Raw genomic sequence first — 86,371 nt, forward strand, 5'->3', positions numbered from 1 at the left:
TCGAATCATACTGCTCTTTGGTGTCATCATCACTAGAGGCCTTGCTTCATCACGTCCTCTTAGCGCAGCCTGTCTCCGTAAAATATGGAAGAGCTGTGCAGATGATGTGACATTGGCAATAATCCAGTTATTTTCTGCTGCACCTTGTAAGAACCTTTCTAATCTGGCATTAGAGTGTTCTGGACCTGCACCTTCATAACCATGCGGTAAAAGAAGAACCATATTGGACTTCTCTCCCCACTTGGCCCGTGCTGATGAGATGAATTGATCAAAAACAACTTGAGCAACGTTGGCAAAATCGCCAAACTGAGCTTCCCAGATTACAAGTGTATTAGGTGATTGAACACTATAACCATATTCAAATCCTAGTACAGCCACTTCAGAAAGCGGGCTGTTCCTCACATCAAATGATGCTTTCGCCTCTGATAATCCATGCATAGGACTGTATTTCTCATTCGTTTCCACATCACGGAGGACGATATGTCGGTGAGCGAAAGTACCACGCTCGGTATCCTGTCCAGTAATTCGAATTGGAATACCATCTCGCAGAATTGAAGCAAATGCCAATGCTTCACCTGCACCCCAATCCACTATATTGCCTTCATCCAGCATTTTAGCCCGACGTCCGAGGATACGCTCTGTTTTCTTAAAAGCATTGAAACCTTCCGGACGGTTCAGAAGCTCTTGATTTAATTTTTTAAGTACATCCAAATCTACTTTTGTTTCGAACTTCTCTAATCCATTCAAGAGATATTTTGGCATTTTCGGCAGTTCTGGTTTGCCGATTTTCTGCTCGTTCATATTGCTGTAAATACCATGCAATTTATTATAGATTTCTTCTTGAAGTTTTTCATAGTCACCAGATTTAATTGTTCCTCTCTCTACAAGACGATCAGCAAATAATTTTGCTACTGGTGGATGATTATCAATTTCCTTGTACAATGTCGGCTGTGTTGTACGTGGTTCATCCATTTCGTTATGTCCATGGCGACGATAACCTACTAAATCAATGAGGAAATCTTTTTTAAACTTCTTACGATATTCCCAAGCAATTTTCACTGCAGAGATACATGAAATCGGATCATCTGCGTTCACGCGGATGATTGGAATTTCAAAGCCCTTCGCCAAATCACTTGCATAACGAGTAGATCGCCCATCTTCCCTATCCGTCGTATACCCTAATAAGTTGTTGGCGATAATATGTATGCTTCCTCCAGTATTATAGCCAGGCAAATTGGATAGGTTAAGTGTCTCTGCAACAACCCCTTCACCGATGAATGCCGCATCACCGTGGATTAATAGAGCGACCGCTTTATTTTCATCACGCTTCGGATAACCTTTTTCTTTCCGTTCATCCTGTGCAGCTCGTGCAAAACCTTCCACCACCGGATTGACAAACTCTAGGTGGGAAGGATTGTGTGCTAAAGTAATTCTTGTCTTCGCTTCTTTATCACTTGGATAAGCTTTTGTTCCCCCATAGTGATATTTAACGTCGTCTGTCCACCCATAGCTGATTGCCTGTGAACCTTCAGATGGCATAAGTTCCTTATCCGAAGTATAGTTAAACTCTGAGAAAATCTTATCATAAGGCTTCCCTAATACATTTGCTAAAACAGCAAGTCTTCCCCGGTGTGCCATACCCATCATGACATTTTTCGTGTTGTCTTGAATCGCATGATTGATGACCTCATCAATCATTGGCACCATCGACTCCAACCCTTCGATGGAGAAGCGCTTTTGCCCAACAAAAGTTCTCGCCAGGAAGCTTTCGAATCCTTCAACATCTACTAATCTCTGCAATAGATTTTTTCTTTCTTCATCTGTCGGCTCTACTCGCGCGTTTCCAGATTCTATAAAATCAATGAACCATTCTCGTTCTTCATGATTATTTACATGTTCATATTCAAATGTCATCGTACCCGTATAGTATTTCTTCAAACGATTAATGACATCCAGACCATTTTCCACATCTGCAGGTGCTTTATCCCATAGCCACTTTGCAGGAATTTCTTTTAAGTCTTCATCCGTTAATCCGTACGTACTCGAATCCAGGTAAGTAGTATTTTCTCCCTTATAACCACCTACTGGATATATGTCCGCTTCGGTGTGTCCGTAACGTCGAATAGCCTCAACATATTTCAAAGCTGAGGTGATTTTTTCCATATTTACATCTGCAAAACCTTGAGATGGCGCTGCTGCAGTATCATTTTCTCTCTCTTCCAGCCAAGCTGGCTCTCCATATGTATCAAAGATTTCTTTTAAGGAAGCTTCTACTGCTTCGCTATTTTCTTTATACAATTCATACTGCTCTTCGATATACCCCCTGTTTGGTCCATAAATCTGACGCCAAAACTGTTGTACAGATTCCCCATTCTGTATCACTTTTGATACCCCCATTGAAGTATTATTGCCGTCTTGTAAACGGTTAAATATTTATTGTAAGGACGGAAGTCGCATCCACATATAAATATACATCAAATTAATGTTTGTTACAATGATTCCATCTCGGAAAAATGGCCGCAAAATTTATGATAACCCTTACATTTATCCAAAATCAATAAAACTTTGTTCAAACCTCTATATTATTTATCCAAATTCGAGATATATAAAACATTTAAAAATACGACAAAAGGCGACATTTTTTGAATGTCTTGGTTTTCGGTTCACAATTCAAGTTGAATTCGTTATAATAAATCCATATAATAAATTTTGTGTTGGTTTTATAGTTGAAGGAGGACTTTTCATGAAGCTAGCTTTAATTCTAGGAGTTTGTGTCACTTTCATCATTTCCATGTTTACATCAGGGTATGAGGCTAAGCCGGGAGTACCAAAGAATAATCAGTAATTTGTAACTGTATATCAGCAATAGTTTACAAAACATAAATAAACCGTCATCTTTTGCAGATGACGGTTTATTTTTTCGATTCCAATTAGACCAGACCACGGAAACCTTGCTGTCTTAACGCTTCATATATGATGATTGCTGCGGTATTGGATAAATTCAGCGAACGGACTTTGTCGTTCATATGAATTCTGAGGCAGTGATCTTCTTTTCCTTCTATTATTTCTTTGGGTATTCCTGAAGATTCTTTACCAAAAACAAAGAAATAATCTTTATCTGACTTACTGAAATCATAGTCGGTATAATGCTTTGTTCCGAAGTTTTCAATATAATAGAACTCCGCTTCTGGGTATGCTTCATATAACTCATCTATGGATTGATGCTCAACGACATCCAAATGTTGCCAATAATCTAGACCAGCGCGGCGTAACATCTTATCTTCAGTTGAAAACCCTAGCGGGTGAATAAGATGGAGTGTCGTATCAGTAGCTAAACAAGTTCTTCCAATATTACCTGTGTTTGCAGGAATTTCTGGTTGATATAGTACTACATGTAAACTCACTTTTTTAATCTCCTTAAATATACAAATTAACTTTAATATTATAGCACGTTATTCACCAATGCGGAAAAATTTATATTGGATGTTAGGTGTCCAAGCAGCGGAATCTTCGTATGTCCAGTAGCGATTTCTGCTATTATTTGTATGTGCATTGACAAGCGGCATCCCATAAAAGTCTTTATTAACAACAATCGTGTTATGGTCCCACCTGCCATCACCTTCAAAATCATAACAAATTACGTCACCTAACATGAGATCTTGAGGATTTTCCAGTTCCCTTCCTCTTAACCCCACTGTCGAACCACTTAAATACCAACGTAGTGAATGGGCGACCGACCAACTGTAACTCCAATTATTGCCTTGGTACCACCAGCCTCGATCCCGCTGTGGAGCCCCACGCATCGGTGCACCGCCAGCATATAAACATTGGGAGATATAATTCGTGCAATCATCATCGAACACCCGAAATGCAGGATTATAACTATTCCACCATCGTTCGGCATAACGGACGGCTTCTCTGCGATCATAAACGAAGTCCTGTCTTCCACTTTCTTCGGCCTCTTTCACTTGAATGGAAGGTGTTTTACGGTTCGGAATTTCCGGTAAAATTTCTTTATAATTAATTATTTCCCCGTTTTTCCTCTCCAACCGATAATGCAAGACTTGCTCTTCTAAATGGTAACGACCTTCTTGTTTAATTAAAAAACGCAGATGAAGTAAATGATCTTCGTTTGTTTTGTCGTCATACCTTATATTTTGGAAAGGTTCTCCCCTGCCTTCCACTTTAACAATACTCCCTTTTTCCCTTTCCCATAATTCCTGCTTCCGCTCCCACCAAATGGGCTGTTCCTTTTCATCTGATAAAAGTTTTGTCCAGTATTCGCTCATCTCCATCATAAAAATCGCCTCCATTAAAGTATATGGAGGCAAGCTTGTATCATTTTCTTTTTTTATGGTTGTAATTCGAATTTCAATCCTTTTTCCATTTCAAAGAGAACATGTTCGTCTTTTTCAAACTTCATGGCATCTCGAATTGCGTCAAAAGCCTCAGACGTACCAATCTTACCTAAAGACCAAGCAGCCGTACCACGAATCATCGGTCGCGGATCTTCTTTCATAACAGTCGTTATTTCTTCTACAGCAGTTTGATCCTTGTAATGAGCAAGCGCAAGCAACGCATTTCGTTGCAATGGCTTCTTACCGCGCCAAGCTCCAGATAAATGACCGAATTTTTCCTTGAATTCCCGATTCGACATCCGGAGCATCGGCTTCAGCTTAGGTTTAGCAATTTCCGGATCTGGTTCAAATTCTGGATGCAAATGGAAGTCCACCCCTTTATTATATGGGCATACTTGCTGACATGTATCACAGCCATAAATCCGATTACCGATTTTCGAACGGAACTCTTCAGGCAGAAAATCTTTTGTTTGCGTCAGAAAAGCGATACAGCGTTGTGCGTTCAGTTGTCCGCCCTGTACAAGCGCTCCTGTAGGACAGGCGTCGAGACATTTACGGCAGTCGCCACAGCTGTCCGTAACTGGATCATCGGGAATGAATGGCAAGTTTGTAATCAATTCCCCAAGATAAACAAAAGAACCAAATTCCTTTGTAATAATCGATGTATTTTTTCCACTGAAACCAATACCGGCTCGTTCAGCAACAGCCCGATCAGATAATTCTCCAGTATCAACCATCACTTTATTCACCGCATCAGGGTATTTTTCTTTTATAAAATTAGAGAGCTTTTCCAATCGGTCACGTAAGACGACATGGTAGTCGATTCCCCATGAAGCTCGGGCAAATATTCCTCGCCTTTCTTCTTTTGTACTGCGGATTTGATTTTTTATTCGTGAAGGGTAGGCGATGGCAATGGAGATGATTGACTGGGCTTCAGGCAATAATCTTGCCGGCTCTGTACGTTCTTCAATGGTGCCTTTTTCAAATCCTGATTGATAATTCAACTCTTGCTGTCGGCGTAATCTTTCCCGCAGTTCACTGAATACATCAGCTGAAGCAAAGCCAATTTTATCTATACCGATTTCTTTACTATAATCGATTATTTCCTGTTTCAACTCATCAATCCTCATCAACGCCCACCTCCTTACTTTTCTATTAATTTAACATTAATGATTAAACAGTTTCAATTCCATTTTATACAAATTGCTGAACAAAATACTACTATCTGAGGTCCACAGTCCAAATACCTCTCGCTTTCCGCGGGCGGCCGATGAGCCTCCCACGGAAAGCGAAGGTGTATCGGGAGCTGCGAGCCTACGGAAGAAAGTATCCCCCAGTCTATCAGCACTCTATTAATAATATTATGAAATATGTGCTGGAATATAAAAAACGCAACGCCTCGTAACCTTCATTTACGAGACACTGCGTTAAACACATATGTATGGAGCGGGTGAAGGGAATCGAACCCTCATCATCAGCTTGGAAGGCTGAGGTTTTACCACTAAACTACACCCGCAAACAAATTAGTTTATTTAATGACAAAACCAATTATAGCAACTACGTAAAAATAAATCAAGGAAAATTTTAAAATAAATTAATAAATAATGAAAGAGCCCTCTCTAACCCACATATTCCTAAGCTGTTTGTTCCTGAATCATACTCAAATTCATCGACAAATTATTACATCAGTTCACGATAACGATATCTTTTCATAAAATAATTATATGCAAAACATTTAAATTGTGACTATTGTAAAATTTTTTAATCAAAAGATTTACATTCCAAAGTAAAACCGATAGACTAGGATTAAATTTGTAATACAGAAGGGTGAGTTGAGATAATGTCAGTCTTTCCAATTGTCTTTGCGCAAGGATCATTTATGCATAAAGACAAACTAAAGTATCCTTTTGAAGAACGGGGATTGCAATTCGGAGATGGAGTTTATGAAGTAATACGAATTTATCGGGGGAAATATTACTTATTAGAAGAACATATCGATCGTCTGTATCGTTCACTGTCTGAAATCAAAATAAATTTTCCACACGATAGAGATGACTTTATCCATATACTTGAAAGTTTGCTTACGAAAAATGAAATGAAAATGGATGGAAAAGTATACCTCCAAGTAACACGTGGTTCTGCACCAAGGAATCATATATTCCCACAGAATACAGAACCAAATGTATATGCCTACATTGAACCTGCAGCACGGAATATGAAAGAAATGGAAAATGGCGTCTGCGCCATTACACATCCAGATATTCGCTGGAGTTTTTGCCACATCAAAAGTCTGAACCTTCTGCCTAACCTTCTTGCGAAACAAGAAGCTAATGAAAATGGCTGTTATGAAGCAATTTTACACAAAGACGGGACGGTAACAGAATGCAGTTCCGCTAATGTGTATTTTGTGAAGAACGGAAACATCTATACTCATCCGAAAACTAACGGGATCCTTCACGGATGTGTACGCATAGCGGTAGAGCGATTTGCAGAAAATCTTGAAATTCCATTTATTGAAGATGCTTACCATGTTGGTGATATCAAAGATGCCGATGAAGTATTTTTATCGAGCAGTACTTCTGAAATCACTCCAATCGTCAAAGTTGACGATCATCAAATTAATGATGGACTTCCAGGACCGATTACTCGAAAGCTTCAACATGCCTATGCATTGGATGCAGGAATTGAACCCATCATTCCAGAAACCTTAACTGAAGCTTAACTAAAATAATGCGCAGTGTCTGCTAGTTTGATAGACTTGCGCATTTTTCCTAAATAAATATCATTTCGACATTCGAAGGAATCCAGTATGTCACACTTAATAATCGATTAAGGAGGAATAAAGTTGAAAAAATCCAAGCGAGCAATAACTCCAGAAGACCTAACAAAAATTGAAGTATTAAGCGAGCCCCAGTTCACGAAAGACGGTACAAGTTACACCTTTGTCTCTACCAAAATCAATGAAAACAACGAGTATGAAGCAAATATTCACCTCCAGCAATTACATGAAGAAAAATCGACTCCATGGACGTACGGAAAATATAATAATAGCAATCTGTCGTTTTCACCTGATGGAAGACAAGTTGTCTTTCAGTCAAACAGAAGTGGGACGCCACAGCTATGGATCATGCATACCAACGGAGGAGAAGCTAGGCAACTCACCACATTTAAACATGGTGCTTCAAACCCGCATTGGTCTCCAGATGGCAAGTATATTATTTTCACTGCTTCCCTACATGAAGACGATGATGTAGCAAGTCAGAAAGAATTGTCAAAAGAGGAAAAACAACAGCTGACAGAAGCAAAAAGTCAGGAGCCTCTTGTTGTGAGCACCCTGAAATATAAATCAGATGCAGAAGGTTTTCATGATGATAAGAAAACACAACTTGTATCTTACTCCTTAGAAGGCAACACCTTCACCCAATTGACGAAAGGTGACTATCATCATCTTTTTCAGGATATCTCACCAAATGGAAAACAAATTCTTTTCACGGCCAACTTAAGTGATAATGCGGACTATGAACTAACAAATGACTTGTACCTTTTAGACCTCCACTCAAACGAAATAAAGAAATTGAATGAGCGTTCCGGTTACCATCAACGGGCTGTATTTTCACCTAGTGGAGAGAAAATCGCTTGTCTCGGTCATGAATATGATTATGCAGGAGCAACCTTAACAGAACTGTATATTTTTGATTTGCAATCGGGAGAGCGTCTCTGTATCAGTAATGAATGGGATCTTCAACTTGGCGATTACATCATTGGTGATATGCGTTTAGGGGCCTCGGAAAACGGACCTGTTTGGTCAAAAGATGGAGAGAAGATATTCTTTATTGCAACCGATCGTGGATCGACTGGACTCTATCAAGTGGACTTGGAAAGTAATTTGGAAATACTTCATAAAAATGATAGTCATGTATTTGGTTTCAGTTATCACAAAGAAACAGATAAGTTTATTATAGGTATTAGCTCGCCAACCAACCCTGGTGACTTTTACTTGTTCGAACGTGGATCAGAGTTACGGCAATTGACAACTACCAATAAAGAATTCCTACAAGAGGTTTTCATAGCAACACCGGAAGAGTTAGAAGTAACTACAGAGGATGATTGGAAAATTCAAGGATGGCTACTAAAGCCATATGGATTTGAAGAGGGGAAAAAATATCCTTTTGTATTGGAAATTCACGGTGGACCTCATATGAGTTATGGACAATCCTTCTTCCATGAGATGCAATTACTTGCTGCCAAAGGATATGTGGTGCTATACACTAACCCTCGTGGCAGTCATGGATATGGCCAGGAATTCGTCAATGCATGTCGTTCCGATTACGGCGGGAAAGACTATGAAGATTTGATGGCTGCGGTTGATTATGCGTTAGACAATTACAGTTTTATCGATGAAGACCGGCTCGGTGTGACTGGTGGGAGCTATGGTGGTTTTATGACGAACTGGATTGTCGGTCATACAAATCGCTTCAAGGCGGCAGTTACCCAACGTAGTATCTCCAATTGGCTAAGTTTTTACGGTGTCAGTGATATCGGCTACTTCTTTACAAAGTGGGAGCTTGGTCATAACTTGATGGAAGATCCTAAAAAACTATGGGACTTCTCTCCTCTGAAGTATGCAGAGAACATCGAAACACCATTATTGATTCTTCATGGTGAGAAGGATTTCCGTTGTCCCATCGAACAAGGTGAACAACTTTTTATTACATTGAAGCATCTACGTAAAGAAGTGGAGTTCGTTCGCTTCCCTGATGCAAATCATGAATTAAGCAGAAGTGGGAATCCTAAACTTAGGATTGCTAGATTAGAGCATATTTGCCGCTGGTTTGAAAAGTATTTATAATCTCTGTCGCCAGTAACCCTATCGTAAAATAACCAGCTCTATATGTATATTAAAATATCCCCATCTTCTACGATGGGGATAAAAATAACCTACTTTTCATTTAACACTTGTTTGAAAGCATCTATAAATTCATCAATTTCTTCTTCTGTAGTAGTAAGTGGCGGTAATAAGCGTAATACTTTCTCACCGGCTGATAATACCAACACGTTCTCTTCTCTTAAAGCAGTTATATATTCAATTGCCCCCTCTTCCATTTCCAGACCAAGAAGTAAACCTTTTCCCTTTATCTCAATAATTGCAGGATATGATGATTTCAATTCTGTCAATTTTTCTTGAAAATATTGACTGATTTTATTCACATTATCCAATATATCCGCATCAAGGATATATTGCACTGTTGAATACCCTGCTGTCATCGCCAATGGATTACCACCAAATGTACTTCCATGTGTACCTGGTGTAAATGAAGCTGCCACCCCATCCTTAGCGAGCATGGAACCAATTGGAAAACCAGAACCAAGCCCCTTAGCAAGAGTGATCACATCAGGTTCAATTCCAAACTGTTCATAGGCAAATAATGTCCCTGTCCTGCCGATACCAGTTTGTACTTCATCAATCATGAGCAGTATATCTTTTTCCTTGCAAATCTTCTCCAATTCCTTTAACCAAGCTTTATCCGCTATATTGACGCCTCCTTCGCCTTGAACAAGTTCAAGGAGAACAGCTGTAGTCTTTCCATTATCGATTTCCTGTAAAACATCAAAATCATTATAAGGAAGATAGCGAAATCCTGGAGTAATTGGCGTGAATCCTTGGTGAATCTTCTCTTGGGCTGTTGCCGCCAGTGTTGTCCCTGTTCTGCCGTGAAATGATTGTTTAAAGGTGACAATTTCGGTTCTTGCCTCGTTCCCTTGGTCTTTCGCATATTTCTTTGCGATCTTTATCGCAGCTTCATTCGCCTCGGCCCCACTATTGCAGAAAAACGCCGCATCCAGACTACTATTCTCTGTTAATAGTTTTGCCAACTTCTCTTGTATCGGAATATGGTAAAGGTTCGATACATGCCAAAGGGTATCCAATTGCTCCTTTAATGCAGCCTGTACCGGTTCAGGGACATGGCCAAGATTACAAGTCGCTATCCCTGAAGTATAATCCAAGAACCTGTTTCCCTCGTCATTCCATACATAACTTCCTTTTCCTTTTACAATCTCTAAAGGAAAACGTCCATACGTATTCATCACCGCAGATGCTTGCTCTGTCTTTATTGTGTTAGACATAATGCTTCTCTCCCATTACTATCTTCGTTCCTACTTGACCACCCGAAAGGTAAGTCTTTAAATCGCCAGGATTCATTCCGTTTAAAATAACCGCTTCTTCTACACCGCCAGATAAAGCTTTCAAGGCCGAATATACTTTTGGAATCATCCCACCGTAAATGACACCACTTGAAATTTTTTCTTCAATTTCTGCTTTTGTGAGTTTTGGTATGAGGACCTTCTTTCCTTGAATTTCTTCCAACACACCAGGAATATCACTTATCAGTACCAGTTTTGCCCCTAAACTTGCTGCCACTGCAGCTGCAGCCGTGTCACCGTTAATATTATAATGTTGACCTGTTTCATGAATTCCAATTGGTGAAATGATAGGTATTCCGCCATTTTCAGCGATAAGCTGGAGCCAGTTCGTATTTACTTCTTTCACATCACCTACAAACCCCAGCTTTCCAGTCTTATCTTGTGGTGTCACTTTCAACAGATTAGCATCCACTCCACTAAGACCTAGTCCGATTCCGCCACTTTGCGTAAACTTCGTAACAATATGTTTATTGACTTTCCCACTCAAAACTTGCTCGACTACATTCAAGACTTCGCTGGAGGTCACTCTTAGTCCATTTACAAATTCACTTTTAACATTCATCTGATCTAGGGCATGATTAATTTCAGGTCCACCCCCATGAACAATGATTGGATGAATACGCCCCGATTCTTTTAAGCTGACAATTGTGTCATAAAATGCTTTTGGTAGTTTGTTTAGAATACTTCCGCCAACTTTTAAAACGACAATCTTCATTCCAATCACCTCATGTTCTATAGGAAGCGTTGATTTTAACATATTCATAGGTCAAATCACATCCCCATGCAGTGGCTTCCCCTTCTCCATTATTCAAATCAACATGGATCGTCACTGTGTCTTGTTCTAAATATGCTGTACCCGCTTCTTCACTAAAATCAAGAGGCAGACCATTCTGAACCACTTGGATGTCACCAAGGGATACAGAAACTTTATTAACATCCAACGGTTGCTCGCTATAACCCACCGCACAAATAATTCTTCCCCAGTTGGGGTCTGATCCGTAGACTGCAGTCTTTACCAAGTTAGAAGAAATGATCGCTTTAGCGACTTCACCTGCCACTTTATCGGAGGCTGCCCCTTTTACTTTCACTTCAATAAGCTTCGTTGCTCCTTCGCCATCCCGGGCAATTTGTTTGGCCAGTTCCTGACTCACATAACGCAGCCCTTCCACAAATACAGACCACTCTGCATGATTTTCGTTTAATGTATTATTTTCTTGCATTCCATTGGCGAGGACAAGCACCATGTCATTTGTACTGCAATCCCCATCCACAGTGATCATGTTGAATGATTGATCTGTCAAACTACGTAACGCTTTCTCAAGACTAGCCTGCTCGACATCAGCGTCTGTAGTAATAAAGGAAAGCATGGTTGCCATATTGGGAGCAATCATACCAGACCCTTTTGCCGCACCCGCAATCGTTATTAACTTTCCGTCAACTTCGAATTGTACGGCAGCATGTTTCGTTACGATGTCCGTCGTTAAAATGGCTGTCTCAAATCGTTCAGCACCTTGATTCACTTCATCATTCATCGCTTCAATGCCTTTATATATCTTTTCCATTGGGAGTTGAACTCCAATTATTCCAGTAGAAGCAACGGCCACATGGTCAACATCCACACCCTTTATCTCAGCTGCCTTCGCTTGGGTGTCTAAAGCATTTTGATATCCCTCGGGCCCTGTAACTGCATTGGCATTCGCTGAATTGACCACGATCGTTTGTATTTTTCCGCTTTTGTCGATACTATCCTTTGTAACTTGAAGAGGAGCAGCTCTAAATGCATTTAATGTATATACTCCAGCTGCTGTTGCAGGTACTTCTGAATGAATCCATCCGAAATCTAATCTGGATTTACGTAGGCCAGTATGCACCCCTCCTGCCTGAAAGCCCTTCGGGGTAGTAACATTGCCATTCTCTATCATCTTTAGTTGTTTTTCTTTCAGTTGTGCCATCTACAACATCCTCCTATGGATACATTGGAATTGCTTGTAATCCCAAATTCTCTTCCCAGCCATTCATGATATTTACATTCTGGATCGCTTGGCCAGATGCTCCCTTTACAAGATTATCAATCGCAGCTGCTATAATTAACTGGTTGCTTCTTTCGTTCACCCATACGCCAATATCACAATAGTTGCTTCCTTGGACTGCCTTCGTCTGTGGAAACTGTCCTTCTGGCAGGATACGTATGAACGGTTTATTTTCATAATAAGATTGGTAACTTTTAATAACTTCTTCTGTCGTTGTTTCTTGATTCAGATCCGCATACATCGTACAAATCAAACCTCGTGTCATCGGAATTAAATGCGTAGTCAATATTGTCGTAACATCCGCATCAACAGCCTTCGATAAGTATTGTTCGATTTCCGGGATATGCTGATGCTTTCCAATTTTATATGGTGATACATTATCATTCGTCTCTGAAAAATGAGTGGCCGCTGTTGGCGTTCTTCCCGCTCCCGATACACCAGTTTTCCCATCAATGACTATCCCTGTTGGCTTGATGTTTCCGAGTTCCAGTGCTGGAATTAACCCTAATAATGAAGCTGTCGGGAAACACCCTGGATTAGAAATGATTGTAGCTGATTGTATTTCTTCTTTATATATTTCAGAAAGTCCATATACAGCCTGATTTAACGTCTCCTGTGGAGCAGCCGACTTTCCGTACCATTCTTCATAATCTTCCCGTGACGATAATCTAAGGTCCCCTGATAAATCAATGATTTGCAGATTTTTATTCTGTAACTCTGGTACGATTTCTTTCGCTACCCCAGCTGGTGTCGCTAAAAAAACGACATCCACTTCAGCTTCTAAACTAGAAATATCTAATTCTTCTAATCTGATTTCAGGTAGTTTTTTTAAATGCGGGTAAATTGACGAAAGGACCTCACCGCTTTGAGAGTGGCTGATTACTTTTGCCACTACTAATTTGGGATGTGTTTGTAACAGCCGAATCAATTCAATTGCTCCGTAGCCCGTTCCACCAATAATTGCCGCTTTTTTCAATTTAAACAACTCTCTTTCTAAGATTAATTATTCATTATTATACATTGACGTGTATAAATATGCAATAGTATTTATAAAAATTAATTTTTATTATTAATCGTTGAATAAATATGTAAATTCATGTCCATAAAAAAATGACCCAGATCAAGCTTTCTTGTTCTGGGTCAATCATTCTAATATAAATATTTATCAAAAAATGCGTTCATGTTTTCTAAATAGCCTTCTCGATCAAGGACGATGGATTCACCATGGTTTGCGCCCGGTACGATAAACATATCGGTTCCTGTACTTGTATTCTCATACAGTAGCTTTGTCATTTCGGTTGGTACAAACGTATCCGCTCCTCCATGGATATAGAGTATCGGCACTTCCGCTTTCCGAACTTGATTTAAAGCAGAAGCTTCTTTAAAGGAATATCCTGCTTGGATATCTGTAACCATCCCCGTCGTTGGCAGGATGGGGAAGCTTGGCAAATTGAACATACGGCCAAGTTGATAGTCAAATAGATCATACACACTTGAATACGGGCTATCCGCTACAGCTAGTTTCACATTATCCGGCAAGTCCTCTCCTAAAGTCATGAGAACTGTTGCGGCTCCCATGGAAAGACCATGCAAAATAATTTCTGTATCCTCGCCCAGCTCCTCAATAATCCGATCTATCCATTTCACATAGTCAAGGCGGTCATGCCAGCCAAAGCCATAATAGTCACCTTCACTGCGACCATGTCCACGGCTATCGGCTGTGAACATATTAAATCCAAGCTCTTCATAATAATATTGTCCAAATAAAGCCATATCCCGTGCCCTGCCAAGATAGCCATGGGCAAACACAACCGTCTTATTGGTCGGTTCCTCCGCTTCTAAAAAATACCCTTGAAGCGTCAGACCGTCAAAGCTTTCCATTTGCCAATATTCAAATGGCTGCTGATCCGCCCATGTCCGCCAATCTCCTTGTGTAAAAACTTCCATCGTTTCGGCCGATACTTCTAAATCCGAATTCCCCGAGAGAAAATCTTTCGTCCCTCGCTCAATGGCCAGTTTATAAAAGAAAACACCCGCAATAATGTCTATAATCAATAGGAAAACAACTAATCCCCCTGCAATTTTCAACCAACGCTTTTTCCTTTTCAAACTTTTGCTCCTCTCGCTGTCTATGATTCTATTATATTAAAAAATAAAGGTATTCGCCATAAGTCTTAGGCAAATACCTTTTGTTACCAAGCAGTTTTTGATATTTGGACATATTTTCCTTTAATTATATATGTCTTCGCTCCATTAGATGAATACCGACTCCCATAAATATCACACCCATAAGGATGAGGATACTTATAGGCTTCAATAATTCCTGTATTGGTTGGTTATAGAGGACAAGTCCATTTAAAGCTTCCATTCCATAGGTCAACGGATTTATTTTCGATAGAGTCAGCAGAAATTCTGATTGTACAATTTCGATCGGCCAAAATGCACCACCAATCATCGCCATACTTACAGATAAAATTGGAAGAGCCGCGTTGAATTGCTGTATATTTTTCACCACTGATGTAATAAAAATAGCAAGGGAAACAATCGCAAAACTGTATACAGCCATAATGAGTAATATACCAGGTAACTCTCCATTAAAATCAAAACCGACGAGATAACGGAATACAAAGAAGATGACTAGAATTTGCAAGTAACCTTCAAAAAAACTATAGATTAAGTTTCCAATATACATTTCCGACTTTTTCAATGGGGACAGAATCATCCGATCCCAAACACCATTCCCTTTCTGCGTGAAAATCGGTAATACAGTATAGCAAATGGTATAAATGACAAAGAATAGGGTGAATCCGAAAATTGAATGTAAGCTGCGGTCAAATATAAATGCATCCGAGCTATGAAAGGTTCGATTTGTTATCCCGAACACAGGATTTTCCTTTGCCTCCTGATAAGCCATGAGCAATTCTTCTCTCTCTTCCTCATTCTCTGTTCGTAATAATTCACTGATATTTTCTTCCTGTATTTTGTTAACATATATATCAGCCACAGTTTGTTCAATCATCTGTACATTCGATGAGTCAATGCCGACAATCATTTCGTAGCCATTTTCTTTGAGGATCACCCCTGCTTCAGCATTCCCGCGTCGAATGGTCTCCTTTAAATCTTCAACTTCCTGCCATTTAAAATTGTACACATCGCTTTCTTCTAAAGCCTCACCGATAAATTCTGTTTGTAAACTTTCATCACCAGAGACAGGTACCGTGATTTTGTCATAACCACCTACACCTCCCAGAATTAAGGTGAAAACAATCGACATCCCTGTAAATAGAAGAAACGTGCCTGGGCTGCGGAAAAATGAAGTAAGTCTAGCTAAAAAGATTCCTTTCATGATGAAGCACCTCTCTTCGGAAAGCTTAATACCCCAATGATAATCGCTGTAAGGGCAAAGCACACAATGTATAGGAGATGATCGATATTTTCTGCAATTGTTTCTCCACGCAAGATACTTAAATAAGCTGACATCGTCGCTCCATTTGGTGTAAGATCACCGAGCACTTGCATAAATTTTACGTTATCACCAACCGGAAAAAAGCTTCCACCAACAAAAGCTAAAATCGTTACGACCACACCACTAAAAAGATTGATGATTTGCTCAGAATTGACACGATAGCTAATCGCCGTCAGCAACACGGAAAGCCCACCGACTGCGATTGCAAAGAACAAAGTAATCGTTAGAAATGCCCCTATATCAGGCCAGGTGACATCAAAAACAAAATATGAAAAAGCGAATACGAATAGTGATTGAATGAAAGCAAATAGCATTCCAAGTATTAATGTAGAAATAAAATAGGTCCAACGAGAAAGATCCGCAATAATCATCCGATCAAATATATGGTCTTTCTTTTCTTCAAATGCATAGCCCGCAATGGCTGCACCCATGAACAAAACATTCATTACGACCATACCAATCGTATAATACGTTTTCGAATCAACAGGGTTAAGCTTACTTATCGATGTTACTTCCTGTTCAAAATCCGACGACATCGAGTATAATTGCTCAGGATTTATACCATTTTTTCCAAGAAAGCTTGAAAGTGTATATTCCTCCTGATATGTTTTCAATAACTGTGAAACAATATTTCCTGCAAGTTCTGCACCTTCATTATGGTGAATGATTACCTCTGGTCTTGTGTCTTCTTCTAAAAGCAGTTTGTTTAACATTTGATAGGTGAAGTCTTCAGGAAATTCAATTACAGCTGCATAAGAGTCATCTCCTGTCAGTTCTGACAACCTGTTCGGCTCCAACTCTTCCAAGATAATCATCTCTTGTAATTGTTCACTTTGTAACAGTTCCATCAATGTTTCAACAGGAGTAATTGATTCTGCTGCCAGTCTAATTTCTTGAATGACTTGTTCCGGTAATCCACTTGAATCGAGATCCGTTAAAAATTGTTCAACCTGGGCCCTCTCATCCTCATGCTCAACAATAGCCAAAGGAAATGTAAGGTCAATCTCTCCACCATCCATTAAGTTACCTAAAGCACTCCCAAGTATCGTAATTAAAATGACTGGTAAACCGAATAAAAGTAAAATCTGTACTGGATTACGCAGGAATATGAGGGCTTGTTTTTTTATCATTTGTAAAATCATCGGCTAACTCCCCCTAATCCCTTAAGGCTCTTCCGGTCAAATGAAGAAACACATCTTCCAACGTGACCTTTTTTACGTCTAATGAACGTAATGGAACATTCATTACTTCTGCAAGATGAGCAATCTCCGAAAAGATATTTACATTTTTTGAAACTACCAAAACAATTTCTTTTTCTTCGATATTCATTCGATTGACTTGAGGATGTTCTCTCAGTTTTTCAATAAAGTCTTCATTCCAATAGTCTGCTTTTATTGAAATTGTATTTTCTAGGGATAAAATTTGTTTGATTTCATCTTTTGTTCCCGAAGCAATCAGATTCCCCTTATCCATGATGTAAATCCGGTCACATAAATATTCGACTTCTTCCATGTAATGGCTCGTGTAGAGCACCGTCATTTGTCGTTCTTCATTTAAGCGTTTGACGGTTTGAAGAATATAATTCCGGGATTGGGGATCAATTCCCACAGTAGGTTCATCCATGACGAGGATTTCAGGATCATGCAACATGGCGACTCCAATATTCAATCTTCTCTTCATACCGCCAGAGAATTTTTTGACAATATCTTTTCGACGTTCTGTCAAACCAATATGTTCAAGAACTTCATTTACTTTCTCTTGTAATTTCTGACCCTTTAATCCGTAAATCCTTCCAAAAAACTTCATGTTTTCTTCTGCTGATAGATCTTCATATAAGGCAATTTCTTGAGGAACTATTCCAATAATCTTCCGCAAGCTTTGGGGGTTTTTAATGATGCTTTTATTTTGGAATTTCACGTCTCCGCTTGTTGGTTCAACAAGGGAGGACAACATGGAGATTGCCGTTGATTTACCAGCACCATTCGGACCAAGAAGCCCGACAATTTCTCCTCTTCCAATATACATGTTCATATTTTTAACAGCTTCCGTCTGTTTGAATTTTTTTGTGATATCAATCAGTTCAAGCATATGACCACCTCCGTATCTTTAGTTTAATCGGATTCCTTAAGAATAGAAACTATCGGCAGTCACTTTATGAACATGACCTGAGTCACTTTTTATCAAGCTAGTAAAGGAATTCAATCATTTTAGAAGATACTTAAAAGATTTTTGCTCGCATACAATGAAACTTAATATGAACTTCAATTCAATTTCTCCCGGCGGACCGCAGCCCCCGATACACCTTCGCTTTCCGTGGGCGGCTGGTGAGCCTCCTCGGGCTGGCGCCCTGTGGGGTCTCACCGATACCTTTGCTCCCACAGGAGTCTTCGGTGTATCGGGGGCTTCTCCGAGCAAAAATGTTATTTTGCACATTGATTAAATGATTAAATTGTTTTCTTAATGCCAGCTTTAAGATTAATGTTCGCAGAATTCTTTTAGCAAGTTTAAATAGAATAATCTGAGTATAACTCGGAGCAGTCCAAATACCTCCCTCGAGACTCCAGCAGGAGTAGAGGCCAGGATAAGACCCCGCAGCTTAGCGAGGAGACTCATCGGCGCCCGCAGAAAGCGAGCGGTATTTGGACTGCGGACATGAGGTAGGAGGTTTTTTTATCGCTCAAATTAAAGTTCAAGACAAAAAATTTGAGAGCCTAATAAAAAACACCACTTCATAATAAAAGTGGTGTTAACGTTAAGACTGCTTACTATATTTCGGTCCTACGATAAATGCAATTCCAAAGATAACAAGTTGACTAAGGACGAGCATCATGCCGCCTTGGAATTGTTCTTCGACCGGATTGTAAGGCAGTAAAGCAGCTGCAAATTCCGGCGGTATTTCTTTAATACTCGGCATGCATACAGCCAAGGACTGCATAAACATCTCTACATCGGTATAGACCAAATACAGGCTTTGATCCTGGAATAATAGAATTAATCCATATGGTATTAAGAATATGATGCTTAGTAAAATATAGACACGTTTTCTATTTTTATTCAGCTTCGATGGTGAAATAATTGGCAGCCATAATAGAATTCCTACAAAAAGCAGAGCAAGCATAAATAGATAATTGATAAATAAATCCAGTCTGGCATGATTAAATACGCTAGCGACATGATACCAATAAAATAGGACAAAAAAGGCAAGGAAACCTACAATTGGTTTTGATAGGAATTTTAATATACTCCCAAGGATTTTCACCTTTCTTGCACGTTCGAAAATTTCATTTTTGAACCCAATGATTAGTAAAGGTGGTGCAATCAGAAGCAATAAGATCAACTGCAAAATATGGATACTGAATTTAATTCTCGCGATGACATTTATTGGACTTCCTAATGCCGCAAAAACGGCAACCATCCCAAGTACGAAGGCAACCTGCTTCCAAAGTGGGTACTTGAAATCTTGAGGAAGCAATAAAAAATAAATGATAAAAATAAATCCCATATAAATGAGAATTCCACCATTCCATAACGTCGAAAAATGAAATTCATCCAGAATGATTTCCAGCATCTCCAATCACCTTCCTACACAAATTACTGCCTTAAGTATAGCCTTAATTTATTTCAGGTGAATGGATAACTTCCGACAAACTAACGACAACTTTTAGGAAATGTCATGTTTTACTGCATAAATTGCCAGCTGTGTACGGTCCCTCAACTCCATTTTTTGGAGGATGTTTGTAATGTGGTTTTTTACTGTCCCCACTGATAAATAAAGCTCATCGGCAATTTCTTTATTTGTTTTGCCTTCTCCAACCAGCTTTGTAACGAGTAGTTCACGTTCTGTCAGTTCCACTTGCATTACGGGTTTTTCTGATCTTTCGAGTAGGCGTGGCATTACTTTTGCCGCAACTTCATCATGCAGGGTCAATCCTCCCTTGGCAGCACTATACACTGCTTCAATTAATTTTTCAGGAGCAGCCGTCTTTAACAGAAAGGCGCTTGCTCCCTCTTTCAACGCCTCATATGCATATTCTTCATCATTGAACGTCGTCAACATGAGAATCTTTACATCCGGGAAATCTTTACGTATGATTCGCGTTGCTTCAATTCCGTTCATCTTCGGCATCCGGATATCCATCATGATCATATCAACGGGAGAGCTCCTTACAATATCAATTGCCTCTTCCCCATTCGTTGCTTCATAAGCGACTTTGATGTTTTCATCCTGTTCCAGTATCATTTTTAACCCTTGCCGGACAATCGCTTGATCTTCCACTAATAACAAACGCCACATGTCAATTCCCCCCTTTACTTAAAGTACCAGTGACGATAAACTGATTTTCAGTTTGATAGATATGTATATTTCCGTTCAGTTCCTCTACTCGTTCTTTCATATTCTTTAGACCAAAGCCCATTGTAAATGGCTTTGGACGTCGGATATTATTACTGATTTCAAATTGGATATCATCCGTGGCCGATTTACTTAAGATAACCTGAGCATCCCTCGTATCACCATGACGCATAATATTAGTGAGGGCCTCTTGAATCACCCGGTAAAGTACCACACTCATTTCATTTGTTATCGGTACAGATAATACACCCTGTTTCAAAGTAAATTGAACAAGTAAATGGCTTTCCGCTTCGAGCTTTCGAATTAAATGTACAACTGCAGCTATCCCTTCACTTTCTTCGGTTTGCAGTGCTTTTACTGCGGTCCGGGTATCCTCCAGACTTTCTTTAGCCATTTCCTTTAACTCTTCATAAGCTGGATGTTTCTCTTGAATATGAAGCATCTCCAACTTCATAATCAATGCAGTCAACCGATGACCTACAGAATCATGAATGTCTCGTGCTATCCTGGTTCTTTCTTCAAGTCTGGCGTTACGCTCAGCACTAGTGTGGAGACGTTTCAAAATGCGATATTCACTAAGCAGCTCTTCGTAGATTTCCTGTTGCTCTCTTCTATCCGTATACATTTGGTTGATCATCACACTTAAGAAACTAACAAAACCAGTTAGTAATACTAGCTCAAACATCATATTATCTATAAAACTTAGTACAAACAGAATGACACTCAATTCAATAATAATGCTGATATGTCCCTTCCTGTTCATGCGGAAAGATGCATCGATAACAAGGAACGATAATAAGACTGCAACAGAAGTTACATCTTCTATTAAGTAGTATCCATGTATCGCTGATAACAGTAGTAATACACTATATTTCCAAACAAGGAATTTCGGAATCGTCAATAAAAAATAAATTCCCAGGGACAATGCGAAGAATATATTACTTAATGAAGGAAAGTTGCTATATACGATTAACATATACACCCATAAAAAACTGAATACGATTGTCCGTAACCAAAAAATCCCCATTTTTACCATCCTTTATTACTATTATAGCTGACGTTTCCTTTTTTCTTGCATTATGGATAATAAAATTTGAAATCCATATTGATGTCATCTCCCACTTCATGTAAGTCATCAGTATGAAAGAAAATTATAACAATTGCTGATATACTAAAGACAAATACAGCTGATAGGGGGAATACAATGGAAGATTCTATCTTCATCACAGGATATCCAGGATTTCTTGCACAAAATTTAGTAGAACAAATCATAAAAGATCATGGTCAAACTATCCAAAATATCTACCTTCTCGTTCTACCGAAAGAAATGGAAAAAGCTCAAATTGAATTAAATCATTTCACATCAAGAACAGCAACAGACAGGAACATATTCACCATTGTCCCAGGAGATATTACAAAGACAGGTCTCGGTATGATAGAGGAAACTGCTAAAGAAATCGAGAACTCGGTCACACATCTGTTTCATTTAGCAGCGATATATGACTTAGCTGTTCCTGAATCCCTTGCATATGAAGTGAATGTCCACGGTACAAAGCTAGTGACGGAGTGGGCTCGTAAAATTACACAATTGAAACGTTATGTATATTTTAGCACAGCATATGTTTCAGGAACGAGAGAAGGAAGAATTTACGAAACCGAGCTACAGATGGGACAATCATTTAAAAATCATTATGAAAGAACGAAGTACGAAGCAGAAATCATTGTAGAAAAGGCGAAGGTTGACCTTCCTACGACCATCATCCGTCCCGGAATAGTAAGAGGTCATTCGCAAACGGGAGAAACAACCAAGTTTGACGGTATCTATTTTATGCTGAATTTATTCGATCGACTTGCCCTTTCACCAGTACTCCCATATCTTGGAGATGGTCATGTGGAAGGTAATTTTGTACCTGTTGATTATGTATTGAAAGCAAGTAGTTACCTTGCCTTTCAAAAAGTGGGCATCGGTAAAACATATCATCTCACCGATCCTGAACCCTACTCCATGAGACAGCTGTATCAAATGCTTGCTGAAAGCTATCTTGGAAGAGAGCCAAAAGGACAGATTTCCCTTGAGTTGGCAAGTCTTCCGCTGAACTTTTCCAACATAAAAAAATGGTTGAAAGTAGAAAAAGAAGCATTAGCATATTTTAAAATAGATTCATCCTATGATTGCACACAAGCAGTTACGGACCTAAAAGATGCTGACATCGTTTGTCCAGATTTTAAAGTATCGATTTATTCGATGATAGATTTTTATCGGAAATACAAACATGATTATAATAAACATATTTTATAAGTGCTCAACCGCTTTTACTATCTTGATTTGATCCTTCTGATGGAGAGGTTTTTATCTTTACCAATATATTTTTTACGGTATCTTTAACTTTTGGTGATTGGTAAAGGTAGATGCCTCCCTTTATCATTAAAAATAAAAGCCACCCAACCAAAAAAACATGTATAATAACGACAATACGTGCCCAAGTATTTCCTGCACTCATCTCCTCGGTAATATACCCAAAAGCTTCTTTGGTTGCGTTACCTTGAACTACAAAAAGAAATGTGAGCAGCGGGGCAAGTAATGAAAAAATGAGGGAAATGACCGCTGGTATACGATATTTATTCATCACCCAAAAAATCGCGCCGGTCAACAGCCCTATAAAGATGAAAATGATATAAAAAATGATTTCAATGGATAAACTGCCCATTATATCCACTCCTAACTACTAAAAATTACTTCCTTTCTATAAATTATAGGTGTATTAACTATTTATGTCTACGTATAAAATAATTATTTTTAAGAAAATTTCTAAACATTCCCACAAGAGCGAGGAATGTTATTAATCAAACAAAAAAGACTAGCCTCAAATGGAGACTAGCCTTTCAATTATTATGTAGGTACAGGCCACAATTGCCGTATTTCTGAAATAAAAAGTTTTAAACCACCACTTCTCACAAGTGGGTGTTTGCAGAAACCTTCCTGTCTTCCGTTCAGCGACGGCCCGACATTCGAGCTCCAATATAAAACTCCCTATTCATCATTTAGAGGTTAAAACTTAATTCCATACGAACATTGTAGCTTGTATCCTTATATTACACCTTCTCATTTATAAATGCAATAGTAAATTTCTTACATTTCTACACATGTTGGACACCGATAATATCTAGATTCGTTATAATACCTATGAGTTTTTCCGTCTCGATCCCATTATTTGTAATGAGTAAAGCTTCCAATCGATTGCCTCTGCCAAATTGCTTTTTAAAAATATCAACTGCCTCTAGTACGGAAGTATTTGCGGGGATAAATCGATAGTTGTCATTCGTTTCATAGTCCAACACTTCTTTCACAGTTGCATCTTCTGGAAGTTTATTTCCTCTATACATATTCCCAGCGAGCCAAAATGCTATTGCGCGCTGACTAATTAAACCCTTGAATTTTTGCTCATGATAAACCGGAAACTTAGTCACTTTCTTTTCATGTATCAATGCTAAAAGTTTCGTTAGTCGTTCAGTCTCCTGAAGGTAAATAACTTCCTTAATAAATTGCGGTGATACCAGCCTTGGTTGGAGGAGTTCTTTTTCAATACATTCAATTCGACTTACTGTAGAACCATGCGGTTCTGCGATGGCATACGTCATATCAACTTTATTATGTACAATTGCATTTCTGAGTTCTGCAAATTCCAAAAGATCATCACTATACCTGCCGATTATCGCATTTCGATGCTTCAGCATATGTACCATTTTTGAAAAACCTAAATTACGGCCATTATTTATAATTTCCTTCATCTTTTTTTCAATCCGGTTGAATGCAGTCAAAAAACGTTCCGAATTCCGATACATTTCGATTCTCCTATATAATAGATATCATTAAATCCAAGTATAAATTAGTTGAGTTTCTTAGACTAGTATAATGGAAGCCCACGATAGAAATAAAAAATGGGACTGGAGGTTCTGAGACCTCCATATCCCACTATACCATGTAAATAACTAGTGCAATAAGTGATGCTAGAGTTGCAATAATATAAATCCAAGTAAGTAATGGTATGTTTGTTTTCCATGATGTTCTCTCATACTCCAATGAGCGGTTAAATTCATCTTGGAAAGTTTCACTGCTTTCTTCATAAGCCTTTTGTTTTTGTTCTTCTTCCTTTAGAACCCGGTAGGTGATTACAGTTGCCACTAAACATACGACAATAATTAATCCAACTGTAAATGCGTTCAAGATTTCTTCCCCCTTAATCAAGCTCCACTATTTTCTTTGCTCCTCCATTCAACGAATAACTCGCCTTCAGGGTAGCATTTAAAGAGTAAGCAACGGAGCAATATTTATTTAATGATAACTCAATCGCTCGATACAATTTCTCCTCAGCGATATCCCCTGAAATCGTATAATGTAAATTTATCGTTGTAAAGCGTCTTGGATGGCTTTGCGCCTTATCTCCTGTTGCCTGGACAGTAAAATTTTCAGGCGTAAGCTTCATTTTCTCTAATATAGAAATAATGTCCATCCCGGTACAACCAATCACTGCGCCTAGCAGCATTTCAGTTGGACTTGCACCTTGATTTCCCCCACCAAACTCAGGAACAGCGTCTGTAATTAATTGATGCCCAGAGGCTGTCATTCCAGTAAATAACCGTTTACCTCGCCAATCCATTTTTAATTCCAAGAAAATCACCTCTTCATCTGTACACTGCATCTTTATATTACACGATAATTGGATAATTAATTCTTACCTCCATTACACCACAACTAACCTTAAAATGCTATTTACTTTTTAATTATTCGTTTAAATCTTTTTATTGGAGCAGTAAAAAGCCAAAGCGTATAATAGTAATGAGAGGTGATTTCGATGTGTTTAATCCATTTTAATATACAAGGACATCCAAACTATAACTTGATTGTCGCTGCAAATCGTGATGAATTCTACAAGAGACCAACAGAAAAAGCTCATTTCTGGCCAGATGCACCACATTTATTGGCTGGACGTGATCTGGTGCAGAAAGGAACTTGGCTCGGCATTACAAAAGAAGGACGTTTTGCAGCCTTGACGAACATTCGGGATTTATCCTTGGAGGGAAAAGATAAGAAATCACGTGGTGCAATCGTCCGTGGCTTTTTAACTTCTACCGATTCCCCTGTCGACTACCTAACTAAAATCAGTCAAGAAAAAGACACATATGCTGGATTTAATATACTTGTCGGTAATTCCCAGGAACTTTTCCATTACAATAATATTGAAGATAAGATTGTACAAGTAACACCAGGCACCCATAGCTTAAGTAACGCATCTTTAAATACCCCTTGGCCAAAAGTTATAAAAGGAAAAAAGATGCTTGGAGATTATTTTCGACAATCTGACAAAATAAAGACCGAACACCTCTTCCAAATACTAGAAAATAATGAACAAGCACAGGATTCACATCTGCCAAATACGGGTATTGGGTTAGAGATGGAACGTCAACTATCTGCTTCATTTATTAAAACACCGGAGTATGGCACACGATCTGCAACGGTCTTACTTATTGACCGAAACAACCAGGTCATCTTTAAAGAGCGGACATACAAAAAAGGCATTCTAGTTGGAGAAGAAGAATTCTCATTTTCAATTCCAACTTCTACAGCTTAATTGCAATGTATTTCACAATCTTTTGCGTTCTGTACCATGGCAATAACCCACTTTTATTACAAGTGATAATTCATGAAAAATGGTGCATAATAAAACAACAGGGTTTGAAAAATTGTCATAAGTACATAGGATTATCCTGTTAGAAATACGTTACAATAGAGAAACAAAATAGTTTTTACTATGTACGCAGTAAAAACTGTTTTTCCTTATGTTCAATACTACACGAACTTAACGCGCAAATGAAAAGGAGGAAAAACAAGTGATATTTGATGATCCCGTATTCGCAAGCAGGATGTTGACCTTATTGACCTTATCCGTGCACATACTCTATGCCACAGTTGGGGTCGGGATTCCACTGATGATTATAATTGCCCAGTGGATAGGAATTAAAAAGAATGATAACCACTATATCTTAATGGCACGACGCTGGGCACGTGGGTTTGTCATTACAGTTGCTGTAGGGGTCGTAACCGGTACAATTATTGGTCTGCAGCTCTCACTTCTGTGGCCAAACTTTATGGAACTTGCTGGTAATATCATTGCACTTCCGCTATTCATGGAAGTCTTTGCCTTTTTCTTCGAAGCAATATTCTTAGGGATTTACCTTTATACTTGGGATCGCTTCGAAAATCAAAAGAAACATTTTCTTTTACTGATTCCAGTCGCTCTCGGTGCTGGTATGTCAGCTTATTTCATAACGGTGGTAAACGGCTTTATGAACGCCCCTCAAGGATTTGATATCGTTGATGGCACACTCGTAAACGCGAACCCCGTACTAGCTATGTTCAACCTGGCAGCACCTACAAAAGTTGCTCACGTACTTGCAACAGCCTATATGACATCAGCCTTTATTCTTGCTACCATTGCAGCCTTTTGTTTAATTAGAGGCTCTAAGCAGGCTTATCATAAAAAAGCACTTCATATGACAATGAAAATCGGGCTTATATTCTCTATTGCAGCAGCATTGATTGGTGATTTCTCTGGTAAATATTTGGCAGAGTATCAGCCGGAAAAACTCGCAGCTGCAGAATGGCATTTTGAAACAGAACGTGGTGCACCACTTGTGATGTACGGTGTACTTGATGAAGAAACTCAAGAAGTGAAATATGGCATTAAGATTCCTTATGCATTAAGTATTTTAGCATTTGGCTCGCCTAATGCTGAGGTAATTGGTCTTAATGAATTTCCGGTTGAAGAACAACCACCGCTTGAAGTCCATTACTACTTCGACATTATGGTTACGATTGGATCGTTTATGATTGTGGTGGCACTTCTTTACTGGTTTGGAATGCGACAAGGCTATAGTTTCGTTACTAGTAAATGGTTCCGTTGGATCATCGTCCTTGGCGGACCACTATCCATGCTAGCGATCGAGGCGGGTTGGTGGCTTGCTGAATTTGGACGTCAGCCTTGGATTCTTCGAGGAATAATGACAGTTGACCAAGCTGCAACTTCAAGTGATTATGTTGGTCACATGTTTGTTCTATTCGCCATACTTTATGCGATATTAATGATAGGTACGCTAGTCATTTTACGTAAGATATTTGCTAACAATCCTGTTGAAAAAGAACTAGCTAAACTGGATGCTGAAAAAGGTGGTGGACAGACATGGAAATCCTAGGTATTTCTGTACTTTGGACGTTTCTTTTTGGTTATGTAATTCTCGGTTCCATAGACTTTGGCGCTGGATTCTTCAACGCATACAGTATCTTTACTGGAAAAGAGCGGGTCCTGTCGAAAATAATTCAACGTTACCTTTCTCCAGTTTGGGAAGTAACGAATGTATTCTTTGTATTCTTTTTTGTAGGGATTGTAGGATTCTTCCCGCAATCAGCCTTCTACTTTGGAACGATTCTCCTTGTACCAGGAAGCATCGCTTTAATTCTGATGGCTATCCGCGGATCGTATTATGCTTTTGAATCCTACGGTACAAAAGGACATAAAGGTTATGCCTTCATGTACGGTTTGGCTGGCTTATTAATCCCAGCTTCTCTATCCGTTGTTCTTGCAATTGCTCAAGGTGGCTTTGTCGAAATCGTCGAAGGTTCCCCTGTTCTTGATTATTTCGCATTGTTTACAAGTCCACTATCATGGTCAATTGTTGTACTCGCACTTGTAGCGGTACTCTATATTTCTGCAGTATTCCTTACTTGGTATGCAGACAAAGCAAAAGATGCGGATGCAAGGGATTTAATGCGAAAATATGCGCTCTTCTGGGCTGTTCCATTGATTGTAGCAGCTTCAGGGATTATCATTGAGCTCTACTCGCATAATCGTGCACTGTTCGATGGGATTATGAATTTATGGTATATGTTTGCAATTTCCTTTGTACTCTGGGCATTGACTGTATGGTTCATTTGGAAAAGAAGGAACTATACGACAGCTGTGTGGTTACTCATTGGCCAGTTTGCTTTTGCGTTCTATGGGTATGGAATAGCGCATTATCCATACTTGCTCTATCCACACTTATCTATTTATGAGGGGTTCACCAACCAAGCAATGGCCATCTCACTAGTAGTGGTGTTTGTACTTGGCCTTGCGCTCTTGATTCCATCACTCTACCTGTTGGTTCGATTATTCCTTTTCGATAAGGATTACATCCAAGGAAATAAGGAGTGAACGAGATGTTTAATGATTTTCTTATGTTTGTGGCCCCAGGCCTTACGATCGTCGCAGCCATTGCACTTGCTTTTGTATTTGCAAAATATGATGATGTTGTACGTGAGGATGAGGAATAATAATTAAAAAAGTGATTGCCGGAAAAGGGCAATCACTTTTTATTTTGTCATTAAATGCAATTCATAAAATAAATGGGATAAATAGGGCTCTATTGACATGAACCAGATGATTTTACTTAGCCATACGACATGAAAGGCTTCCTCTGGTCATGAACGTGATGATTCGCATTGGATTCGTGACATGAGATGGCTCCTCTAGTCATAAATGGGAAAATTCGCATTGAATACGTGACATGAGATGGCTCCTCTAGTCAAGAACGAGAAGATTCATATGAGATTCGTGACATGAGAAGGCCTCTCTGGTCATGAATGAGAAGATTCATATGAGATTCGTGACATGAAAAGGCTCCTCTGGTCATGGACGGGAAGATTCGCATTGGATTCGTGACATGACCAAGACTCTCTTGTTATAAAAAAAGATTTCCTAGGTTTCTTCACGACTTGATGTCCTATCCCTGAAATACACTTTGTTCAATTTGTTTCAGTTCATAAAAATAGCCCTGTTTTTGCATTAAATCTTCATAATTTCCTACCTCGACGACTTTACCATCTTCCATCACGATGATCTGATCCATTTTTTCCAGACCATTTAATCGGTGGCTAATGAGAACAAGTGTATCATTCGCTGCCAATTGAAACAGCTCTTCATAAATCTTCGCTTCGGTTAAGGAATCCATGGATGATGTCGGCTCATCCAACATCCAGATAAATGAGTTTTTCAACATAGCCCTCGCTATTGCAAGCCTCTGCTTTTCACCACCGGAGAGGTTTGCACCTTTTTCCAAAACTTGACTATTCAATTGAAGATGCTCAAGTTCTACTTTTTTAAGAACATCTTGCAATTCTTCATTTGTAGCATTTTCGGAAGCAATCGCTAAATTATCTTTGACTGTGCCGAAGAAAAAGTGATTCTCCTGTAAAACAACATTCGAATGCTTCCAGATGCTTTCTTTGTCGATATCATTAATATCTTGGTGATTTAAGAGAATTTCTCCAGCATCCACTTTATTAAAGTTTAGTAATAGGCTGAGTATCGTTGATTTACCCGAACCGCTCGGCCCAACGATGGCTGATTTAGTCCCAACTGGAAAACTTAGATTAATGCCATTTAACGTTTCCCGCTCCTCATCAGGATATGAAAAAGAGACATTTTTCATTTCTATGGTTGGCGACGAGTTTATGTCCAGCACTTCTGTTTCCTTTTCTACAGAAACTTGCGTTCCTACAACAGATTCCAGCCTTTTAGCCGCTCGCCTGTTATCTTCTAAATGGCTCGGAAAAATGGCCATTGATGTTGTATTCTCAAAAACAGTCAGAGAAATCATCAGTAGCATAGCAAGAAAGATGCCATCCAAACTACCTTGTGCAATTAAATAGGCCCCAACTGCCAACACTACAACCGATATAACAAGTGAAATAAATGTATTCACAGATTCATTATACAGATGATGTATTCCGGCTTTTTCTTGTTCCTTCACATAATCCTCCGCTATTGCTTCCAACGATTCTTCTTTTTCATCCAACTGCTGGTATATTTTCAAATCACGGAACCCGTAAAACAGCTCGGTAACTTCTGTGGATAATCTGCCTCTTTCTTCACGCAGCCCTTGATCGACTTTTCGTTGTCTCCAAGCGAAGAATGCAGGAATGAGCACAGTCGTCAAGATAAATCCAGTGAAAATAATAAGCGCGTGTACCCATGAGAAAAAAGCGGTAAAGAAAATGGTGCATAAAAATACGAGCAAGAGAACGATTGGCGGATAGAAGACCCTTAAGAAGAAGTTCTGCAAAGTTTCTACATCTCCGACAATCCGTGCTAAAAGATCTCCGCTCCGGAATTTCTGGAATATCCGTGGAGCAAGTGGTTCCAACCTTTCATAGAAAGATACACGAATATTACTGAGCATTGTAAATGTCCCACGATGGGAATAGTATCTTTCTCCGTAACGACTGACTGCGGAAATGATTCCTAATAATTTCACAGTCGCCACAAGAATCATCAACGTATAAATCGGTGGAGCGAATGCAGCTTGAGAAATCAGGTACCCACTAGCTGAAAACAATCCAACTGCTGTAATTCCACCAATAAAACCACAAATGACGGATAGTAAGATATCTTTTTTCTCTTTAAACAGTAAACGGATGATGACGGATAGATCCTTCATTCCCGCTCACCTCCTTGCTGCAGAGTTACCATGGAGCGGTATTGGGAATTGGATTCTAACAACTCTTCATGACTTCCAATTGCGGCTATTTCTCCTTCTTCCATTAATAGAATTTGATCTGCATGTTTAATGGTGTGTAAACGATGAGCTACTGTAATAATGATAGCTTCCTTTCCAAGTTCTTGAATCGATGTTTGGAGGACTTTCTCCGTACGTAAATCCAGGCCGGTTGTCGGCTCATCAAAAAGAACAATGGAAGGTTTTTTTAAGAAGGCACGCGCTAAAGCAATCCGTTGCTTCTCTCCTCCTGAGAGTCCGCGACCAGCTTCTCCGACTTGTGTGTCATACCCTTTTTCAAGGGTTGCCACTAGTTCGGATATTCCAGCCTTTTCTCCTGCAGCTTCTATCTCTGCGCGTGTAGCATTTTTCCTTCCACCAATCGCAATATTTTCAGCAATGGTACCCGAAAATAGGTATGGATGTTGCGAGATATAGCTGAGCTCATTGAACCAGTCCGCTTCAAGATAATGTGACCTGGATTTTCCATTGATATATATTTCCCCATCTGCATATGGAACAAGTCCAGCAATCACATGAAGCAATGTCGATTTTCCCGCACCTGTTTTCCCGATGATCGCTATCTTTTGATAAGGTTCAATTATAAGAGAGATATCATTTAATGAAAAATTGCCTTCATCATATTTAAAGTTAATATGCTCCAATTCAATCATAGGAGGTTCTGTCAACTGAATAGCAGCCTTCCCCCATTCTACCGGTGAATCAGGAGCTTCCAATTCACCTTGTAACTTATTGAATGCTCCCATGCTTCCTCTCCCTGTATGAAAAGCACTACCAAGATCTTTCAATTTATTATAAAATTCTGGAGCGAGTACGAGCATGAGAAAACCAGTGAAAAAGCTGATATCCTGGAAAATAATCAATCGGATTGCCACTTCGAGTGCTATCAACCCCATACTAAGCATGGAAATGAATTCGAGTGCGAGTGAGTTGGCAAAAGCAGTTTTGAGGACTACCATAGTCGCATCCCGAAATTGAAGACTGCTTTCTTTTATTTCCTCTCTTTGTTCTTTAGAACGGCCATATAATTTCAGTGTTGTTAATCCTTGAAGAGTATCAAGGAATTTACCAGAAAAAGCAGCCATCTTATCTAGTTGCTCCTCCGATTTATCTTTCGTATTAAAACCAATGATAATCATAAATATTGGAATAAACGGAGCAGTAATTAGAATGATGACACCAGTCATCCAATGTTCCGCGAATATCATTGCAAGTAATAAAATTGGAATGATCAATGATTGAATCACTTGTGGGATGTAGCTGCTATAATAATCATCCACCTCATCAACCGTATCCATCATGACGCTAACCTTTTCCCCAGATTTCTCATACATCGCAGCTTGCATATTCGTCCGAGCATATTTATTCAATAATTTTTTTCGTAAATCTTGCTTCACCGTTGCAGCAAGTTGCACCCCAATTTTGCCATTCAAGTAGTTGAAGACGGTACGTCCTAATAATGCAACTAGTAAAAATAATATATACGAAACAAGTTCAGCGAATGCTGTACCTTGCAAGAATGCTTTATCAACAATCAGCACAAGAAGATAAGCTTGTGCGATAATACTGATTCCACTCAGAACGGAAAAAATAGTCATGCCTATCAATTTTCCCCGGTGTTCTTTTGCGATCTCTCTCATTCCGTTCATCCTTAACCTCCTCTCAAGAAGTGAACTCTTTCACATAAGTATACCCGAAATGCACCGGTTCAGTACAAGAGAAGGTCCTAAGTTAACAAAGCTGTCGAATTTAAGAAATTTGCATTTACTAACCATTGGTTATAAAATGAATATAACCAATGGTTAGTAAATGAGAGGAAGTGAGATCATCTATGTCAGTGCACGAACGGAAATCAGATAGAACGAAAGAACAAATCTTAGGAGCAGCTGGAGAGCTGTTTTCCACAAAAGGCTTCGATTCTGTAACAATTAGACAAATTGCCAAAAAGGCCGGTTGCTCACATACGACAATTTATTTATATTTCAAAGACAAAGAAACCTTACTCCACCAACTATCAAAGCCCCCATTAGAGAAGCTGTACAATGAAATCGTAAAAATTTCAGCAAAAGATTCATCTCCGTCAGAAAGGTTAAATAGATTAAGCCAATCATATATCTTATTTGGTTTAACATATAAAAATATGTACCGTGTCTTCATCAACACAGAAGCTTCTCGAGTTGACGAAGAAGAACCAGAATTGGAGATCAATAAACTACGTCAATCCATATTTGCTGAATTAGAAAAAGTGATTGCACAATTCCTTTCCATTTCAAAGGGAGAGGAGTCACTATTGTTCACGAGAGTATTTTTCTATACCCTTCATGGAATCGTAACTACGTACCTGGATAGTAACGAATCGGTAGATGAATTATATAATCGATTGAAACTGACATTTGAGGCTGCAGTGGAAAGCTTACTTTTAGGTTTTCAAGCAAAATTAGATCTGGGGGTTGAGTAAGGTGAAAGTGAAAAAGGTTTCTGAACATATATGGAGTTTAAAAATTTGGGTAGGCTTCCGTATTCATGTATGGCTTGTAGTAGATAAAGATGGAGTAACCCTCGTTGATGCGGGCATTTCCATCATGAGTAATACTATCATGAAACAAATTGAGTCATTGAATGCTGGACCATTAAAACGAATCCTATTGACACATGGCCATGCTGACCATGTTGGAGCCATTAAGAAAATTATCAAGAAATTTGATGTTCCTGTATACGCACATCGAATAGAAATACCATATACGGAAGGAGAGCTGCCCTATCCTCGAAGAAATAAAGCCCAACAACTACTTCCAAAAGAACTTCTCCAACCACTCGAAGAAGAGGAAAATGGTGTACTGCTTCCTATTGGTAACTTAAAACCTTACCATACTCCAGGTCACTCTCCTGGTCATGTCGTTTACTATCATGAAGTAGATCGTGTCTTACTTGCAGGAGATCTATTTACGACGAAAAAAGGAGAATTGAGAGGTCCTATTTCCGTGTTTACAGCAGATATGGTGCAAGCAGTGGAAAGCAGCACCATCATTCAAGAGCTAAACCCAGTAAAGCTTGAAGTTTGTCATGGTGATTCTATTATAGATCCCGCCAATCAATACACGGATTATCGCAAGAAGATGGAGAAAAAATATTACTGAGGAAAGTTGTTCTCGTCACTGCTGTGAATATATTAAAAAGGATAAGCAGGATCTGCTTATCCTTTCAAAAAATGGAACATACAGGAGAGCGCAATTCTCTAACTGAAGTTTTCAAGAGTTTGTTTCAATTGAAGCAATTCTTCTTTTGTCAGCGTTATGCCTTTCCCCATTTTTTCATGATCTGGAGCCCAATCTCTTAAATCATACTTCGGCTTCCGACCATTCCAACTGATCAAGTTCAATTCCTTCGTCCAACCTTTTGTAGATTCTGATATAACTGCAATGGTCTCTATAATTTCATATTGGATTCCTGCCACGACTATCACTCCGTTCTATTTAATGATTAATACTTGGCACTTTGCCCGTTGTACGATTGTCCCGCTTACACTACCAAGAAACAGCTTTTGTAAATTACTTAGGCCGCGGTGACCTACTATAATCATGTTAATATCATTCTCTTCCGCAAAATCACATAATGCTAAGGCTGGGTTCTTCTGTGAAAAGTCTGTAATAATCTCAGTCTCTACTACCTGACCTGAAGCTTGCAGTTCCTCTTTTATATTTTCTAAGCGAGGATAAAGGATTTCTGCATCCTTCATGGATAAGTTTCCAGCCACTGCAGTAGTATTACTTGATATCCCCGGGGTCACTACTGTTACGACATAAATCTTTGTATCCTTAACTAATTTTGCCTGAACTTTTGCTTCCTCAATTGCTTTCTTACTCAACTCAGAACCGTCATAGGCAACAAGGATTTTGCGCACCATCTCTTCATCTCCCTTACTCTTCCTTTATATTTTACCAACAACGAATCCTTTCTACAAACAAAGGTAGAGCACTTTGTTTCCTTCTTTTTAAAGATTCTAGTATGCTTCTGAGTAAATGTATGGTCAAATTGACAAATAAATGAGGGATCATCATGAAACAGGTTGTTAGCGATATCGTCCAATTCCGCGGGAGTCATTATGAGTTTGGAATTCATCAAGCAAAATTACTACAACGCTCCCCCATTCTTACAGCCCGAAAAAGACAGTGGGATAAGCGAACTTCCCGGCATTTCATCGTCAATGAAGAAAAAATCAAAGTAATCTTTCAACATTTCAGTCCAGAAATTTGGGAAGAGCTGATGGGTCTTGCAGATGGATTGGACATGAGCATAAAAGAAGCAGTCCGTGAATTTGGCGGCTATTATTTTGAATACGGTAAAAGCGGTTGTTCCATCTTAATGGGAAATGACTATATGATACGGAATTATGATAATGACCCGATCACCTATGAGGGGCGTTATGTATTATATGCACCAACAGATGGTGGCTATGCAACGATAGGGCCCTCCATGCAGATTACAGGCCGAACGGATGGCCTCAACGAAAAAGGGCTCGCGGTTGGATATAATTTCGTGAATAGGCTGAGATCTGACGATGGATTTGTATGTAACATGATAGGAAGGCTCATACTTGAAAAATGTGCAACTGTTGAAGAAGCAGTCAAACTATTAGAGGAGATTCCTCACAGACACTCCTTTACCTATTCACTTGTGGATAACACCGGTAGAAACGTAGTAGTGGAAGCTTCCGCAACGGAAGTACTGGTAAGGGAAGGAACTGTTTGTACGAATCATTTTGAGAACTTGACGAAAGAAAACCGCTTTCGAATGGATGATTCATTACGTCGGTATCAAGAGATAGAGAAACAGCAGAGCACGATTGTAAATATGTATGATGCATACAAGATATTAAATGATACAGACAAAGGTGTCTTCTCGAAAAAATATGGGGCGTGGGCTGGAACAATCCACACAACTGCATATTCACCTGAAAGTCTGCATGCTTGGATAGCACTTGGAGGAGACCGCCTGCCTTTTATTATCGACTTCAATAAATGGCTTAATGGGAAAAATATAAATGTCAAACAAGTGAAGGGAGAGCTTGATGCAACCAATGGTTTTATTAACCGTTAACTGAAGATATCATTTTACACTATTCTTTATCACTGTTTATATGATATATTTTATAAAAAGATAAAGGATAAGGAGAAATATTATGAGCTTACAAGATTTACTAGATTTTAATGAAAAGTTTGTTGCAGATAAAAGTTATGAGGCCTATCGGACAGATAAATTTCCGAATAAAAAAATGGTGATATTCACTTGCATGGAGTCGAGGTTACTGGAGTTATTACACCGAGCATTAAACCTGCAAAATGGTGATGCTAAAATAGTGAAAAATGCAGGAGCGATTATCCGTAAGCCATTTGATAGTATTACGAAAAGCATTCTCGTGGCAGTGTATAAACTAAAAGCTGAGGAAGTTGTCGTCATTGGACATCATGATTGCGGGATGTCGAATGTCGATATTGATGCGTTAAAACAAAGTATGCTTGATCGCGGCATCAGTCTCGATCGCATCGAAACATTAGAAAATAGCGGTATTCATTTAGATGAGGAATTCCACGGCTTTACCACTGTCGAGGAATCAGTAATGCAAAGTGTCGGTATCATCCGCAGACATCCTCTATTACCTGAAGGTATCAAGGTTCATGGTTTAGTAATTGACCCGGAAACTGGGAAAGTGGATGTCGTTACAAGAGACGAATAAACCTCTAAGGCAGAAGCATTCCTTCGAGTAATTAAAAATGTCAGGGCTTATATGCCCTGACATTTTTTTATTTTCGATCTCTAATATAAAATGAGAGGATGAGCCCCAGCAAAGCAATAGCTCCTGCAAATACGAAGGATATATTCACCCCACGAATCATTCCCTCAATCCCCTTTTCTGGAATCGTAAAAGTAGTCATAATAGTAATCGGCAACGCCGTACCAATCGAACCTGATACTTGTCGGAGCGTGTTGTTAACGGCTGCTCCATGAGATATCAATTCAGTCGGCAGTACGTTCAGCCCTGCTGTAGTTACCGGCATCATGACCATGGAAATACTAGCCATCCGTAAAGCATGGACAACGGAAATATAGACAAATGACGTCTCTGGGGTAAGGACGGCAAACATGAATGTCGAAACAGTTAAAATAAACATTCCTGTAATGGACAGCCATTTTGCACCGAACCTGTCAAAAAGTCTACCTGTGATTGGATTTAAGATTCCTTGGATAACTGCACCGGCAAGTAGTGCAAGTCCTGATTCGAAAGCTGAAAACCCGAGCATCGTCTGCATATACAGTGGTAAGATTATTGCCGCTCCAATCACTGCAATAAATGTAATCATACCGATAATGGTCGTAATGGTAAACATTTTATACTTCATCACCCGAAACTCTAAAATCGGTTGTTTTAATTTAAATTGACGAGTGATGAACCAGATGAGTGTAATCGTACCGATTAGAAATCCGAGAATGACCTTTGCACTTCCCCATCCTGCGCTTCCAGCCATACTGAACGCATAAAGGATTCCACCAAAACCAAAAGTTGAAAGAATAATGGATAAAACATCCAATTTCGGATTTGTCAGTTTCGTAACATTTTTTAACACAAAATATGCGAGGATGATATCAATGATCGCGATCGGCAGGATCATCCAAAATAGCCAGCGCCAGGATCCTGCTTCAACAATATAACCCGCAAGAGACGGACCAATCGCCGGAGCAAATGCTATGACAAGACCAAACATCCCCATCGCTGAACCACGTTTTTCTATTGGGTAGATGAGCATCAGAATGGTTTGCATCAGCGGCATCATAATCCCTGCACCTGAAGCCTGTAAGACCCTCCCTGCTAGTAATAATTCAAAGTTAGGTGATACAGCTGCTGTAAGAGTTCCTAATGAGAATAAAACCATTGCAGTTAAAAAGAGTCTTCTAGTGGTAAATCGACCAATAAGAAATGCTGTAATTGGTATCATAATCCCGTTTACAAGCATAAAGACCGACTGCAGCCATTGGACTGTATTTTCGGTCAAGTTTAAGTCGGTCATTATTTTAGGTAATGCTGTACCAAGTAATGTTTGATTCAGTATTGCTACAAACGCACCAGATATAAGCACGATAACTAATGGAATACGGTTGAATTCCTTCCCATTACTATCTTCTGGCATATGACGATCTCCCATGTTTATTTCCTTCTTCCTTATAACTATTGATACTTACGAGTAACTCATAATTCTACCATTACTTTACATGCTTAACAATTTTTAAGTTTTATTTTAGAATGTATTAGTGAATGTAGTTTACTATCCCCCATTTTTGGATACGTTATAAATATCACTACAAAAAAGGAGTTAACACTATGAAAAAAATACTTATGCTACTTACCATTACAACCTTAATTGGAATCCTTGCTGCATGCGGGGACAACGATGAAGTGACAGAACAACCACAAAACAACGATACAGCTACAAACGAAGAAACAGATACAACTACCGAAGAGAATACGGATAATAATGCAACGGACGATACGAATACAAATGATAACAATGATTCTGCTGCGACGGATTCAAATTATATATTTAGAAGCTTCGACTTAGAAGTTGATATTGAAAATGACGATGATGCCATCGATGTAGATTACGATGATGACCGCGACGACAATGAAATCGAAGCGTCATACGAGAATAAACCAGAAAATATTAACTTAAGCGGAAACGAAGCGATGGATGAATTAGACAGTATCTTTACAGCCTTTCAATTTGATGAAAACTCATCGGATGAAGAAGTACTCAGCGAAGTACTTGAGGCATTTAACATTCCAGAAGACGCTGCTAAAGTAGACCTCGAAATTGAATATGCCAATGGTACTGAAAAAGAATATAGAAGATAAATTAAAAAGCATTCAGATGAGGCCATAAACTCCCCGCCTGGATACTAGTTGAATATATTACGTAAAGCCTAACCCCACTTGCATTGGACTTGTTTCCGGTATAGTGGGGTTAAACTTTTCCTCTTACTAAATATGCCCTTCTTTTAGGGCTTATTTTTTATGGTATATTTGTACAGGGGTGAGGAAATGACTATTTTTAAAAATGGGGATTGGTTGATTCGTCATGTCGAGGAAAGTGACCAGCATCTGCTGGTAAAATGGCTCCGTGATCCAAGAGTGCTTGAATACTATGAGGGCAGAGACAAGCCGTATGATTTGGAAGCTGTTAATTTTGAATTTATCAATGTGAAGGATCATATAGAAAGGTGCATCATTGAATATCAATCTGAAACAATCGGCTACATCCAAATCTATCCTTTGGATGCAGATACGCAAAAGATATACGGAATTTCCGGAAATGATTTCTATGGGATGGACCAGTTCATTGGTGAACCCTCTTACTGGAATAAAGGAATTGGGACCGAACTCGTCTCCTTGATTGCTGACTACCTCATTTCTGTACGTAAAGCTGAGCAAGTTTACATGGATCCACAGCTTAGAAATCCTCGAGCACTACGTTGTTATGAAAAAGCAGGATTTAAAAAAGTTAAACTTTTGCCGGAACATGAATGGCATGAAGGTAAATTTCAAGATTGCTGGTTGATGGTTTACCCGGGACAGTAGATTAGAGTTTTCAATTTAGTAGGTTATTGAACCAGGAAAATGTAGTCAATGTATTCTTCACTAGATTATTTCTATAACCACTAAACAGCGTGACACCTTATCTCGGTGCCACGCTGTTTAGAATTCATATTCATCTTCTATTTAATAAAGCCATTTTCAGTGATCAAATGTTTAACTGGAACGTCAAACGCTTCATTTGGCAGTTCTTCCATCAACTGTCCAGAATAAAGGATAGAGACTGTATCCCTTGAAAAGTCTGCAAGGAATCGATCATAATATCCACCACCAAAGCCAACTCGATAACCTCTTTTGTCATACAAAAGACCCGGGACAATGATTAAGTCAATGACATCTTTTTCTACCTTTGTGGTTTTATCGGGATTCGGTTCCATCAGGTTAAAGAAACTTTCTTCCAATTGATCGAAATTCTCCAACTGGTAAAAATCAAGCTTCTTCGCATCTGGAATACATTTAGGAACAACAATCGTTTTTCCATCTAGCCATCCTTTACGGATGATTGGTTCTGTATCCCATTCAAAACCGCCTGAAACAGTGATTCCAATTGTATCCGCCTGCTTCCAGAAATTTGATGAAGTCAAATGTTCGACTAATTGTCCACCTATTTTCGACCTTGTGTTGTCATCCATTCCAGTTAATATATCTTTTGCCTGCTTTCTTAAGGCTTTCTTATCCATTGCAGTCCCCCCTTAGAATAATCCGATAATATTACCTTCAGGAGTAACATCAATATTTTCTGCTGCCGGCTTCTTCGGTAATCCTGGCATCGTCATCACTCTACCTGTAAGAGCAACAAGGAATCCTGCTCCAGCTGATACTTTCACCTTTTGAATGGTGATATCAAAATTCTCTGGCGCACCTAACAAGCTTGGATCATCAGAAAGGGAATATTGTGTTTTTGCCATACAAACTGGTAATTTGCCATAACCTAAGTTCTCTAGACGAGCAATTTCACGTTCCGCTTCTTTGGATAGTTCAATTCCTTTTCCACCATAAACCTTCTGTACTAGTTTTTCAATTTTCGCTGTAATGGAATCCTCTAAATCATACGGATGGTGTAGCGTGCTTTCTGTTTCACAAAGCTTCACAACTTCATGAGCAAGTTCTTCTGCACCTTTTCCACCTTCAGCCCACACGTTGGAGAGAACGACACGGACTCCGATTTCCTCACATTTTTTCTTAATGACATTAATCTCTGCTTCCGTATCTGTCGGAAATTTATTAATCGCTACAACAGAAGGAATGCCAAAGACTTCTTGCATATTTTCAATATGTTTCAACAGATTCGGCAAGCCTAACTCGACAGCTTGGACATTTTCATTGTTTAAGTCCGTTTTAGCCACTCCACCATGCATTTTCAAAGCACGGACAGTTGCTACAATCACTGCTGCGTCTGGTGCAATTCCAGCCATTCTGCTCTTAATATCGATAAACTTCTCTGCACCAAGATCTGCACCGAAACCAGCTTCTGTAACAGTATAATCAGCGTATTTGAGAGCAAGTTTTGTTGCCATGATACTATTACAGCCATGAGCGATATTAGCAAACGGGCCCCCATGGATTAAGGCAGGCGTTTTTTCCAATGTTTGTACGAGATTTGGCTTTAATGCGTCTTTTAGGAGAGCTGCCATTGCTCCATGCGCATTCAACTCACCGGCAGTCACCGGCTCATCTTGATAAGTATAGCCAACAATGATATTCTTCAATTTTTCCTTCAGTTCTTCGAGATTGTTTGCGAGACAAAGGATAGCCATGATTTCAGAAGCAACGGTTATATCAAAACCATCTTCACGCGGAGTTCCATTTTTCTCTCCGTTCAGGCCGATTACAATATGACGCAGCTGTCTGTCATTCATGTCGACGACCCTTTTCCAAGTGATTTTTCTCGTATCAATGTTTAATGTATTACCTTGGTGGATATGGTTATCCAACATTGCAGCAAGAAGGTTATTCGCAGCACTGATCGCATGAAAATCACCAGTAAAATGGAGATTGATATCTTGCATCGGCACGACTTGGGCATATCCCCCACCTGCTGCTCCACCCTTCATCCCAAAGACTGGGCCAAGGGAAGGCTCGCGTAATGCAATCATCGTTTTCTTTCCAATCCGGTTCAAACCGTCACCCAACCCCACAGATGTTGTCGTTTTCCCTTCTCCAGCAGCAGTCGGGTTAATAGCAGACACGAGGATAAGCTTACCATCAGGTTTGTCACTCATCTTTTCGAAAGCTGTAAAATTCACTTTTGCTTTATAATTCCCGTAAAGTTCCAAATCCTCTGCAGCAAAACCAGCCTGCTCCGCAATTTCTTTAATTGGTGCCAATTCCGCCGATTCTGCGATTTCAATATCTGTTTTGTATGTCATAACATATCCCTCCTTTTTTCTTTTTATTTTTTTATGGAGTCAATAGGAACAACACTCAATTTTGAAATTTTCCAAAAAATGACATTGTCCTATTTTTAATAAGTTAATTTTTTAATGCCATTCGTATCGTATGTAAGGTATGACCATCTAATTCATTGTCAAACTCAGAAATCATTTGAAATCCTTTTTTCTTATAAAAGTTCAATGCATTCTCATTTTTGCGCTCGACATGAAGTGTGATTTCTTTTGCACCCAACTTTTCCATACCGATATTCAAAAGTCTGCTGCCAATTCCTTTACTTTGATATTCAGGTAATATGTAAATTGCATGTAAATGGCACTTTTTATCCGATTGTACTTTGGAATAGTTTGCAAAACCGACGATGTTCCCTTCCACTTCTGCTATAAAAATATAAGTCTTCCTTCGCCTTTTTAGTAACATTTTATCACTATAGGCCTTTGATAGGAAGCTCTCTTGGATATCCACCGGAATAATCCCAGCATAGGTTGCATTCCAGCTTGTCTTTGCAACAGTTTGCACGGCTGCAACATCTCTTCTTTTCATTTTTCGGATGCGTACGCTCATTTTATCACCTTGCCGTCTAAATTAACCATATCGATTATTTTTTATCTTTCATTCTCTCTGCATGATATTTCTCTAAAATTACCCTTCCGACTTCCGAGGAGTCCAGTCCTTTTTTAACAGCTGCTGCAATAACGAAATAAAGAACAATAAAAGGTACAATATATATAAATAATTGCATTAATGTCACTAAGAAATCCATATGTATTTCCTCCTCCTTTCTATTATACTTGTTTCTTTATAACGGTTCCATGTTTGGTTATAGCAATCTTTTTTTCAAGACCAATAATCAGGGTCGGACATGCGCAGCTCTTCTACAATATCATCTAGATCCAACGGAGTGATTAAATAGATCGGATAATCTTCAGATATTTTCTTTGCTGCATCATAGAAATATTTCACACTGCCAGGGAATTCTTCGTCCATTAAGATCAAGCTTGCATCACTTTTTTCAACAAACCATTGATTCTTTGCACGAAATTGATATGGTCCTTTGTAATCCCCAATATAAATAGGTTTGTAGAAATCAGCGACCATAATTATTTCCTGATATTTCTCCTGCAGTCCTTTCGGCCAACGCTTGTCCTGATTTTCAAATGCAGGAAACACAGCCAAATTGATGTCGTATTCTTCTTTTAAGTCCAGGACAATTTCAGCTGTCCAAAGCTCAACTCCCATTTGCCCCGATACAATTACCCACTCCAAGCCTTCTTCGATAAATTGTTTGATTCTTTTTTCGATAGCCGTTTTGATAATATGAACTTTCGGATCATTTTCTTTAAAGATGCCGAGTTCCAAGGATTTATAGCCTGTCACATGGAGTACTTTCATTACATTCACCTCATGCGTACAATATAAAAATAGGCTGGAAACGTTATTGTTCCAGCCTAATCCTACTACTATATTAACACCATTTCCCATGCTTATTCCAGTTTTTGCCGTGATGCATTCCGTAACCAGGTTGAGTAGCTCCCATTACTTGCCCTGGTCCTTGACCCATTCCGTATCCTGGTTGCATAGCGCCCATTACTTGCCCTGGTCCCATGCCATAACCTGGACCCATACAGCCAGGGCTAAACGCTCCTGCTACTTGGTTTGGAGTAGACGGGACTTCGAAAGACCCTCCGTATTGATCGACACTGTTAAATGTGTTTTGTACTGAAGTAGAGTGCGGAAAGAAATGTTTATTCTTTTGTAAATGATGATTCATAACTGTTGTGTGCGATGGATGAACATGATTTACAGTGCTTTCAGAGAACTGATTGACGCAATTATGCTTTGTTGGGTGTACAATTGTACATTCATGACAGCCACAGTGACGTCCATGACGACGCATAAGATTATCCCCTTTCTGTTATAGATTCACTACTAACCTATGACAGCCGCCAAGGAGATGTATAAGCAAGTACCCAGCTATAGAGGAAATATATGCTAATGCCCCTTATTCCGCAAGTCCGTTTTTTGCATTAACTATTCATCAATAATGGGCTAAGAGTCCTTTTTGCATCGCAACTCTTTCACAATATATAAATATAGCAAGACCTAAAACAAAGTAAAATAGAGCATTGACTATCAATACAACAAAATCATATACTGCAAACTGGGAAAGACCCACTCCATGAATCATTACCTCACGGACCATATCAATCCCTTTGACAAATGGCAAGAACTGGATGATTGGTGATAATGATATGGGAATGAAAGTAAGTGCCATTAATATAAACTGGAGGATTTGTAAAAAAGCTTGGATTTGTTTAACAATGATGGTTATCCCCGCAATAATAAAACTGATTCCAAACATACCAATAAGGGTTAATAACATAATTGGAGCAAGAGTGACAACATCAACATTCAACCACTGTCCTGCTGTTGCCATAGATATATGCAGCAGTATAATAACGATGATCAAATTAATAATGGTTGTTGATATCAACCGTACAGCCATTATCCGCCAAATACCCATTGGAGACATGGAAAGTTGCTCTAGTGTACCTCGCATAGCCTCGTTAAGTATTTCATAACCAATACTATTAATGATTGAAAATGCTAAAAACCAAAAAATATAGTTTACAATCACATATTGAGTATTTGCATCCTGGGTGGTAGGATCTCCAACAATCTGGATGACTCCAAACAAACCGAGGAAAATGATATAAAATGTTAATATCATCGCAATCGTATTCGGCAAATACCGCTTTAATTCCAAGTATTCCTTTTTCAAGTTTGCTTTAAGAAGATTGAGCCAGGCTGCCATTTCCCTTCTCCCCCTTTAGTATTTTCATAAATATCTGTTCAAAATTCACCATTTCCCTGTCAATTGACTCTACCGGAGTATTTGCTAGCTTTAATATATCAAACAGCTCATATATCTCTTCATTTCCCAGTAAATCAACTTCTAATGAGGATTGGTAGCGATCGGGTTCGTATTTATAGGTAGGGAATATCTGAATTAACTTATCCTGTTGCTCATTTGTCAATGTAGTTCCAAGTGCAAGTTTATATGTCCTTACTTCAAATAATTTCAGTAAATTTTCGATCCGATCATTAATAACGATCTTTCCTTTATTTATGATTACAGTACGCTCACAAATATCTTGAATAACATCCATATCATGTGAACTGATTATAATTGTTTTATTATATTTTTTAACAATTTCCTTTAACATACCCCTTATTTCATAGCTTGTTTCCACATCAATTCCTAAAGTAGGTTCGTCCAGTAAGATCACTTCCGTATCCGCAAGCATTGCCACAGCAATAGCCAGCTTTTGTTGCATTCCACGGGAAAGACGATTAACAAGCTCATGTTCCTTTTCTTTTAAACGGAAGTTCTTAAGTAACTCTTCAATCCTCTCTCTTACTTCTCGTTTGCTTTCTCCCCTGTTTCCTGCAAAGTATTCCAGATTTTCTCTAACCGTCAGACGCCAATACAGATTCCGGTTCCCCTCTAGTACAGCACTGATATGCTTTAGCGCCTTTAACCTTTTCTGTTTATTATCAATCCCTTTAATCGTGATTGCTCCAGAGTCTGGACGCAACAAGCCACATATCATTTTAATTGTAGTTGTCTTCCCTGCCCCATTAGGCCCGAGCAGTCCAAGTATCTCCCCAGGATAAACTTCAAAAGACACATCTGTCACCGCATGGACCAGTTCCCCTGTTTTTCGCTTTTTATACGTTTTATTGAGGTTATGTACCTCCACAATTGCTTCCACCGTTTTAACCCCTTTCGAAATAATCTAACTTTATTTTAGAATACTCTCCTACATCCTCCTACAACCCTAAGCAGTAAATAATCTCAACCTTCGGACCGATGTGACTTACTGTAGAATATCGGTCCATCATAAACATGTGTATGATATTCTCCCGATTCACCAAGGGGACAAACATCATACGTTTGGATATCACGAATGAAGTTCATATCCACCTCTCGGCCAACCCATTCCTTTGGGAGCTTTTCCTCATCCACTTTAATCACTCTGCTCTTGAAACCAGAAGCGACAAAATCATATAGCAATTGAATTGCTTTATCCTGATCCGTCCACAATGGATACAGCGACTTCAAGTCAACAGATTTTGCCAACTCTTCTCCCCACTTGCGATGCCCTTCCAGATAGATATCTCCATAAGCTATCGCTTCGAGCTTGTATATATGCTTTAACTCCATTAATTTTTGCTTATAATCTGTTGTATAACTTTCAAAATCGGTAACAACCAATTCAAGCGGTATGCCTAATTGATTTGCTTGTTGTTTTAAGCGCTCCAATTTTTCTCCATGTGCAACAGTCTCCCCATTCTCTTTCCATATTGTTGTAATGAGGCAAGCAGCCGAAATTCCTTGCTCCTTTAATCTGTATAAAGCAAAAGTCGAGTCCTTTCCTCCACTGAATGATAACCCTGTTCTCAATACAAATCCCTCCTATGTCTTCATTACGGATGATGCAATCAAAAGGTTTCCATTTTAAAAAGGCCAAACTAGGTAGCTTTAATCACATACCCACTCTGACCTTCTGTGCATTTATATTTTTTGGTTTTGTTCTTTCAATAAATCTCTGATCTCCGTCAACAGTTCTTGCTGAGCATCCACTTTTTCTTCCACTTCCTCTACTTCTTTCCGTTTAAACTTATTTAAAAAGCGAATCGCTAAAAAGATAGAAAAAGCAATGATTAAAAAGTCAACAAACGACTGGATAAATATTCCATACTTTATCTCTGCATCACCGAGGCTAATTGTTAATCCGGTAAAATCAATACCGCCAGCGAGCATTCCGATAAGTGGTGTAATAATATGTTCAACAAATGAAGACACAATTGCATTAAATGCTGTTCCTATCACTACAGCTACCGCAAGATCAATGATATTCCCTTGAAAAGCAAATTCCTTAAATTCTCTCCACATACTTGTCAACCCCAATTCATATGTCATTCTTTTAGTAAAGATAACATAACTCAGTATAATGCACATCTCTCAAACCGAAAATAGTTCTATGGTATCATAGATAGTAAGTAGAATAAGGAGATGAAGTGAAGTTGTTAAAGGACAATCGATTCAGAGGGTTAACCGCCAATGATGTAAAACAGGATTTGATGGCGGGTATTACAGTTGGGATTGTCGCTATTCCTCTTGGAATGGCATTTGCAATTGCTTCAGGGGTGAAACCGGAATACGGTTTATACACTACTGTGATTGCAGGGATATTGGTTGCTTTATTTGGAGGGTCGAGATATCAAATTGCAGGTCCAACCGGTGCCTTCATCCCAATCTTGCTTGCGATTGTTTTGGAATTTGGCTATGAAGATCTGCTGATTGCCGGATTCATGGCCGGTATTATGCTCATGTTGATGGGCTTTTTTAAATTCGGTAATTTAATCAAATTCATTCCCCGGTCTGTAACCATTGGGTTTACTGCGGGGATAGCGGTGATCATTTTCGCCGGACAAATTGAGAACTTTTTAGGGTTAGAAGGAATGGAGAAAAAAGAATATTTCCATGAAACGATGATCCAAATATTTGAGAGGCTCCCTACCCTTAATTTGTACAGCATCTTAGTCGCTGTGTTAGGTGTTCTTATTCTCATTCTTGTACCGAGATATTTTCCACGTGTTCCCGTTTTATTAGTCGCACTAATCATTCCTGCATGTATTGCTTACATATTCTTTCCGGGAAAAGTGGAAACAATCGGTTCAGCATTTGGTGGTATTTCCCAAAGTCTACCGACTCTACAGTTTCCTGAATTAACATGGGATAAAATCGTTACTTTGCTCCAACCAGCTTTTGTTATAGCAATGCTTGGTGGTATTGAATCATTACTATCTGCGGTTGTAGCGGATGGAATGACCGGCAAAAGACATAATTCGAATCGTGAACTCATTGGGCAAGGACTTGCCAATGTTGTCACGCCACTTTTCGGTGGTATTCCTGCAACTGGAGCAATTGCCCGAACGGCAACCAACATTAAAAGTGGTGCTGTCAGTCCCCTTTCCGGTGTGTTCCAAGGGATATTCGTTCTAGTTACGATTTTGGCACTTGCGCCATTCGCATCCCATATTCCATTAGCTAGTATGGCTCCAATACTAATGCGGGTCGCAATCAATATGAGTGAACATAAATCATTTGCTCATATCGTTAAATTAAGAACCAGTGATTCACTCGTCTTGGCCGTCACTTTCTTGTTAACTGTATTTGTTAATTTAACGGTTGCCGTCCAATTCGGTTTGCTCCTCGCCATGTTTTCTTTCGTTAAACGGATGAGTGAAGTGGTGGGAGTCGAGAAGGTAATTCCTACCCGTTTAAAAGAAGAAGAAAATTCCAAAGGATTGCAGTCAATTTGTCCAAAGATCGCCTTCTTTACTATTGAAGGACCATTGTTTTTTGGAGCAGCAGACAAATTTGAATCCATGATTACGAGATCCATCAATAAAAAACCGAGCGTGCTGATTTTGAAGATGAAGCATGTTTCCTATATTGATGCAACAGGAGGCAATAACTTAGCCTCATTGATCCGCGATTTCAAGAAAACTGGTGGAACGACCTTACTTGCAGAAATGAATGATGACGTCTTAAATACGATTAAAAATAGTGGTCTATATGAAGAAATCGGTGAAAAGAACATTTTCAGTGATGCAAGTAAAGCTGTCGACTACAGTTTAAATCTAATCAATGTAAATAAATGTTCCCGTTGTGGCAAAAAAGGCGCGACTACCTGCCAAGTCTATCTGGAAAGTCAACAACTCCGCTCTCAAGCTGATAGAGCGGAACATGGTGTAGTGAACTAGTCCTACATTTTTAAAAAGTTTTAGATATGAATTTGCATTTCTCTCACACTCATGCTATACTAAATGTATTATTTTCGTTCGGTGAATAAAAGGATAGAAGTAACACAGTGTTGTTTCGTCTTGAATTGGTAACTTGAACAAAAATAGTAATAAACGTGCTACAAGCACATGGAGGTTTTTTTAATGAACACAGGTTCAGTAAAATGGTTTAACGCAGACAAAGGTTTCGGATTTATCGAAGTTGAAGGTGGAGACGATGTATTCGTACACTTCTCAGCAATTCAAGGCGAAGGCTTCAAAACTTTAGAAGAAGGTCAACAAGTTTCTTTCGATATCGAAGAAGGAAGCCGTGGACCACAAGCAGCTAACGTTACTAAATTATAATATTTAGTGATTAGCGAAAAAAATCTTCCTGTTCGCAGGAAGATTTTTTTGTTTCCAATTTAAATATCAAAGAATTCCTTCACAACTTCTCACGTTCGATCAGGACTCGAATTTAGTGTTTTCGCAGCACTTGTGAAGCTCTCATGTTCGATTGACGTAAGAATTTTGGTGCTCGTAGCATGTGAGAGGCTCTCACGTTTGATTGACGGATAGAATATAGGCGCTCGTAGCACGTGAGAAGCTCTCACGTTTGATTAACGGATAGAATTTAGCCGCTCGTAGCACGTGAGAAGCTCTCACGTTTGATTGACGGATAGAATATAGGCGCTCGTAGCACGTGAGAAGCTCTCACGTTTGATTGAAGCAATAATTTGGCATCCCGTAGCACGCGAGAAACGCTCACGTTCGATTAAGGCTTGAATTTAATGCTGCCTTAGCACGTAAGAATCTCTTACGTTCAATTGAATCATGAATTCAGGGCTACCCTATTACGTGAGAAGCTCCATGAAATAAAAAACTGAGACAGAAGCATTGCCTCTGTCCCAGTCTATTTTATTTTACATACTCATCAGTTAATGTTGTAACGATTTGTTTCTTACGAGATACTACACCTTTTAGTAAGGCACGGTTATTTTGCAGTTCCACATTGAATCCAGTTGCTACATTAGCCTGTCCTCTTCCAAGGGCAAGCACTTCAGAATCATTATTGAGAATATCTGTTACTACGAATAGGAAAAGATCGAGACTTTTACTTTCAATAATTTGATTGATTTCCGCTTCAATTTCATCTTGTTTTTCATAGATTTCACTTAAATCAACCGTATTTACTTGAGCAATTTCTACTTTTGCATCGCCCATTGAAAATTCTTTCGCATCCATTGTTAACAGATCAGAAACAGACTTTTCACTTAAATCCGCACCAGCTTTTAACATTTCAAGACCATATGTCTCCAAATCCACTCCTGCAATTTCTGCCAATTCACGAGCAGCTGCCACATCTTCTTCTGTGCAGGTTGGTGATTTTAATAATAGGGAGTCAGAAATGATTGCAGATAATAACAAACCAGCGACTTCTTTACTTCGCTCCACATTATTCTCTTTGTACATCTTATTTAGAATCGTTGCGGTACACCCAACTGGTTCTGCACGGAAATAAAGAGGTTCTTTCGTTTCAAAGTTTGAGATGCGGTGATGATCAATCACTTCAACAATTTTTGCAGCTTCTATATTATCTGCACTTTGCTGGAATTCGTTATGGTCAACAAGCACAACTTCCGTGCCATCTTCTACTTTTTCAAGTAGAGCCGGAGCTTCTACATTAAAGTAATTTAAAGCGTACTGTGTTTCTTGATTCACTTCCCCTAATCTGCGCGCTTCCACATCTTCGCCAAGTTTTCCTTTCAAATCAGCGTAAACAACTGCTGAGCAAATTGTATCTGTATCCGGATTCTTATGTCCAAAAACTAATTTTGCCATTATGCCCTTCTCCTTTTATATGTAATGAATGAGTTAACTTATGTAAATATAATCAAATTTTATCATATCAAACTTTCTCTTTCAATTATAGGACAGGCATGCATCTGGCCGCCGGATTATTTTACAATCGAATAGAGAAAAGCTAAACTAGTATAGGAAGTATGATTGTGAAATACCTTTCAAGATGAAAGAGGAGGAAATATATATGTCTAGAAAACAATTTAATCTAGCTAGAACTGCATTACTTAATTTTATAGAGGAACTAACGGAAGATACTGCTGATGTCCAAGCATCACCATTCAATAATACATTACGCTGGCATGTTGGCCACGTACTGACTTTCAATGAGAAATTATTGTTCCGTTACCCTAAAAAATCTAATAATATTCCCGAAGAATATGCAGAACTCTTCGGACCAGGCACAAAACCTAGTGAGTGGACAAAAGAAGCACCCACATTAGAAACATTGATAAATCAATTGCAAGAGCAACAAGAACGGGTTAATAACTTCGATGACCTCTTCTGGCAAACGAATGTATCGTTTAAAGTTCCATTTGGCAGCATTGAAACATTTGGTGACCTATTAATTATGCTCGCTCATCATGAGACAGAACATCTAGGCAAAATGAAAGCAATGCTTCAGGTAGTGAATGCGGAAAAATGACAAATAAGATAATCATTATTGGCGGCGGAATTGTTGGAGCAAGTTCCGCCTATTTCCTTTCCAAGCAAGGTACCTCTGTTACTTTGATTGACCGAGCGGATGATGGTCAAGCTACTGATGCAGCTGCAGGCATCATCTGTCCCTGGCTTTCTCAACGAAGAAACAAAGCGTGGTATCGGCTGGTGAAAGCTGGAGCAAAAATGTATCCGGAGCTCATAGCAGATCTGGAAGCAGATGGTGAACTGGATACTGGTTACAAACGGGTAGGAGCACTCAGCATCCACCATGATAAGAAAAAATTGATTGCCATGCAAGAGCGGGCCATCAAACGACGAGAAGATGCACCTGAAATTGGAGATATCCAATTATTAGATGAAACAATGGCGAAAGAGAAATTTCCACTTCTACGTGATGGATATGAAGCTCTATATGTAAGCGGTGCTGCGCGAGTTGACGGGCGTAAGCTGCGAGATGCGTTGATCCGTGGTGCAGTAAAACATGGAACTAAATTAATCCACGGCAGTGCGGAGCTTTTAATTGAAGGTAACCAAGTTACAGGAGTAACTGTAGACGGGGAAAAATACTTTTCAGATCAAGTGATAGCAACAACCGGTGCTTGGATGAATGATCTGCTTGAGCCATTTGGGCTTAAAGAATTTGAGGTTAAACCGCAAAAAGCTCAAATTCTACATGTACGTTTTGAAAAATTGGATACGGAAAATCTCCCAGTCATTATGCCACCAAACGATCAATACATGCTCAGCTTTGATGATCATCGATTCGTCATCGGAGCGACTCATGAAGACAATGTGGGTTATGATACTAACTTAACAGTATTCGGTATAAACGACATCTTAACGAAAGCATTAGAAATAGCCCCCGCTTTGAAGGATAGTATATTTCTGGAAGCTCGGGTCGGTTTTAGACCAATGACAGAAGGATTCCTTCCAGTAATCGGCAAGTTGAAATCTGCTACCGGCCTCTTGTATGCAAATGGTCTCGGAGCTACAGGTTTGACTGCAGGACCATTTTTAGGCAAGCAGCTTGCTAAAATGGCTCTACATGAATCGACCGATATCAACCTTGAAGATTACCAGCTTTAGGTTCTAAAAAGTTAGACGTTCTACTCCAACCGAACGTCTAACTTTATTTTGTTATTTAATAATAAGTACGGGGCAGTTTGCACGCTTGGCAACTTTGTGGCTTACACTCCCGAGGATAAGGGTTTGCAATTGATTAAGCCCTCTACTCCCAATGACGACACAATCAAATGCCCGTTCATTGGCAAACTTTACTATGGTTGGACCAGGATCGCCGTGAAGAATATGTGTCCCGAAGATTATTTTCGATTCATCCAAGCGTTCGCGAATAGGTCTGATTTTTTCTTTGCGCTTTCTTTCAATTTCAAATTGGTTATTGGAATGAAGAGCATCTTTCTTTGCTGTACTTTCATCAACGACGTAAACCGCATCGATTGCACTATCAAATTTCTGTGCTAATTTAATGGAATATTCTGTTGCTTTTATCGAATGTTCCGAACCGTCAACTGCAAGTAAAATACGCTTAAACATTTGTTCACCCCACACAATTTAAATTTTTGATCAATAGGGACTCAACTTGATTTTTCCCGCGCAATCATACGAGTGTTTCCATCAATTTTCCCTTCAATCTTACTGATTATACGTCCAAAGAATTGATAGGAATACTGGAATATCGGGCTCTGGATGAACGTAAAGATAAATGAAAAGATAAAGACAGGACCACCAATCAGAAAGCCGACTACCAACACCAGCGTTTCAACTATTATCCGCACGCGGCTAACGGACATGCCTGTTCTATCGGACAAGGAGAGCATAAAACCATCCCTAGGCCCGGAACCTACTCCACCGGCATTATACATACCTCCACCGAATCCCATAATTACTATCCCCGTGATGATAATGATAATGTCCATCCATGTATTTGTAGCAGTCGGAAGAAAACCCATCCACATATATAAATCCACAAATGCACCTACTAAAATAGCATTGATGAACGTGCCGAGTTTTATGTAGCGTCTATCCATCAGTAGCGTAACTAGAATCAATAGAATAGAAATAATAATCGCCCAAGAACCAATCGATAAGCCAAAGTGGTCGAAAAGCGCTACATTAAGCACATCCCATGGGTGGACCCCTAAATGTTGAACATTGATTGCTAAAGTGATCCCCATACTGAAAATCATCATACCTAAGAGAAAGAATACCCACCGGATTGTCTGCTTCAAGGTACAACCCTCCATTTATTTTTATCTTTCAAATAATATATCATATTCAGACAAAAATGCCATTGTTGTAATCAACCTGTTAAAAACAAATTAGGCACGTATTGCATACAATAGACCGATAACTATACTCGAAAGGAAATGATTACAATGTATTATGGTTCTAACTACAATCCATATTCTTACTATCCTCCATATTATCCTTACCCTCATCCTTATGAACAACCAGCTTATCCGTATACAGAGGACAGGTATTATCCGCCTTTATCTAATGAAGAAATGGATAGACAAGGAGACCATGGAAACCAGCCCTACGTATTTAATATTGAGCATGCCACCGAACGGAATCGGGCATTTCGCAGAGCTGTTTGGACAGGTCAACACTTACAGGTTACACTTATGCGGCTATTACCTGGGGAAGATATTGGATTAGAGATCCATCCGAATACGGATCAATTTATACGAGTGGAAGATGGACGCGGAGTTGTTCAAATGGGGAATCGCCGCAATAATTTGACCTTCGAACGACGGATTCGAGAAGATGATGCGATTTTGATTCCAGCAGGAATGTGGCATAATATCACGAATACCGGCAGGGAATCACTCCATCTTTACTCGATTTATGCCCCACCAGAACATCCACGGGGAACCATACACCGTACAAAACAAGATGCACAACATCATCACGGGAACCAACACAGAGCAGTAGATTAATTATACACACAAAAGCCGTACGCATATTTACACTGCATACGGCTCTTCACTTGAATTTATCTATTTGCAAAAAACTCCTCCGCACGTTGCAGGAAAATTTCTTGATCTGGCGATAAATCATATTCTTCCTCGATTGCATCAACTGGGCATACCGCTTTACAAGCCGCACAATCAATACATACATCTGGATCTATATAAAACTGATCTGGACCTTCTACAATACAGTCAACTGGACAAACGCTTACACATTCAGCTGCCTTCTCCGATTGACATGCTTCTAAGATAACAAAAGCCACCTGATTTCAACCTCCTTATAGCTATAATATCTCTCTATCAATGATACGGCTTTATTTATGGATTGTAAATTAATTCGATTACAATTAGATGGGCTACTAAGAAGATTGATAGACACGAATTCATCAGGAGAAAATTATATTCACTTTGTGTTTATGAGTGCTATTATCGACCGAAAATTTTTGGATACTGCTTGTTCGGGCGATTATAAGCACTATAATCGACCGAAGCTTCTCAAAGAGAATCACATTCGGGCATTGATTGAACGTATTAATGACCGAAAACGTCCATTCACTTCCTATTCGGGCGATTATTAGCACCATAAACGACCGAAACTTCTCGATGACTCCAAATTCGGGCATTGATTGAACGTATTAATGACCAAAAACGTCCATAGAATCCCTATTCGGGCGATTATTAGCACCATAAACGACCGAAGCTTCTCGATGACTCCAAATTCGGGCATTGATAAACCGTATAAATAACCGAAAACGTCCATTCACTTCCTATTCGGGCGATTATTAGCACCATAAACGACCGAAGCTTCTCGATGACTCTACATTCGGGCATTGATTGACCGTATAAATAACCGAAAACGTCCATTGACTTCCTATTCGGGCGACTATTAGTACTATAAACGACCGAATCTATCCGGATACTCTTAATACGGTCGATGAGATACATTATGAACGACCGAAAGTATTGGAAGGCTTCTCATTCAAGCGAATATATATACTAAACATACCTATAAATCACCTATTTAATATATTGAATAGTATTAGAGAAAAAAATTAGCCCTTCCTATACTAGGTAGGGCTAATAGTCACTGCATTATACATAGTATGTCCACTGTTTTTTTCCGACAGTTTGATAATTGTCTTTGAGTACTCGTCTGATCGCTTTCTTAGAATCCACCACCCTGCACCAATCATAGACTTGATTCGTGGTCAATCTCTTCTCTGGAAACAATAACTGAAATTCCCTTATTGAACGTAATATAGCAGAGCTCATTGGCTCTCTGTCTCCACAAGCTTCACAAACGCATGTCCTTTTAACTAAGGTAACTGAGATATTTCTACAGGATTTGCATGAGATTCCCTTTTTCAATTCTTCGTATTCATAAATTGGTAGTTGCATATAAGGAGATATCTCTTTACGGAGATCTAGTAACTTTGCAGAAAGGTTCCTGTTGGTATTTGTGATTCCTTTTGCTTGCAAATTGACTATATTTAAATGTTCATGTAGTTGAGAAGGAAAAATAAATGGTGAATCTAGTGGAGTTTGATAAAGAGTGAAAGTGGGGTTAACAAAAACGACGAACGACTCAATCATTAAAGTGCAGTTGATACTGAGGAGTAATTGGCGTAATAGTGACTCTGTTCTACTTAATTGATGCAATGGGTTAATTACTTCATAATGAGGCTTTTTATAAAACTTACCCGCTTCTAAATAAAAGTCACCTTCATAGTTTTTAATTTCATATAAGTAGATCTTATCCCGAGTTATAATCAGGCAATCAATCTGAAAAGTCGCTTGATTATATTCAAGCAACAAATCCGTTAAAACTAACAAGTCGCCTTTTAATCTTTTCAACAGCTGTAGGAATTGCACTTCACCTTCATAGCCTTTTTTTAGATTAAGATAATACTTGTTCTCTTTGTTTGATAACATCTTCCTCTTACTCAAATGATCAAAAAGTGACAATAATGGTGGTTTACCTACCGTTTCCAATTTATTATCTACACCCTCCTTTCCTTATTTATTACTATAAATAATAACATAAATCTTATTAAATCATCCCCTAATAATCTATATAAAAAATCAGCACATCCATCCCCTTATTTCATACAATACTCTAGATAACTTCAAGGCGGAGGTCCACATCGTTATCTCATGTACTCTCCAGCAATATAAAAAGGAATGGATGCAATGCTTTATTATACTGGTCTCGCATTATTAGTTATTGCAGTAAGTCTTGATGGACTTGGAGTCGGGATTAGTTACGGAGTTCAGAAAACCCGTGTCCCACTGCTAGCCGTTTCCATCATCATGCTCTGTTCAGGCATTACTGTTTTCATTGCGATGACACTCGGATCTGGACTTAAGCATTTTATTTCTCCAGCCATCTCAGAAAATCTTGGTGCTGGTATCTTGATTGGACTCGGTTTATTTACTTTGTATAACCTCATAAAAGCCAAGAAAATAAAACTCGATGATACAGAAAATCCGACTGTCTTTAAAGATGTGAAAAAAGTGCTTCGTTCACCTCATGAAGCAGATTTAGATCAATCTGGCACAATATCGAAGCATGAAGCCATTTTACTTGGGATGGCCCTTGCCTTAGATGCTTTCGGTGCAGGGATAGCTGCCAGCCTACTTGATTATTCAGCTTTTATAACGGCATTGTTTGTAGCAATGATGAGTGGGATTTTTCTCATGATTGGCTTAAAACTTGGCTTACTGCTTTCAAAATATGAAGATATACAATTCTTTTCTTACCTCCCCTCCCTCCTCTTAATTAGTATCGGATTCTTTAATCTAGTAAGTTAAAAAGCTAGAATTCTCTGCTCGGATGAGAATTCTAGCTTTTCGTTTTATATTTGTAAAAGATTTAGCACGATAGCAATGGTAATAATACTTACTGAAGTTGCGATAAAAGTAATGCTGGAAACCAACTCTGGCTCTGTATCAAATTCAATCGCATACATCGTGGTCGTTGCTGCAGTGGGCATCGCCGACACAATAATCAGTACAGTACCTAACAGAGGATCAATATTAAATATCGTAACGAACAGGTATGCAAAAATCGGTGCACCAACCATTTTTAGCGTTACACTTGAAGCGATAACCTGCCAATTCAACTTCAAAGATGTCATAGATCCGAGCTGCATACCAAGCACTACCATCATGACAGGGATAGCTGCTTCTCCCACCACGGAAATCATGGAGTGGATTGAATCAGTTATCGGTATTTGCAAGTATTGAAAAGCGACTCCTAGAATGGCTGCATACGTAGTTGGCATTTTCAGGACATTTATTAAAGCCGTACGCATTCCATCCTTCCCTCTGGAAGCATAGTAGATTCCAAAGAAATTGTTCATCAAGCTCTGAATAATCATGATAAATACAGCATAAGGAAGTGCTGCCGTACCTACGCTAAAAAGGACAACCGGAAGTCCATAATTGCCCGAGTTCATAAAACCTGTTGCCAAAATAGAGGCACTTTCTGTTTTGGGTGACCATTTGAACAACTTGGCCAGCAGCTTATTTAAGACGACCATCACTGCAAATAAAAGTAGCATATAAAAGATGATGATAAGAAAACCACTGTTAAAATCCGCATCATATAGGGTAATAAAAATTAAAGCAGGAGATAATATGTATAATGTAACCGCAGATACCGAACGAACGTCCATTGGACGCAGCCGCTGAATGATGAACCCTGATAAAAACACAAGCATAATCGGTACAATCACTTGAATAAATAAAGCCAAACTCCATCGCCCCAGTCTCATTCGAAAAACATTGTTGAGCACTATTTTATCATATTAAAAGGAAATCATAGCTCCAACTGCTTCAATTTAAATATTTATGGTAACATGAGAAATAATAGTTAAAAAAGAAAGTAGTGTGAAAAAATGCATCTACCGCTCGGAACGATTCAAAACATGCGTGTACTTCGAGTAATTGAAACAGGATATGTACTGGAAAACAGTGAAGGAGAAGCTCTTCTCCATCATAATGAAACGAACAAAGAATTGGCAGAAAATGAAGAAGTAAAGGTCTTCCTTTATAATGACAAAAAAGAAAATATCGTTGCAACAACAATTATCCCCTCTGTCACTATCTCCACTTACGATTGGGCAGAAGTTATAGAAGTAGTCCCTAAACTTGGGGCGTTCGTGAATATTGGAATTGCAAAAGAAATACTCGTTTCCACAGATGATTTGCCAAAATTCCGGTCTATTTGGCCAGTGCCAGGTGATAAACTTTATGTAAAACTTGGTTTGGATTATCGTAATCGTCTCATCGCTTTACCGGCCAATGGAAGTATTATTGCCGAACAATACGAAGGGGCATCCGAAGATTTATTAAATAAATCGGTTTCCGGAAGAGTTTATTTTTCCAGTAGAGAAGGTACTGAAATTTTTACAGAGGAAGGTTATCGCGGGTTCATCCACCATACCGAACGGAAAAGCGAACCGCGTTTAGGTGAACTTGTTACTGGACGTATCATTGATGTCAAAGAGGATGGTACAATCAATGTTTCCTTGCGCCCTCTTAAACGGGAAAGCATTCCTATGGATGCGGAAGATATCATTCTTCATCTTGAAGCAAACGATGGAGTCATCCCTTTCAGCGATAAAAGTGATCCAGAAGACATCCGAGGTACATTAAATATGAGCAAAGCTGCATTTAAACGTGCGTTAGGAAGGTTAATGAAGGAAGGTAAAGTTGAGCAAAGAGACGGTAAAACATACTTATTGAAGGATAAGAGCTGATCTGGAGAAATAAAAAAACATTTCCATAAGGAAATGTTTTTTTATTTATGCTTGTTCTACATTTTGGTATGCATCCACAACAGCTGTAATCATAAAACCAATTGCTGCAGCAAATAAAGAAGCAATACCCCAGCCGCCAAATCCAGCACCTAGGAGATCAACTTTCGGTGCTACTGAAGCAACCGCAAGTAGTAATAAACCTACGATAACAAAAAAGAAACTAGCATAATAGCATGCTCGAGAGCTCTTGTTTGTTTTTAATAGAGCAAGGTTAACGATAAGTACTAATGCTGTTAAGATAGCCCCAATTAAAATAACTGATTGTACCATTCTTTCACCCCATATAATGATATGTATCTTCTTATAGTTTATATCTGTTTTGATTCAATGTCAATTGAACATCGTTTCAATTTGTGAACGAAATATTACTTCTTGGAAGAATCACTCATCCAGAGGATATGTAGTTCTTCTAATTTAAAACTACCCTTATCTTTCAGACTTTTGTTATAATTAATTTAAGTTTCCATCATTTTACTCTACTTAAAACATTTAATAAAAGGGGCACTGGAATGAAAAAATTTAATGAGTTTATTTACCAAAGGCCTGATATCGCGGAAGAGAAAAAGAGCTTTCATCAATTATTGAATGCTTTTTCCGAAGCAAGTTCTGTTAATGATGCAATCCAAGCCATCGATGATATCAACACGTTTCGGAACCGATTATCAACGATGTCTGATCTCGTTTATATCAGGGCTTCCATTGACACACGTGATGCATTTTATCAAGCTGAAAAAGACTATTTTGATGAAACACTTCCAATCATCGAAGAGATGAATACCGATTTTTATAAACTTCTCGTGAAATCACCTTACCGCAAAGAGCTTGAGGAGAAGTATGGTACACAGCTCTTCCAGCTTGCTGATATGGCAATAAAATCATTTTCTCCAGAAATTATGGAATTGATGACACAAGAAAACAAGTTAACAACAGAGTATGCAAATCTGGTGGCTGCTGCTGAGATAGAATTTCAAGGGGAAACATATACACTTGCTCAACTTTCACCATTTACGCAAAACAAAGATCGTGAAATCAGAAAGCAAGCCACTGAAAAGATGTTTAATTATTATGCGGAGCACGGGGAAAAATTTGATAACATTTATGATCAACTTGTGAAGATTCGACATAAGATTGCTACTACTTTAGGGTATAAGAATTTCATTGAAGTTGGTTATCTTCGGATGGAACGAATTGGTTATGATGCAAAAATGGTTGACGTTTTTCGTAAACAAGTGCGTGACTACATCGTTCCGCTCGCCAACAAACTATACGATCGCCAAAAAAAGCGTATCGGTGTTGATGAGCTTAAATTTTTTGATGAAAATTTCCACTTTAAGTCAGGTAATGCAAAGCCAAAAGGATCCGCACAATGGATCATCGATAATGGCAAGAAAATGTACGCCGAGCTTTCGGATGAAACAAATGAGTTTTTCCAGTTTATGTTGGACCATGAACTAATGGACCTTGAAGCAAGGAAAGGAAAAGAAGGTGGTGGATACTGTACGTATCTTCCGGACTATCAAGCACCGTTCATCTTTTCAAATTTCAATGGAACATCTGGTGATATAGACGTCCTCACCCATGAGGCCGGGCATGCATTCCAAGTTTATTCAAGCAGAACTCTCGGAGTTCCTGAATATAACTTCCCAACAAGCGAAGGAGCGGAAATCCACTCCATGAGTATGGAATTTTTCACTTGGCCATGGATGGAATTATTCTTCCAAAAAGATACAGAGAAATATAAATTTTCCCACCTGGCAGATGCGATTCAATTTATTCCTTACGGTGTGGCTGTGGACGAATTCCAACATCAAGTGTATGAGAATCCAGATTGGACACCTGCAGAAAGGAAAGCGGCATGGAGAAAATTGGAGGAAATTTATTTACCTCATCGCGACTATGGAGACAATACCTATTTAAATGAAGGTGGCTACTGGCAAAGACAATTGCATATCTATGAAATACCTTTCTATTATATTGATTATACACTTGCACAAATTTGTGCTCTGCAATTCTGGAAGAGGGATCAGGAAAATCACGAAGCCGCATGGAATGATTATGTTGAACTTTGTAAACTTGGGGGTTCAAAATCTTTCCTTGAACTCGTAGAGGCAGCAAATCTCCGTTCTCCATTTGAAGATGGAGCAGTTGAAGAGACAATTGATGCTATCGAAAACTGGTTAAACGGAGTTGACGACTCTTCGTTATAAAACTGGCTTATCTAATGTGAATACAATATAACAGAAACCAGGCCTTTTATTAAGGTCTGGTAATCTTTATGTAAAAAGTAAAATAACTGAAGTAGCTTATGATACAATAGTGAGAGCATTTGATGAAAGGGGAATTCCGTGAGTTACAAAATTGTTTTTCTTGATATAGACGGTACAATTCTAAAGCCAGATCACAGTTATGATTCTTCTACGGTAAACGCAATCAAACAACTACAGGAGCAAGGAATTCATACCTTTATCGCTACAGGTCGTCCACTCCATGAAATCATGCGACTGGCAAATGAATTACAAATAGATGGGATGATTGGCTATAATGGCGCTTATGCCGTAATCAAAGGAGAAACCATCGTAAATGAACCCTTTGAACCAATGTATGTCCAACAAGTTTTAGAAAAAGCGAAAGATAGCAAGCATGAAATGGTACTATATACAAACGGGGAAAATTATTTCACATCCATAAACGATCCTTTTACAGAAAGCTTTATCGAGACTTTTCAAATGGAAATCAATGTGGAATTAATTCGTCCTCGGACAGAAGATATTTTAGGGATTACGTTAATGAAACTAAAAGAAGATGAAGTAGCCAAATATCAATCCGATGAAAATGTTCATCTGTCTCAAGTTAACGTAACAGGCATGGAACAAGCATATGATGTCATTCGTAATAATGTTAATAAAGGGGAAGCAATCAAGAAAGTCCTTAAGTACTTAGACATAAACAAAGAAGATGCAGTCGCTTTCGGAGATGGGTTAAATGATAAGGAAATGCTGCTATCTGTAGGAACAGGATTCGCAATGGGAAATGCGGATCCTCGGTTGCTTCAATATGCTACGCATCGGACAACTGAAGTTACAGATTCCGGCATCTTTCATGGACTCAAACAGCTAAAATTAGTAGATTGAAAATACCATTAAAAAAGCCCGCCAGGTAGCGGGCCTTTTTATTGTAATACTTATGGTAATACTGGGTCTTCTTGTGTTACACCAACTTCATGGAATGCATCGTTCCACTCTGTTTGGATAGACCAGCCAGTAACACGGTTGTTAACTGGAACTAATACAGAACGGTATAGAGTTGGGAATAATGGTACTTCCTCAACCATCAGTTCTTGCCACTGTCTATAAATATCTTTACGATATTCAATATCCATGGCAGCTTCAGAAGCTCCAGCAGCTAATAGCTCATCGTTTTTCTCACTTGCATAACGAGTGTAGTTATAAGCTGCAGTACGTCCGTATAGACCTCTTTGGTCAACGTCGTAACCAGTACCCCATGCAGCTTGATAAATGTCAATTGCAGGGTCATCAGCTTCTACTCTGTCATAGAATTGGTTGAATTCCATTAAACGTCCATCAACTAGTTCAACTTTCAAACCAACTTGCTCCCAAGCTTGGATATAGTAGTTGGCAATTGGCTCAGCAGTGTCTCCACCTGACATGGAAGCGAATCCGATTACTAACTCTTCTCCATCTGGAGTTTCACGGAAGCCATCACCATCTGTATCCTCATAGCCAGCTTCATCCAAAATACGTTTTGCTTCTTCTGGGTCGTAAGATGGTGTTTCGATTGTATCATCATGGTAATCAGGGAATGCCGGGATGATTAATGTAGAACCGGCCCAGCGAAGACCATTATAGAAACGCTCACCTACAGCATCATTATCTACTGCATACCACATAGCACGACGTAAGTTAACGTCAGCCATTTTTGCATCTGGATCCATTTCTACAGAACCTGCTCCGTCCGGCTTATCAGGATCATCTGGAACCCATTTACCTAGTTTAAATCCGATATACGTATAAGCTGTATCGATTTGACCTAGGAATTCTACGTTTGTAAGTTTTTGTTCAACGTCTGGATATTGATCCGTCGGGAAACTGTCCACAACGTCAATTTCGCCAGTTTCCAAAGCATTTGCAACCGTTTCTGGTGCTACTACTTTAAGTGTGATACTATCCAGTTTTGGAGCACCTTGCCAATAGTCTTCATATGCTGTATAAGTTACAGACTCACCAGGTACAATTGTATCAACAACGAAAGGACCATAGCCGATTGGGTTCACACGCGTTGCATCATCTTCAGGCATTTTTTCAATTGGGATATCCTCATAGATATGTTTTGCTAACGGATATGTCCACATACCACTCGCTAGGAGCGAAGGATTCGGCTCTTTAAAAGTGATCTTAATTGTTTTTTCATCAACAATCTCTAAACCTTCGATTGTGTCAGTTTCGCCGGCTTTATATTCATCCATTCCGACAACATCTTCTACAGCGTAGTAACGAACCCCAGTATATTCTGGATGTCCAATTACTTCATATGCAAAAGCCAAGTCTTCTGCTTTTACCGGCTCACCATCATGCCAATTTACATTGTCACGAATTTTAATGGTAACCGTAGTACCCGCTTCGTCAATTTCCCACTCAGCTGGTCCATCTTGTGTGTAGTTGAAGTTGTTATCGTAGTATAACAAGCTTTCGTTAAAGAACTTCATTACTTCGGCATCTGGGTTACCTTCATAGAAGTTGTAGTTTAAAACACCTTCGAATACTGTGTCTGAAACTAAACCAAAGTTAAGGTTTCCGCCATCGATAGGTTCACCTTCATCCGTTTTGTCTGGTGAAAAATCATCGATAGAATAGATGCCATCTTCAGAACCGCTTTCTTCTTCAGTAGCTTCTTCCTCTGTTTTGGCATCTGTATCTGTATCGCCAGTACCTTCTTCAGAGTCGTCGCCACCACTACAAGCTGCAAGCACTAATACGAATAGCAGCATTAAAGCAAGTAGCCATTTGCTAAAGCTCTTACTCATCCTTTTAACCTCCCCTTTAATTCCTTTAAATTTTTACTGTCCATTCCATTGGCGCGGACAGCTTTATACTAAACACCAATATAAGGATAGATATTGATGCAAGTATCAAAAGTATAATTGGTTACTATCCCCTTCTCTGTCTTGCATCCGTGGCACGGCGTAATGCCTCACCAACGTTTCTTACTGCAAGCATCAATAAAAGGATCAATAATGCAGCTGGCATCCAAATCCACCATCTATGTTCCAATGTTTGTGGATTTGTTGCATAACTTAGTAAAGTTCCAAGACTCGGTGTGTTTTCCGGCAACCCAAACCCTAAGAAGGAGAGCCCGGATTCCAATCCGATATTCGCTGCTAAGTTCAATGTCATGGTAACAATAATCAACGATGTGATATTAGGCAGTACTTGTTTGAAAATAATACTTATATCAGAAGAACCTAATGTCTTCGATGCCTTTGCATAGTCCAACTCTTTCTCCTGCAATGCTTTTGACCGGATTAATCTCGCTATCCCCATCCAGGAGAACAACGTCATAATAAGTGAGAAGGTAAACGTATTGTAACTTGGCACGAGTGATACAAATACGATGACTAGCATGATGAACGGTAAAATAAAGAAAAAGTCTAAAATACGCATCATAATATTATCAATATGACCACCAAAATACCCAGATACGACACCAAATACAATCCCGATGATTCCACTGAATAATGTAACCAAGAAACCAATTGTTAATGAGTTCCTCGTACCGATGATGAGCTGACCGAACACATCGCGTCCGCCATAATCTGTTCCTAGAATAAATTCATCACTTGGTGGTTCGTTAATTGCAAATAAGTCAACCCTGACAATTTCATCTTGATTTAAGATCCAAGAGATGCCAAATACAAAGGCAGTTATCAGAATCAAAAATATTAATGAAAATAATGCTAATTTGTCTTTTACTAGTTCCCTCCAAAGAATCCGTAGACCTGAGGGACTTTCACTTTTTAGTACTTGACTGTCAACGTTCATATCTTTAGCTTCCATTTTTTATAATCACCTCAGAGTTTTTCGAGTTTCTATTTAATGCGAATTCTTGGGTCGACAATACTTAAGATAATATCGGATAATAATGCCCCTAATATAGCAGCGACACCGAATAACAATACCAATGCAGTCACAACACTATAATCTCTCATTAAAACAGATTCTAAGAATAACGCTCCCATTCCAGGATATCCAAAGATTCTTTCAATAAAGATTGTACCTGAAATAAGTCCCGTGATTTCCCATCCAAAGAACGCTGCAATTGGCAGTACTGAGTTTCTTAAGATATGCCTGTTATAGACCCTTGATTCAGAAGCTCCTTTTGCTCTAGCGGTAATTATAAAGTCTCTTTGTTTCGTATCAACAATTTCACTTCTTAAATACTGCACCGTGGATACCGTACCTATTAATGCCATTGATAAAGCTGGCAATAGTAAGTGCTGGAACTTACTCCAAACATAGTCCCACGATCCTGGTGAAAGCCCAGGTGCTACACTTCCACTAGTTGGGAACCAACCGAATTGATATCCAAATATCCATAACATTACGAGTGCAAAAATGAATAAAGGTGTAGCGAAACCTAAATATGTATAACCTGTAATTGTTTGATCCAGCCATGTATCATTGTAACGACCACTGATGATTCCAAGCGGAACTGCAATGATATACATAAAAATTAAAGTAACAAGCGATAACCAGAACGTGTTGTAAATTCGCTGTTCAATCAAGTCGGTAACTGGCATTTTGAAACGGAAAGATTGTCCGAAATCACCTGTTACGGCTCCACCAATCCAATCAGTATATTGAACATACCATGGATTGTTCAATCCTAATCTTTCTCTTATTTGTTGTTTTATTTCTGGTGATACGTTCGGATCCACTTGTCCAGTCAACGCATCCCCCGGCATAAATTGTGCCATTACAAATACCAATATACTTAAGAGCACAATTTGTGGGAAAGTAACTAAAAGTCTTCTTACTATAAATTTCCACATACTTGTATCAACCTCTCTCTGGTAATGCAACCCGATGAGTATCAGAGATGTCCTTCAAGCCGAACGCCAAACCTTCAGCATCGAAATACTCGTCATAAGCTTGCTCATATTCCTTTTTGACTTCTTGCCGGAATACATAATGTTTATCCCTATTACGCGGATTGACATCAGGGATCGCTGCAATCAGGCGTTTCGTGTAAATATGTTGTGGATTTTCAAAAATATCATCTTTCGTACCTTGTTCTACATAACGACCTCTGTACATGATTGCAATCTCATCACACATATGTTTGACGACACCTAAATCATGACTGATGAACAGATACGTCAAGCCTAGTTCTTTTTGAATATCCTGCATAAAGTTCAACACTTGTGCTTGCACCGATACATCGAGAGCAGATACAGGTTCGTCTGCGATAATCAATTTTGGTTTTAATGCAATTGCCCGTGCAACCCCAATACGCTGCCTTTGACCACCAGAGAACTGATGCGGGAATTTCCAAATACTTTCTGGAGTTAAACCTACTAATTCCAATAGCTCGTATACCCTCTGCTTCTCCTCATTTTTTGTTAGCTTTTCATAGTTTCGAAGAGGTTCAGCAATAATATCCAACACTCTTTTCCGTGGATTCAACGATGAATACGGGTCCTGAAAGATCATTTGTATATCTTTTCTGATATCTTTTGTTTTATTTTTTATAGATGTAATATCTTCTCCATTGAAAATGACTTGTCCTTCAGTAATCTGTTCTAATCCGATGATTGCTTTTCCAGTAGTTGACTTACCAGATCCAGACTCTCCAACTAGACCATATGTTTTTCCTTGTTCAATCGAGAAGTTTACTCCGTCTACAGCCTTTATATGACCGACCGTTCGGTTCAGAATTCCACCTTTAATCGGGAAGTGCACCTTTAAATCACGTACCTCAAGAAGCGCCATTTGCTTCACCCTCCTTACCTTCCTCCGGGAAGTAAAACTTACTATGACAGGTGCAACGAACGTAATGTCCAGGTGAAACCTCATGCAGTACTGGATTCTCTTCATGGGCAGATTCGTCTATCCACGGAATACGTGCAGCAAATCGGCAACCCGTCCGAGGCAAGTTCTTCAATGATGGAACAATTCCTTGTATCACGTGCAGCTTATCCTGCCCTTCCGTAGGTACAGAATTTAATAATGATCTCGTATAAGGATGTAACGGATTTTCAAATAAGGTATGTACTTCTGCAACCTCTACAATTTCTCCTGCATACATGACCGCGACTCTATCGGCCATCTCCGCAACTACACCAAGATCATGCGTAATTAAAATGATTCCTGCATCCATTTCCTCTTTCAATTTGTGGATTAGATCAAGGATTTGCGCCTGAATCGTAACATCAAGAGCTGTAGTCGGTTCGTCTGCAATTAATAATTGTGGTTTGTTTGCAATCGCAATAGCGATGACGACACGTTGTCTCATACCACCAGATAGTTCATGGGGATATTGCTGATAAACATGTTCGGGACGTGGAATCCCTACTAAATTCAATAATTCAATTACACGATCGTAACGTTGTTTCTTCGACATTTGTGGGCGGTGGAGCACTAATGTTTCCCCAATCTGTGCACCAATCTCCATCAACGGATTGAGAGCAGTGAGTGGATCCTGAAAAATCATTGAGAGGCTGTCCCCGCGTAATTTGTTCAATTCATTAGTAGATGCTTTCACTAAGTCAGTATCTTCCAGGTTGATCTTTCCTTCAATTTTCGCACGGTTATGTAATCTCATAATGGAAAATGCCAGTGCACTTTTTCCTGATCCGGACTCACCAACAATTCCCAAAACTTCATTTCTATTTACAGTTAAAGATACATTATCTACTGCTGCATAATACCCGTCGCCTATTCGAAATGAAGTGGTCAAATTCTCTATTTCTAGTAATCTGTTACTCAAAATGTAATCCCCCTAGCTAACAAATTTCTAAATCAACGAATGACCATTACCTAAGGGCCATAAAAACTATCAGTTTAGTAAAAATCATAAGTTTCTGATAATTTTGATTTACCTGTTTGTTATATTTTATCATTTTTCTAAGTTTATGCAACTATTAATTTTTTCTGGAATTTAGCTGTAATACTATAACACTGACATTAGCATCCTATTAATTTAAACACTATACAACCACATTATTACTGAACTATTGCAAATTCGTAAAATTTGTAATTGAATCGTAAAAATTATAGTAATGCGATTATAAGGGAATAAATTCAAAAAAGCAATATTATTAGGGAATTATTTTAACTTTCTCATTACTGAATTGTCATAAAACAATCTTGAAAACCTTGATATAATAAGGTTTAAAGAGTTTCCGGAAATATGGAAAAATATTGAGTAATATTATATTTCATCTTTATATTTGTCATCTTCCAATAAATTAATTCTTTTTATTTCTTCATCAATGAAAATCTTCAACTGTATTATCCAGCTCTTCTGATATTTGTAGTACAGTTTTTCGTAAAATACGAAACCACTTTAGTTTGTATTATTAAAAATAGTGCATCCCTATTAAGGGAAGCACTATTTTATTAAGCCATTTGCTTGATTTTTTCAAACGGTGAGTTTCCTTCAGCTAATCCTTGAATTTCTGGCATTCTATTGATATCCAGATTTCCACCACTTACGATGACTCCACAATGACGACTTTTTATTTCCTTATGATAAGCAAATAATCCAGCTAATGCTGTAGCTCCTGCTCCTTCAGTCAGTGTTTTATTCCTTTCCAACATAAACAGGATACTCGCAGAAATTTGCTCATCTGTCACAGTCACAACATCATCCACATATTCTTGTATGATGGGCATCGTATATTTTCCAGGTTGTTTCACCGCAATTCCATCGGCAAGTGTATTTACCTCTGGCAAATGGTGGACCCGATCTGTGTGGTAGGTTTTATATACAGCATCTGCTCCACTTGCCTGAACACCGATCACTCTAATATTGCGATTAATATGCTTACAAGCAACAGCAATTCCACTAATGAGACCTCCGCCACCGATTGGTGCAAAAATCGTATCAATCCGATCTTCTTGACGAAGCAGTTCCATTGCTATTGTTCCCTGCCCTGCCATCACATCGTAATCATCGAACGGGTGAATATACACACCTCCGCTCAATAATTCATATTCCTTGGAAGCTTGATAAGCTTCTTGAAAACTTTCTCCAGTGAGTACGACTTCTGCTCCATAATTTCTCGTCGCATGTACTTTGGCTAATGGTGTTTCTTCTGGCATAAAGATTTTTGCTTTCGCACCAAGCTTTCTGGCTGCATAGGCAACTCCTTGTGCATGATTACCAGCAGAAGCGGTTATTACACCTCTTTTCAATTCTTCCTTCGACAATTGCATTAGCTTGAAGCTTGCTCCACGAAATTTAAATGCTCCCGTTTTCTGTTGATTCTCCATCTTGCAGTACACTTTTTTTCCTACCATATCATCAATTGTATGCGAAGTCAGGAGCGGTGTTTGATGAACGATTGGTGCCAACCGCTTCCAAGCTTGATAAATTTTTTCGCCAGTTAATAAATCCCCAAGAAAGCCACACTCCTTATGATCAGTTTCTTCCTATATATATTAATCTTTTTTGTACAACAAATATTATTTTCCTGATTTTCCTAGTTTACAATATTTATCTTTTAAGCTTTTTGATTTTCAAATGTTGTTATCTTTTCTTCCAATAATAAAGTTAAAGCAATATCATCCCAACCATTAATAAGTTTCTCTTTATGGTAAGAAGGTATATCAAAGTTTACAACCGTACCATCATTATCTTTAATTGTTTGCTCTTCTAAATCAACTTCAAGATGAAGTTCCTCATTTTCAGCCTTTGCCTGCCAAGTATTTATTTGTTCTTCATCACTCTTGATGAGAATAATCCCATTCTTCAATGCATTATTGTAAAAAATATCTGCAAAGCTTGGAGCGATAATAACTTTGAATCCGTAGTCTGCCAACGCCCATGGTGCATGCTCCCTTGAGGATCCGCACCCGAAATTCTCCCCCGTCAGCAAAATGGATGCTCCTTCATATTTTGGGTTATTCATACTGAATTCTTGGTTTAATGTACCGTCATCATTGAAACGCCAATGGTAAAAGAGGAATTGACCGAACCCGGTTCGTTCAATGCGTTTTAAAAATTGTTTAGGAATGATCTGGTCCGTATCAATATTGGTACGGTTTAAGGCATAGACCAAGCCCTTATGTTGTCTTATTGCTTCCATAAGAATCCCCTTTCTAGTTAAGTACTCCTGCGTAATGACGGACGTCTACAAAACGGCCTTCCACTGCGGCTGCTGCAGCCATTTCAGGACTTACCAGGTGAGTTCTTGCACGGTTGCCTTGGCGTCCTTCGAAATTTCGGTTGGAAGTTGAAGCACAGCGTCCCCCTGGAGGAACAATGTCATCGTTCATTCCCAAACACATGCTGCATCCAGAATCACGCCATTCAAATCCTGCTTCTTTAAATATTTTGTCAATGCCTTCTGCTTCAGCTTGAAGTTTGACACTAAAGGAACCTGGAACGACGATAGCCTTCACATGGTCCTTCACTTTTCTGCCTTCTACAATCTTGGCTGCTTTTCGTAAATCACTTAGTCTGGAGTTCGTGCAAGAACCGATGAATACATGATCGATTTCAATAGAAGTAATCGGTTGGTTCTCTTCCAATCCCATATACTCAAGTGCACGCTTCACTTCATCCGCATTATCCGATTCAGAAATTCGAGGTGTCGCTCCGCTGACTGGGACACCCATCGATGGATTGGTCCCCCAAGTCACTTGTGGTTCCACCTCACTCGCATCAATCACAACAGTATGGTCATATTCCGCACCCTCATCTGTTGCCAAAGCCAACCACTCTTGGCTTACCTTTTCAAATTCTTCCCCTTTAGGAACATATTCTCTGCCACGTAAGAATTCAATTGTCGTGTCGTCAGGGCTGATTAAACCAGCTCGAGCGCCTCCTTCAATCGACATGTTGCAGATCGTCATCCGTTCCTCCATAGTTAATTTACGAATTGCATCTCCTGTATATTCCATAATATATCCTGTTCCGAAACGGACTCCAAATTTAGCAATGATAGCTAAGATTAAGTCTTTCGCTGTCACCCCTGGTCCAAGGTCACCTTCCACTTTGACATTCATCGTTTTGGGACGATCTTGCCAAATGGTTTGGGTTGCAAGTACATGCTCCACTTCACTCGTTCCAATCCCGAATGCTATCGCTCCAAAAGCACCATGGGTTGATGTATGACTATCTCCACAAACAATCGTCTTTCCCGGTTGCGTCAATCCGAGTTGTGGACCAATAACATGTACAATCCCCTGATCGGGGTGAAACATATCAGCCAGTTTGATGCCAAACTCCTCACAGTTCTTTCTCAATGTTTCCATCTGTTGGCGTGAAATCTCATCCTTGACCACTTCACGATTTTTTGTCGGAACATTATGGTCCATCGTTGCATATGTTAAGTCTGGTCTGCGAACTTTTCGGTTCGCTAAGCGCAGACCTTCAAACGCCTGAGGAGATGTGACTTCATGAACGAGATGCTGATCAATATACAATAAGTCCGGCTTGCCTTCCTCCCGATGAACTACGTGTTGTTCCCAAACTTTTTCAATAATTGTTTTTGGTTTCCCCATCTTCCTCACCTCAACTAAAGATAAATCAAACATACGTTAGACAAATGCTATCCGAAATACTTCGAGTGGACAAATTCTCCACAACTAATTCCGTCATTTCCTTTGTGGATACTAATGTTCCATCTTTAACTTGAAGGTCTGCGGTATGATAACCTTGCTCCAATGCCTCATTCACTGCCCGTTCAATCTCATTTGCCTCGGCATCAAGACCGAAGGAATTTCTCAGCATAAATGCCGCTGAAAGGATCATCCCTAATGGATTGGCAATTCCTTTTCCGGCGATATCTGGAGCAGAACCGTGAATCGGTTCATATAAGCCCAACCCATCTTCTCTTACACTTGCAGATGGCAGGAGACCTAATGATCCAGGAATCACTGAAGCCTCATCACTTAAAATATCACCAAACAGATTCTCCGTTACAATCGTATCGAAGTGTGCAGGATTCGTAATGAGTTTCATCGCTGCCGCGTCGACCAGCACATGCTCTACGGTGACCTCTGGATATTCATTTGACTTCATATCTACAATTTCTCGCCACATCCGGCTTGATTCGAGTACATTCGCTTTATCAACAGATGTAAGATGTTTTTGTCTAGTCATCGCAGTTTCAAAGGCCTTTTCAATAATTCTTTCCATTTCATAGCGCTCATAACTTAGAGTATCTACGACAGAGTTGCCGTTATTTCTTCTTTCACTGGGTTTACCGAAATATAATCCACCTGTCAGCTCACGAATTATTAGGATGTCACTGCCTGACACAATATCCTCTTTCAACGGAGATGCATGAGTAAGCGCAGGAATGATTTTGATTGGACGTAAATTAGCAAATAATCCAAGGCTTTTACGTATTTTTAATAGTCCCTGTTCAGGTCTATTATGCACCGGCTGATCATCCCATTTCGGTCCTCCCACAGCACCTAAAAGAATTGCGTCTGCATGTTCGGAGGCTTTCAACGTTTCCTCCGGGAGGGGTTCACCATACGCATCAATTGCTGCTCCGCCAATTGCATGCTCATGAAAAATAAAAGTGTGATCAAATTCTTCAGCAATCACCTGTAATACCTCTTTTGCACTCTCCATAATCTCTCTGCCGATGCCATCACCTGGAAGCAAAACAATCTGCTTTTTCATGTTCGGTCTCCCCTTCCTTAAATTTTATTGCACTCTCAATTTAGTCATTGAGTTACAGTTTCCTGCTTCTTCACTGTACTGTGTTTCGTTATATAACGGTTCACCGCATTTAAGAATGCATTAGCAGATGCCATCAACACATCCTGATGAGATCCTCTGCCGTTCATTACTTCTCCATTCACACTTAATTGCACATATGCCTCAGCGAGAGCATCTTTTCCTCCGCCTACCGAGTTTAGTTGATAATTGATCAAGTTCAGTTCTTCTTCTATTAAACTATCTATCGTTTTATATAGAGCTTCTACACTACCATTACCAGTCAAAGCCGCTTCCAATTCATCTTTTTCCGGAGTAATCAACCTGACCACTGCGGTTGGAGTATTTGCAGTCCCATAATAAACTTGGAAACTATTCAACTCGTATTTATCTACTTGTTTCGAATCAGTCTTGATTTCCATAATGATGGTATAAATATCATCATCAGTCACTTCTTTATTATGATCGGTCAATGCTTTAAATTTAGTGAATGCATCCTGTAGTTCTATCTCAGTCAGTTCAATGCCGATCTCCTGGACTTTTTCTTTAAATGCATGTCGTCCAGAATGCTTACCTAGAAACAGTGTATTCGCTTCTTGTACGCCGACCATTTCAGGTGTAATGATTTCATAGGTTTCCACATGTTTCAGTACACCGTCCTGATGAATTCCTGATTCATGGCTAAAGGCATTACGTCCGACGATCGCCTTATTCGCCTGCACATGCATACCTGTAAGTTTTGAAACAAGGTCACTCGTCCGCTTAATCTCATTCAATACGAGGTTTGTTTGGTAAGGGTAAAAGTCGGAACGGATTTTCAATGCTACCGCGATTTCCTCTAAAGAAGCATTACCGGCACGTTCACCAATACCGTTGATGGCGCCTTCTACCTGTGTTGCTCCATTTTCAACTGCAGCGATGGAATTGGCTACAGCCATTCCGAGGTCATCATGACAGTGGCAGGACAAAGTGACTTGATCAATATTAGGCACATTTTCTTTCATGAATTTAAACATGTTCCCATATTCCGCTGGTGTCGAATAACCAACAGTATCTGGAAGGTTGATTACCGTAGCCCCGGCATCAATTACTTTTTCGATGATTTCTGCAAGAAAGTTCAAATCGGAACGTGATGCGTCTTCTGCTGACCATTGGACCTCATCAAATCTCTCTTTTGCATATCGGACCATTTCTACAGACGTTGCAATCACTTCTTCAGGAGTCTTGCGTAATTTATATTCCATGTGAATTGGTGAAGTTGCCAAGAAGATATGGATTGCAGGCTTGGCTGCTCCTTTTAAGGCTTCCCAAGCTGTGTCGATATCCGATTTTACAGTACGTGCCAAAGCAATTACAGAAGTAGATTTGATTGTATCGGCGATAGCTTTCACTGCTTGGAAATCACCTTTGGAAGAAGCAGGGAATCCTGCTTCTATCCGGTCTACTCCTAAACGTTCCAGTTGTTTTGCTATCTCCAATTTTTCTTGTTGGTTAAGGTTGACCCCTGGTGATTGTTCACCATCTCTCAGGGTCGTATCGAAAATTTTAATTCTTGACATATTCCTTCACTTCCTTCTGTTTGTCTTGGATGGGCTGTTTCACAAATGGCATAAGGTCCCTAAGTTCTCTTCCTACCTGTTCAATTGGATGATTGTTCTCCGCTCGATTGATTGCATTAAATTGTGGACGTCCTGCCTGGTTTTCTAAGATCCACCCTTTAGCAAATGCACCCGTTTGAACATCTTTTAGGATTTCTTGCATTCTTTCTTTTGTTTCCTCATTGATCACTCGTGGACCTGATACGAAATCACCCCATTGTGCAGTATCGGAAATGGAATAACGCATGTTTTCCAGTCCACCTTCATAAAGCAAGTCAACGATAAGCTTCATTTCATGTAAACATTCAAAGTAGGCAACTTCTGGTTGGTAACCTGCTTCGGTAAGGGTTTCGAATCCTGCTTTAATCAAGCTTGTTACTCCACCACAAAGCACTGCTTGCTCACCGAATAAATCAGTCTCTGTTTCTTCCTGGAAAGTTGTTTCCAGAACTCCGGCACGTGCAGCTCCAATTGCTTGAGCATAAGCTAGGGCAACATCTTTCGCTTGGCCGGTTACGTCTTGGTAAACCCCGTATAACGCTGGGACACCAGCTCCTTCTTCATACGTTCTTCTAACTAAATGTCCAGGGCCTTTAGGAGCAACTAGGAATACATCAACATTCGCAGGAGGCACTACTTGTGAGTAATGGATATTGAATCCATGAGCAAATGCTAAAGCACTTCCCTCTTTTAAGTTTGGTTTAATACTTGCTTCATAGACTTTCGCTTGAGCTTCGTCCGGAAGTAAAATCATCACGACATCCGCTTGCTTAACAGCTTCATCCACTGGATATACAGTAAAACCATCTTCTTCCGCTTTCGCTTGTGATTTCCCAGCTCGTAAACCAATCACTACTTCGTACCCACTGTCTCGTAAATTTTGTGCATGTGCGTGACCTTGAGATCCATATCCTACAATTGCAATTTTTTTCCCTTCTAATACTGTGTTGTTGATATCCTTTTCATATAATACTTTTGCCATAATAAATCTCCCTCTCCTAATAAGTTTTTTATTTTATATAGTAAATGTGCTTACTTCCGCTAAATGTGGTTTGACTTGCTGACCTCTAAGTAATGCAGTCACTCCGGTTCTGGCAATTTCCTTAATGCCATATGGTTTGAGGAGTGTGATGAACGCATCCACTTTATCTGTTTTACCAGTTACTTGGATCGTCATTGTTTCTTTACTGACATCCACGACCGTCCCTCGAAACGGAGCAATGATCCCTTGTATTTCTGCTCTGACTTGGCTTCCTGCAGCTACTTTCACAAGTGCAAGTTCACGAGCAACAATTGATTTTTCTGTGATGTCGGATACTTTTACTACGTCAATTTGCTTGTGGAGCTGTTTAGTCAATTGCTCCAGTTTATTTTCATCCTCGACGTTTACAACAAATGTCATCTTCGCGAGCCCTTCTGCTTCCGACTCTCCTACCGTAATGCTCTCAATATTGAAGTGCCGTTTTGAAAACATTCCGGTAATTCTGTTTAAAACACCACCGCGATTTTGTACGGTACAGCTGATTATCCGTTTCACGGCTTCACCCCCACCATTTCATTGATGCCTTTACCAGGCGCCACCATCGGCATCACCTTTTCCTTCCAGTCGATCCGGAAATCGACAAGCACCGGTCCATCATAATCGAATACCTCTTCCAATACTGCCGGTACATCTTTTTCCTTATGGACGAGCACACTCTTAATACCATAACCTTCTGCCAGTTTTAAAAAGTCTGGATTTTGAGTGAATAATGAGCTGGAGTAACGCTCGCCATGGAACTCTTCTTGCCATTGTCTAACCATTCCTAGTGCTTCGTTATTAATGATAAATATTTTGATTGGTAGCTTCCGTTCTGAAATGACTGCCAATTCTTGAATTGTCATTTGAAATCCACCATCACCGACAATCGAAATGACTAAATCATCTGGTCTGCCAAGTTGAGCACCAATCGCAGCCGGAAGTCCGAATCCCATCGTTCCGAGTCCTCCTGATGTGACCCAGTTATGTGGGTTGTTAAATAGATAAAATTGAGCTGCCCACATCTGATGCTGTCCAACATCTGTTGTAATGATCGCTTTTCCATCAGATGCTTCATGCATCTGCTCGATGAGCCACTGTGGTGAAATGGTCTCATCATTTCGGTTGTACCAGTATGGATTATTTACTTTGCTAGCCATCAGCTTCGTCAACCATTCACTTATTTGCGGTTTTTTGACGTCCATTTCAAGCAAAGCTTGTAATGCCTTTTTAGCGTCTGCTACGATAGGTACTTCCGTTCGGATGATTTTTCCGATTTCTGCTGGATCAATATCGATATGGACTACTTTTGCTCCTGGAGCAAAGTTGGCCACCTTTCCAGTTAACCGGTCATCAAAACGTGCTCCGATATTGATGAGTAAGTCCGCCTCGTAGATTGCCATGTTCGCTGTATATGTCCCGTGCATGCCTCCCATCCCAAGAAACAACTCGTGTTCACCCGGAAAACTTCCTAACCCTAGTAACGTATTGACTACCGGCAATTCATGCCGTTCTGCAAACTGAAGCAGTAAATCCGCTCCGTCAGCTAACAATACACCTGCTCCAGCTAATAAGATTGGCCGTTCAGCTTCTTCCAAAAGATGGACCAGCTTCTGAAGTTGCATTACATTAGGTTCGACCGTTGGCTGATATCCTGGCAAATTGATCGTGTTATCCGTATTGGCAAATGTCATCTCCGCCGAGATATTTTTTGGAATATCGATTAGTACTGGTCCTGGTCTGCCTGTCGTCGCAATATAAAATGCTTCGTTTATGATACGTGGCAGTTCTCTTGCATCATGGACTTGATAATTATATTTCGTAATCGGTGTCGTTAATCCCATCACATCAGCTTCCTGGAAAGCATCTGTCCCGATTACACCTTGCGCCACTTGACCGGTGATAATCACGAGCGGCAAAGAATCCATCATTGCATCCGTAATACCTGTAATCAAGTTCGTTGCACCGGGACCCGAGGTGGCTAGCACGACTCCAGGCTTTCCAGTCACTCGTGCATAACCTTCCGCCGCATGGATTGAGCCCTGCTCATGGCGACAAAGGATGTGTTCAAAGGGAAAATCATGGCGGAACATCGCATCATAAATCGGTAATACAGCTCCACCAGGATATCCAAACACTTTCTCAACTTCGGCTTCCACCAACGCTTCAATGAGCAGATCAGCCCCCGTTACGAACTCCTTTCCAACTTCCGACCTTTGACTAGCTTTTACCGCCATTCGTATACCTCCCTCAATTTCCTAAAATAATTTGATTGAATACAAAAAAGACGCTTCCCACCCCACAACAATGCCTAACCGCAATGTCTACTGGGGCGAAAAGCGTCTACTTTTCACGGTACCACCCATATACACAGCATCCTCACGAATACTGCCTCATCAAGCTGCATCAGCTTGATTTGATAACAGGTACAATGGCTGCACCTGACCTAGCCTAATGAGTCTAAGAAAGACCGTTCAGCTAAGCACTCAGAGATGATGTCAGAACAATAGGTACTTCTGGGCTTCCAGCAACCCCAGATCTCTGTGAGTACCATTACCATGTTCCTTTATTCCCGTCATCGATTTGTGATATGAAATTTATAAGTTCGTCGGCTACGGGTAATGTTTTTTCTTAACCTGTCTAGCCAACTGTTTTTAACGTTTAATGATATTGCCGTTTATCATACAATGCTTTTTTCAAAAGGTCAACCGTTTTTCGCAAAGTTTTTTGATACTTTTGATAAGTCTATTAAATTGTTTGCGCTTACATCATTGTCGTTGTCACACTTTTTAGTTTAATAAATAAACTTAATTTTTTTCTGATTTTTTTATTTTCTGAGGGCTATCGTAGTACGTTTCGTTTGAAGCATTCTCATATTTTCCAAGAAATTGTCATCACTGTTAAACATATAGTATTTTAGGATTTTCACGTACCGGAGACATTTATTTTAAAACAAAAAAATAACCCAGGAATTCACCCTGGGTTATTTTCTATCTTTAGCGATTTAAGTAATCCGTGACAGCACCTTTTGATGCACTAGTCACATTATGTGCATATTTACCCAATACGCCTTTTTTATAAAGCGGTGGCGCTACCCACTCGCTGCGGCGTCTTTCTATTTCTTCTTCGGACACATCGAAAGAAAGTACCATTTCTTCCGTATCGACAGTCACCATATCTCCCTCTCGAAGCAAAGCAATCGGACCGCCAACTTGAGCTTCTGGCGCAATATGACCTACCACCAAGCCGTGAGTCCCGCCAGAAAAACGTCCATCCGTTAAGAGTGCTACTTTCTCTCCAAGCCCTTTACCTACTAGTATACTAGAAATGGATAACATTTCCGGCATTCCTGGACCACCTTTTGGACCGACATAACGAATGACAAGAACGTCCCCTTCTTTGATCTCGTCATTCATGACAGCTTTCGTTGCAGCTTCCTCTGTATCAAATACACGAGCTGGACCTGTATGGCGAGTAACTTTAACTCCAGATACTTTCGCAACTGATCCTTCAGGAGATAGGTTACCTTTCAGAACAATCAATGGTCCATCCTTTCGTTTTGGTTTATCAAGAGGCATGATTACCTGTTGCCCCTCCGCCAGATCAGGGACATCTTTTAAGTTTTCAGCCAATGTTTTCCCAGTGACTGTCAAACAATCACCATGCAAATAGCCGTTTTCTAGTAATAATTTCATAACAGCTGGAACTCCGCCAACTTTGTACAAATCTTGGAAAACGTATTTTCCACTAGGTTTCAAATCTGCTAAATGCGGTACTTCTTTCTGGATGCGTGCAAAATCATCAATCGTTAGATCAACTTCAATGGCATGCGCAATCGCAAGCAAATGAAGGATCGCGTTGGTAGAACCACCAAGTGCCATTACGACAACAATAGCATTTTCAAACGCTTCTTTTGTCATAATGTCTTTCGGGAAGATACGTTTCTCTATTAATTTATAGACTGCTTTACCTGCTTCTTTCGAGTCGATCCACTTATCTTTAGACTCAGCCGGATGAGATGAGCTTCCAGGTAAACTCATTCCAAGTGCTTCTACCGCGGATGCCATCGTATTTGCTGTATACATTCCGCCACAAGCACCTGCACCAGGACAGGCTGCACATTCAATATCCCTTAATTCGTCATCACTTATTTCACCTTTATTATTTTTTCCGACACCTTCAAATACAGAAACGAGATCAATATCTTTTCCGTTCAGATTCCCCGGAGAAATCGTTCCACCGTAAACAAAGACGGAAGGAATTTCGGCATTAGCTATTGCAATCATACAGCCAGGGATATTTTTATCACATCCACCAAATGCAACGAGCCCGTCCAAGTTCTCAGCACCAACTACGGTTTCAATCGAGTCGGCGATGATTTCCCGACTTGGCAGGGAGTAACGCATGCCTTGTGTACCCATGGAAATACCATCTGATACCGTGATGGTGTGGAAAAGAAACGGTACTGCTCCAGCCTCACGCACCCCTTCTCTTGCATTTTTTGCTAGAGATCCTAGATGGACGTTACATGGGGTGACATCACTTTCCGAATCGGCAACCCCAACCATTGGTTTTTTAAAATCTTCATCAGTAAGTCCTACTGCCCGGAGCATCGCCCGGTTTGGTGAGCGCATTTTACCATCAAATGCTTGACTCTTTATTCTTAGATCCTTTGTCATTTTTTCTCCACCCTTCATTTTCGAATCATTATAAGATTAATTTTCAAATATTTCAATGTATTATTTTGTTTTACGCTTTAGTAAACTCTCGAAATAAGTCGACAAATCAAGCATTTTGACGCACTGAAAATTTTTTCCTTCCAAAAGAAAAATCGTGTTGTCCTGAACGAACAACACGATTTATTATGAATTTATACGATCGAGTAAAGGCAAAAGGTCCATCAACTCATTTATTTCATATTCGGGCCTCACTTTTTCAGCTATAGCTCCTTTTCGATTAATCCAAACCGAAGTGATTCCTGTCCTCACTGCTCCTAGAATATCTGTATTTAGATTATCCCCTACCATCAGCACATCTTCTTTATCTTTTTCCACTAACTCTAAAACATGTTCAAAGATAGATGTATCTGGTTTCCCTCTACCAAATTCTCCAGAGATCACAATATGTTCAAAATATGGTGCGAGGGTTGGAGTAAGCTCAAGTTTTAAGTTTTGAAGTGCAGGAGAACCATTCGTCAATAAAACCATTTCATACTTGTCTTTTAACGCATCAAGTAATTGAATAGTATCCAGATAAAGTCTAGCAGTCTTTTTTCTCATCTCTGGAAAAGTTTCACCAAGCTCTTCTCCAAAGGCCGGATCATCAACCCCTAAATCTTCCAAACCCTTGGTCCATGAATCCTTACGGTATGTCGGCGCCAATTTTCGTAGTTCAGGGAACATCCCACCTTCATCTGGAAATTCTCCCCAAAGCCCTTCAAATGGATTGATGCCAATCATCTTTGTAAATTCATATGTAGGATAATCCGCATATATTATTCTCGCATTCGCTCTTACCCGCTCTTCCAGTTCCTGAGGATCTAGATTATATTTCTCCGCAGCAACATTACAAGTCTCTTCAAAAGCATCTTTTACACTCTTTTCATCCCAAAGCAATGTATCATCAAGATCAAAAATTATTGTCTTAATCACAACTTCTTCTCCCTTCGTATAGTTCCGATACTTTTACTCTAGCATAATATCGATTTAGGTTCACTTGGCAATATATTATAAGTGCTAAATGGTGAAATGTTATCGAATATCACTTCATCATCCTCACTAGCGCTATATATCAACGATTATTCAACTATTTTTAGAAAGATTCATCTATGCATGTAAAACTACTGAATAAACAATAAACTTAAAAAAATAGCCTCTTGCCAAATTTCAAAAAATATCTTATGATTAAGAGAACTTTTCAGGATAAGGAGATAGAGATATGGAAGAACAGTCAATACAAGTTGAGTTGAGCACAGCAAAGAAGGAAAAACCACAGACTGATCAATTAGAATTTGGCAGAACATTTACGGATCACATGTTTGTGATGGATTATTCTGTTACGGACGGGTGGCATAATGCTAAAATTCTACCATATCAGCCAATTTCGGTTGACCCTGCTGCAATGATTTTTCATTATGGACAATCGGTTTTTGAAGGATTAAAGGCATTCCGTACTCCATCTGGTGAGGTTCAGCTGTTTCGTCCTAGAAAAAACTTTGAAAGAATGAACAAATCAAATGAGCGCCTTGTAATTCCTCCAATTGATGAGGATTTTGTTTTACAAGCACTGAAAAAACTAATTGAAATTGATCAAGATTGGGTACCGGATACGGAAGGGACTTCACTTTACATTCGCCCATTTGTTTTTGCAACGGAGCCGTTTTTAGGCGTCGCCCCATCTCATCAATATAAATTTATGATCATCCTATCCCCGGTCGGATCTTACTATAAAGAAGGCATCAATCCGGTGAAAATCGCTGTGGAAGACACTTATGTGCGCGCGGTTAAAGGTGGAACAGGAGAGGCTAAAACTGGCGGTAACTATGCTTCAAGCCTTATCGCTCAAGAAGTGGTCTCCAAAAAAGGATATACTCAAGTGCTCTGGTTGGATGGAGTGGAGAAAAAATACATTGAAGAAGTTGGTAGTATGAACGTCTTCTTCAAGATTGATGGAGAAGTTGTAACTCCGAAATTGAATGGAAGTATTCTAGCGGGGGTAACTCGAGATTCGGTCATTCAATTGTTGAAACACTGGGACGTTCCAGTCGTCGAACGCAGAATAGGCATGCAGGAACTCGCAGATGCCCATGAGGCCGGATTACTTGAAGAAGCATTCGGTTCCGGAACAGCTGCAGTCATTTCACCAATTGGTGCGTTAGGATGGAATGGAAAAGAGTACACCATCAACGGTGGAAAAACGGGTGAAATTTCTAAGAGGATATACGATACGATCACGGGCATCCAATACGGAAAACTCGAAGATCCACTAAACTGGGTGGAGCCCATCACTAGTAAAGCAAAAGTTAATCAATAATCTAAAAAGTTAACTCTGATAATAAATCTCTAGCATTCATGCTAGAGATTTTTTTAATGTTATAACAATTTCTCTACTATTTACGTCATTCGTAGTGAATGGTAAAGTAGATACGGTAGAATATAACATTAAACTTCACACTTTGGAGGTCTTCCTAACGCCTTCACAACTTGTTAGTGAATCAAAATCAGTTTTTACGGTCTGCTTCCCTTCACACATATGCTGGAATATTACAGACCGTTAATGCGTAGGAAAGGAAAACTTGGATGCATACAAAAAATCAACTACTACAATATTACTACATCATCCTTGGTGCAACGATCGTTGGTTTAACGTACAATATGTTCCTGTTACCAGCAAAACTCGCAGCAGGCGGAATATCCGGCATCAGTACCTTGCTGTTTGAATTGTACCATGTCAGTCCAGCACTAGTTCAATTTGCAATTAATATACCGATTTTTCTTATTGGCTGGATAACAATGGGAAAAGATTTCAGCTGGAAAACATTGCTTGGAACATTTTGGGTGCCATTTATTATCTATCTGACCGAAGATATACCACTAACGGTCACTAATCCATTGCTTAGCGCTATTTACGGTGGGATTCTTCTCGGTGTAGGACTAGGAATAGTTTATAAAGGAAATGGATCCACTGGTGGAACGGCAGCAATCGCCCAAATCATGAAACGATTTACAAATATATCAAGTGGTTACGCCCAATTTATTGTGGATGGACTTGTTGTCATCACATCCATATTTGTATTCAGCTTGGAGCTCACATTATTCGCTTTAATGACCATCTTTATTTGTAGCAAGGCAATTGATTTTGTACAGTTGCGCACTTCCGCAACCAAATTGATTGTCATCATCACCAAGGAAGAAGAGAAAATTCAACAGATTATCCGTGATGAAATTGACCGAGGGTTGACGAAAGTCCGGTCCGTCGGAGGCTATTACAACCAAGATCAGACGATGCTTCTCTGCGTTACGGAGCAGCATGAGGCTGTAACATTAAAGAAAATCCTCCAAAAAGAAACTCCCGAAGCTTTTGTGATTTTCATCAATGCTTCAGAAATCCTTGGACGTGGATTCTCCATTGATAAATATTACGGACAAAAATTGTAAAACTGGTACTCTAATAAGAGGTACCAGTTTTTCTATTATTTAAGATGAAGTTTCATTGATTTTTGCGTCTTTTCCAATAACCTTACGAATTATATCAGCTTTCAACCTATGATTTGTAACTGACATTGTTTACAAAGTTCTCATAAGCAAAGCCTTTTACTGTTTCTTCTGAGTAATACTTTAGCAGCTCGTTAATTAAGTTTGGAAATTCCCCGGCATGGCTTAAATCGTCGACAAAATTATCAATGCCATCAAAGTCTGACCCGAAACCGATATGTTTCACTCCTCCTAAAGAACAAATATGGTCAATATGCTTAATTAAATCCGAGATAGTTGCCGTATTACTGTCTTCTTTAATAAATGGTGGGTTGAATACAAGGTGAAGAAAACCACCTCTCTCGATCAATGCCTTTATCGCTTCATCAGGCAAGTTTCTTGGATGATTGCAAATTGCACGGGCATTGGAATGACTAGCGAATGGATATTTTGCGACATCAAGAACATCCCAGAATGCTCTATCAGATAGATGGGAAACATCGGTTAAGATGCCATTCTCATTATTAAGAGCAACCACTTCCTTGCCTAAAGATGTCAGCCCCCCTCCTCTTGGTTCTCCTTGTCCATCTGCGCATAGATTGGCATTGTTCCAAGTAAGTCCGACAGAGAGTACACCCAGGCGGTAAAGGGTTTCCAGCTTCATTAAGTCATTGCCGATACAATCCGCCCCCTCTAAAGTAAGCACCGCCCCTATCTCACCGGGTTTAAGATTTTTAAATTCGGAAAAACTTCTAATATGCTTCATCTCAGGATTTTTCCCTAATATTTCAGTATAAAAAAGATCCACTTGTTCCAGGGCATGCTGCCATTGTTCTGTGGTAGGAACATCAGGCAAGATAAAAATCGCAAAAAATTGTACCTTAACGCCTCCTGCAATTAGGCGTTGTACGTTCGTTTCTAATTCAGGTGCATTACGGAATTCAAGCGGTCCATCAAATTCAATTTCCCTCTTTGCCATCTGCATTTTCCAAAGTGCGTCACAGTGCGTATCAATTATTTTCATAATCATCCCCCTATCCTCTTCCCCGAAAGAATAACACTATTTAAAATAATTAATCAACCCAGAAGAGTAATTCGACAAAAATCGATGGATATATCCAAATAATGAATAATTTGCTAAAATGAAAAAAAGGAGTGTGGATGACTTGCAGCAATATAACGAAAAAGACTTTAATCAGGCATTTGAAGAAGAGACTGCCCAAGTGAATGCTGAACTCGATAAAGAAATCTTATTTGCGATGATTGGTGATGTCAACACAGGAAAGTCATCAACCATCAATCAGCTAGTTGGTGATGAGGTTGCTCAAGTCGGCGCAAGACCGGGAGAAACAACGGGAATCGATCGTTATGTATACCGTGAGAAGATTGTTTTCGTCGATACACCTGGACTAGATGATATTCAAACCAAAAACTCGGAAGAAACGTTAAAATTTTTTAAGCAAGCCGATGTCGTTTTATTTTTCCTCAATGCTGCGGGGACAGTATTATCGGAGGGGGAATTGCGCTCCTTTGAATCCATTCGAAAAACGAATAAAGATATCATCTTCGTGTTGAATAAGATAGATGCGGCGGAAGATATTCCAGGACTTGTCAGTTATATCAAAGAACATACAGGTTCCCGGTTCAAGGTGGTGCCAATATCCTCTAGAACCGGAGAGAATATCGACAAATTACGAAATGAGATTTTGGATATCCTGAAAAAAAAGCATAAAGAAATCCAATTTGCAAGACTGATTAAGGAGAAATCATCGACCGCCAATAAGTGGATTATTGGTGCATCCGGGTCTGCAGCAGCAATCGGCGCAGTGCCTATTCCGGGTTCCGATTTTGTACCTTTGACCGGGATTCAGGTTGGATTAATGGTTAGACTTGCAGCACTTTATGAAAAACCACTATCTAAAGCAAAGGCGAAGGAATTGATATTAGCGACAATCACGGGAAATATCGGAAAAACACTATTTCGACAAGTCGTTAAATTCGTGCCAGGAGCAGGGTCTGTAGCTGGTGGAAGTATTGCGGGCGGGATGACGTTGGCCCTCGGATACGCTGTAAAACATGCATATGAAAATGATATTGAACTAGATGCTAAAACATTAAAATCACTATATGAATATTTTAAAGACAAAAAGCAAAAGAAAGAAGTCGGACAATCCTCAGATTGATCCGTTAATTGTTAAGACCTGCGGTGATATGTCAAGAGTAAAATAAATGATTATTGAGTTATCAAGGTTCAATTATCTTAAAAAAGGCAACACTAAACTAACCCAGTAATATTTACAGAATTTACTGGATATTGTCAGAAGGATTTAGAAGCTAATCATGCTTCATGTATGTACGCTCCTTTCGGCGTGTAAATTTGGTTTTTGCGTAGTAGCGCAT

At 39.4% G+C, this 86,371-nt stretch carries 83 protein-coding genes, 1 tRNA gene and 1 other RNA gene (1 of these 85 running past the window's edge); 26 read left to right on the plus strand and 59 right to left on the minus strand.

All coding sequences use genetic code 11. The features are described from left to right. The 5 genes from M3210_RS04945 to M3210_RS04965 form a co-directional block, all read right to left on the minus strand. Positions 1–2,382, minus strand: the 5' portion of a protein-coding gene (locus tag M3210_RS04945) for a 2-oxoglutarate dehydrogenase E1 component (RefSeq protein ID WP_251512136.1). The gene continues 462 nt to the left of window position 1, outside the view; 2,382 of the gene's 2,844 nt are visible here — the first part of the coding sequence; it begins with the start codon at positions 2,380–2,382; the stop codon falls past the left edge of the window. A 548-nt stretch (positions 2,383–2,930) separates the two neighbouring features. Then, positions 2,931–3,404 carry a tRNA (uridine(34)/cytosine(34)/5-carboxymethylaminomethyluridine(34)-2'-O)-methyltransferase TrmL gene (gene trmL / locus M3210_RS04950; protein WP_251512138.1) on the minus strand — a complete coding sequence of 158 codons (474 nt, stop codon included), beginning with the start codon at positions 3,402–3,404 and terminating at the stop codon, positions 2,931–2,933. Positions 3,405–3,452: 48 nt separating this feature from the next. Further along, positions 3,453–4,298, minus strand: a complete 846-nt coding sequence (locus M3210_RS04955; RefSeq protein WP_251512141.1) for an amidase domain-containing protein — start codon at positions 4,296–4,298, stop codon at positions 3,453–3,455. Between the two features lie 53 nt (positions 4,299–4,351). Further along, the gene (queG, locus tag M3210_RS04960; RefSeq protein ID WP_251512253.1) at positions 4,352–5,488 is read right to left on the minus strand and encodes a tRNA epoxyqueuosine(34) reductase QueG; all 1,137 of its coding nucleotides are present in this window, start codon (positions 5,486–5,488) and stop codon (positions 4,352–4,354) included. 312 nt (positions 5,489–5,800) lie between these two features. Further along, positions 5,801–5,874 (minus strand) — tRNA-Gly (locus tag M3210_RS04965). 324 nt (positions 5,875–6,198) lie between these two features. On the opposite strand from M3210_RS04965, the gene dat reads away from it, so the two are divergent. Together dat and M3210_RS04975 are read left to right on the plus strand one after the other, a co-directional pair. Then, positions 6,199–7,080 carry a D-amino-acid transaminase gene (gene dat, locus M3210_RS04970; protein WP_251512143.1) on the plus strand — a complete coding sequence of 294 codons (882 nt, stop codon included), beginning with the start codon at positions 6,199–6,201 and terminating at the stop codon, positions 7,078–7,080. Positions 7,081–7,203: 123 nt separating this feature from the next. Further along, positions 7,204–9,207 carry a S9 family peptidase gene (locus M3210_RS04975; protein WP_251512145.1) on the plus strand — a complete coding sequence of 668 codons (2,004 nt, stop codon included), beginning with the start codon at positions 7,204–7,206 and terminating at the stop codon, positions 9,205–9,207. A gap of 89 nt (positions 9,208–9,296) precedes the next feature. On the opposite strand, the gene argD is transcribed toward M3210_RS04975, so the two are convergent. The 11 genes from argD to M3210_RS05030 all read right to left on the minus strand — a co-directional run bounded on the left by argD (position 9,297) and on the right by M3210_RS05030 (position 21,436). Then, positions 9,297–10,484 carry an acetylornithine transaminase gene (argD, locus tag M3210_RS04980; protein WP_251512147.1) on the minus strand — a complete coding sequence of 396 codons (1,188 nt, stop codon included), beginning with the start codon at positions 10,482–10,484 and terminating at the stop codon, positions 9,297–9,299. Beyond that, a complete protein-coding gene (gene argB / locus M3210_RS04985; protein WP_251512150.1) occupies positions 10,477–11,277 on the minus strand; it encodes an acetylglutamate kinase in 801 nt (266 codons plus the stop codon). The genes argD and argB overlap by 8 nt, the downstream gene beginning before the upstream one ends. A 10-nt stretch (positions 11,278–11,287) precedes the next feature. After that, positions 11,288–12,514 (minus strand): bifunctional glutamate N-acetyltransferase/amino-acid acetyltransferase ArgJ, encoded by a 1,227-nt coding sequence (argJ, locus tag M3210_RS04990; RefSeq protein ID WP_251512152.1) that lies wholly within the window; start codon positions 12,512–12,514, stop codon positions 11,288–11,290. 13 nt (positions 12,515–12,527) lie between these two features. Then, positions 12,528–13,568: an N-acetyl-gamma-glutamyl-phosphate reductase gene (gene argC / locus M3210_RS04995; protein WP_251512154.1), complete on the minus strand. Its 1,041-nt coding sequence runs from the start codon at positions 13,566–13,568 to the stop codon at positions 12,528–12,530. A gap of 173 nt (positions 13,569–13,741) precedes the next feature. Further along, positions 13,742–14,701 carry an alpha/beta hydrolase gene (locus M3210_RS05000; protein ID WP_251512156.1) on the minus strand — a complete coding sequence of 320 codons (960 nt, stop codon included), beginning with the start codon at positions 14,699–14,701 and terminating at the stop codon, positions 13,742–13,744. Between the two features lie 124 nt (positions 14,702–14,825). After that, a complete protein-coding gene (locus M3210_RS05005) occupies positions 14,826–15,938 on the minus strand; it encodes an ABC transporter permease (RefSeq protein ID WP_251512158.1) in 1,113 nt (370 codons plus the stop codon). Continuing rightward, on the minus strand, positions 15,935–17,200 hold the full coding sequence (locus M3210_RS05010; RefSeq protein ID WP_251512161.1) for an ABC transporter permease: 1,266 nt from the start codon (positions 17,198–17,200) through the stop codon (positions 15,935–15,937). The genes M3210_RS05005 and M3210_RS05010 overlap by 4 nt, the downstream gene beginning before the upstream one ends. Positions 17,201–17,213: 13 nt before the next feature. Then, the gene (locus tag M3210_RS05015) at positions 17,214–18,146 is read right to left on the minus strand and encodes an ABC transporter ATP-binding protein (protein WP_251512163.1); all 933 of its coding nucleotides are present in this window, start codon (positions 18,144–18,146) and stop codon (positions 17,214–17,216) included. 664 nt (positions 18,147–18,810) lie between these two features. After that, positions 18,811–19,626, minus strand: coding sequence for a cytochrome c oxidase assembly protein (locus M3210_RS05020; protein ID WP_251512165.1), 816 nt, complete (start codon positions 19,624–19,626; stop codon positions 18,811–18,813). 93 nt (positions 19,627–19,719) lie between these two features. Beyond that, positions 19,720–20,352 (minus strand): response regulator transcription factor, encoded by a 633-nt coding sequence (locus tag M3210_RS05025; RefSeq protein ID WP_251512167.1) that lies wholly within the window; start codon positions 20,350–20,352, stop codon positions 19,720–19,722. 1 nt (position 20,353) lies between these two features. Further along, the gene (locus M3210_RS05030; RefSeq protein WP_251512169.1) at positions 20,354–21,436 is read right to left on the minus strand and encodes a sensor histidine kinase; all 1,083 of its coding nucleotides are present in this window, start codon (positions 21,434–21,436) and stop codon (positions 20,354–20,356) included. 177 nt (positions 21,437–21,613) lie between these two features. Between M3210_RS05030 and M3210_RS05035 the strand changes: the two genes are divergently transcribed. Beyond that, positions 21,614–22,708: an SDR family oxidoreductase gene (locus tag M3210_RS05035; RefSeq protein ID WP_251512171.1), complete on the plus strand. Its 1,095-nt coding sequence runs from the start codon at positions 21,614–21,616 to the stop codon at positions 22,706–22,708. Positions 22,709–22,712: 4 nt separating this feature from the next. On the opposite strand, the gene M3210_RS05040 is transcribed toward M3210_RS05035, so the two are convergent. From M3210_RS05040 to M3210_RS05060, 5 genes are all read right to left on the minus strand, one after another. Further along, entirely contained in the window at positions 22,713–23,117 is a 405-nt protein-coding gene (locus M3210_RS05040; RefSeq protein ID WP_251512173.1) for a hypothetical protein, read from the minus strand. 190 nt (positions 23,118–23,307) lie between these two features. Further along, positions 23,308–23,494: non-coding RNA, 6S RNA (ssrS, locus tag M3210_RS05045), on the minus strand. A 53-nt stretch (positions 23,495–23,547) separates the two neighbouring features. Beyond that, a complete protein-coding gene (locus tag M3210_RS05050) occupies positions 23,548–24,252 on the minus strand; it encodes a CBS domain-containing protein (RefSeq protein ID WP_251512175.1) in 705 nt (234 codons plus the stop codon). 130 nt (positions 24,253–24,382) lie between these two features. Then, complete coding sequence (locus tag M3210_RS05055; protein WP_251512177.1) at positions 24,383–24,634, minus strand: hypothetical protein; 252 nt, start codon at positions 24,632–24,634, stop codon at positions 24,383–24,385. A gap of 13 nt (positions 24,635–24,647) precedes the next feature. Beyond that, complete coding sequence (locus M3210_RS05060; protein ID WP_251512179.1) at positions 24,648–25,079, minus strand: OsmC family protein; 432 nt, start codon at positions 25,077–25,079, stop codon at positions 24,648–24,650. 183 nt (positions 25,080–25,262) lie between these two features. On the opposite strand from M3210_RS05060, the gene M3210_RS05065 reads away from it, so the two are divergent. From M3210_RS05065 to cydS, 4 genes are all read left to right on the plus strand, one after another. Beyond that, the gene (locus tag M3210_RS05065; RefSeq protein ID WP_251512181.1) at positions 25,263–26,039 is read left to right on the plus strand and encodes an NRDE family protein; all 777 of its coding nucleotides are present in this window, start codon (positions 25,263–25,265) and stop codon (positions 26,037–26,039) included. A gap of 292 nt (positions 26,040–26,331) precedes the next feature. After that, positions 26,332–27,660 (plus strand): cytochrome ubiquinol oxidase subunit I, encoded by a 1,329-nt coding sequence (locus tag M3210_RS05070; protein WP_285853587.1) that lies wholly within the window; start codon positions 26,332–26,334, stop codon positions 27,658–27,660. Further along, positions 27,648–28,658 (plus strand): cytochrome d ubiquinol oxidase subunit II, encoded by a 1,011-nt coding sequence (locus tag M3210_RS05075; protein WP_251512185.1) that lies wholly within the window; start codon positions 27,648–27,650, stop codon positions 28,656–28,658. The genes M3210_RS05070 and M3210_RS05075 overlap by 13 nt, the downstream gene beginning before the upstream one ends. A gap of 5 nt (positions 28,659–28,663) precedes the next feature. Then, positions 28,664–28,777: a cytochrome bd oxidase small subunit CydS family protein gene (gene cydS, locus M3210_RS20685; protein ID WP_379597380.1), complete on the plus strand. Its 114-nt coding sequence runs from the start codon at positions 28,664–28,666 to the stop codon at positions 28,775–28,777. Between the two features lie 449 nt (positions 28,778–29,226). On the opposite strand, the gene cydC is transcribed toward cydS, so the two are convergent. Further along, a complete protein-coding gene (cydC, locus tag M3210_RS05080) occupies positions 29,227–30,942 on the minus strand; it encodes a thiol reductant ABC exporter subunit CydC (protein WP_251512187.1) in 1,716 nt (571 codons plus the stop codon). Further along, positions 30,939–32,669, minus strand: coding sequence for a thiol reductant ABC exporter subunit CydD (gene cydD / locus M3210_RS05085; RefSeq protein ID WP_251512190.1), 1,731 nt, complete (start codon positions 32,667–32,669; stop codon positions 30,939–30,941). The genes cydC and cydD overlap by 4 nt, the downstream gene beginning before the upstream one ends. 182 nt (positions 32,670–32,851) lie before the next feature. Between cydD and M3210_RS05090 the strand changes: the two genes are divergently transcribed. Both M3210_RS05090 and M3210_RS05095 read left to right on the plus strand, forming a co-directional pair. Then, a complete protein-coding gene (locus M3210_RS05090; protein ID WP_251512192.1) occupies positions 32,852–33,478 on the plus strand; it encodes a TetR/AcrR family transcriptional regulator in 627 nt (208 codons plus the stop codon). Between the two features lies 1 nt (position 33,479). Beyond that, complete coding sequence (locus M3210_RS05095) at positions 33,480–34,157, plus strand: MBL fold metallo-hydrolase (protein WP_251512194.1); 678 nt, start codon at positions 33,480–33,482, stop codon at positions 34,155–34,157. Between the two features lie 98 nt (positions 34,158–34,255). Here the strand turns inward: M3210_RS05095 and M3210_RS05100 are convergent, their stop codons facing one another. Next, complete coding sequence (locus tag M3210_RS05100) at positions 34,256–34,474, minus strand: YdbC family protein (RefSeq protein ID WP_251512196.1); 219 nt, start codon at positions 34,472–34,474, stop codon at positions 34,256–34,258. Positions 34,475–34,489: 15 nt separating this feature from the next. Continuing rightward, positions 34,490–34,924, minus strand: coding sequence for a universal stress protein (locus tag M3210_RS05105; RefSeq protein ID WP_251512198.1), 435 nt, complete (start codon positions 34,922–34,924; stop codon positions 34,490–34,492). A 152-nt stretch (positions 34,925–35,076) separates the two neighbouring features. Between M3210_RS05105 and M3210_RS05110 the strand changes: the two genes are divergently transcribed. Next, complete coding sequence (locus M3210_RS05110; protein WP_251512201.1) at positions 35,077–36,117, plus strand: C45 family autoproteolytic acyltransferase/hydrolase; 1,041 nt, start codon at positions 35,077–35,079, stop codon at positions 36,115–36,117. A gap of 82 nt (positions 36,118–36,199) precedes the next feature. Then, the gene (locus M3210_RS05115) at positions 36,200–36,754 is read left to right on the plus strand and encodes a beta-class carbonic anhydrase (RefSeq protein WP_251512203.1); all 555 of its coding nucleotides are present in this window, start codon (positions 36,200–36,202) and stop codon (positions 36,752–36,754) included. Positions 36,755–36,821: 67 nt separating this feature from the next. Here the strand turns inward: M3210_RS05115 and M3210_RS05120 are convergent, their stop codons facing one another. After that, positions 36,822–38,219 carry an MDR family MFS transporter gene (locus tag M3210_RS05120; RefSeq protein WP_251512204.1) on the minus strand — a complete coding sequence of 466 codons (1,398 nt, stop codon included), beginning with the start codon at positions 38,217–38,219 and terminating at the stop codon, positions 36,822–36,824. 176 nt (positions 38,220–38,395) lie between these two features. On the opposite strand from M3210_RS05120, the gene M3210_RS05125 reads away from it, so the two are divergent. Together M3210_RS05125 and M3210_RS05130 are read left to right on the plus strand one after the other, a co-directional pair. Further along, complete coding sequence (locus tag M3210_RS05125; protein WP_251512207.1) at positions 38,396–38,926, plus strand: YusW family protein; 531 nt, start codon at positions 38,396–38,398, stop codon at positions 38,924–38,926. A 186-nt stretch (positions 38,927–39,112) separates the two neighbouring features. Next, positions 39,113–39,649, plus strand: a complete 537-nt coding sequence (locus M3210_RS05130; protein WP_251512208.1) for a GNAT family N-acetyltransferase — start codon at positions 39,113–39,115, stop codon at positions 39,647–39,649. Between the two features lie 137 nt (positions 39,650–39,786). Here M3210_RS05130 and M3210_RS05135 read toward each other — a convergent pair whose 3' ends face one another. The 10 genes from M3210_RS05135 to mscL form a co-directional block, all read right to left on the minus strand. Then, the gene (locus M3210_RS05135; protein ID WP_251512209.1) at positions 39,787–40,344 is read right to left on the minus strand and encodes a 5-formyltetrahydrofolate cyclo-ligase; all 558 of its coding nucleotides are present in this window, start codon (positions 40,342–40,344) and stop codon (positions 39,787–39,789) included. A gap of 12 nt (positions 40,345–40,356) precedes the next feature. Further along, positions 40,357–42,033, minus strand: a complete 1,677-nt coding sequence (locus tag M3210_RS05140; RefSeq protein WP_251512210.1) for a formate--tetrahydrofolate ligase — start codon at positions 42,031–42,033, stop codon at positions 40,357–40,359. Positions 42,034–42,136: 103 nt separating this feature from the next. Then, the gene (locus M3210_RS05145) at positions 42,137–42,619 is read right to left on the minus strand and encodes a GNAT family N-acetyltransferase (RefSeq protein WP_251512211.1); all 483 of its coding nucleotides are present in this window, start codon (positions 42,617–42,619) and stop codon (positions 42,137–42,139) included. A gap of 34 nt (positions 42,620–42,653) precedes the next feature. After that, complete coding sequence (locus M3210_RS05150) at positions 42,654–42,818, minus strand: hypothetical protein (RefSeq protein WP_251512212.1); 165 nt, start codon at positions 42,816–42,818, stop codon at positions 42,654–42,656. A 74-nt stretch (positions 42,819–42,892) separates the two neighbouring features. Further along, complete coding sequence (locus M3210_RS05155) at positions 42,893–43,447, minus strand: SLOG family protein (protein WP_251512213.1); 555 nt, start codon at positions 43,445–43,447, stop codon at positions 42,893–42,895. Between the two features lie 73 nt (positions 43,448–43,520). Then, entirely contained in the window at positions 43,521–43,952 is a 432-nt protein-coding gene (locus M3210_RS05160; protein WP_251512214.1) for a spore coat protein, read from the minus strand. A 141-nt stretch (positions 43,953–44,093) separates the two neighbouring features. Further along, positions 44,094–44,870, minus strand: coding sequence for an ABC transporter permease (locus tag M3210_RS05165; protein WP_251512215.1), 777 nt, complete (start codon positions 44,868–44,870; stop codon positions 44,094–44,096). Beyond that, positions 44,845–45,831 carry an ABC transporter ATP-binding protein gene (locus tag M3210_RS05170; protein ID WP_251512216.1) on the minus strand — a complete coding sequence of 329 codons (987 nt, stop codon included), beginning with the start codon at positions 45,829–45,831 and terminating at the stop codon, positions 44,845–44,847. Before M3210_RS05170 ends, M3210_RS05165 begins: the two co-directional genes overlap by 26 nt. Positions 45,832–45,914: 83 nt before the next feature. After that, a complete protein-coding gene (locus M3210_RS05175) occupies positions 45,915–46,523 on the minus strand; it encodes a Dph6-related ATP pyrophosphatase (protein ID WP_251512217.1) in 609 nt (202 codons plus the stop codon). A gap of 111 nt (positions 46,524–46,634) precedes the next feature. Further along, positions 46,635–47,015, minus strand: coding sequence for a large conductance mechanosensitive channel protein MscL (gene mscL, locus M3210_RS05180; RefSeq protein ID WP_251512218.1), 381 nt, complete (start codon positions 47,013–47,015; stop codon positions 46,635–46,637). Positions 47,016–47,140: 125 nt separating this feature from the next. Between mscL and M3210_RS05185 the strand changes: the two genes are divergently transcribed. After that, positions 47,141–48,892, plus strand: a complete 1,752-nt coding sequence (locus M3210_RS05185; protein ID WP_349774319.1) for a SulP family inorganic anion transporter — start codon at positions 47,141–47,143, stop codon at positions 48,890–48,892. Positions 48,893–49,075: 183 nt separating this feature from the next. Then, positions 49,076–49,276 (plus strand): cold-shock protein, encoded by a 201-nt coding sequence (locus M3210_RS05190; RefSeq protein ID WP_251512219.1) that lies wholly within the window; start codon positions 49,076–49,078, stop codon positions 49,274–49,276. A 552-nt stretch (positions 49,277–49,828) separates the two neighbouring features. Here M3210_RS05190 and M3210_RS05195 read toward each other — a convergent pair. Continuing rightward, on the minus strand, positions 49,829–50,752 hold the full coding sequence (locus M3210_RS05195) for a manganese-dependent inorganic pyrophosphatase (protein WP_251512220.1): 924 nt from the start codon (positions 50,750–50,752) through the stop codon (positions 49,829–49,831). A 205-nt stretch (positions 50,753–50,957) separates the two neighbouring features. On the opposite strand from M3210_RS05195, the gene M3210_RS05200 reads away from it, so the two are divergent. Beyond that, positions 50,958–51,416 (plus strand): DinB family protein, encoded by a 459-nt coding sequence (locus tag M3210_RS05200; RefSeq protein ID WP_251512221.1) that lies wholly within the window; start codon positions 50,958–50,960, stop codon positions 51,414–51,416. Further along, positions 51,413–52,519, plus strand: a complete 1,107-nt coding sequence (locus M3210_RS05205) for an NAD(P)/FAD-dependent oxidoreductase (RefSeq protein WP_251512222.1) — start codon at positions 51,413–51,415, stop codon at positions 52,517–52,519. Before M3210_RS05200 ends, M3210_RS05205 begins: the two co-directional genes overlap by 4 nt. A 51-nt stretch (positions 52,520–52,570) precedes the next feature. On the opposite strand, the gene M3210_RS05210 is transcribed toward M3210_RS05205, so the two are convergent. Beyond that, positions 52,571–52,987: a universal stress protein gene (locus tag M3210_RS05210; RefSeq protein WP_251512223.1), complete on the minus strand. Its 417-nt coding sequence runs from the start codon at positions 52,985–52,987 to the stop codon at positions 52,571–52,573. 41 nt (positions 52,988–53,028) lie between these two features. Further along, a complete protein-coding gene (locus tag M3210_RS05215; RefSeq protein ID WP_251512224.1) occupies positions 53,029–53,682 on the minus strand; it encodes a YczE/YyaS/YitT family protein in 654 nt (217 codons plus the stop codon). A gap of 147 nt (positions 53,683–53,829) precedes the next feature. Here M3210_RS05215 and M3210_RS05220 point away from each other — a divergent pair, with 147 nt between their 5' ends. Then, on the plus strand, positions 53,830–54,393 hold the full coding sequence (locus M3210_RS05220) for a cupin domain-containing protein (protein ID WP_251512225.1): 564 nt from the start codon (positions 53,830–53,832) through the stop codon (positions 54,391–54,393). A 56-nt stretch (positions 54,394–54,449) separates the two neighbouring features. Here M3210_RS05220 and M3210_RS05225 read toward each other — a convergent pair whose 3' ends face one another. Then, positions 54,450–54,689: a DUF362 domain-containing protein gene (locus M3210_RS05225; RefSeq protein WP_251512226.1), complete on the minus strand. Its 240-nt coding sequence runs from the start codon at positions 54,687–54,689 to the stop codon at positions 54,450–54,452. 57 nt (positions 54,690–54,746) lie between these two features. Between M3210_RS05225 and M3210_RS05230 the strand changes: the two genes are divergently transcribed. Next, positions 54,747–55,004 carry a hypothetical protein gene (locus tag M3210_RS05230; RefSeq protein ID WP_251512227.1) on the plus strand — a complete coding sequence of 86 codons (258 nt, stop codon included), beginning with the start codon at positions 54,747–54,749 and terminating at the stop codon, positions 55,002–55,004. Positions 55,005–55,518: 514 nt separating this feature from the next. Here M3210_RS05230 and M3210_RS05235 read toward each other — a convergent pair. Continuing rightward, positions 55,519–56,418, minus strand: coding sequence for a nuclease-related domain-containing protein (locus M3210_RS05235; protein ID WP_251512228.1), 900 nt, complete (start codon positions 56,416–56,418; stop codon positions 55,519–55,521). A 198-nt stretch (positions 56,419–56,616) separates the two neighbouring features. Between M3210_RS05235 and ytaF the strand changes: the two genes are divergently transcribed. Then, positions 56,617–57,237 (plus strand): sporulation membrane protein YtaF, encoded by a 621-nt coding sequence (ytaF, locus tag M3210_RS05240; protein WP_251512229.1) that lies wholly within the window; start codon positions 56,617–56,619, stop codon positions 57,235–57,237. Between the two features lie 44 nt (positions 57,238–57,281). Here the strand turns inward: ytaF and M3210_RS05245 are convergent, their stop codons facing one another. Further along, complete coding sequence (locus M3210_RS05245) at positions 57,282–58,181, minus strand: AEC family transporter (RefSeq protein ID WP_251512230.1); 900 nt, start codon at positions 58,179–58,181, stop codon at positions 57,282–57,284. Positions 58,182–58,325: 144 nt separating this feature from the next. Here M3210_RS05245 and M3210_RS05250 point away from each other — a divergent pair, with 144 nt between their 5' ends. After that, on the plus strand, positions 58,326–59,189 hold the full coding sequence (locus M3210_RS05250; protein ID WP_251512231.1) for a CvfB family protein: 864 nt from the start codon (positions 58,326–58,328) through the stop codon (positions 59,187–59,189). Between the two features lie 45 nt (positions 59,190–59,234). Here M3210_RS05250 and M3210_RS05255 read toward each other — a convergent pair whose 3' ends face one another. Further along, a complete protein-coding gene (locus M3210_RS05255; protein WP_251512232.1) occupies positions 59,235–59,519 on the minus strand; it encodes a hypothetical protein in 285 nt (94 codons plus the stop codon). 239 nt (positions 59,520–59,758) lie between these two features. Here M3210_RS05255 and M3210_RS05260 point away from each other — a divergent pair, with 239 nt between their 5' ends. Continuing rightward, positions 59,759–61,456, plus strand: coding sequence for a M3 family oligoendopeptidase (locus tag M3210_RS05260; RefSeq protein WP_251512233.1), 1,698 nt, complete (start codon positions 59,759–59,761; stop codon positions 61,454–61,456). A gap of 138 nt (positions 61,457–61,594) precedes the next feature. After that, the gene (locus M3210_RS05265; protein WP_251512234.1) at positions 61,595–62,380 is read left to right on the plus strand and encodes an HAD family hydrolase; all 786 of its coding nucleotides are present in this window, start codon (positions 61,595–61,597) and stop codon (positions 62,378–62,380) included. Positions 62,381–62,430: 50 nt separating this feature from the next. Here the strand turns inward: M3210_RS05265 and opp4A are convergent, their stop codons facing one another. From opp4A to M3210_RS05340, 15 genes are all read right to left on the minus strand, one after another. Then, positions 62,431–64,290, minus strand: coding sequence for an oligopeptide ABC transporter substrate-binding protein (gene opp4A, locus M3210_RS05270; protein WP_251512235.1), 1,860 nt, complete (start codon positions 64,288–64,290; stop codon positions 62,431–62,433). A 124-nt stretch (positions 64,291–64,414) separates the two neighbouring features. Further along, on the minus strand, positions 64,415–65,320 hold the full coding sequence (locus tag M3210_RS05275) for an ABC transporter permease (RefSeq protein WP_251512236.1): 906 nt from the start codon (positions 65,318–65,320) through the stop codon (positions 64,415–64,417). Positions 65,321–65,352: 32 nt separating this feature from the next. After that, positions 65,353–66,315 (minus strand): oligopeptide ABC transporter permease, encoded by a 963-nt coding sequence (gene opp4B, locus M3210_RS05280; protein WP_251512237.1) that lies wholly within the window; start codon positions 66,313–66,315, stop codon positions 65,353–65,355. 7 nt (positions 66,316–66,322) lie between these two features. Next, positions 66,323–67,255: an ABC transporter ATP-binding protein gene (locus M3210_RS05285; protein WP_251512238.1), complete on the minus strand. Its 933-nt coding sequence runs from the start codon at positions 67,253–67,255 to the stop codon at positions 66,323–66,325. Beyond that, a complete protein-coding gene (locus M3210_RS05290; protein WP_285853584.1) occupies positions 67,242–68,252 on the minus strand; it encodes an ABC transporter ATP-binding protein in 1,011 nt (336 codons plus the stop codon). Before M3210_RS05290 ends, M3210_RS05285 begins: the two co-directional genes overlap by 14 nt. Before the next feature lie 632 nt (positions 68,253–68,884). Further along, positions 68,885–69,862: a threonine ammonia-lyase gene (gene ilvA, locus M3210_RS05295; protein ID WP_379597445.1), complete on the minus strand. Its 978-nt coding sequence runs from the start codon at positions 69,860–69,862 to the stop codon at positions 68,885–68,887. A 128-nt stretch (positions 69,863–69,990) separates the two neighbouring features. Further along, on the minus strand, positions 69,991–70,575 hold the full coding sequence (leuD, locus tag M3210_RS05300) for a 3-isopropylmalate dehydratase small subunit (RefSeq protein ID WP_251512239.1): 585 nt from the start codon (positions 70,573–70,575) through the stop codon (positions 69,991–69,993). A 13-nt stretch (positions 70,576–70,588) separates the two neighbouring features. Beyond that, the gene (gene leuC / locus M3210_RS05305; RefSeq protein WP_251512240.1) at positions 70,589–71,995 is read right to left on the minus strand and encodes a 3-isopropylmalate dehydratase large subunit; all 1,407 of its coding nucleotides are present in this window, start codon (positions 71,993–71,995) and stop codon (positions 70,589–70,591) included. Between the two features lie 25 nt (positions 71,996–72,020). Then, entirely contained in the window at positions 72,021–73,127 is a 1,107-nt protein-coding gene (gene leuB / locus M3210_RS05310; protein WP_251512241.1) for a 3-isopropylmalate dehydrogenase, read from the minus strand. Between the two features lie 44 nt (positions 73,128–73,171). Continuing rightward, positions 73,172–74,722 carry a 2-isopropylmalate synthase gene (locus tag M3210_RS05315; protein WP_251512242.1) on the minus strand — a complete coding sequence of 517 codons (1,551 nt, stop codon included), beginning with the start codon at positions 74,720–74,722 and terminating at the stop codon, positions 73,172–73,174. Further along, positions 74,709–75,743 (minus strand): ketol-acid reductoisomerase, encoded by a 1,035-nt coding sequence (gene ilvC / locus M3210_RS05320; RefSeq protein ID WP_251512243.1) that lies wholly within the window; start codon positions 75,741–75,743, stop codon positions 74,709–74,711. The genes M3210_RS05315 and ilvC overlap by 14 nt, the downstream gene beginning before the upstream one ends. Before the next feature lie 33 nt (positions 75,744–75,776). After that, complete coding sequence (gene ilvN, locus M3210_RS05325; protein WP_251512244.1) at positions 75,777–76,298, minus strand: acetolactate synthase small subunit; 522 nt, start codon at positions 76,296–76,298, stop codon at positions 75,777–75,779. Beyond that, positions 76,295–78,016, minus strand: a complete 1,722-nt coding sequence (ilvB, locus tag M3210_RS05330) for a biosynthetic-type acetolactate synthase large subunit (RefSeq protein ID WP_251512245.1) — start codon at positions 78,014–78,016, stop codon at positions 76,295–76,297. Before ilvB ends, ilvN begins: the two co-directional genes overlap by 4 nt. A gap of 759 nt (positions 78,017–78,775) precedes the next feature. Beyond that, a complete protein-coding gene (gene ilvD / locus M3210_RS05335; RefSeq protein ID WP_251512246.1) occupies positions 78,776–80,458 on the minus strand; it encodes a dihydroxy-acid dehydratase in 1,683 nt (560 codons plus the stop codon). A 183-nt stretch (positions 80,459–80,641) separates the two neighbouring features. After that, positions 80,642–81,430, minus strand: a complete 789-nt coding sequence (locus M3210_RS05340) for an HAD family hydrolase (RefSeq protein WP_251512247.1) — start codon at positions 81,428–81,430, stop codon at positions 80,642–80,644. Positions 81,431–81,716: 286 nt separating this feature from the next. On the opposite strand from M3210_RS05340, the gene M3210_RS05345 reads away from it, so the two are divergent. Next, a complete protein-coding gene (locus M3210_RS05345) occupies positions 81,717–82,811 on the plus strand; it encodes a branched-chain amino acid aminotransferase (protein ID WP_251512248.1) in 1,095 nt (364 codons plus the stop codon). A gap of 266 nt (positions 82,812–83,077) precedes the next feature. Continuing rightward, the gene (locus M3210_RS05350) at positions 83,078–83,935 is read left to right on the plus strand and encodes a YitT family protein (RefSeq protein ID WP_251512249.1); all 858 of its coding nucleotides are present in this window, start codon (positions 83,078–83,080) and stop codon (positions 83,933–83,935) included. A 106-nt stretch (positions 83,936–84,041) separates the two neighbouring features. On the opposite strand, the gene M3210_RS05355 is transcribed toward M3210_RS05350, so the two are convergent. Continuing rightward, positions 84,042–84,995, minus strand: a complete 954-nt coding sequence (locus tag M3210_RS05355) for a dipeptidase (protein ID WP_251512250.1) — start codon at positions 84,993–84,995, stop codon at positions 84,042–84,044. Between the two features lie 142 nt (positions 84,996–85,137). On the opposite strand from M3210_RS05355, the gene M3210_RS05360 reads away from it, so the two are divergent. Beyond that, positions 85,138–86,154, plus strand: a complete 1,017-nt coding sequence (locus tag M3210_RS05360) for a GTPase (RefSeq protein WP_251512251.1) — start codon at positions 85,138–85,140, stop codon at positions 86,152–86,154. Positions 86,155–86,371: the final 217 nt, after the last annotated feature.

The sequence above is a fragment of the Oceanobacillus luteolus genome (genome assembly GCF_023715655.1).
GTDB lineage: Bacteria > Bacillota > Bacilli > Bacillales > Amphibacillaceae > Oceanobacillus > Oceanobacillus luteolus.

Excerpts from the sequence above, each read along its gene's own strand:
- M3210_RS04955 (WP_251512141.1), bottom strand. The coding sequence starts at position 4,298 with ATGATGGAGATGAGCGAATACTGGACAAAACTTTTATCAGATGAAAAG.
- queG (WP_251512253.1), bottom strand. The coding sequence starts at position 5,488 with ATGAGGATTGATGAGTTGAAACAGGAAATAATCGATTATAGTAAAGAA.
- dat (WP_251512143.1), top strand. The coding sequence starts at position 6,199 with ATGTCAGTCTTTCCAATTGTCTTTGCGCAAGGATCATTTATGCATAAA.
- argD (WP_251512147.1), bottom strand. The coding sequence starts at position 10,484 with ATGTCTAACACAATAAAGACAGAGCAAGCATCTGCGGTGATGAATACG.
- argB (WP_251512150.1), bottom strand. The coding sequence starts at position 11,277 with ATGAAGATTGTCGTTTTAAAAGTTGGCGGAAGTATTCTAAACAAACTA.
- argJ (WP_251512152.1), bottom strand. The coding sequence starts at position 12,514 with ATGGCACAACTGAAAGAAAAACAACTAAAGATGATAGAGAATGGCAAT.
- M3210_RS05005 (WP_251512158.1), bottom strand. The coding sequence starts at position 15,938 with ATGAAAGGAATCTTTTTAGCTAGACTTACTTCATTTTTCCGCAGCCCA.
- M3210_RS05010 (WP_251512161.1), bottom strand. The coding sequence starts at position 17,200 with ATGATTTTACAAATGATAAAAAAACAAGCCCTCATATTCCTGCGTAAT.
- M3210_RS05015 (WP_251512163.1), bottom strand. The coding sequence starts at position 18,146 with ATGCTTGAACTGATTGATATCACAAAAAAATTCAAACAGACGGAAGCT.
- M3210_RS05020 (WP_251512165.1), bottom strand. The coding sequence starts at position 19,626 with ATGCTGGAAATCATTCTGGATGAATTTCATTTTTCGACGTTATGGAAT.
- M3210_RS05025 (WP_251512167.1), bottom strand. The coding sequence starts at position 20,352 with ATGTGGCGTTTGTTATTAGTGGAAGATCAAGCGATTGTCCGGCAAGGG.
- M3210_RS05030 (WP_251512169.1), bottom strand. The coding sequence starts at position 21,436 with ATGGGGATTTTTTGGTTACGGACAATCGTATTCAGTTTTTTATGGGTG.
- M3210_RS05035 (WP_251512171.1), top strand. The coding sequence starts at position 21,614 with ATGGAAGATTCTATCTTCATCACAGGATATCCAGGATTTCTTGCACAA.
- M3210_RS05040 (WP_251512173.1), bottom strand. The coding sequence starts at position 23,117 with ATGGGCAGTTTATCCATTGAAATCATTTTTTATATCATTTTCATCTTT.
- M3210_RS05050 (WP_251512175.1), bottom strand. The coding sequence starts at position 24,252 with ATGTATCGGAATTCGGAACGTTTTTTGACTGCATTCAACCGGATTGAA.
- M3210_RS05065 (WP_251512181.1), top strand. The coding sequence starts at position 25,263 with ATGTGTTTAATCCATTTTAATATACAAGGACATCCAAACTATAACTTG.
- M3210_RS05070 (WP_285853587.1), top strand. The coding sequence starts at position 26,332 with ATGTTGACCTTATTGACCTTATCCGTGCACATACTCTATGCCACAGTT.
- M3210_RS05075 (WP_251512185.1), top strand. The coding sequence starts at position 27,648 with ATGGAAATCCTAGGTATTTCTGTACTTTGGACGTTTCTTTTTGGTTAT.
- cydS (WP_379597380.1), top strand. The coding sequence starts at position 28,664 with ATGTTTAATGATTTTCTTATGTTTGTGGCCCCAGGCCTTACGATCGTC.
- cydC (WP_251512187.1), bottom strand. The coding sequence starts at position 30,942 with ATGAAGGATCTATCCGTCATCATCCGTTTACTGTTTAAAGAGAAAAAA.
- cydD (WP_251512190.1), bottom strand. The coding sequence starts at position 32,669 with ATGAACGGAATGAGAGAGATCGCAAAAGAACACCGGGGAAAATTGATA.
- M3210_RS05090 (WP_251512192.1), top strand. The coding sequence starts at position 32,852 with ATGTCAGTGCACGAACGGAAATCAGATAGAACGAAAGAACAAATCTTA.
- M3210_RS05105 (WP_251512198.1), bottom strand. The coding sequence starts at position 34,924 with ATGGTGCGCAAAATCCTTGTTGCCTATGACGGTTCTGAGTTGAGTAAG.
- M3210_RS05110 (WP_251512201.1), top strand. The coding sequence starts at position 35,077 with ATGAAACAGGTTGTTAGCGATATCGTCCAATTCCGCGGGAGTCATTAT.
- M3210_RS05115 (WP_251512203.1), top strand. The coding sequence starts at position 36,200 with ATGAGCTTACAAGATTTACTAGATTTTAATGAAAAGTTTGTTGCAGAT.
- M3210_RS05120 (WP_251512204.1), bottom strand. The coding sequence starts at position 38,219 with ATGGGAGATCGTCATATGCCAGAAGATAGTAATGGGAAGGAATTCAAC.
- M3210_RS05125 (WP_251512207.1), top strand. The coding sequence starts at position 38,396 with ATGAAAAAAATACTTATGCTACTTACCATTACAACCTTAATTGGAATC.
- M3210_RS05130 (WP_251512208.1), top strand. The coding sequence starts at position 39,113 with ATGACTATTTTTAAAAATGGGGATTGGTTGATTCGTCATGTCGAGGAA.
- M3210_RS05135 (WP_251512209.1), bottom strand. The coding sequence starts at position 40,344 with ATGGATAAGAAAGCCTTAAGAAAGCAGGCAAAAGATATATTAACTGGA.
- M3210_RS05140 (WP_251512210.1), bottom strand. The coding sequence starts at position 42,033 with ATGACATACAAAACAGATATTGAAATCGCAGAATCGGCGGAATTGGCA.
- M3210_RS05145 (WP_251512211.1), bottom strand. The coding sequence starts at position 42,619 with ATGAGCGTACGCATCCGAAAAATGAAAAGAAGAGATGTTGCAGCCGTG.
- M3210_RS05150 (WP_251512212.1), bottom strand. The coding sequence starts at position 42,818 with ATGGATTTCTTAGTGACATTAATGCAATTATTTATATATATTGTACCT.
- M3210_RS05155 (WP_251512213.1), bottom strand. The coding sequence starts at position 43,447 with ATGAAAGTACTCCATGTGACAGGCTATAAATCCTTGGAACTCGGCATC.
- M3210_RS05160 (WP_251512214.1), bottom strand. The coding sequence starts at position 43,952 with ATGCGTCGTCATGGACGTCACTGTGGCTGTCATGAATGTACAATTGTA.
- M3210_RS05165 (WP_251512215.1), bottom strand. The coding sequence starts at position 44,870 with ATGGCAGCCTGGCTCAATCTTCTTAAAGCAAACTTGAAAAAGGAATAC.
- mscL (WP_251512218.1), bottom strand. The coding sequence starts at position 47,015 with ATGTGGAGAGAATTTAAGGAATTTGCTTTTCAAGGGAATATCATTGAT.
- M3210_RS05190 (WP_251512219.1), top strand. The coding sequence starts at position 49,076 with ATGAACACAGGTTCAGTAAAATGGTTTAACGCAGACAAAGGTTTCGGA.
- M3210_RS05195 (WP_251512220.1), bottom strand. The coding sequence starts at position 50,752 with ATGGCAAAATTAGTTTTTGGACATAAGAATCCGGATACAGATACAATT.
- M3210_RS05200 (WP_251512221.1), top strand. The coding sequence starts at position 50,958 with ATGTCTAGAAAACAATTTAATCTAGCTAGAACTGCATTACTTAATTTT.
- M3210_RS05205 (WP_251512222.1), top strand. The coding sequence starts at position 51,413 with ATGACAAATAAGATAATCATTATTGGCGGCGGAATTGTTGGAGCAAGT.
- M3210_RS05210 (WP_251512223.1), bottom strand. The coding sequence starts at position 52,987 with ATGTTTAAGCGTATTTTACTTGCAGTTGACGGTTCGGAACATTCGATA.
- M3210_RS05220 (WP_251512225.1), top strand. The coding sequence starts at position 53,830 with ATGTATTATGGTTCTAACTACAATCCATATTCTTACTATCCTCCATAT.
- M3210_RS05230 (WP_251512227.1), top strand. The coding sequence starts at position 54,747 with ATGGATTGTAAATTAATTCGATTACAATTAGATGGGCTACTAAGAAGA.
- ytaF (WP_251512229.1), top strand. The coding sequence starts at position 56,617 with ATGCTTTATTATACTGGTCTCGCATTATTAGTTATTGCAGTAAGTCTT.
- M3210_RS05250 (WP_251512231.1), top strand. The coding sequence starts at position 58,326 with ATGCATCTACCGCTCGGAACGATTCAAAACATGCGTGTACTTCGAGTA.
- M3210_RS05255 (WP_251512232.1), bottom strand. The coding sequence starts at position 59,519 with ATGGTACAATCAGTTATTTTAATTGGGGCTATCTTAACAGCATTAGTA.
- M3210_RS05260 (WP_251512233.1), top strand. The coding sequence starts at position 59,759 with ATGAAAAAATTTAATGAGTTTATTTACCAAAGGCCTGATATCGCGGAA.
- opp4A (WP_251512235.1), bottom strand. The coding sequence starts at position 64,290 with ATGAGTAAGAGCTTTAGCAAATGGCTACTTGCTTTAATGCTGCTATTC.
- M3210_RS05275 (WP_251512236.1), bottom strand. The coding sequence starts at position 65,320 with ATGGAAGCTAAAGATATGAACGTTGACAGTCAAGTACTAAAAAGTGAA.
- opp4B (WP_251512237.1), bottom strand. The coding sequence starts at position 66,315 with ATGTGGAAATTTATAGTAAGAAGACTTTTAGTTACTTTCCCACAAATT.
- M3210_RS05285 (WP_251512238.1), bottom strand. The coding sequence starts at position 67,255 with ATGGCGCTTCTTGAGGTACGTGATTTAAAGGTGCACTTCCCGATTAAA.
- leuD (WP_251512239.1), bottom strand. The coding sequence starts at position 70,575 with ATGGAAGCAATAAGACAACATAAGGGCTTGGTCTATGCCTTAAACCGT.
- leuC (WP_251512240.1), bottom strand. The coding sequence starts at position 71,995 with ATGGGGAAACCAAAAACAATTATTGAAAAAGTTTGGGAACAACACGTA.
- leuB (WP_251512241.1), bottom strand. The coding sequence starts at position 73,127 with ATGAAAAAGCAGATTGTTTTGCTTCCAGGTGATGGCATCGGCAGAGAG.
- M3210_RS05315 (WP_251512242.1), bottom strand. The coding sequence starts at position 74,722 with ATGTCAAGAATTAAAATTTTCGATACGACCCTGAGAGATGGTGAACAA.
- ilvC (WP_251512243.1), bottom strand. The coding sequence starts at position 75,743 with ATGGCAAAAGTATTATATGAAAAGGATATCAACAACACAGTATTAGAA.
- ilvB (WP_251512245.1), bottom strand. The coding sequence starts at position 78,016 with ATGGCGGTAAAAGCTAGTCAAAGGTCGGAAGTTGGAAAGGAGTTCGTA.
- ilvD (WP_251512246.1), bottom strand. The coding sequence starts at position 80,458 with ATGACAAAGGATCTAAGAATAAAGAGTCAAGCATTTGATGGTAAAATG.
- M3210_RS05345 (WP_251512248.1), top strand. The coding sequence starts at position 81,717 with ATGGAAGAACAGTCAATACAAGTTGAGTTGAGCACAGCAAAGAAGGAA.
- M3210_RS05350 (WP_251512249.1), top strand. The coding sequence starts at position 83,078 with ATGCATACAAAAAATCAACTACTACAATATTACTACATCATCCTTGGT.
- M3210_RS05355 (WP_251512250.1), bottom strand. The coding sequence starts at position 84,995 with ATGAAAATAATTGATACGCACTGTGACGCACTTTGGAAAATGCAGATG.